We start from the raw sequence: 115,343 nt of genomic DNA, 5'->3' as shown, positions 1-115,343 counted from the left end.
GCCGTTGACGAACCCCGGTGACTCGTCCGTCGACAGGCTGCGCGCCAGCTCGACCGCCTCGTCGACGGCGACCGCGTCCGGGACGTCGTCGTTGAAGAGGATCTCCCAGGCGCCGAGCCGCAGCAGCTCCCGGTCGACCGCGGGCATCCGCTCGATCGTCCAGCCGTGCGAGTGGGTGGCGATGACCTCGTCGATGCGGGCGCGGTGCGCCTGCACCCCCTCGACGAGCTCCACCGAGTACTGCGGCAGCGCCGCCTCGGTTCCCGGCTGCGCGATCCGCTCCGCGAGCAGCGTCAGCGGGTCGAGCCGCCGCTGCTCGGCCTCGAAGAGGACGTCGAGGGCCCGCTTGCGGGCCTTGGTACGGGCTCCCACCTCAGTCGTTCACGCGACCCAGGTAGCTGCCGTCGCGGGTGTCGACCTTGACCTTGGTGTCGGCCTCGAGGAACAGCGGCACCTGGATCTCGTACCCGGTCTCGAGCGTCGCGGGCTTCGTGCCGGCGGACGAGCGGTCGCCCTGCAGGCCCGGCTCCGTGTACGTGACCATGAGCGTCACCGACGGCGGCAGCTCGACGTACAGCGGCACGCCCTCGTTGGTCGCGACCATCGCGTTGGTGCTCTCGAGCATGAAGTTCGCGGCGTCGCCCACCGTGGCGGCCGGGACGGTGATCTGGTCGTACGTGTCCGTGTCCATGAACACGAAGTCGTCGCCGTCCTTGTACAGGTACTGCATGTCGCGCTTGTCGACGTTCGCGGTCTCGACCTTCAGGCCCGCGTTGAACGTGCGGTCGACGACCTTGCCGGACAGGACGTTCTTGAGCTTGGTGCGCACGAACGCGCCGCCCTTGCCGGGCTTGACGTGCTGGAACTCGACGACCGTCCAGAGCTGGCCGTCGATCTTCAGCACGGTGCCGTTCTTCAGGTCGTTCGTCGTCGCCACGTGTCGCTGCTTCCTGTCCTGGGTGCGTCGGTCGGGGGGCCGCCACGCGCGCCCGCGGGTCGCGGACGGGGCTGGGCCGCCGACCATCGTACCGTGCGGGCGGTGGGACCGTCGCGCGCGGCAGCCCCACCGCCCGCGCGTCGGCGACGTGCCGCAGGTGCCAGCCCTCGGGGGCGAAGCCGGTGACGTCCCGGTTCGCCGCGGCGTACCGGACCAGGAACCCGAAGGCCGTCGCGTGCTCCACGAGCCACCGGCCCTCGGGCGTCGACCCGAAGCAGTCGGGGACCGGTACCCGTGACCCGGCGTCCCCGCCGGGCCCGGGACCTGCCGGGCGGTCAGCGCAGCAGCAGCCAGCGTCCCAGCACGCCGACGCCCGCGGACCACACCAGCGACGCGAGCGTCCCGATCACGAACCGCTCGGAGACCCCGGAGTCGTCGCCCGCCCGCAGCTCGGGGTAGCGCCCGAGACCCTTGACCGCCACGACGACCGCCACACCCCCGGGCTCGCCCGCCAGCAGGGTCCCGGTGACGGCCAGGCGCTCCAGGACACCGATCCAGGTGCCACCGCGCAGCCTGGCGCGCGCCCGGTCGCCGTCCGGCCCGTCGCCGCCGCGGGGCGCGCCGCCCTGGGCGCGCCGGTTGACCCGGCCCTTGCGGTACTCGCGCCGGTGCTCGTTCGCGGGCTCGGCGGCGGGCGGTCCCGATCGGGGCGCTGGGCCGGAGCGGCGTCCCCCGCGGTCGGCGAGCCGCAGCACACCGGCCGCGGCGACCCAGCCGAGCCCCGCGCTGACGGCCAGCGCGGCCACCACGACCACGGTCCCCCACAGCGGCGTCATGCCGGCTCCTCCCCCTCGACGGCCGACCCATCGTCCCGGGGTCCGGCCGCGAGGCGGAGCAGGCGCGCCGCGGCGGGCCGGGCGGCGAGCTCCTCGGCCCAGAGCGCCGTGCGCAGGCGCTCGCTGACGGCCTGCTGGCTGATGCCCAGCGCCGCGGCGGCGTCCTCCTGCCGCGGCGGCTCGGCGCCCGGCACCGGCGTCATGCGGTCGACGACGGCCCACCCGGCGGCCGTCCGGCGGGCGACGACGGCGCCGAGCAGCGCGAGCACCGCCTCGGACTCGGCCGCCGCGGACGGGTCGGCGCCGCGGACGGCCACCGGCACCGTGCGCGAGCGGGACTTCGCCGCCTCGACGGCCTCGCGGGCGTGGATGAACGCCCCGCCGGACGCCTCCCGGGACGTCGCCGGCAGCGGCTCGTCGACCTCCCCGGCGCCGATGCCGACGCTCCAGCCGCCGATCCGCACCAGGTGCAGCGTGAGCGACACGACGAGCGCGGGATCGCCCAGCACGGCCTGGACCTCGTCCCCGACGGTGCGTTCGAACGGCAGGACCACCGCCCCGGGCCCGGCCGCGGTGAGCGGGGACGCCTCACCCCCCAGCGCGTCGAGCAGCACGGCGACGCGGTCGCCCACGCGCCGGCTGTCCTGCTGGTCGACGGTCATGATCCACATGCGCACAAGGCTACGACCTTGTGTCGATCAGATACAAGGTCTGGACCTTGTATCGGGGCGAACAAGGCTGTGGCCTTGTCCGGTGTCAGCCCAGCGAGAGGCCGCGCGGGGCGGCGACGCCCTCGGAGATCTCGGCGTACGCCGCCACGAGCAGCGCCGGGTCGGGGCCCTCCAGCCGCGCCGGCCGGGCCACGTCGTCCAGCACGACGAACCGCAGACGGTCGCCCCGGGTCTTCTTGTCCCGCCGCATCGCCGCGTGGAGCTGGTCCCAGCGGTCGCCGCGGTACGACGTCGGCAGGCCGAGGCCCTCGAGCACCGACCGGTGCCGCGCGACGACGGCCTCGTCCAGGCGCCCCGCGAGCCGCGCGAGCTCGGCGGCGTACACCATGCCCACCGACACCGCGGCGCCGTGCCGCCACGAGTAGCGCTCCACGTGCTCGATGGCGTGGCCCAGCGTGTGGCCGTAGTTGAGGATCTCGCGCAGCCCCTGCTCGGTGAGGTCCTCCCCCACGACCCGGGCCTTCACCGCCACCGACCGCTCGACGAGCTCGGCCAGCACCGGCGACGCGGCGCCGCGCACCGGGTCGGTGATCTCGTCGCGGTGCGCCTCGACCAGGTCGAGGATGCGCGGGTCGGCGATGAACCCGCACTTCACGACCTCGCCCAGCCCCGCGACGTAGTCGTGCCGCGGCATGCTCTCCAGGGCCGCCAGGTCGCACAGCACCCCGGCCGGCGGGTGGAACGTGCCCACCAGGTTCTTGCCCTCGGCGGTGTTGATGCCCGTCTTCCCGCCGACGGCCGCGTCGACCATCGCGAGCAGCGTCGTCGGCACCTGCACGACCTTCACGCCCCGCAGCCACGTCGAGGCCACGAAGCCCGCGAGGTCCGTCGTCGCGCCCCCGCCGAGTCCGACCACCGCGTCGCTGCGCGTGAAGTCGGCCTGCCCCAGCACCTGCCAGCAGAACGCCGCCACCTGCGCCGTCTTGGCCGGCTCCGCGTCCGGGACCTCCGCCAGCAGCGTCTCGTAGCCCTGGGCGGTCAGGTCCTCGCGGACCGTCTCGGCCGTCGCGGCCAGCGCCGCGGGGTGGATGACCAGGACCTTCCGGACGCCGTCGCCCAGCAGGCGCGGGAGCTCGCCCAGCAGGTGCCGGCCGATCAGCACCTCGTACGGCCGCTCCCCGCGGACCTCGACCGCCCGTGCCCCGCCGCCGCTCATGCGCCCGTCCCTCCGTCGACCTCGCCGTGCCCGCCCTCGCCGCCCTCGGCGATCCGCGCGGCGACCTCGTCCGCGACCTGCTCCGGCGTGCGCCCGTCGGTCGCCACCGACCACGACGCGACCTGCTCGTACACGGGGCGGCGCTCCTCCAGGAGCTGCTGCCAGCGCGCCCGCGGGTTGCCGAGCAGCAGCGGTCGCGCCTGGTTGAACCCCACGCGCGGCGCGGCGTGCCGCAACGACACCTCCAGCAGCACCACGACGCCGCCGCGCGCGCGGTAGGCCCGCAGCGCCTCACCGGTCGCCGGGTGCAGCACCGCGCCGCCGCCCAGCGCGAGCACCACGCCATCCGCGGCGAGCGCCGCCCGCGTCGCCTCGTGCTCGAGCTCCCGGAACCGCGGCTCGCCGTCCTCGACGAAGACGTCCGCGACCGGCTTCCCCGCCGCCCGGGCGACGTCCGTGTCGGTCTCCCGCACGGGGACGCCCCAGCGCGACGCGAGCAGCGCGGCGACGGTCGACTTGCCCGCCCCGGGCGGACCGACGAGGACGACCCGCGGGCCGGTACCGGTCACCGCAGCAGGTCGGGCACGGACGCGACGTACGCCTCGAGGTTGCGCCGCACCTCCCCGACCGAGTCGCCGCCCGTCTTCTCCAGCAGCGCGTCCGCGACCACCAGCGCGACCATCGCCTCCGCGACGACCGCCGCCGGCGGGACCGCGCACACGTCGGAGCGCTGGTGCTGGGCCTTCGCCGGCTCGCCGCTGGCGGTGTCGACCGTGTCCAGCGCGCGCGGCACCGTCGAGATCGGCTTCATCGCCGCGCGCACGCGCAGCACCTCGCCGTTCGTCATGCCGCCCTCGAGCCCGCCCGCTCGGTTGCTGCGGCGCCGGATCACGCCGTCGGCGTCGCGCTCCATCTCGTCGTGCGCCTGCGACCCGCGCCGCGTCGCCGTGCGGAACCCGTCGCCGACCTCCACGCCCTTGATCGCCTGGATGCCCATGAGGGCGCCCGCGAGCCGGGCGTCCAGGCGCCGGTCGGCGTGCACGTACGACCCCAGGCCCGACGGCAGGCCGTACACCAGCACCTCGACGACTCCGCCCAGCGTGTCGCCGTCCTTGTGGCACTCGTCGATCTCGGCCACCATCGCCGCCGACGTCGCCGCGTCGAAGCAGCGCACCGGGTCCGCGTCGAGCGCCGCGACGTCGTCCGGGCCGGGCAGCGCCGCGTCGTCCGGGACCGCCACCGGGCCGATGCCCACCACGTGCGACACCAGCCGGACACCCGCCGCCTGCTCCAGGAACCGCGCCGCCACCGTGCCGAGCGCCACCCGCGTGGCCGTCTCCCGCGCGGACGCCCGCTCCAGCACGGGACGCGCGTCGTCGAACGCGTACTTGCGCATCCCGACCAGGTCGGCGTGCCCGGGCCGCGGCCGCGTCAGCGGCGCATTGCGCGCACGGTTCAGCTTCTCCGGGTCGTCCACCGGGTCCGCCGACATCACGTCGACCCACTTCGGCCACTCGGTGTTGCCGATCTCGATCGCCACCGGGCCGCCCTGCGACAGCCCGAGGCGCACGCCGCCGAGGATCCGCACCTCGTCCTGCTCGAACTTCATGCGCGCGCCGCGGCCGTACCCCAGCCGCCGCCGCGCCAGCGCGTCGCGGATGTGGGCCGACTCGACCTCGACACCCGCGGGGAGGCCCTCCAGGACGCCCACCAGGGCGGGGCCGTGCGACTCACCGGACGTCAACCAACGGAGCATGGTCGCGATCCTCCCATGTCGGGCGGGCAGCACCGCGCCCCGGTCCACGGGGTGGGCCGGGGCGCGGGGAGGGGGTCAGGCCCCCGCGGTACCGCCCGACAGAGGGCTGGAGTCCTGCGGCTCCACCGACGGCGGGGAGGTGCCGTCGTCGTCGGCGCCGTCATCGGGGCGCGGGTCGTCGAGCACGAACAGGTACCCGGAGAGCACGACCTCCGCGTCGCCCTCCTGCGTCGCAGGACGCCCGTCGCTCGCGGCCTGCTCCGGCTGACCCGTGACGGTCACGTCCGTGACCAGCAGGAGCCGACCGTCGGCGGACTGCAGATCGCCGACGAACCCGGTCGTCGCCGGGAAGGAACCCATCACCGTGAGCGAGATCGGGACCGCCTGGAACCCGTCGAGCTGGGACGCGAGCTCCGCCATCGCCTGTGCGAGCGCCTGGCTCTGCGCTTCGTCCTGCTCGGTACCGGGCGTCGCGCTGGGAGCGGGGGTCGCGGTCGCCCCGTCGGTCGGAGCGGCACCGTCGGCCGGAGCCGCCGACCCGTCGAGCTGCGACTGGCTCGGGACGACACCTGTCGGGACGCCAGGGGTGACAGAGGTGACGGTCACGCCGCGCGCGGCTGCCACCTCGTCGATGCGCCGCAGGTACTCGGTCAGGTCGGCGTCGGTCGGGATCCCCGCGCGCAGCGTCTCGAGCTGCGCCTCGTACTGGGACAAGTTCGGGGCGTCCGCGACGAGCGCGTCGAGCTTCGCCTGCAGCCCCGCGTTCTGCGCCTCGACCGACTCCGTCTGGATGCGTGTGTCGGAGGCGTCGGAGAGCGCCGGCGAGACGCCCAGGAACCACGTCCCAGCCATCAGCCCGGCGGAGAGCACGCCGGCCCCCGCGGCCCAGGTCTTGCGTGTGGCCACGGCTCAGCCCTCCTTCTCGGGGGAGAATCGGCCCGACATCGCGTCCTCGGTCAGCGTCGCCGTGAGCTGCACGCGGTAGAAGATCGTGCCGTCCTCCCCGCTGTACGTCGCCGAGCCGACCCACGCGTCGACCACACCCGGCACGGTGAGCAGCTGCTCGACCCAGGCCGACGTGTCCGGGAGCGTCGACGAGCGCGCGACGACGGTCACCGACCCGAAGCCCTCGGTCGTCGACTCCGGCGTCACCAGCTGTTCCTGGGTGCCGACCACCGAGTCCGCCTGCAGCCCGATCGACTCGAACGTCACACCCTCCGGCGCCGTGACGGCCAGCGACCAGAGGTACTGGCTCCACTCGACGTCGGTCGTCATCGCGATGCGACGCAGGTCGGTCGCGCGGGCGAGCTCGGTCTGCGTGCGCTGGAGATCCGCGTACTGCTGCGTGTCGGCGGCGATCCGGCCGGTCTCGGCCTGCGCCATCACGAGCTCGTCCTGCGCGTCGGCCGCGACCACGAGCGAGGCACCCCACGCGAGGCCGCAGACCCCCAGCACGCCGAGGATGCCGATGGCCAGCCAGCGACGCACGCGACTGAGCTCGCGCGCCTCCCGGACCTCGGGCGGCAGCAGGTTGACACGCGGCACCATCGGCGTCAGGGACGGCGCGACGACGGTGTCGGAGCCCTGACGCTCCACGGTGGCGGTCATGCCGCCGCTCCGTAGGCCAGCCCGAGCGGCATCGCCATCATCGTGCCCATCCCGTCCCCGATCATCGGCGCGACCGCCTTCTCGACCCGGACGTCCGCCAGGACGTCGCCGTACGCGACGGGCAGCCTGCTCGCGCTCGCGAGGAACTGACCGAAGCCCGGGAGGTGCGCGCCGCCGCCGGTGAGCAGCACGCCCTCGATCCCCGCTCCGGGGTGGTTGCCCTGGTAGTACACGAACGTGTTGCGGATCGCCTCGACGAGGCCGGTGACCACCGACGAGATGACGTCGCCCGCGCTCTGCAGCTCCGGCGGCGCCTGGAACCCGATACCGGCCTCTCGCTTGAGGTTCTCCGCCTCGGGCGCCGCGATGCCGAGGCGAGAGGCCAGCGCGGTCGTGACCTGCTGGCCGCCGAGCGGGATCGTCCGGACCAGGCGCGGGACCCCGTGAGCGGCGACCACGACCTGCGTGGTGCTGGCGCCGATCTCGACGACACCCACCACGCGCCCGGCGTACTGACCGCGGACAACGGCGCGCATGAGGGCGAAGGCCGACAGGTCGACCATCAGCGGACGCAGGCCCGCGGACTCGACCGCCATGACGTTCGCCCGGACGGTGTCCCGCTGCGCGGCCACCAGCATCCCGTGCATGACCCGACCCTGCGCACTGTCGCTCTGGCCTGTCGGGAAGTAGTCGAGGAGCGCCTCGTCGATCGGCATCGGGAGGAGCTCCTGCACCTGGAACGGGAGTGCGGCGCGGATCTGGTCCGGCGGCATCCAGGGCAGGTCGAGCTCGCGGACGATGACGCGCTGGTTGCCGACGCCGATGGCGACGTCCTTCGAGGAGAAGCGCTGCTCCGCCCACAGCCGCCGGATGGCCCCGGCGACGATCTCCGGCTCCGCGACCTCGCCGTCGCGCACCGCTCCGGGCGGGAGCGGCTGCGATCCGAAGCGGGTGAGGGTGGCGCCCGCTCTGACGCGCTTCCCGGCCGGGGCCAGCGCGACTTCTGCTGCCCGGACCGCACTGGTGCCGATGTCGAGTCCGATGACGCGCGGTGCGGCCACGTGCTCCTCCTCCCGGTGGTGGACTAGAGCACCTATCGGCAGCGCACCCCGCGCGCTTGAGGAGCGCAGGCGGACGTCAGCCGCTCAGCCCAGCAGGCCGAGGTACCACGCTCCGACCGGCTCGCCGACGAGCAGCGCGAGCCAGGCGCCGAGCAGCATCCAGGGACCGAACGGGATCTGCGTCCGGCGTCCCGCGGCTCCGCGCACGACGAGGGCCACGGCGAACAGCCCACCGAGCAGGAACGCTGCGAACCACCCCACGACGAGCGTGGACCAGCCGAACCAGCCCAGGTACACGCCGAGCAAGCCGGCCAGCTTGACGTCGCCCAAGCCCATGCCCGCCGGGTACACCAGGACGAGCGCGAGGTAGGCCAGGAGCAGGAGCGCCCCGCCCAGCACAGCTCGACCGAACGCACCCCAGGACGGCTCCCCACCCGGGTCGGCCGCCGCCAGCGCGAGCAGCGCGAGCGAGACCGGGTACGAGGGGAGCACGATCGCGTCAGGGAGCCGGTGCACGTCGAGGTCGATCAGCCCGAGCGCGATCGACGCGGCTGCGAGGTACAGCAGCGCAGGGAGCGTCCACGACGGCCCCGTGACCCACGCGACGGCCGCGAAGGCGACCGCGGTCCCGCCCTCCACCAAGGGGTAGCGAACCGCGATCGGTCCACCGCAGTCCCGGCAACGGCCCCGTAGCACCAACCACGACAGCACCGGGACGTTGTCCCGCGCACGCACGCGGTGCCCGCAGTGCGGGCAGGCGCTCGGCGGCGCCACGACGGACTCTCGCCGGGGCACGCGCCAGACGACCACGTTGAGGAACGAGCCGATCAGGAGGCCGAGCACGCCGCACAGCACTGCGGTGACGAGCTCGACCCTCATCGGGTGACCGTAGTGGGACGCCCGGCGCGCTGACAGAGGCGGTTCATCCTGTGGCGTCGCGCTTCGACAGCAGCTGCAACGTGGTGGGCGTGGCAGGCGCGGGCGACCCCACCGGTGTGAGCGTCACCCCGGGGATGCCGATCGGTGTGTACGTGATCGTGGTGTCCACCGACAGGCTCAGCTCCCCTCCCCAGACCTGACCGGGGAACGTCTGGCTGTTGGTGAGCGTGACGCGGCACGGGCTGTACAGCATGAGCGGCATCGCCGAGCCGTACCCGACGGTGAAGTCGATGGTCCCCCGGTTGTTCGGGTACTGGCAGATCGCCCCGGTGTCCGCCGCCGGGACGATCATCCACATGGTGTGCGTCGCCCCGTCACCCGAGTTGATGTAGAAGTTGTTCGTCGCGTTGATCTTGGTCGCGATGATCGCGACGTTGGCCTTGAGCCGGATCTCGTGGGTGTTGTTCCACTCGATCCCGCCGGGGCACGCCGTGCGGGTGTCCACGACCGTGGCCGATCCGTAGGCGGACAGCGTGCTGGTCATCCAGTTCGTGTTGTTCGTGTCGGTGCAGGCAGACCCGGCAGGCCAGGTGACGACGGTGAAGCCCTGCGCCTGCCAGTCCGCCGGCTTGAAGGTCACGCGCGGGAAGGCGATCGTCGGCTGCGTGGTCGGCGCGGCGGGCGCGACGGCCGGCGTCAGACCCGTCTGACGGCTGTACGCGCCGGTGGGTGAGTTGATCGCGGTCCTGCTCACCCGGGCGCCGCCGATCATCGGGTCGGCCCACGCGTTGAACAGCGCGGCCGAGCGGAGCTGGCCCGTGATGGTGATGCTGCCGTCCATCCCCGTCGTCGCACCGGTCGTGGACGTGATGATGACGTCGCCGTTGATCCGCGACCCCCCTTGGAGGGAATCGAGCGACGCGACCCGCAGCGAGCCGATCGTGAAGGCGCCGTACGACTCCGACGAGCCCTGGGGCGACGTCACCATGCCCGAGACCGTGAGAGCCCCGTTGAGCTTCACGCGCTTCGCGACCCGGAAGTCGCCGCCCACACGGGTGCCCGCGAAGAGGTCGCCGATGCCCCCCGAGCTCGTGACGGTCCCCAGGACGGTCGAGCTCTGGAGCGAGACGTCGCCCGAGACGCTCGCGGAACCGCCGATCCACGGGCGCTGGCCGATCGCGTCGGACCCCCCGCCGGACATCGTGAGCCCACCGGCGGGCGCCACCGCGTTCCCACCGATGTACGCGTGACCGGACATGGTGACCCCGTCGCGGGCGTACACGTCACCGTTGACGCGGCACTCGTTCGACATGATGACCTTGCCCGCCGGGACGAACAGCGACCCCGTGATCGTCGCGGCGACCGAGCAGCCGAAGTCCCCCGTCGTGACGTACACGTCCCCCGAGGCCGTGACCTGCAGGTTGTTGGTCGCGTTGGTCGCGGAGCCGCCGAGGATCGCGTAGCCCGGCGACGGGGCCGGCGCCGCAGGCAGGTAGAAGACCGCTTCCATCGTCCGTGACTGGCCGGACGTGTTGCCCGCGACCGGCGCGGTCGACGCGAGGCCGACGGAGACGACCCTCTTATAGTCGCCGCCCGTGCAGCCGGGAGTGTTCTGCGCCGCCTGGCTGCCCGAGAACACGGTCACCGTGTAGCGGGGGTCGGTCCCCGCCGGCACCGTGGCCGTGCAGCCGGATGCCTTGAACAGCGCGGCGCTGGCGTCAATGCCCGCCTCGGCCGCCGCCTTGGCCTGCACACTCGCCCGGGTCGCGACGGTCACTCCCGTGCTGAACACGGTGGCCGTCATCAGGGACATGATGACCACGGCCGCTACGGCCATGAGTCCGATGACGGCGGCCATCGCGACGCCCTCGTCCGTGGGACGACCCCGAAGTCGTCGGCGGAGGCTGCGCAGCGTCAGAAGCATGGGGCGCTCCCGGTGTCCGAGCTGGGTAGGGGGTAGACGACGGACTCGACCTCGACGGGCTTGACCTTGCCCGCGGCGACGGAGAAGGACAGGGCCACCTGGGAACGGCCCGCCACCGTCGTGAGTGGCAGCAGGGCCGTTCCGGTGGACGGCGACACCTTGTCGATGATCAGCGACCAGGTCGAGGAGGTGGCCGGGTCGATCGCCGATGCGGCGGTCGTCCGGCGCAGCGTGTGCGCCGAGGGGTCGTAGGCGTAGGCCTCGCAGCGGGTGCTCGCGCCGCCTGCCGAGCCGGTTCGCGTGCGCATCCGCAGGATCTCGACACCCGACGGCGTCGTGAGGTGGCTGACAGCCGTGGCGTTCCGCACCGAGCGCTCCACGCTCGCCGCCGCGGTCTGCGCCTGGTTGGTCGCCTGCGTCAGGCTCGTCACGTCGCGCTGGGTGACCAGGGTGCGGTACATCGTCGCGCCCACGAGCAGCAGTACGACGATCCCGATGCTCATGGCCACGAGCAGCTCGACGAGCGTCATGCCGCTGTCCCGCGACCGACCAGGTTCCTCCGGCGCGGGGCTCATCCAGTGATCCAGATCAGCGTCGTGGCCTCCGCGATCACCTTCGTCGTGTCCGACTGGGGAGTCACCCAGGACCGGAACTTCACGGTCCCGCCTGTCGCGCACGTGCCAGTCAGCGCCCGGTGGGCGACCACGACCCGGCCGCGCGGGTCGGTCTGGGGCGTGAGCGAGGAGTCGGACACCGCAGTGAGGGCGGCGAAGGCGGTGAGGTCCGCGCATGTCGCCGGAACCGTCCGCACGCGTTCCATCTGGTCCGCGACGAGCTGCGTCGCCGAGGCCCGCGAGCCCATGGTGCTGGACACCCGCAGCGCGCCCACCAGAGCAGGGGCGAGGACGGCGAGCAGCAGGCCGAACAGCACCATGGCGACGACGATCTCGACGAGCCCGAGACCCTCGTCCTGCGCCAGCCCCTGGCGTTCTGCTCTCATCTTCCGACCTCCTTCACCGCAACGGCCGACGGGTGGGACGTGCGCAGCACGTCCCACCCGTCCGGATCAGCCCTCGATCACGGGCACGCGTTGTCAGAGATGCCGCTCGCCTGCGTGGTGTGGAACTGCTTCGTGGTCGCCGAGGTGGCCTCGATGCAGAAGGTCCCGGCCGTCCCGTCGTAGGAGTCGACGACCACCGTCACGTTCGGCGACGGCGTGAAGCCGATCAGCGCGTTCGTGACGTTCATGCCGGCGGTGATGGCCGCCGTGGGGTTCTCGGCGAGCACTGCGACGACGGCGGTCTTCGCGTTCGCGAGGTCCGACTTCGCGGCCGAGTCCTTCGCCTTGTTCTGCTGGTTGAGGTACACCGGGATCGCGACGGCCGCGAGGATGCCGATGATGATCACGACGACGAGGAGCTCGACGAGGGTGAAGCCCTTGTCCTTCTCCTCGATGGACTTGCGGATGCGTGCGAGCACGGCTGCTCCTTCGATCGAGCGTGTGGGAGGGAACTGTCAAAGCCAATTCCGGCGAACCATCTGCCGGCCGGGTCCTGCATCCGCTACATCGTCGTGGTCACCCGGCTCCTTGAGTGCTGGCACCCGTTCTTCACTCGAACGCCATCACCCCAAGGAGTGAGTCACTCCACGAGGTTGAAGATGTTGAAGATCGGCAGGTACAGCGCGATGATCATGCCGCCGATCACCACGCCGAGGAACGCGATCATCAACGGCTCGATGAGGCTCGTGAGCTGCTCCGTGGTGGCCTCGACCTCCTGGTCGTAGAACTCGGAGATCTTCTCGAGCATCAGCTCGATGGAGCCGGAGTCCTCGCCGACGGCGAGCATCTGGACGACCATCGGCGGGAACACGTCGTGCCTGCTCAACGGCCCTGTCAGGGACTCCCCGCGACGGACGCTGTCCTGCACGTCGGCGACCGCCCGCTCGATCACCCAGTTGCCGCTCGTCTCGCCCACGATCTCGAGGGCCTGGAGGATCGGGACGCCGGCGCCGAGCATGGTGCCGAAGTTGCGGGCGAAGCGCGAGATCGCCACCTTCTTGAAGAGCGTGCCGAACACCGGCGTGCGCAGACGCCAGGGATCGACCCGGCTGCGAACCCCGACATCGTGCTTGTGACGGTTCCACCAGAATGCGCCAAGAATGCCCGCGACGACGAGTGCGGGCCCGACCCAGCGAATCACCTGGGAGAACCAGACGAGGATCCGCGTGGGAAGAGGCAGCTCGCCACCCATCCCCTCGAACATGTCCTTGAAGATCGGCACGATGAAGATCAGCATCGCCGCGACCGCGACGATCGCCATGACGAAGACGACGACCGGGTACGTCATCGCCGACTTGATCTTGGCGCGGAGCTTGACCTCGGACTCGTAGTTGTCCGCGACGGACAGCAGCGCCTGCTCGAGGAACCCGCCCACCTCCCCGGCCCGCACGATGTTGACCATGAGCGGCGGGAAGGCCGTGGGGTGCTTGCCCAGGGCGGCGGACAGCGACTGCCCCGTCTCGACGTCGGTACGGACCTGCGCGAGCACTCTGGCGAGCGGCTTGCTCTCCGTCTGGTCCGCGAGGATGCCGAGCGCGCGGATGAGTGAGAGCCCCGCCGAGACCATCGTCGCGAGCTGACGCGCCATCACGGCAAGGTCCTTGAGCTTGACGCGGCCCCCTGAGCCCGACAAGTGGATCTCGCGCTGGAGCCCGGTCGTCTGCACCTCGGTGATCGACGTCGGCGCCAGCCCCATGGTCTTCAGACGGTTGGCGACCGCGGCCGAGCTCGCCGCGTCGATGCGCCCCTTGACCATCTTGCCCGCTCGGTCGCGGACGACGTACTCGTACGTCTTCGTCCCCGCCATCAGAAGGCACCTCCCCCGACCCCGTAGACCGGGGAACCGAACACGGGCGCGTCCGCGCGCACGGTTGCCGATCCCTGGACACCGCCCGAGAACCTCCCGGTCAGGCGGTTGAAGTCCTCGCTGTGGTGGCTCTTCTCCAGGCCGGTCTCGTAGGAGATCCGTCCCTGCTTCACCAGCTCCGCCAGGTGCTGGTCGAGCGTGTGCATGCCCTGCTGCGCACCGGCCTGCATCGCGGAGTAGATCTGGTGCGTCTTGCCCTCGCGGATCAGGTTCCGCACGGCGGACGTGGCGATCAGGACCTCCGTCGCGACCACCCGCGCCTGCGCATCGGAGCGCTTGCACAGCGTCTGGCACACCACGCCCTGGAGCGCGCCGGCGAGCTGGGTCCGCACCTGCGCCTGCTGGTGGGCCGGGAACACGTCGATGATGCGGTCGATGGTCTGAGCAGCGTCCTGCGTGTGGAGAGTTGCGAACACGAGGTGGCCGGTCTCGGCCGCGGTGAGAGCAACCGAGATCGTCTCCAGGTCCCGCAGCTCCCCGACGAGGATGATGTCCGGGTCCTGCCGGAGCACGTGCTTCAGCGCCGACGCGAACGAGTGCGTGTCCTGTCCCACCTCACGCTGGTTGATGAGCGATCGCTTGTGCCGGTGGAGGAACTCGATGGGGTCTTCCACCGTCATGATGTGGTCGGCTCGGGTCCGGTTCGCCAGATCGATGATGGCAGCGAGCGTGGTGGACTTGCCGGAGCCTGTCGGCCCGGTGACCAGCACGAGCCCACGGGGCAGACCGGCGAAGTTCGCCACCACGGGCGGGACGCCGAGCTGTTCGAGCGGCTTGATCTCGTACGGGATGACGCGGAAGGCGGCGCCGAGCGACTCACGCTGCTGGTACAGGTTGACCCGGAAGCGGGCGAGCCCTCGTACGGAGTACGACATGTCGAGCTCGAGGTCGGCCTCGAACTTCTCGCGCTGCTTCTGGGTCAGGACCGAGTACAGCGTGCGGCGCAGCGACTCGGCCTCCAGGCCGCCGAAGCCCTCGAGGGGCTGCAGGGCACCTGCGAGCCGGATCGTCGGTGCCGCGCCCGAGGTGAGATGCAGGTCCGATGCGCCAGCTTGCACCATCGCCGCCAGCGCTCCGTCGAGATCCAGGTCGCCGTCGACGCGCTGGATGCCCATCGACGCGCGCCCGCTGCCACCCCGCAGAGCGGCCCGCGTCGGGGCGGGCTCCGCCGCTGCCCGCGGCACTGCCGTGGGTGCGTGCGCCCCGGACACCGCAGCCCGTGACATCGGCGACGGCGCGGCGTACCCCGGAGACTGGTGGGTCTGCCCCGCGTACGGGTCGCCGACCCCCGGCACGGCCCCGCTGGACTCGGTCACCCTCGGACCCCTCTCGTGCACCCACGCGCGACGCGATCGCGCCGACTGACCTCATCGGCGCCGGCCCACGACCACTTGAGCCCCGAGGCGCAGGTGCACCCGTTCACGCGACCACCCGCAGGATCTCCTCGATCGAGGTCTGCCCCAGCGCGACCTTCTGCCACCCGTCGTCGCGCAGCGTGATCATGCCCTGGGCCCGCGCCGTCGCCGCGATCTCGGCGGACGACGACCGCGCGACAGCATGCCGCTCGATGTCCTCGGTGACGCGCATGACCTCGTGCAGCGCGATGCGCCCCCGGTACCCGGTCCGGGAGCACGCGACGCACCCCTCGGGCCGGAACAGCTCGGGCAGCGTCTCCCCGGGCACCCACGGGAACCGCGCCGAGATGAGCTCCGTCTCGGTGGGCAGGTAGGGCTCCTTGCACTTGTCGCACAGCCGGCGCGCGAGCCGCTGGGCGACGACGGCGTCCAGCGCCGACCCGACGAGGAACGGCTCGATGCCCATCTCCACGAGCCGTGTCACCGCGGACGGCGCGTCGTTGGTGTGCAGCGTCGACAGGACGAGGTGGCCGGTGAGGGCCGCCTCGATGGCGATCTGCGCGGTCTCGTGGTCGCGGATCTCGCCGAGCAGGACGACGTCGGGGTCGGACCGCAGGATCGAGCGCAGCGCGCCGGCGAACGTGAGGCCGGCCTTCGGGTTGACCTGCACCTGGTTGATGCCGGCGAGGCGGTACTCGACCGGGTCCTCGACGGTGATGACGTTGATCTCGGGACGGGAGACGGCGTTCAGCGTCGCGTACAGCGTCGTGGACTTGCCCGAACCGGTGGGGCCGGTGACGAGGATCATGCCGTAGGGCTTGGTGTACGCCTCGCGGTAGGTGGCGTAGTTGTGCTCGAGGAACGCGAGGTCACGCAGGTCGAGCGACGCCGTCGAGTTGTCGAGGATGCGCATGACGATCTTCTCGCCCCACACGGTGGGCAGCGTCGCGACGCGGAGGTCGATCTTGCGGCCGTTGTGCGTCACCGACATGCGGCCGTCCTGCGGCTTGCGCCGCTCGGCGATGTCGATGTCCGACAGGATCTTGACGCGGGAGATGACACCGCCCTGGATCTGCTTCGGTGAGCGCTGCATCTCGTGGAGCACACCGTCGATGCGGTACCGGACGCGCAGGTCGTGCTCGGTGGGCTCGATGTGGATGTCCGACGCCCGGTCGGAGATCGCCTGCGTGACGAGCAGGTTCACGTACCGGACGATCGGGGCGTCGTCCTCGACGACGTCGCCGACCCGCGACAGGTCGACGTCCTGCGGCGCCTGCTCCTCCTCGAACGCGGAGGACAGGTCCTCCATCTCGCCGTCGGCCCGGCAGAACCGGTCGATCGCCCGCGTGAGGTTCTCGAACGTCGCGACGATCGGCAGCACCGTCATCCCGGACACCGTCCGCACGTCGTCGACGGCGACGACGTTGCCGGGGTCCGCGGTGGCCAGCACCAGCGCACCGTCCTGGAACGCGACGGGCAGCACGGTGTACCGCCGGCACAGCGCGGCCGGGACCATGGACACCGCGGCGCGGTCCACCGGGTAGTCGTCGAGGTCGACGAACGCCATGCCGACCTGCCGCGCGAGCGCCGCCACGAGCTGGCCCTCGGTGAGCACGCCGATCTCCACCAGCGTCCGCCCGAGCGACTGGCCGCGCACCAGCTGCTCGTCCAGCGCGGCCATGAGCTGCGCCTCGGTGACCAGCCCCTCGTCCAGCAGGATCTCGCCGAGCTGCTTCACCCCGTGTCCCTTCGTCCCCGGGGCCGGCCCGTGCACCCGCCCCGAAGGGACCATCGGCAGGAGGGCGGGGGGAGATGAGGGACCGCCGGCCACCGGCACGCCGGGGACCCGGGCGGCTCAGCCCGCGGGCGCCTCGAGGGCCTCGCCGAGCGCGGCGTCCATCGCGTCGAGCGGCCCGGGGCGTCCGGTCATGAGGCGCACCTGCTCGACGGCCTGGTGCAGCAGCATCCGCTCCCCCGCGACGGCGACGCCCCCCGCGGACTCCCACGCGGCGGCCAGCGCGGTGCGCCGCGGGTCGTACGCGACGTCGAGCAGCACGCCGGGCGCGGCGACGGCACCCGCACCGCCGCCCGCGAGCTCCGCCGCCAGGCCGTCCGCGGCGTGCGGCGGCAGCGTCGACACCACGAGGTCCGCCCGCGCCAGGGCGGCGGAGGCCTCCGCGAGGGGTCGCAGCACCGGTTCCACGCCCATCCGGTGCGCCGCCCGCGCGAGCCCGCCGGTGCGACCCACCGAGCGCACGAGCACGACCGGCGTGGTGCAGCCGAGCTCCGCGAGGGCGGCCAGCGCCGACGCGGCGGTGGCGCCCGCCCCGAGGACGACCGCGGTGCGCCCTCCGGCCGGCGGGGTCGCCGCCCGCCCGCGCACCGCGAGCCCCTCGGCGAGCGCCGCGACGATGCCGTGCACGTCCGTGTTCGCGCCCGTGAGCACCGGACGCCGGCCCCCGGGCTGCACGAGCACGGTGTTGACCGCCCCGACCACGCCCGCGAGCGGCTCGACGTGGTCGAGCAGCGGCATGACGGCGTGCTTCAGCGGCATCGTCACGCTGAGCCCGGCCCAGCTGTCGTCGAGCGCCGCGACGAAGCCGGGCAGGGCGTCCTCGGTGACGTCGACCGCGTCGTACCGCCAGCCGTCGAGGCCGAGCGCCGCGTACGCGGCACGGTGCAGCCGGGGCGACAGCGAGTGCGCGACCGGGTGGCCCAGCACGGCCGCCCGGCGGGGGGCGGTCGTCACTGGTTCGCGGCCTGCCACTCCCGCAGCTGGTCCACGTAGGTCTGGTGCTCCGCGAACGTCTCCGAGAACTTGGTCTCGCCGGTGTCCAGGTTCACCGTCGCCCAGTAGAGCCACGGGCCGTCGGCGGGGTGCAGCACCGCGTCGATCGAGACCTCGCCGGGCGAGGCGATGGGAGTCGGGGGCAGCCCGTACACCTTGTACGAGTTGTACGGGTTGTACGGCGGCTGGGCGTCGCGGGTGTCGGCGTACGTCAGCTCCGCGCCGGACTTGCCGAGCCCGTACGCCACGATCGCGTCGATCTGCAGCGGCATCTCGATGTCGAGCCGGTTCTGGATCGCGCGGGCCATCTTCGGCCGGTCCTCGTCGAGCTTGCCCTCGCGCTCGACGATCGACGCCTTGTTCAGCACCGTCTCCCACTGGTCCTGCGGGACCTGCTTCTCGGTGAGCACCGCGACGGTGCGCTCCACCATCTGCGACAGCACCTCGGTGGCGCTCGTGCCGGGCTCGATCTCGTAGGTCGCGGGGAACAGCCAGCCCTCGACGTTGCCGTTCGCCTCCGCCGGCAGGCCGATCGCCGCCGTGTCGGCCGCGGCGGCCTCCAGGTCCTCGACGGGGATGGTCGTGATCTCGTACACGCGCTGGTAGATCTGCTTCGCGGTGTAGCCCTCGGGGATCGTCACCCGGTTGGACACGCGGTTCTCCGCGTCGAGCAGCGCGTTGACGGCGTCGCTCGCCTTCATCTCGAACTGCAGCGCGTAGGTGCCCGGCTGGATCGACTGCGCGTTCGGGTTCGTCGCGTACGCGTCGGAGAACGCGCGCGCGGTCGCGACCACGCCGGCCTCGGCCAGGGTCTGCCCGATCGCACCGCCGGTGTCGCCCGTCGCGACGGTCACCTGGACCTCGCCGCTGCCGGGGCCCGGGTAGTCCTGGACGGTCTGCTCGCCGTCGTCGCCGGAGAACAGCCCGCCGACCACGCTCCAGACCACGAACGCCGCGCCGCCGACGAGGGCCAGGGCGAGCACGAGGACGACGACGGAGCGCCGGCGGCGCGTCTTGCGCTGCCGGACCTGCTGCTCCTTCGTGTCCCGGCGCGAGCGCCGCGAGGGCTGGGGTGCCTCGCCGTGCTCCTGCTCCGGAGCCCCGAGGAAGAGGTCGCTCACTCGGCTGTCCCTTCGGTGTGTCCTGCCTGACCTGCGTCCCCCAGACCCCCCTGGCGCGGACCCGGGGCGACCTGCGGGCGGGTCGCCGTGACCCGCTCGCCGGGCCGGCGGCCCGAGGAACGCTCCGCATCCAACGCGGTCTGCAGGATGACCACGGCGGCCGCCTGGTCGACCACCGCTCGATGCCGACGACCCGACCGGCCTGACGCGTGGAGCGCCTGGTGGGCACTCACGGTGCTCATCCGCTCGTCGACCAGCCGCACCGGGACCGGTGCGACAGCCGTCGCCAGCGTCCCAGCGTACGCGCGCGCGGCCTCCGCCGCAGCGCCCTCCGCACCGGACAGGTGCCGCGGGAGGCCCACGTAGACCGCGGCGGCGGACCGCTCGGCCACCTCGGCGGCGACCTGCGCGACGTCGAGGGGCAGGTCACGGGGTGCGGGGCGGCGCGTGTCGCGCGCGAGCGTGGCGACCGGCGTGGCGACCAGGCCGTCCGGGTCGCTCGCCGCCAGGCCCACCCGCACGGAGCCCACGTCGACGGCCAGGCGCGCGCCCCGGACCACCGCGTCGGCGTCCGGGACCCCGTCGTCCCCCGGCGCGCGGCCCGAGCCGTGCGCGCCGGCCGCCCCGCTCAGGCGCCCGCCCGGATCGCGTCGCGCACCCCGGCGAGGGCCTCCGGCAGCCGGGCCGCGTCGGCGCCGCCGCCCTGCGCGAGGTCGTCCTTGCCGCCGCCCCCGCCGCCGAGCAGCCCGGAGGCGGTCCGCACGAGCGCACCGGCCCGCACGCCCTTCTCGCGCGCGCCCGCGTTCGTCGCGACCACCACCACGGGCCGGCCCTTCGCGACGCCGCCGACGGCGACGACCGCCGGCGAGGACTCTCCGAGCCGGTTCCGGACGTCGAGCACCAGCGTGCGCAGGTCGTCCGCCGTGGCCTCGCCGGCGTCGTGCGTCACGACGCGCACGCCGGCCTCCTCCTCGGCCGACGCGGCGAGACCGCCCGCCGCCGCGAGGACCTGCGCGGCGCGCGCGGACGCGAGCTGCTTCTCGGACTCCTTGAGCCGCGTGAGCAGCGAGGACACGCGGTCCGCGAGCTCGTCGGGGCGCGCCCCGAGCAGGCCCGAGAGCTGCCCCACCAGCGCGCGCTCCTTGGCGTGGAAGCCGTACGCCCCGTCACCGACGAGGGCGTCGACGCGCCGCACGCCGGAGCCGATGGACGACTCGCCGAGCAGCGTCACGAGGCCGAGCTCGCCCGAGCGGCGCACGTGGGTGCCGCCGCAGAGCTCGCGCGACCAGTCGCCGCCGATCGACACGACGCGCACCTGGTCGCCGTACTTCTCGCCGAACAGCGCCATGGCGCCGAGCGCCCGCGCCTCCGCGATCGGCATGACCGCGTCGGTGACCTCGAGGTCCTCCTGCAGCCGGGTGTTGACCCGGCCCTCGACCTCGGACAGCACGCCCTGCGGGACGGCCTGGCCGGAGCGGAAGTCGAACCGCACGCGGCTCGGGGCGTTCTCCGAGCCCGCCTGGGTCGCGCTCGGGCCGAGCGCCTCCTGGATCGCCTTGTGGACCATGTGCGTCGCGGTGTGCGCGCGGCTGATCGCGATCCGGCGCTCCGTGTCGATCGCCGCGACACCCGGCTCGTCCAGCGTGACGGTGCCCTCGACGAGGCGGCCGCGGTGGACCGGCAGCCCCTTGACCGGCGCCTGCACGTCGTCGACCTCGATCGTCGCCCCGCCGTCGAGCACGATCGTGCCGTGGTCGGCGAGCTGGCCGCCCATCTCGGCGTAGAACGGGGTGACGTCCAGGACGACCTCGACGTCCGCGGGCGCGGTCGCCGCCGGGGCGGGCACGCCGTCGACCAGCAGGCCCACGACGCGCGAGCGGGACGTGGTGCGGTCGTAGCCGACGAACTCGACGGGCTTGCCGCCGGAGCCGCTGAGGGTCGCGTGCAGGTCCTGGTACGCCGCGGTGTCCGTGCGGCCCGCGCGCTTGGCCAGGGCGTCCGCCCGGGCGCGGTCGCGCTGCGCCTGCATGAGCGTCCGGAAGGCCTTCTCGTCGACGGAGACGCCCTGCTCGGCCGCCATCTCGAGGGTGAGGTCGATCGGGAAGCCGTAGGTGTCGTGCAGCTGGAACGCCTTCTCGCCCGACAGCAGCGGCGCGGTGCCGGACGCGCCCGCGGTCCTCGCCTCGGAGACGGCCTGGTCGAGGATCGAGGTGCCGGACACCAGCGTGCGCAGGAACGCCTCCTCCTCCGCGTACGCGACCCGGGCGATGCGGTCGAAGTCGCGCGCCAGCTCCGGGTACGACGGGGACATCGCGTCGCGCGAGACCGGCAGCAGCGTCGGCAGCGCCGGCGTGTCGACGCCGAGCAGGCGCATCGCCCGCACCGCGCGGCGCAGGAGGCGGCGCAGCACGTAGCCGCGGCCCTCGTTGGACGGCACGACGCCGTCGCCCATGAGCATGAGGCCCGAGCGCACGTGGTCCGCGACGACGCGCATCCGCACGTCGTCCTCGTGGTCGGCGCCGTAGCGGCGGCCGGACAGCTGCTGCGCGGCCTCGATGACCGGGAAGACCTCGTCGATCTCGTACATGTTGTCGACGCCCTGCAGCAGGAACGCGACGCGCTCCAGGCCCATGCCGGTGTCGATGTTCTTCTGCTTGAGCTCGCCGAGGATCGGGAAGTTCTCCTTGCCGCCCCCGTCGCCCCGCTCGTACTGCATGAAGACGAGGTTCCAGATCTCGATGTACCGGTCCTCGTCCGCGACCGGCCCGCCCTCGCGCCCGTACGCCGGGCCGCGGTCGACGTAGATCTCCGAGCACGGGCCCGCCGGGCCGCGCGCGCCGGTCGACCAGTAGTTGTCCTTCATGCCGCGACGCTGGATGCGCTCGTCCGGCAGGCCGGCGATCTTCTTCCAGAGCTCCGCCGCCTCGTCGTCGGTCTCGTAGACCGTGACCCAGATCGTCTCGGGGTCGAAGCCGTAGCCGCCCTGGTCCTGGGGGGTGGTGATCAGCTCCCACGCGAAGGTGATCGCCCCCTCCTTGAAGTAGTCGCCGAAGGAGAAGTTGCCGTTCATCTGGAAGAACGTGCCGTGGCGGGTGGTCTTGCCGACCTCCTCGATGTCGAGGGTCCGCACGCACTTCTGCACGCTGGTCGCACGCGGCCACGGGGCCGTCTGCTCGCCGAGCATGTAGGGGATGAACGGCACCATGCCCGCGATCACGAACAGCGTCGACGGGTCGGGCGAGATCAGCGGGGCCGAGGGCACCACGGCGTGACCGCGGGCCTCGAAGAAGTCGAGCCAACGCTGGCGGATCTCGGCGGTGCGCATGGTGTCCTCTGCAGTGTCGGTGGGCGGGACCGCGTCCCGCCGCTGTCGTGCTCAGCGTCGCGCCGGCCCGGGGTGTTCCCGTCCGGCCGGGGAGCAGCCTAGGCGGCTGCGGGCCGTCGTCAGTAGAACGAGTACGGCACGTCGCCGTCCTCGTCCTCCGGGTCCTCGGTGGGCTCGTCGGCCCAGCCGCGGCGGGCACGGGCCTCACGGGCGGCCGACCGGGCCTCGGGGTCGTGGTGCCAGGCCGGCGGCACGGCACCGCCGTCGTCCGGCGTGGTCGCGCGCCGCGCGGCGCGCTCGGCCCGCAGGGCGTCCACGTCCACGTCGCCGACGAGGTCGTGCCGCAGCTGCGCCTCGCGCTCCGCCATACCGGCCCGCAGCTCCCGCCGGGCGTCCGCGAGCGAGCGGACCGCGCCGGCGGTGGTCGCCCCGGCCCGGAAGGCGGTGCGCGCGGCCTGGGCCGCCAGGGCGGCGGCCCCCAGGGAGCCGTCCGCGGCGGGGGTCGCCCCGCGCGCGGCCACCGGGGTGTCGAGCAGCCCCAGGCGGCGCGCACCGGCGACGGCCACGGCCGCCCCGACGCCGACCCAGAACAGCCGTCTCATCGCGCCGACCGGCCCTTGCCGAGCCCCGACAGGGCGCGCCGGACGCCGTAGCTGAAGGCCGCGACCTTGATCATCGGCCCGCCGACGGTCGCGGCGAACAGCGAGGTGAGCGCCGAGACGTTCTGCGTGACCTGCGCCGCGGAGGTCGTGATCGCGTCCACGCGCTCGAGCTGGGTGTTGGTCGCCGACACGGTCGTCGCCGCCTCGTCGAGGATCGGCACGGTGTGCTCGGTGATCTCCCGGACGGACGTGCGGGTCTCGTCCAGCACCCGGCCGAGCTTCACCAGCGGCACGGCGAGCGCGCCGACCAGCAGCACGAAGGCGATGGCCGCGATCAGCCCCGCGATGTCTCCCAGCATGGCCAGCCCTTCTGCGTCGTGTCGTCGCCGTGCGGCGTCACCGGAACCCTACCGGGAGCGGCGCGGCGGCCCGGGACGGCCGCGACGCCCCGCACACGGTCCCTGTCGGGCGGTGCGGGGCGTCGCGGTCGGTGTCGCGGCTGCGTCAGCGGGCGTAGTACTCGACGACCAGCTGGACCTCGCACGTGATCGGCACCTCGGCGCGCTTCGGGCGGCGGGTCAGCACGGCCGAGAGCTTCTCGAGCTGCACGTCCAGGTAGCCCGGGACGGCCGGCAGCACGTCGCGGTGCGCACCGGCGGCGGCCACCTGGAACGGGACCGTCGTCTGCGACTTCGGCTTGATCTGGAGGGTCTGGCCCTCCTTCACGCGGAACGACGGGCGGTCCACGATCTTGCCGTCGACCAGCACGTGGCGGTGCACGACGACCTGGCGGGCCTGCAGGATGGTGCGGGCGAAGCCGGCGCGGAGCACCAGCGCGTCCAGGCGGGTCTCGAGGTCCTCGACGAGCGCCTCACCGGTCAGGCCCGGGGCCTTGCGGGCGGCCTCGTAGGCGCGGGCGAGCTGCTTCTCGCGCAGCGCGTACTGGGCGCGCAGACGCTGCTTCTCGCGCAGACGCACGGCGTAGTCCGACTCGGTGCGGCGGCGGGCGCGGCCGTGCTCACCGGGCGGGTAGGGGCGCTTCTCGAAGTGCTTGACGGCCTTCGGCGTCAGCGCGAGGCCCAGGGCGCGCGAGAGGCGCACCTGGCGGCGCGAACGGGTCACGTTGCTCACGGTGTTCTTCCTGTCGTTCGATTCACGGCACACCCGGACGCGGGAGGTTCCGCGGCGGGCGTGGGGCCGACCTTCGTGCCGAACCGCTCGGGAGCGGCGGTGGCTGGCTAGGGCCCCAGGCGCGTCCGGTCAACCCGGACGACCGGTCGACTCTACCGGGTCGGGAGCCCAGCACCTAACCGTCGCCGCGCCTCACCGCGCCGGGGTCAGCCGTGGCCCTCCGGCGCGGGCGCCTGGTCGAGCACCGCCCGGATCCGCCCGAGCCGCTCGCCCACCTGCCGCTCGTAGCCGTTGTCCGTCGGCGCGTAGTAGCGCGTGCCGACCAGGTCGTCCGGCAGGTACTGCTGCGCCGCGATGCCGTGCGGGTGGTCGTGGGCGTACAGGTAGCCCTTCCCGTGGCCGAGCGCCTGGGCTCCGGCGTAGTGCGCGTCGCGCAGGTGCGGGGGCACGGAGCCGACCCGTCCGGCCCGCACGTCCGCCAGGGCCGCGTCGATGCCGGTGTAGGCCGCGTTCGACTTCGGTGCGGTCGCCAGGTGCACGACCGCCTCGGCGAGGATGATCCGCGCCTCGGGCATGCCGATCAGCGCCACGGCCTGCGCGGCGGCGACGGCGGTCTGCAGGGCGCTCGGGTCGGCCATGCCGACGTCCTCGGCGGCGGAGATGACGACCCGCCGCGCGATGAACCGCGGGTCCTCCCCCGCGGCGATCATCCGCGCGAGGTAGTGCAGGGCCGCGTCGACGTCGGAGCCGCGCACCGACTTGATGAACGCGCTGATGACGTCGTAGTGCTGGTCGCCGTCCCGGTCGTAGCGCACGGCGGCGACGTCGATCGCGCGCTCGACCGTGGCCAGGTCGACGACCGCCGGCGCGTCCGCGTCCTCGCCGTCGTGGTCGGCGTCCGGGTCGGCCGCGCGCGCGTCCCGGTCGGCCAGCGCCGCACCCGCGGCGGCCTCGAGGACGGTCAGGGCCTTGCGCGCGTCGCCGCCCGCGAGCCGCAGCAGGTGCTCCTCGGCCTCCTCCTCGAGCCGCACGGCGCCGCCGAGCCCGCGCTCGTCGACGACCGCCCGGCGCACCAGCGCCCGCACGTCCTCGGTGCCGAGCGGCTTCAGCGTGAGCAGCAGGGAGCGCGACAGCAACGGCGAGTTCACGGAGAAGCTGGGGTTCTCGGTCGTCGCCGCGACGAGCGTCACCCAGCGGTTCTCGACGCTCGGCAGCAGCGCGTCCTGCTGCGCCTTCGTGAAGCGGTGCACCTCGTCGATGAACAGCACCGTCTCGGAGCCGTCCGCGGCCAGGCGGCGGCGCGCGTCGTCGACCACCTGCCGAACGTCCTTGACGCCCGCCGTGACGGCCGACAGCTCGACGAACCGCCGGCCCGACGTCGTGGCCACCAGGTACGCGAGCGTCGTCTTGCCCGTCCCCGGCGGCCCCCAGAGCACGACCGACGACGGCGCCGCCCGCCGCGACGCGTCGCCCGCACCGCCCTCGACGAGGCGCCGCAGGGGCGACCCCGGCACCAGCAGGTGCTCCTGCCCGGCGACCTCCGCCAGGCTGCTCGGCCGCATCCGCACGGCGAGCGGCGCCCCCGCGGACGGCGCGGGGGTGCCCTGCGCGGTGGAGGTCACCGCGTCGAACAGGTCCATGCGGCGAGCCTACGCAGCCGCGCCCACAACCCGGCACCGCGGCTCCCGCGCGCACCCGGCGACCCCGCCGCCACCCGTGATGCGCGAGCACCGTCCGGCCTGCGATGCTGACCTGCGTGTTCGAGAGCCTGGGGCGCACCGTCGCCCGCCACCCCCGCCTGACGCTCGCCGTCTGGGCGGTCGTCGCCGTCGCCTGCGCGCTGCTGGCGCTGGTCGGCGTCGGGGGCCAGAACCTCTTCGACCGGCTCACGACCGGCGAGCCGGTGGTGCCGGGCTCCGACAGCGCCCGGGCGACCGAGCTCCTCGCGGAGTCGGACACCTCCGGCGCGTCGCTGACGCTCGTCGTGCAGGGGGTCGACCCCGCGACGGAGGGCCTCGCGGACGCCCTGGAGCCCGCGCGCGCCGAGGTCGCGGACGTACCGGGCGTGGTCTCGGTCATCGACCCGTTCGTGCTGCCGGACGGGGTCGAGAACCCCGCGGCCGCGCCGCTGCTGGCCACCGACGGCGACGGGTTCCTCGTGGTCGTCGAGCTCGACCCCGGCCTGGCGGGCGACACCCAGGACGCGGCCCTGCACGACGTCGAGCAGCGGCTGCGCGAGGTGCCGGCCGCGCTCGACGACGTCGCCCCCGGCGCCACCGGCCTGGTCGGCGGGACCTCCCTGATCGTCTCGGCCATCACCGACCAGGTCGAGCGGGACCTCACCACGGGCGAGGCGATCGCGCTGCCGGTGGCGCTGCTGATCATGGTGCTGGTGTTCGGCGGGTTCCTCGCCGCCGCCATGCCGATCGTCGGCGCCGTCGCGTCCATCGCGGGCGGCCTGGGTGCGCTCGTCGGCCTGTCGTACCTGATGGACGACCTCGAGTCGTCGGTCGTCAACGTGGTCACCGTGCTCGGGCTCGGCCTCTCCATCGACTACGGCCTGCTCATCGTGTCCCGGTTCCGCGAGGAGCTGGGCCGGGCGCTCGGCGACGACGAGGGACGCTCCGCGCGCCGCCGACGCGGGGACGGGGCCGTCGTCACCGCCCTGGTCACGACGATGGGCACCGCCGGGCGCACGGTCGCGTTCTCCGCGCTGACCGTCGGGGTGTCGATCGCGGGGCTCCTGGTGTTCCGGCAGGACATCCTGCGGGCGTTCGGCGCCGGGTCCGTGGCCGTGATCGTGTTCGCGGTCGCCACCGCCCTCACCCTGGTGCCCGCGCTCCTCGTGCTCGCGGGGCGCCGCCTCGCCCGCCCGAGCGTGCTCGCCCGGGTGCCGGGCGTGCGGAGCGTCCTGGCCCGCACCGCCGACGTCGCGTCCGAGGAGGGGACGTTCTCCCGCCTCGCCGGGCGCGTGCAGCGCCGACCCTGGTGGGTGATGGGCGGCTCGCTGGCCGTGCTGCTCGTGCTCGCGTCCCCGCTGCTGCACGTCGAGCTCCGCAACTCCACGACGCAGCTGCTGCCGATGTCCAGCCCCCAGCGCGAGTTCGTGCGCGTGCTCGCGGAGCAGTACCCGGCGTCGTCCTCGCCGTCCGTGGTGCTGGTCGCGCAGACCGGCGAGGCCGACGCCGTCGCGGCCGTCCCGGAGATCGAGGCGCTCGACGGCGTCGCCTCCGTCGACCCGCCCGCGGTGCGCGACTCCGTGGTCGTCATCGGGGTGCGCCCCGACAGCACCGACCCCGGCGGCGCCGTCGCCCAGGAGGTCGTGCACGGGCTGCGCGACCTGGACCTGCCGTTCGACGCGTGGGTCGGCGGGCAGGCGGCCAACCAGATCGACTTCACCGACGCCCTGTTCGACCGCGCCCCCTGGGCGCTCGGGGTGGTGGCGCTCGCGACGCTGGTCCTGCTGTTCCTCATGACCGGATCGCTGCTCGTGCCGGTCAAGGCGCTGCTCACCAACGCCGTGTCGCTGTGCGCGTCGCTCGGCGTGCTGGTCTGGGTGTTCCAGGACGGGCACCTGTCCGGCCTGCTGGGCTTCGAGTCCACCGGCGGCATCGAGACGTACGTCCTCGCGCTCGTCATCGCCTTCGCGTTCGGCCTCGCGATGGACTACGAGGTGTTCCTGCTCTCGCGCATCAAGGAGCTGCACGACGCCGGCGCGAGCAACGACGAGTCCGTCCGCCTCGGCCTGCAGCGGTCCGGGCGGGTCATCACGTCCGCCGCGGCGATCATCGTGGCCGTGTTCGCCGGGTTCGTCGCCGGCGAGCTGCTGGTCATCAAGGAGGTCGGCTTCTCGCTGGCGGTGGCCGTGCTGATCGACGCGACGCTGGTGCGGCTGCTGCTCGTCCCGGCCACGATGACGGTTCTCGGCGACCTGAACTGGTGGGCCCCGGCCCCCCTGCGCCGCCTCCACGCCCGCCTGGCGATCACGCACTGACACCCGGGGCAGGCCCGCGACACCTGCGCGCGGCGACCGGCTACGAGCGGTCCTTCAGCGTCTCGACGAGGGATCGGACCGGGATCAGCGAGATCGCCAGGACGAGGAGGGTGGCGCACGCCCAGCCGGCCACCATGTGACCGGCACCCTGGGCTGCCACGACGGCGACGTCCGTGCCGAGCGCGATTCCGACGCAGGTCACCACGCCCCAGGCCCACACCGCCGCGGGGACCGAGAGCACGAGCCACTCCGAGAGCTGGAGCACGACGAGAGCACGCCGGTGGACGCCGTACGTCACGTACACAGCCAGCCGCGCGCGCCGCGTCCACCGGACGAGCGCCACCATCCCGCCGAGGACCACGGCCGCGCCGAGCCACGCCGTCCCGAGCTCCCTGGTCGCGTACGAGCCCGCGAAGCCCAGGCCGTGCGCGCTCTCCTGCAGTCGCGGTCGCACGACGACCGGGCCGCTCGCCTCGGAACCCAGCGCGAGCGGGAGGTAGCCCGCGACGGCCTCGACGTGGCCGGCGTCGCTGCGGACGTAGCACTGCGTGGCGTCGCGCTCCGTGGGATCGGCGACGACCCACGCGCCGTCGAGGTCACGGCCGAGCACGGCGGAGTCCACCCGGCGGGTCCCCACCGCGACGCCGCGGTACTCCGACGGCTCCTCCACGAGCACCACCTCGTCGCCGTCGCCCAGCCCCAGGGGGATGAGCACCTCGTCCGTCGCCAGGGCCCCGTGTCCCGCGACCGGGGCGAGGTCGAGGAAGTCGAAGATCCCCGGTGACACGATGATCTGCGTGGCCCTGATGCCCGGCTCGGCCGCGAGACCCAGCGCCCCCCGGACACCTGATACCGCGAAGGCACCGTCGACCCCCTCCAGGGCGGACAACCGGTCGCACCGTGGCGCGTCGATCGTCCCGCCCTCCGCTCGGCCGGGCTCAGCCACGAGGACGAACGCCCCGGCGGCCGCCCACTCCGCCTCGGCGCGCACCAGGCGCCCGACGTCGAGGACGTTCGACAACGCCGCGGCCCCGAGGACGCCGGCGACCGCGAGCGCAACGACGACCGAGGCCCACCGACCGGACCTGGCGTTCTCCGCCCCTTCCGCGAACGCCAGGGCCGACGGCCAGACCTGGCGTCGTCGCACGTCCGTCATGATGCCGGCGGCGGCGACGGCCGGCGACCGTCCAGCCGGAGCACCCGGTCGCAGCGGCGAGCCGCCCGCTCGTCGTGCGTCACGAGGACGATCGTGCGTGCCGCCACGGCGAACATGGCGTCGAGCACCAGGTCGGTCGTCCTCGAGTCGAGCTGACCCGTCGGCTCGTCCGCCAGCAGCACCGGCCTTGCCGAGGCCAACGCCCTCGCGATGGCCACCCTCTGGGCCTCGCCACCCGACAGCACCGACGCGCGGTCGTCGGCGCGGTTCGCGAGCCCCATCGAGTCGAGCGCCTCCCCGGCGAGGCCGCGGGCCTCCGCGCGCCCTGCCCCGTCCAGGAAGGCGCCGAGCATCACGTTGTCGAGCACGGACCGCTCCGGGAGCAACGAGACCGTCTGCAGCACCCACGTCGTGACCTCGCGCGGGTCCCGGACACCGCCGCTGTCCCGCCACGCGACAGTGCCCCCTGCTGGCGCGAGCAACCCACCCAGGATGGACACGAAGGTGGTCTTCCCCGACCCGGACGGTCCGACGACTGCCAACGTCTCGCCGTCCTCGAGGCTGCACGTGGTCCCTGCCAGCACCGGCCACGCGGCCCCGGGAGGGGTGTAGCGGAGTCCGTCGACGGTCAGCCGCACGTCTCCCCCACACCCGCCTCACGAGGGTTGATGACGAGCGGGGTCCCGATCAGCCGGGCATCCACCTCCACCATGCCGAGCGACCCGCCCAGGGGGTCGATGCGCACCGACCCGCCGTCGAGGTCGGTGAGCACGCACGCGTTGCCGGCGTCGTCCGTGAGGACGGCCGAGGCGGGGACCCCGCCGACCTCGTGTGACCCGGCTGTCGTCACCACCACAGCAGCCGTGTCCTGATCTGCCATCACGACGCGGATCGCTGCGACGTCCTCCGGGTCCGAGATCGCGGACTGCCCGGGAGGCAGGGGGACGGTCGCGTCTGCGAGCGAGACCGTCCGTCGGGCCGGATCCCCCTCGATGTCGACGTCGACCCGCTCCGGGTCCAGGACAGCCCGGTAGATCGGCGTCGGAGGCTGCAGCAGGTCGCCGACCTCGATCGAGACGTCCACGGGCACGGTCGCGCCCTCCGGGATCCAGATGACGGAGGACCGCGCGAACGTGCGCCCGTGGGGCAGACCGTACGACGCGTTCCAGCGCTCGATCGCGTCGGCCGTCGCCGGGCCTGCCAGCCCATCCACCCGGTCGAGCAGCCCGCGGTCCACGAGGACCGCCTGCACCGACCGCACGTCGTCGCCCTCCATCCCCTCGACGACGTCCCGATAGAGCGGTGCCGGGGCAGCGAACGCGATCACGGGAAGCCCGTCGACGCGCACCACCACGTCGCCGGCCGCGATCGGCCGGCCGGGCTCGATCGCCAAGCCTGTCACCGTTCCCTCCGACTGCGCGGCGACGACCCGCTCCACGGGCGCGACCCACGTCGCCGTGACGGTCTCGGACGCCGGACGCGCCACCGGCTGCACCTGGCCGACGAGCGGCGCGGCGGGCACGTCCGACTGCAGCGGCGAGCGAGCCAGCGCGAGGAGCGCGAGCCCACCACCGATCACGAGCGGCGCAGCGAGGACGAGAGCCACCGCGACGACGCGGAGACGCGACCCGTTCCTCACCACGCGTCGACACCGGCCTCGGCCAGGCAGTCGATCCGGCCGTCCGATGCCTGGAGCGCCTCGGAAGCCGCCCTCGCGAGGTCGGGACCGGACGGATCCCGCCCGGTCCGCACGTCGTTCCGGTCGAGGCAGGCCCGGATCACGGGCGCCTGCTGCTCGAGGTACCGCTCGGACGCCTCGACCGAAGACGGCTGCACCTGGTAGAGCTCGTTGACCCAGCCGAACTCACGCTCATCGCACGTCGCGACGTCCCGGTCGACGTCGGCACCCGGCGCGTGCCTGACGACGTATCCCGGGACCACGAGCCCGTAGGCGAGCGACCGCTCGTCGTACTCCGCATCCAGCCCGAGCTCCGCGAGACACGCGACGGCGCGCCTCGCGGCCTCGCGGACCACCTCCAGGGAGATCCGCCCGGTCTCCGCGCCCTCGCGTAGAGCCGAGATCTGGGCGTCCGACGCGGACGTCGATGCCTCCGCCTGTGCGAGAACCTGTGCGAAGACGACCGAGCCGTCAGGACCTTCGGCCTCGGTGGGGGCGCAGGCGCCGGTCGCCACGAGAAGACCGACCAGGACAGCCACGAGCCGGCCCCGGGTCGCCCCCTCCGACGCCGCCACGTGCGCGCGGGCACGCGACGCCGGCCGGCGGGACGTGCCACCGGCCGGCGGGCTCAGTGCCACACCTTGTAGTGCGTCATGGACCTGCCGGTGATGGTGATCGACGTCGCCGCGAACACGGCGGACGGTGTCGTCGTGGCGGTCTTGGCCGACAGTCCGACAGAGCCGGACGCATCACCGTCGTCGGCGGTGACCTTCGATGAGCTCGAGATCACCGCGACGCTCACGTCGCGGACGGTGTGGAGGGTGCACGAGCCCACCTTCGTCCAGGCCGAGCTCGCCGCTGACGCCGCCGGGCTGCTGAGCACGACGAGACCGGCCGCGAGAACAGCGGCCGGCAGGGCACGAACCGTGGTGCGCATGAGAGCCTCCGAGTCGAGGTGGACGCCGAGGGGACCCCGCCGTCCTCGTGGAACGCGCATCGAGCGGCGCGCCCCGGAAGCCTCTCCCGGATGCGAGCACCCATCCGGACGATCCCGACCTCGTTGAGTGCCGACTGAGTGCTGTCGCCCCACTACTGGGTGCCGGTTCGCCTCGGCGGTGGGCGACGACTGAGTGGAGCGGACCCGATCCCGGCCCTGACTGGTCCGCTGCACCACCCCCCGCCCGCCGGCACCCGTCGGAGGCTCCCACGTGCCATCGAGGTGGTCCGGGGGTCACCACGATGGCGCTTCGGAGGCTCCGAACGGTCGCGGCGGGGCGGGGTGCGCGCGGGGAGGTGAGGGGTCAGGGGTGGCGGAGGGTGGTCATGCGGTGGACCGTACGCAGGCCGAGGCGGTGGTAGATGCGCCGGGCGCCGTCGTTGTCGTCCCACATACCCAGGGACACCCAGTCCGCGCCGTCGGCGAGCAGCGCGCGCGTCGCGGCGGCGGTCAGGGCAGCACCGAGGCCGCGCCCGCGGTCGCCGGGGCGGACACCCAGGCCGTGCAGATGGGCGGACCCGGCGGATCCGGGCTCACCGGCGCGCCGGCCACCGCGACCCGCGCGCGGTCCGGACCCGATGACGCCCGCCAGCGTGCCGTCGGGGGCACCGCTCCCCCACCACCGTTCGCCCGGGCCCGCCGGGTCAGCGTCCGTGGTCGGGTTCGCGGCCGCGAGGCACGCGCGGATCGCGTCCGCGTCGGCGACGGGGTCGAGCTCGCGCACCGCCACCTCCCCGGTGACGGCCGGGGGCGCCTGCTCCGTGACCATCCACTCCCAGCCCGTGCGTGCGGGGAGCAGGCCGAGCCGGGCCACCTCGGCGGGTCGCAGCATCCCGAGCGCCGCCGTGTCGACCCACGCGACGGCGTGCGTGGCGTCATCGTGGTCGCGCAGCAGGTCCGACGCCGGGCCGGCCGGCCCGAGCACGATCAGGCTCGTGCGCGTCCCCGGTGCGCCGGACGCCGCGACGGCGCGCTGCACGAGGAGCAGCGCGCCGTCACGCGCGACCACGCGCTCGGGCGACCACAGGGGTCGGTCGTCGAGCAGGAACGGGTCGTCGGCCCAAGGCGCCGGGAGCGTCGCAGGGGCCCCGACGTCCGCCGTCACGCCGAGGCGGTCGCCGCGGCGGCCCCGTCCTGCGCGCCGGCCTCCGCGTCGGCACCCTGCTGCGCGGCGGCGGGCCGCTTCGGGCGGGCGTCGACCCCCGCCTCCTTGCGCTGCTGCTCCGTGATCGGCGCAGGCGCACCCGTGAGCGGGTCGTAGCCGCCGCCCGACTTGGGGAACGCGATGACGTCGCGGATCGACTCGGCCCCGGTCAGCAGCGCGACCACCCGGTCCCAGCCGAGCGCGATCCCGCCGTGCGGCGGGGCGCCGAACTGGAACGCGTCCAGCAGCCAGCCGAACTTCTCGCGCGCCTCCTCCTCGCCGATGCCCATGACCGCGAACACGCGCTCCTGGACGTCGCGGCGGTGGATACGGATCGAGCCGCCACCGATCTCGTTGCCGTTGCAGACGATGTCGTAGGCGTAGGCGAGCGCCTGGCCCGGGTCCTCCTCGAAGCGGTCGATCCACTCGGGCGTCGGCGACGTGAACGCGTGGTGCACCGCCGTCCAGGCGCCCTCGCCGACCGCCACGTCGTCGTCCTCGCCGGTCGGCTTGAACAGCGGGGCGTCCACGACCCACACGAACGACCACTGCGACTCGTCGACCAGCCCGCCGCGGCGGCCGATCTCGAGGCGTGCCGCACCGAGCAGCGCGCGGGCCTCCGAGGGGCGGCCGGCGGCGAAGAACACCGCGTCGCCCGGCTGCGCCCCGACGGCCTCGACGAGCCCGGCGCGCTCCGCCTCGGAGATGTTCTTGGCGACCGGCCCGGCGAGCGTGCCGTCCTCGGCCACCGTGACGTACGCCAGGCCCTTCGCCCCGCGCTGCTTCGCCCACTCCTGCCAGGCGTCGAACCCGCGCCGCGGCGTCGACGCACCGCCGGGCTGGACGACGGCGCCGACGTACGGGGCCTGGAACACCCGGAACGGGGTGTCGGCGAAGAACCCGGTCAGCTCCACCAGCTCGAGCCCGAACCGCAGGTCCGGCTTGTCGGTGCCGTACCGCGCCATCGCCTCCGCGTAGGTCATGCGGGCGATGGGCGTCGGGATCCGGTAGCCGATGAGGTCCCACAGCGCGACGAGGATCTGCTCGCCGAGCGCGATCACGTCCTCCTGGTCGACGAACGACATCTCGACGTCGAGCTGCGTGAACTCCGGCTGCCGGTCGGCGCGGAAGTCCTCGTCGCGGTAGCAGCGCGCGAGCTGGTAGTACCGCTCCAGACCGCCGACCATGAGGAGCTGCTTGAACAGCTGCGGCGACTGCGGGAGCGCGTACCAGGAGCCCGGCGCCAGGCGGGCGGGCACGACGAAGTCGCGGGCGCCCTCCGGCGTCGACCGCGTCAGCGTGGGGGTCTCGACCTCGACGAAGTCGTGGGCGTCCAGGACGCGCCGGGCGGCCTGGTTGGCCTTCGCGCGCAGCCGCATCGCCCGGGCCGGCTCCGGCCGGCGCAGGTCGAGGTAGCGGTAGCGCAGGCGCGCCTCCTCGCCCACCGGCTCGTCGAGGGACGACGACACCTGGAACGGCAGCGGCGCGGACTCGTTGAGGACGACGACCTGCGCGGCGACGACCTCGACCTCACCGGTGGCCAGGTGGGCGTTCTCGTTGCCCTCCGGGCGGCGGCCGACCTCTCCGGTGACCTGCAGGACGTACTCCGAGCGCAGCCCGTGCGCGACGGCCTCGTCGCGGATGACGACCTGGGCGATGCCCGACGCGTCGCGCAGGTCCACGAACGCGACCCCACCGTGATCACGGCGGCGGTCCACCCACCCGGTCAGGGTGACGGTGGTGCCGATGTGCTCGGCCCGCAGCGAGCCGGCGGTGTGGGTGCGCAGCACGACAAGTCCTCTCAGGTGGTGGGTCGCTGCACGCAGCAGCCCGGCGAGTCTACTGCCGGAGGCGCACGCCCCCCGGACGCCCGCCGTCCACCGCCGGTACCGACGCCACCCGCCCCGGCCCACCCGGCCGCGCCCAACCCACCCGGCCGCGCCCAACCCACCCGGCCGCGCCCGGCCCACCCGGCCCACCCGGGCCACGGCCGGGCTCAGAACAGCACGGGCTGCACCGCGCCCGTCGCACCGCCGGGTGCCATCGCCGCCATCACCGCCTCGGGGCTCTCGGCCGGCCGCGCGCGCCAGGGCGACGGCTCCCCCGCCGCCTCCCCGGGGCCGGGCAGCCCGTGCCGGCGCCGTAGCGGGCGCACCCGGTCGCGCAGCCAGCGGCGGTACTCGTCCGGCACGTACGCGCCGCGGCCGTACAGCCGCTGGTAGCGGGGCACCAGCTCGGGCCGGTGCTCGCGCAGCCACCCGAGCACCAGGGGCCGCACGGGCCCGCGCAGGTGCAGCGGGATGACGGTCACCCAGGAGGTGCCGGCCTCGGCCAGGTCGCCCAGCAGGGCGTCGAGGTGCTCGGTCGAGTCGGTCAGCCACGGCAGCACGGGGGCGACCAGCACGCCGCACTCCAGCCCGGCGTCCCGCACCGCGCGGACGAGCGCCAGCCGGGCCCGGGGCGTGGGGGTGCCCGGCTCGAGCGCCTGCTGCAGGCCCTCGTCCCCCACCGCCAGGGACACGGCCACGCTCACGCCGACCTCCGCCTGCGCGGAGGCGAGCAGCGGGAGGTCACGGCGCAGCAGCGTCCCCTTGGTCAGCAGCGACAGCGGCGTCCCCGAGCGCGCCAGCGCCTCGATGATGCCCGGCATGAGGGCGTAGCGGCCCTCGGCCCGCTGGTAGGGGTCGGTGTTCGTGCCGAGCGCCACGTGCTCGTGCCGCCACGACGGCCGCCGCAGCTCCGCGGTCAGCACGTCGACCACGTTGGTCTTCACCACGATCTGGGTCTCGAAGTCCGCCCCGGCGTCCAGCCCGAGGTACTCGTGCGTGGGACGCGCGAAGCAGTAGGTGCAGGCGTGCAGGCAGCCCCGCATGGGGTTGACGGTCCACCGGAAGGGCATCGCGGACGACTCCGGCACCTTGTTGAGCGCCGACTTCGCGTGCACCTCGTGGAACGTCACGCCCGCGAACCCGGGGGTGCGCACCGACCGCTGGTGACCCGCCAGCGCGAGCCCGGGCAGCGTCCCGTCCGCCTCCGTCGTGATCTTCTGCCCGTCCCACCGCACCCTACGATTCGAACACGTGTTCGACTCGCTGGCAAGCCCCGCGCCACGTCGTCAGCGGGCCGTCCTCCGGTTGCCCCGGCGACCGCGCGCACGGACCGTGGAGGCATGACCTCGACGCACCCCGACGTCCCCGCCACCACCGGCCGGGACGCGGCGCCCGCCTCCCGCGGCTGGCCCGTGCTCGTCGCGCTGCTGGCGGTGAACGCCGCCGTCGCGTGGGGCGGCGGCCTCGCGTCGGCCTCCGCGGTGGACGGCTGGTACGCCGCGGCCGACAAGCCGGCGTGGACCCCGCCGGACTGGGTCTTCGGGCCGGTCTGGACCGTCCTGTACGTGCTCATGGCCGTCGCGGCGTGGCTGCTCTGGCGCCGCCACGGCGCGCACGCCGCCCGCACCGCCCTCGTGCTGTACGGCGTGCAGCTCGCCCTCAACGCCGCGTGGACGCCGGTGTTCTTCGGGGCGCAGCACCTCGGCGCGGGGCTCGCGATCATCCTGGCGCTGGAGGTCGCGCTGGTGGCGACCGTCGTCGCGTTCCACCGGCTCTCCCCGGCCGTGGCGTGGCTGCTCGGCCCGTACCTGGCGTGGGTGCTCTACGCGACGACGCTCAACGCGGGCGTGCTCGCGCTCGCCTGAGCACCGGGGCCCGGGGCGGCCCGGACCGCGTGACCCGGGCCGCGCCGGCCTCAGCCCTCCGCGGGGACGACGCGCGGGTGCAGGTCGTCGGCAGGGGGCGCCCAGACCGCCGGGTCGGCGTCGACCTGCTCCCCGGACCGGATGTCCTTGACCTGGTCGGCGGCGCCGTCCTCGGTCGCGGGGAACCACACGAACGGGATCCCGCGCCGGTCCGCGTGCCGGATCTGCTTGCCGAACTTCGCGGCCGTCGGCGCGACCTCCACCGGGACCCCCCGGGCCCGCAGCGCCGTCGCGACCGCGTCGGACGCCGACCGCGTCTCCTCGGACGTCACCGCGACCAGCACGGCCGCCGGGACGCCGCGCGTGGCGCGCACGAGCCCCCCGGTCAGCAGGCGGGACACGAGCCGGGACACGCCGATCGACAGGCCGACGCCCGGGTAGGTCTGCTTGCCGTCGGACGCGAGCGTGTCGTACCGGCCGCCGGAGCAGATCGACCCGAGCTGCTCGTGCCCCACCAGCACCGTCTCGTAGACGGACCCCGTGTAGTAGTCCAGGCCGCGGGCGATCTTGAGGTCGGCCACGACGACGCCGGGCGCGCGGACCGCGGCGGCCTCGACGAGCTGGCGTAGCTCGGCCAGCCCCTGCTCCATGAGCTCGGACTCCACGCCGTGCCGTGCCGCGAGCTCCCGCACCCGGTCGACCACCCCGGCGTCGCCGCCGGAGATGCCCGCGAGCTCGAGGCACGCACGGGCCTGGTCCGCGGTCGCGCCCGCCTCGGCGACGAGCAGCCCTGCGACGGCGTCGGGCCCGACCTTGTCGAGCTTGTCGATGCCGCGCAGCACCGCGTCGACGTCCGTCAGGCCGAGCCCGCGGTAGAAGCCCTCGGCGACGCGGCGGTTGTTGACGAGGATGCGCACCGGCGGCACGCCGATCTCACGCAGCGCGCCGAGCGCCTCCGCCATGACGAGCGGCAGGTCGACCTCGTAGTGGTAGGGCAGCTCCCCCGCGCCGACGACGTCGATGTCCGCCTGCACGAACTCGCGGAACCGGCCGTCCTGCGGGCGCTCCCCGCGCCAGACCTTCTGGATCTGGTAGCGCTGGAACGGGAACGCGAGGTGCCCGGCGTTCTCCAGCACATAGCGGGCGAACGGCACGGTCAGGTCGAAGTGCAGGCCGAGCTGCCCGCCGCGGTCGGCGTCCGTCGCGTCCGGCTCCTCCTGGAGGCGGCGCAGCACGTAGACCTCCTTGGAGGTCTCCCCCTTCCGCAGCAGCTGGTCGAGGGGCTCGACCGCCCGCGTCTCGATCCCGGCGAACCCGTGCAGCTCGAACGTGCGCCGCAGGGTGTCGAGGACGTGCTGCTCGACGACGCGACCGTCGGGGAGCCACTCGGGGAAGCCGGACAGGGGGGTGGGGCGTGCCATGCGCGTCATCCTGCCAGGTACGGGTTGTGCGCCAGCTCCACGTCCACGCGGCTCGCGGGGCCGTGGCCGGGCAGCACGTGCGTGCGCGGCGGCAGCGCGGCGACCACCTCGCGCAGCGTCAGGGCCATCGCCGCCGCGTCGCCGCCCGGCAGGTCCGTGCGCCCGACCGTGCCGGCGAACAGCACGTCCCCCGTGAACGCGACCCGCTCCCCGGCCGCCTCCAGCAGGTACAGCGTGGACCCCTCGGTGTGGCCCGGGGCGTGCCGCGCCACCAGGCGCACCCCACCGAGGACGAGCTCCTCGTCCGCCGTGCGCGCACCGTCACCGTCGCCGAACGGCTCGGTCCCGGGACGGGCCCACGCGGTGTCCGCCCCCGCGGCGGAGAGCGCCGCGAGCAGGCCGTCGGCGACGCCGGCCGCCCCCTCGCCCAGCGTGCCCACCGGGTCGTCGAGCCGGTACGCGTCCCGCGCGTGCAGGCGCAGCGGGACGCCCGCCGCGGTCGCGACGCGCCCCGCGTCCCACACGTGGTCGGCGTGCCCGTGCGTCGCCAGCACCCCCGCGACGCGCAGGCCGTGCTCGGCCACCGTGCGGGACACGGCACCCGCCACGCCACCGCCCGGGTCGACCACGACGCAGCTCCCGTCGTCCGCCGCGACGACGTAGCAGGTGGCCGCGAACACCGGGGCCGTCAGGGGGAAGATCCGCACGGGGTCACGCTAGCGCCGCCGCACCGCCCCGCCACGGGCCGGTGGGCGCACTCGACCGCAGCCGCGGCTGCCTAGACTGTCGGGCGGGCGCGGGCGTCCTGCGTCCGCGCGCGGGGCGCTGCCCCGGCCGACCGACCGACGAGGAGTGTGCGTGCCGTCCAGCAAGCGCGAGCGCGAGTACGAGCGGCGCCGCTACGAGAAGTGGCAGCAGCGCCAGGCGACGAAGCGCGCCCACCGGCGCCGTCAGCAGGTCGTCGCGGGCGGCGTGGTCGGGGTCCTGGTGCTCGGTCTCGGCGTCGGCGCCGCCCTGGCGCTGACCGGTGGCGACGACGCCCCCGCGCAGGCCGCCGGCACGCCCACCGCGGAGACGACCACCCCGGCCGCGCGCACCGGCAACGGCGGCGTGCTCCCCGACGCCTCGGCCGCGGAGGACCGCGCGTGGACGGGCACGATCAGCACCGACCAGGGCGACATCGGCATCGAGCTGGACGGGCAGGCCGCGCCGCAGGCCGTCGCGAACTTCGTGACCCTCGCGCAGGAGGGCTACTTCGACGGCACCGGCTGCCACCGCCTCACCACGAGCGGCATCTACGTGCTGCAGTGCGGCGACCCGACCGGCACCGGGACGGGCAGCCCGGGCTACGCGTTCGGGCCGATCGAGAACGCCCCGGACGACGACGTCTACCCCGCCGGCACCATCGCGATGGCCCGGCAGTCCGGCGACGGGGAGTCGCAGGGCAGCCAGTTCTTCCTGGTCTACGAGGACTCGACGATCCCGTCGGACCAGGCAGGCGGATACACCGTGTTCGGCCGCATCACGTCGGGCCTCGACGTGGTGCAGGCAGTCGCTGACGCGGGTGTGGCCGGAGGTGCCTCGGACGGCGCCCCGGCGACCCCCGTCACCATCGAGGGAGTGGAGACCCAGTGACCGAGACGCCCGACGCGCAGCAGCACTCGCAGGACGGCGACGACGTCGCCGTCCCCGGGACGCCCGCCGCCGAGACGCCCGAGACGGGCTCCGCCCCCGAGGCCGCGACCGCCGCCCCGGCGGAGGACGACAGCGTGGGCGACGGCACCACCGCGCCCGCCGACGCGGCCCCTGACGCCGACGCGGCAGCGGAGACCGACGCGGCAGCGGAGCCCGACGCGGCCCCTGAGACCGACGCGGCTCCCGAGCCCGTCGCAGCCGCCGAGCCCGACGCGGCCACCGAGCCCGACGCGGCCACCGAGACCGAGGCGACGACGGCCGAGGAGCCCGCGCCGGAGGAGCCCGCCGCGGACGCTCCCCCGGCTCAGCCCGGGACCGCCGGGGTCTCCCCGGACGCCGAGCCCTCCGACGCCCCGGCCGCCGAGGAGCCCGCCCCGGCCGCCGCCACCCCCACCCCGCGACCCGCCCCGCGGCCGCCGCTCCCGAGCGCCTTCAAGCCGCGCCCGCGCCCGGCTGCGGGTGCCTCCCCGGCTCCGGCCGCCGCGCCCGTCGTGCCGGTGCCGGTCCCGGACGACTCGGCCGAGGCCGCCGCCGCGACGCAGTTCGGGCGCGTGGACGACGACGGCACCGTGTACGTGCGCGAGGGCGACGGCGAGCGCGCCGTGGGTCAGTTCCCCGGCGCATCCGCGGACGAGGCGCTCGCGCTGTACGTGCGCCGGTTCCTGGACCTGCAGGCGAAGGTCGCGCTGTTCGAGGCGCGTCTGACGGCCACGGACCTCGCGGTCAAGGAGATCGACCAGACGCTGGCGAAGCTCACCGAGGAGACCGCCGAGCCCGCCGCCGTCGGCGACCTCGACGGCCTGCGCGCCCGGCTCGACGGCTTGCGTGCCGCCGCCGCCGAGCGCCGCGCCGCCGTCGAGGCCGAGCGCGCCGCCGCCCGCCAGGCGGCGCTCGACGCCCGGACCGCGATCGTCGAGCGGGCCGAGAAGATCGCCACCACCGACCCCGCGCGGATGCAGTGGCGCCCGGCCGGCGAGCAGCTCCGCGGCCTGCTGGACGAGTGGAAGGACGCGCAGCGCTCCGGCCCGCGCATCGACCGCACGTCCGAGGAGGCGCTCTGGAAGCGGTTCAGCCACGCGCGCACGACGTTCGACCGGGAGCGGCGGCACTACTTCGCCGAGCTGGAGTCCCGGAACGCCGGCGCGAAGGCCGCCAAGGAGGAGATCGTGCGCGAGGCCGAGCGCCTCGCGTCGAGCACCGACTGGGGCGCCACCGCGGGTGCGTACCGCGACCTCATGGCGCGCTGGAAGGCGTCCGGCCGGGCGAGCCGTGCGGACGACGACGCCCTGTGGGCGCGGTTCCGCGCGGCCCAGGACGCGTTCTTCCACGCCCGCGACGAGGTGAACGCCGCCACGGACCGGGAGTTCCGCGCGAACCTCGAGGTCAAGGAGGCGCTGCTCGTCGAGGCCGAGACCATCGACCCGGCGAAGGGCCTCGGCCAGGCGAAGGCCGCGCTGCGCTCGATCCAGGACCGGTGGGAGGCGGCCGGCAAGGTCCCGCGCGCCGACATCCAGCGCGTCGAGGCCCGGCTGCGTGCCGTCGAGGCGCGCGTCAGGGACGCCGACCAGGCCGAGTGGCGCCGGACCAACCCGGAGACGCGTGCACGCGCCGAGGGTGCCGCCGCCCAGCTCGAGAACGCGATCGCGCAGCTCGAGGCCGACCTCGCGAAGGCGCAGGCGGGTGGCGACAGCCGCAAGGTCGCCGAGGCGCAGGCCGCCCTCGACGCCCGCCGCTCGTGGCTGGAGCAGGTGCAGCGGGCCGCGCAGGACTCGCGGGGCTGACGCCCGTCCACAGGATGCCGGTCGCCCCTCGACGTGCACGGGGGCGACCGGCATCCTGCGTCGGGTGACCCCGCACGCCCCCGACGTCCCGCAGGCCGACGATGCGCCCGCCGGCCCCCCGCCCGGCCCCGCGCACGCACCCGCCCGCCTCGTCCACCCCGCCGCGCTCGCCGCTGCGCCGGGGCTGGTGAGCCGGGCCGACCTGGGCGACGTGGCGTGGCAGGTGCTGCTGCGCGACGGCGACCTCGTGCGGCTGCGCGGCGACGTGGCGCTCCCGCGGGGCGTCGCGGAGACGCCGGCCCTGCGCGCTGCCGCGCTCGCGTCGGAGGTCGCCCGCCGGGACGTCGTGGCGCGGGTCGCGGCCGCCTGGGTCCACCTCGGCGGCCCGCCGCCGCCGCGCGCCGTGGTGGTGGACGGCGCCGCGCTCGGGCCGCGGGACGTCGTCCGGCTCGGCGGCGTCCTGGTCACGTCGCCGGCGCGGACCGCCGTCGACCTGCTGCGCCGGGACGCCCCGGACGTGGTCCACGCGCTGCTGCCGGGGCTGCTGCGCGCGGGGGTGGACGCCGCACGGCTCCGGACCCGGCTCGCGGCCGCGTCGGGGCACCGCGGGGTCGACCGCGGGCTGGCCCTGCTGGGCGAGGTCGTCCGCGCGACCGCCGCCGGGTCGCTCCCGGGTCAGGCGTCGACGGCCGGCTGCTCCGCCTTGGCGCCGGTGATGCGGTAGACGTCGAACACGCCCTCCACCTTCCGCACCGCGGCGAGCACCGAGGCGAGGTGCGACGGCTCGGCCATCTCGAACACGAACCGGGACTGCGCGACCCGGTCGCGGGAGGTGGACACCGACGCGGACAGGATGTTCACGTGGTGGTCGGACAGCACCCGGGTCACGTCCGACAGCAGGCGGTTGCGGTCGAGCGCCTCCACCTGGATCTGCACGAGGAACAGCGCGCTGCTCCCCTGGCTCCACTCGACCTCGACCATGCGCTCGGGCTGCATGCGGAGCTGGGCCACGTTGATGCAGTCGGACCGGTGGACGCTGACGCCCTGGCCGCGGGTGACGAACCCGATGATGTCGTCGCCCGGCACCGGCGTGCAGCACTTGGCGAGCTTGACCCAGATGTCCTCCACGCCCTTGACCACGACGCCCGGGTCGCCGGTCCGGACGCGCCGCGCGGTCTGGCCCGGTCGGGCGACCTCGGCGATGTCCTCCTCGGCACCCGGCTCCCCGCCCATGGCGTGCACGAGCCGCTGCACGACGGTCGCCGCGGAGACCTGTCCCTCGCCGATGGCCGCGTACAGCGCGGAGACGTCGGCGTAGCGCATCTCGTTCGCGAGCGTGACGAGCGACTCGTGGGACAGCAGGCGCTGGATCGGGAGGTTCTGCTTGCGCATCGCCTTCGCGATCGCGTCCTTGCCGTGCTCGATCGCCTCCTCGCGCCGCTCCTTGGTGAACCACTGGCGGATCTTGTTGCGCGCGCGGGGGCTGGTGACGAAGCCCAGCCAGTCGCGGGACGGGCCCGCGGTCTCCGACTTCGACGTGAAGACCTCGACGACGTCGCCGTTCTCCAGCGTGGAGTCGAGCGGCACGAGCCGGCCGTTGACGCGAGCGCCCATCGTGCGGTGCCCGACCTCCGTGTGCACGGCGTACGCGAAGTCCACCGGCGTCGCGCCGGCGGGCAGCGACATGACGTCGCCCTTGGGCGTGAAGACGTAGACCTCGCCGTCCGCGATCTCGAACCGCAGCGAGTCGAGGAACTCCGACGGGTCGGCCGTCTCCTTCTGCCAGTCGACGAGCTGACGCAGCCACGCCATGTCGTTGCCGTCGGTGTCCGTGCCGCCGGCGTTCTTGGCGTTCTCCTTGTACTTCCAGTGCGCGGCGACGCCGTACTCCGCCCGGCGGTGCATGTCGTGCGTGCGGATCTGGATCTCCACCGGCTTGCCGCCCGGGCCGATCACCGTGGTGTGCAGCGACTGGTACAGGTTGAACTTCGGCATCGCGATGTAGTCCTTGAACCGGCCCGGCACCGGGTTCCACCGCGCGTGCAGCGCGCCGAGCGCCGCGTAGCAGTCCCGCACCGTGTCGACCAGGACGCGCACGCCCACCAGGTCGTAGATGTCGGCGAAGTCGCGGCCCCGCACGATCATCTTCTGGTAGATCGAGTAGTAGTGCTTCGGCCGGCCGGTCACGGTCGCGCGGATCTTCGCGCTGCGCAGGTCGGCCCCGACCTGCTCCCGGACGACGGCCAGGTACTCCTCGCGCGCCGGGGCCCGCTCCGCGACCAGGTGGACGATCTCGTCGTAGACCTTGGGGTACAGCGTCTGGAACGAGAGGTCCTCGAGCTCCCACTTGATCGTGTTCATGCCCAGGCGGTGCGCGAGCGGGGCGTAGATCTCGAGCGTCTCGCGGGCCTTCTTCTCCGCGGAGGCGGCCGGGACGAACTTCCACGTGCGGGCGTTGTGCAGCCGGTCGGCGAGCTTGATGACCAGCACCCGGATGTCGCGCGACATCGCGACGACCATCTTGCGCACGGTCTCGGCCTGCGCCGCGTCGCCGTACGTGACCTTGTCGAGCTTCGTGACGCCGTCGACCAGCATCGCGATCTCGGGGCCGTACTCGGCGCGCAGCTGCTCGAGGGAGTACGAGGTGTCCTCGACCGTGTCGTGCAGCAGCGCGGCGGCGAGCGTCGGAGGCGTCATGCCGAGCTCGGCGAGGATCGTCGCGACCGCGACCGGGTGCGTGATGTAGGGGTCGCCGCTCTTGCGCAGCTGGCCTCGGTGCGCGGCCTCCGCCGTGGCGTACGCGCGCTCCAGCAGCGCGAGGTCCGCCTTCGGGTGGTTGGTCCGCACCGCCTGCAGCAGCGGCTCGATGACCGGCGACTGGCCGACGGCACGACCCTGCCCGAACCGGGCCAGGCGCGAGCGCACGCGGCTGGTGGACCCCGTGCTCGGGGGTGCCTCCGGCCGTGCGTCCGGGACCGACGTCCGTGCCTGGTCCGCCATGCGCGCCTCCCGTGCCGGTCGCCGCCGGCGTCCGCCGGTGCCGTGGTGGCGTCCCGGTCTCGTGCCACCGCCCGGCCGGGGGTCGCCTCGGCCGAGCCGCCTATCCGCACGATTCTACGGCGTCGGCGCGGTGCTGCCGCTCGTCAGCCCACGGCGAGCAGCGCGTCCACGTGGTGACCCGCCAGCCGCGACCGCCCCGGGAGGAACGTGAGGTCCAGGAGGAACGACAGCCCCACGACCTCGGCGCCGCACTCGTGCAGCAGCTCGACGGTCGCCGCGGCGGTGCCGCCGGTCGCCAGCACGTCGTCGACGACGAGCACGCGGGACCCGGCGGGCACCGTGAACGGGTGCAGCTCGACCGACGCCGCGCCGTACTCCAGGGAGTAGTCGCGGCGGGCGGTCGGACCGGGCAGCTTGCCGGCCTTGCGCACCGGCAGGAACCCGGCGCCCAGCGCGGCGGCGACGGGTGCCGCGAGGATGAAGCCCCGGGCCTCCATGCCGGCCACCAGGTCGACCGGGCCGGGCGCGCGGGCGGCCATCTCCTGGACGACCGCGGCGAACGCCGGGCCGTCCGCCAGCAGCGGGGTGATGTCCTTGAACACGACCCCGGGCGTCGGGTAGTCGGGGACGTCGCGCACCAGCGCGTCGACCCGGTCCACCAGCGCCTGGCCCGTCAGCGTCACGGCGTCCAGCGGGCGGCCGGTCATCGGCGTCCCTTCCTGCGGGGCTGGGCAACGGGACCCTGGTGCCCGCCGGGGCGGACCTGACCGGTCGCGCGGGCCACGGCGACCGGCGCACCCTCCGTGCCGGGGGCGTCGGTCGCACCGGCCGCGCGGGCGCGGGCGGCCAGCACCTTCGCGGTGTGCTCGCGGATCGGCTGCTCGCGCACCCGCAGGGCGACCTCCAGCGGCGTCGCGAGGAACACCGACGAGAACGCCCCGACGATCATGCCGACGAACAGCGCCAGCGCGATGTCCCGCAGGGTGCCGGCACCGAGCACGAACGCCCCGATGAACAGGATGCCCGCGACCGGCAGCAGCGCCACGACGGAGGTGTTGATCGACCGGACCAGCGTCTGGTTCACGGCCAGGTTCGCGCGCTCGGCGTAGGTCGCGCGGGTCTGGTCGAGCACGCCGGTGGTGTTCTCGCGCACCTTGTCGAAGACCACGACGGTGTCGTAGATCGAGTACGCGAGGATCGTGAGGAACCCGATCACGGTGGCCGGCGTGACCTCCCATCCGACGGCGGCGTACACGCCGACCGTCACGATCAGGTCGTGGAACAGCGCGATGATCGCCGCGACCGCCATCCGCCAGTTGCGGAAGTAGACCGTCAGCACCAGCGCGACGAGCACGAGGAAGACCACGAGGCTGATCGCGGCCTTCTGCGACACGTCCTTGCCCCACGTGGGGCCGATGAACGAGCTCGCGACGTCGTCCTCCGTGACGCCGTACGCCTCCTCGAGCGCGGTCCGGACCTGGTCGACCTGGTCGTTGGTCAGCTCGGTCGTCTGGATCCGGATGGACGACGACCCGACGTTCGTGACACGGGGCACCTCCTCCGGCGCGACCTCGGCGACCGCGTCCATCGCGGGTTGCTGGTCGGACGTCGCGGCGTTCGAGACGGTGAACTCCGACCCGCCCCGGAACTCGATGCCGGGCTGCAGCCCCGGCTTGACCAGGAACACGGCCGACAGGAGCACCAGGACCGCGGAGATCGTGAACCACACGCGGCGGCGCCCGACGATGTCGTACGAGCGGCGGCCGGTGTACAGGTCGTTGCCCCACTGGGCGAAGTTGACGGCCATCAGGCGTCGCTCCCCTCGGTCCGTCGTGCGTCGCCCTGCCCGGCGGGGCCGGTGTCGCCCGGGCTGTCCTGCGGCGGCGCGTCCGGCGGGGCGTCACCCGCCTGCGCGTCCTGCGCCGCCTGCTGGGCGGCGCGGGCGGCCGCCCGCCGCTCGGCGATCGTGCCGCCGGGGGCCGTGGGCGTGGCCACGAGCGTCGAGGCGGCGGCCGGGCGGGTCAGCCCGGCCCGCTCGGCGTCCGGGGTGCCGGCGTCGGCCGCGGGCTCGGTGCGCGGTCCGCGCGCCACCCGGCCGCGGCCCACGTACCGGGACTGGTCCGGGGCGCCGAGGCGGCGCGGGTCGAGCCCGGAGAACCGGTGGCCGCTCGCGAAGAACCGCGTCTTCGCGATGAGCAGCATCACCGGGTGGGTGAACGTGAAGACGATGAGCAGGTCGAGCAGCGTCGTCAGCCCGAGCGTGAACGCGAAGCCGCGCACCGAGCCGACCGCGAGGAAGTAGAGCACCACGGCGGCCAGGAAGTTCACGGCGTCGGACGCCAGGATGGTCCGCCGCGCGCGCTCCCACCCGCGGTCGACCGCCGCCACGAGGGTGCGGCCCTCGCGCAGCTCGTCGCGGATGCGCTCGAAGTACACGATGAACGAGTCCGCCGTGATACCGATCGCCACGATCAGGCCGGCGACGCCGGGCAGCGACAGGCGGTACCCCTGCGTCCACGACAGCAGCGTGATGACGCCGTAGGTCAGGACCGCCGCGATCACCAGCGAGGCGACGGTCACCAGGCCGAGGGCGCGGTACTGGAACAGCGAGTACACGACCACGAGCAGCAGGCCGATGAGGCCCGCGATGAGGCCCTTCTCGAGCTGCTCGGAGCCGAGCGTCGCGGAGATCTGCTCCTGGCTCTGCACCTCGAACGTGAGCGGCAGCGCGCCGAACTTCAGCTGGTTCGCCAGGCCCGTCGCGGTGTCGCGGGTGAACGAGCCCGAGATCTGCGCCTTGCCGTCCGAGATGACGACGCCGGGGTCGAGGGACGGCGCCGAGATCACCAGGCCGTCGAGCACGATGCCGAACTGGTTCTGCGGCGAGGTCAGGCCCTGCAGCCGCTCCGTGACGGCCGCGAACTCCTTGGTCCCCTGCCCGTCGAACTCCAGGTCGACGACCCACTCGTTCGTGACGGTGCCGTTCTGGTTGACCCGCAGGCCCGAGGACGCGTTCGCGATGCTCGAGCCCTGGATCTCCACCGGCCCGAGGATGTACTTCAGCGTGCCGTCCGGGTCGCAGGTGACGAGCGCCTTGTCGGCGTCGCCCGACTTCCCGCCCGTGAGGTTCGCGGGGTCGGTGCAGTCGAGCTCGTCGAACCGCGCCTGCACGGCCGGGGTGATGTAGTACGCGGCGTCGCTCGGGGAGTCCGGGGCGTCCTTGGTCGGCTCGTCCGACGGCTCCTCGGCGTCGCTGCCGGCCGCCGCGTCGTCGGCCGCCGCGTCGTCCGCGGCCGCCGTGGCGCCGTCCGTCGGGGCCGCCGACGGGTCGGCCGTCGCGGCGGCGGTGGGCTGCGGCCCGGCGTACGTCAGGACCGGCCGGAACTCCATCTGGGCGGACGTGCGCACCAGGTCGAGCGTCTCCTCGCTCGGCCGGCCCGGCAGGGCCACGACGATGTTGGACCCGCCCTGGCTCGTGATCTCCGCCTCGGCGACACCCGAGGAGTCGACGCGCTGCCGGATCACCTGGATCGCCTGGTTGATGGTCTCCTGCGTAACCTGCGACTCGTCCTCGGCGACCGGCGCGAGGATCAGCTGCGTGCCGCCCTCGAGGTCGAGCGCGAGCTTCGGCGTCCACGTGGCGTCGGAGAGGCGCGTGCCCGCGAAGATCGTGGCGAAGACCGCGACGGTCAGGACGGCGAGCGTGATCAGGGTGCGCGCCGGGTGCCGGCGGCGGGTGGGTGGGGCCAACGGATCGTCTTCTCTCGTGCGCGTACCGCCCGCGGGCTGCGGGCGGTACGGGTGGTGGGCGGCCGGCCCGGTGGCCCGGCCCCTCGACTACTGCTGCGGCTTCTTGCGGCCGTCCGGGCCCTCGTCGTCGCGCGGCGGCTGCAGCGAGGACAGGTCGTCCGGCACGTCGATGAGGCCCGGCGGCACGGCGCCGGGCTCGTCGCGCCACTCGGCGTCGTCCTCGTCCTCGACCTCGTCCTCCTCGACCGGCGGCTCGACCAGGCGGGCGATCGCGGCCTTGATCCAGCGCGACCGGTTGCCCGGGGTCGACTCGAGCGTCACGACGTCGTCCTCGACCTCGACCACGGTGCCGTACATGCCCGAGCCGGTCATGACCTCCTGGCCCGGCTGCAGGTTGTCCCGGAAGCTCAGCTGCTGGCGCTGGGCCTTCCGCTGCCGGGAGGACAGCAGGAACATCGCCCCGAGCCCGATGGCGAGGATGAGGAGAAACGAGTAGTCCACGGAGAAACAGCTCCTGATCGCGTCTGACGTCGGCCGCAGTCTAGGCGCCACGGTCCCGGGCACCTAACGAGCGGGGGCGCCGGCGGGTTCCCCGCTCAGCCGAACAGCGTGTCCGTGGGCGCCGGCGCCGCGAGCCCGAGGTGCGCCCAGGCGTCGGGCGTCGCGACCCGGCCGCGCGGGGTCCGGCCGATCAGGCCCTCGCGGACCAGGAACGGCTCGGCGACGGTCTCGACCGTCTCCGGCTCCTCCCCGACGGCCACCGCGAGCGTCGTCAGGCCGACCGGGCCGCCCCCGAACCGGGTGCACAGCGCGGTGAGCACCGCCCGGTCGAGGCGGTCGAGCCCGCGCACGTCCACCTCGTACACCTCGAGGGCGGCGCGGGCCGCGTCGAGGGAGAGGGTGCCGTCCCCGCGCACCTGCGCCCAGTCCCGCACCCGGCGCAGCAACCGGTTCGCGATGCGCGGCGTCCCGCGGGAGCGCGACGCGATCTCCGCGGCGGCGTCGTGCGCGAGCGGCACACCCAGCAGCCCGGCAGACCTCAGCAGCACCCGCTCGAGCTCGTCGTCGGCGTAGAAGTCGAGGTGGCCCGTGAAGCCGAACCGGTCCCGCAGCGGCGCGGGCAGCAGGCCGGCGCGCGTGGTCGCGCCCACCACCGTGAACGGCGGCAGCGACAGCGGGATGGCGCTGGCCCCCGCGCCCTTGCCCACGACCACGTCGACGCGGAAGTCCTCCATCGCCACGTACAGCAGCTCCTCCGCGGGACGCGCGAGGCGGTGGATCTCGTCGAGGAACAGCACCTCGCCCTCCTCGAGCGAGGACAGGATCGCCGCGAGGTCCCCCGCGTGCTGGATCGCCGGGCCGCTCGTGACGCGCAGCGACGTCCCCAGCTCCGCCGCGATGATCATGGCCAGCGTCGTCTTGCCGAGCCCGGGCGGGCCGGACAGCAGCACGTGGTCCGGTGCACGCCCCCGGCCGAGCGCCGCCTGCAGCACCAGCGAGAGCTGCTCGCGCACCACCCGCTGCCCGACGAACTCCGCGAGGTGGCGGGGCCGCAGCGCCGCCTCGGCCGCCCGCTCGAGGTCGTCGGCCTCCGGGCGCACGACGGAGTCCGCGTCAGCCACGCCCACCGCCCAGGGCCCGGAGCGCCGCGCGCAGCACGCCCGCGACCTCGGACTCGGCGACCGGCTCGTCGCCGCCCTCCAGCACGCCCGCGACCGCGTCGGCCGCCGCCTTCTGGTTCCACCCCAGCCCGACCAGCGCCTCGACGACCTGGTCGCGGCGGTCGCCGGGGCGCGCCGCCGCCGCCGGGCCGCCCGGGACGCCGACCACCGCGGGGGCGCCGAGCCGGTCGGCGAGCTCGAGGACGATCCGCTGCGCGCCCTTGTGCCCGATGCCGGGGACCCGCTTGAGGGCCGCGAGGTCCTCGTCCGCGACCGCGCGCCGCAGGCCGTCCGGGGTGTGCACCGCGAGCATCGCCAGCGCGAGCCGGGGCCCGACGCCGCTGACCGTCTGGAGCACCTCGAACACCTCCCGCTCGTCGCCGTCCGCGAACCCGAACAGCGTCAGCGAGTCCTCGCGGACGACGAGCGACGTGTGCAGCGTGGCCTGCTGGCCGACGCGCAGGCCGGCGAGCGTGGCCGGGGTCGCCTGCACGAGCATGCCGACGCCGCCGACCTCCACCACGGCGGCGTCCAGCCGCACGGCCTGCACCGTCCCGTGCACCGAGGCGATCACACCGGCTCCTTCCCGTCGGACGCCGCGAGGTCGGACGTCGGCGTGCAGTCTGCCACGGCCGTGCGAACACGTGTACGAACGACACGCGCCGCCCCGCCGGGCGCGGGGTCAGGCGCGGACGCGGCGCGCCGCCTGCTCCGCCTGCGCCCAGGCCCGCTGCGCGGCGGTGAGCGAGCCCGGCGCCCGCTGCGGCGCGCCGACCGCCCCCGCGGGGCGCCACAGGTGGCAGATCGCCAGCGCCAGCGCATCGGCGGCGTCGGCCGGGCGCGGCAGCTCGTCGAGGGACAGCAGCCGCTGCACCATCGACTGCACCTGCGGCTTGTCGGCGCGGCCGTTGCCGGTCACCGCGGCCTTGACCTCCGACGGCGTGTGCATGGCCACCGGGATGCGGCGACGCGCGGCGGCCAGCATCGCGATGCCCGCGACCTGCGCGGTGCCCATGACGGTCCGGACGTTGTGCTGCGCGAACACGCGCTCCACGGCGAGCGCGTCGGGCGCGTGCTCCTCGAGCCACTCGTCGATGCTCGCCGCGATCACCAGCAGGCGCTGGTCGACGTCCTGCGTGGCCGCGCTCTGCGCGACGCCGACGGCGACCATCCGCACCTTTCGGCCGGGCAGCCCGTCGACGACGCCCAGCCCGCACCGGGTCAGGCCGGGGTCCACACCGAGTACGCGCACCCGGCCATCCTCGCAGCCCCCCGACGCACCGTCCGGATCCGGGCGGGCGGACACGCCCGGCGTGTCGGTGCGTCCGGATCCGTCCGCCGCCCCGGCAGGCGCCCGGACGCGACGACGCCCCGCGGCGCACGGGGCGGGGCGGGGCGTCGTCGGGCGCGCGGCCGCGGGGGCCGCCACGCGGGGTCAGTCGGCGTCGAGCTCCGCCATGACCTCGTCGGAGGCGTCGAAGTTCGCGTAGACGTTCTGCACGTCGTCGGAGTCCTCGAGCGCGTCGATGAGGCGCAGGATCTTGCGGGCGCCCTCGGCGTCCACCTCGATCTGGGTGGCCGGGTAGAACACCACGTCGGCGGAGTCGTACTCGATGCCGGCCTCCTGCAGCGCGGTCCGGACGGGCACCAGGTCGGTGGCCTCGGACAGCACCTCGTACTGGTCGCCCGCGTCGTTGACCTCCTCGGCGCCGGCCTCGAGCACCGCCATCATGACGTCGTCCTCGGTGGTGCCCTCCTTGGGGACCATGACGACGCCCTTGCGCGAGAACAGGTACGACACCGATCCGGGGTCGGCCATCTGCCCGCCGCTGCGCGTGAACGCCACGCGCACGTCGGCGGCCGCGCGGTTGCGGTTGTCGGTGAGGCACTCGACGAGCACCGCGATGCCGCCGGGGCCGTAGCCCTCGTACAGGATCGTCTGGTAGTCCGCGCCGCCGGCCTCGGCACCGGAGCCGCGCTTGACCGCGCGCTCGATGTTGTCGTTCGGGACCGAGGTCTTCTTGGCCTTCTGGATCGCGTCGTAGAGCGTCGGGTTGCCCGCCGGGTCACCGCCGCCGGTGCGCGCGGCGACCTCGATGTTCTTGATGAGCTTCGCGAAGAGCTTGCCGCGCTTCGCGTCGATCACGGCCTTCTTGTGCTTCGTGGTGGCCCACTTGGAGTGCCCCGACATCGCTTCCCTCTCGTATCCCGCGCCGTCCCTGCGCTCCCCCGGCCGGCGGTGCGGCGCGACCCGGCAGCGGGTCGCGCCCCGCTCTCACAGGGCGTCGCGGACGATCTCGACGAACAGCCGGTGCACCCGCGTGTCCCCCGTCACCTCCGGGTGGAAGGACGTGGCGAGCAACGAGCCCTGGCGCACCGCGACGATCCTACCGGCGGCGGGCCCGGACTCCACGCGGGCCAGGGCGGTGGCGGCGGGTCCGACCTCCTCGACCCAGGGCGCCCGGATGAAGACGGCGTGCACCGGGTCGGTGTCGCTGCCGGGGACGCCGTCGATGCGCAGGTCGGTCTCGAACGAGTCGACCTGCCGGCCGAAGGCATTGCGCCGCACGGTCACGTCGAGCCCGCCCAGGGTCCGCTGCCCGTCGATGCCGCCCTCGATCCGGTCGGCGAGCAGGATCATGCCGGCGCAGGACCCGTACGCCGGCATGCCGCCCGCGAGCCGCTCCCGCACGGGCGCGTCCAGGTCGAACGCGCGCAGCAGCTTGTCGATGGTCGTGGACTCGCCGCCGGGCAGCACGAGGGCGTCGACGGCGTCGAGCTCGGAGGTGCGCCGCACGGGCACGGCCTCGGCACCGCTGCCGCGGAGGGCGGCGAGGTGCTCGCGGACGTCGCCCTGCAGGGCGAGGACACCGATGGTGGGGGAAGCGCTCACGCGCCTCATCCTACGAATCGGCGGTGACTGCTCCGTCCAGCGCCTCGCGCACGGCCGCCGGGACCTCGACGGCCTGCCACGCGTCGACCATGTCGGCCAGGCGGGACAGCCCCTCGAGCAGCGCCGTGCGCTCGCTCGCGAGCGAGACCCGGACCATGCCCTCGCCCCCGGCGCCGAACGCGCTGCCGGGCGAGACGGAGACGTGCCGCTCGTCGAGGAGCCGCAGGGCGAACGCCTCCGAGTCGGTCGTCGCGGCCGAGACGTCGACCATGAGGTAGAACGCCCCGCGCGGCGGCACGGACGGCACGCCGCGCGCGTCGAGCAGCGCCACCGCGGCGTCGCGCCGCTCCCGGTAGGACGCGACCGCGGCGGCGACGTCGTCCTGCGGCCCGGACAGCGCGGCGAGGGCGGCCCGCTGGCTGACGGAGGACGGGCAGGCGACGGTCGCCTCGGCGACCTGGCCGAGCAGGTCGATCACCCCGGGGTCGCGCGAGACGACGTAGCCGAGGCGCCAGCCCGTCATCGCGTAGGTCTTGGAGAACGAGAAGAACGTCAGCACGCGCCCGTCGGTGTCGAACGCGGCGGGGCTGGCGTGCGGCTGGTCGAACGTGATGGCCTCGTAGCACTCGTCCGAGAACACCCACAGGTCGTGCTCGCGCGCCAGCTCGACGACGCCCGCGAGCAGCTCGGCCGGGTACATCGCGCCGGTGGGGTTGTTCGGGGAGCAGACCACGACCGCGCGGGTCGCCGGGGTGATCGCCGCCTCGATGTCGGCGAGCGTCGGCACGAACCCGTTCGCGGCCCGTGCCGGGTAGGTGCCGACGCCGACGCCCGCGGCCACGGCGGCCATCCGCCAGTTCGGGAACTCCGGGTCCGGCACGAGGATCTCGTCCCCCGGCCCGGCGAGCGCGTTGATCGCCATGGCGAGCCCGTGCATCGCGCCGTGCGTGACGACGACGTCGGCCGCGGTGACGTCGAGGCCGTTGACGCGGCGCACCTTCTCGGCCAGGGCCTCGCGCAGCTCGGGGCTGCCGGTGCTGGACGTGTAGCCGGTGTGCCCGGCGGCGGCGTCGCGGCCGGCCGCCTCGACGACGTGCGCGGGCGTCGGCACGTCGGGCTCGCCGATCTCCAGCCGGATGGCCTCCGGGTCGCGCATCGCCAGCTCCATGAGCGTGCGGATGCCGCTGCGGTGCATGCGGGTCACAGGGGAGGTCGAGATGGGCACCGGCCGACGATACCTGAACCGCGACCCCCGAAGTTACCCCCCGGTACGGAAATCAGTCGTCGCGCTGGAGGCCGAGGTGGCGCACGGTCCCGTCCCACCCGCCGAGCAGCGGCCGCACGAGGTCCGGCAGCCCCTCGGGGAACACCTCGCGGCTCTCCGCGGCCAGGTCGTCCAGGTGCCACCACCGCATCTCGTCCAGCAGGTCGAGCTCGACGTCCGTCCACCCCGCCCGGTCGATCGCCCCGGTGTCGAGCGCCGACCCGACGCGCGCCAGGAAGAACACCTCGTCCTGGCGGCACCGCTCGGCGTAGAAGTCGAACACCGCGGACCGCGTCAGCACCGGCCCCACCAGCGCCCCGTCGTCCAGCAGCAGCCCGGTCTCCTCGCGCAGCTCCCGCAGCGCTGCGGCCCTCTCGTCCTCCCCCGGGTCGATGCCCCCGCCGACCGTGAACCACCAGGACCGCTCCGGCTGGTCGGCGTCGTGCCCGCGCACCAGCAGCAACCGGTCGTCCGCGTCGAGCAGCAGCACGCGGGCGGCCCGCCGGAACCGCAGGCCGTCCTCCCCCAGCACCCAGTCGGCACCGAGCGCCGACGCGGTCGCGGACGGCGACGGCCCGCCGGCCCCCGCGGGGGTCGACGGGCCGTCGGACGGCAGCGGTCCGGTCACCAGCCGCGCTCGGCCAGACGGTGCGGCACCGGCACGTCGTCGACGTTGATGCCGACCATCGCCTCACCCAGGCCGCGCGAGACCTTGGCGATCACGTCGGGGTCGTCGTAGAACGTCGTCGCCTTGACGATCGCCGCGGCGCGCTGAGCCGGGTTGCCCGACTTGAAGATGCCGGATCCGACGAACACGCCCTCGGCGCCGAGCTGGCGCATCATCGCCGCGTCCGCGGGGGTCGCGATGCCGCCCGCCGTGAACAGCACGACCGGCAGCTTGCCGGCCCGGGCGACCTCGACCACCAGGTCGTACGGCGCCTGGAGCTCCTTGGCGGCGAGGAACAGCTCGTCCTCCGGCAGCGAGGACAGGCGGCGGATCTCGTCGCGGATGGTCCGCATGTGCGTCGTGGCGTTCGACACGTCGCCGGTGCCGGCCTCGCCCTTGGAGCGGATCATCGCCGCGCCCTCGGTGATGCGCCGCAGCGCCTCGCCGAGGTTGGTGGCGCCGCACACGAACGGCACGGTGAACTGCCACTTGTCGATGTGGTGCGCGTAGTCGGCCGGGGTCAGCACCTCCGACTCGTCCACGTAGTCGACGCCGAGCGCCTGGAGCACCTGCGCCTCGACGAAGTGGCCGATGCGGGCCTTGGCCATCACGGGGATGGACACCGCGTTGACGATGCCGTCGACCAGGTCGGGGTCGCTCATGCGGGCGACGCCGCCCTGGGCGCGGATGTCGGCGGGCACGCGCTCCAGCGCCATGACGGCCACCGCGCCGGCGTCCTCGGCGATCTTCGCCTGCTCCGGGGTGACGACGTCCATGATCACGCCGCCCTTGAGCATCTCCGCCATGCCGCGCTTGACGCGGGCGGTGCCGACCGCGGGCGCGTCGGCGGGGGCGGAGGGGGTGGTGTCGCTGGTCACGGTGGCCTCGCAGTTCGGGAGGGGGATGGGTTCCTCGGTCATCGTAGTCGCGGCGGAGGGGCCGTCGCGGTGCCGTCCGCGCCTCGGAGGACGGTGTCGCCGCCCGTGCGCCCGGGCGGCCGGTGGCGACCGGCGGCCCGCTGCCCCGGGGCGGGCGACCGGCTCAGGGTGCGGCGGGCGGCGCTCCCGGCCGGCCCAGCGCCGGCGGCCACGCGTCGTCGAGCTCGAGCGTCTGCGGCATGGGCGCGCGCCCGGCGAGCCGCAGCGTGCGGACCGCCCAGCCGCGGCGCATGCGCTGCGCCTGGGCGACGGCCTCGTTGTGGAAGCGCCGGGCGAGCTGCACGCGGTACCAGGCGTCGGCCAGCGCGGCGAGCAGCTCGGCCGCGCCCGGCTCCTCGCGCAGCTCCGCGACCTCCTGCGGGTCGGCGAGGGCCTCGCGCAGCGTCGCGGACAGCTCGCTCTCCACCAGGCCCCGGTCGGCGACGTCGGGGCTGCCGGTGCCCGCACGGGCCGTGCCGCGCAGCTCGGCCGGCAGGCGCGCCATGCCCTGCGTCTGCGCGTCGCCCGCGGTGATGGACGCCCACGACGCCTCGCCCACGAGCACGCTGCTCACGGGGTCGAGCACGCCGGACGCGGCGAGCGTGGACGCCGCGGAGGCACGCCGGAGCAGCTGCGTGTCGACGACGGCGCGCGACGCCGCGACCTTGCGGTGCAGCCGGTCGATCCGGGACGCGGCCACCCACGACCACCAGACCACCAGCAGCACCACGGCCACCACCAGGACGGCCGTCTCGGACCAGCTCACTCGTCACCCCTCCGCCGGCGCAGCACGTCGAGCCGCGCGCCGCGGCGGGACGTCGGGTCCTCGCCGACGGGCGCCTCGCTGCCCTCCACCGCCATCTCGTACACCGTCAGCACCTCGTGGGTGACCGACGACCAGTCGTACCGGCCGACGGCCGCCTCCCCCGCCGCCGCGACGCGTGCGCGACGGTCCGGGTCGGCCAGCAGGTCACCGAGCGTGCGGGCGAGGTCCGCGGAGTCGCCGGTGCGGAACAGCACGCCGGCCCGGCCGTCGTCGAGCACCCGGCGGAACGCCCCGAGGTCCGAGGCCACGACCGCCGTGCCGGCGCTCATCGCCTCCACGAGCACGATCCCGAACGACTCGCCGCCGGTCTGGGGCGCGCAGTAGACGTCGGCCGACGCCAGGAGACGCGCCTTGTCCTCGTCGCTGACGCCGCCCAGGAACTCGACGGCCTCCGCGTCGTCCCCGAGCAGCTCGCGCGCCTCCTCGGGGCCGGTCTCGCCGCGGCCGGCGACCAGGAACCGGACCCCGGGGAACGCCCGCCGGACCGCCGGGACCGCGTCGAGCAGCACCGGCAGGCCCTTGCGGGACTCGTCCAGGCGGCCGAGGAACACCACGGTCGGCCTCTCGGGGGTGCCGACCCAGCGCGGGTCCGTGCCCGCCCGGGCGAACGCGTCCACGTAGACGCCGTTGGGGATCACCACGGCGTCGCCGCCGAGGTGCTCGACGAGGGTGCGGCGCGCGTCCTCGGACACCGCGATCCGGGCGCTGATCTTCTCGAGCGACTGCCGCACCAGCGGGTACGCGAGCTGCAGCGACCGGGAGCGCACGAGCGAGGAGTGGAAGGTCGCGACGACGGGGCCGTCGGCGATCCACAGCGCCAGCATGCTGAGCGACGGGGTCACGGGCTCGTGCAGGTGCAGCACGTCGAACTGCCCGGCCTCGAGCCAGCGCCGGACGCGCGCCGCCGTGAGCGGACCGAACGTCAGGCGGGCGACGGCGCCGTTGTAGCGGACCGGGACCGCCTTGCCGGCCGACGTCATGTACGGCGGGATCGGGGTGTCGTCGTCCGCGGGCGCGAGGACGCCCACGCTGTGACCGCGGGCGATGAGCGCCTCCGCGAGGTCCCGGACGTGGAACTGCACGCCGCCCGGGACGTCGAACGAGTACGGGCAGACGATGCCGATCCGCAGCGGCCGGCCGGCGGCGGGCGTCACGGTGCGGCCTCCCCCGTCGTCTCCCCCGCGGCGGCGCGGGTGCGGGCGTACCGCTCGGGGTCGAGGTCGGCGACGAAGACCTTCTGCAGCATGTGCCAGTCCTGCGGCGCCCGCCCGATGCCGGCCTCCAGGTCGTCCACCCAGGCCTGCGTGAGGACGGCGACCCGCTGGGCGCGCGGCACGTCCTCGGGCACCGTCAGCATCCGGCCGAACTCGATGACCACGCCCCAGGCGGTGCCCGCCCGGCGCCGCCGCTCGCCGTGCAGCCGCTCGTAGGTGATCGAGGCGGCGCACAGCGGGGCGCCGGTGGCCACCGCCAGCGCCGCCGGCCCGGCGGCGACGCGGGCGCGCTCGCCGAACAGGTCGACCTCCACGCCGCGCGCCGTCAGGTCGCGGTCGGCGAGCAGCGGCACGAGCCCGCCGGGGCCCTGCTTGACGGCGCGCACCAGCTCGCGGAACACCCCGCCGCCGGCCCCGGACAGCGGGATGATCTCCAGCCCGATGCCCTCGCGGAAGCGCAGGAACTCCTGGAACAGGGCCTCGGGCTCGAGCCGCTCCGCGACCGTCACCGTCCGGCCCAGGTGCGTCGTCGCCCACGCGCCCGCGAGGTCCCAGTTGCCCAGGTGCCCCAGCGCCATGACGACCATGCGGCCACGCCGGATCTCGCCGACCACCTCGCCGGGGTCCACCAGGCGCACGCGCGCGGCGATCTGGTCCTGCGTGGCGCCGACCAGCGCGAACGCCTCGCCGTAGTAGCGCATGTACGAGCGCATGCCGAGCAGGGTGAGGCGACGCAGCTCGTCGGGCCGGGCGTCCGGCCGCACGCGGCGCAGGTTCGCCTCGAGCTGGCGGACCCCGCTGCCCCGCAGCACCCACGCGACGTCGGCGACGAGGCGGAACAGGCCCCGCACCACCGGGTCGGGCACCTTGCCGACGACGCGCCAGCCGAGCGCGAACACCCGTGCGACGTCGAACCGGCCCCGCGGCTCGTCCGCCGGCGCGCTCACGCCGCCGCCCCCGCCTGCCGCCGGACCGTCACCATCCGCTGCACCACCGTCACGAGCGCCGCGACCGCCAGCAGGGTCAGCGCGACCTCCAGGACCACCTGCGGCAGGCCGACGCCGACCAGCGCGGTCGCGACCAGCACGGTCGCGAGCCGGTCCGCGCGCTCCGCGATGCCGACGGCCGCCGTCATCCCGAGGCCCTCGGCGCGCGCCCGGGCGTACGGCACGACGGACCCCGTCACGAGGCACGCGAGGGCGGCGGCCAGGCCCCAGCGGGAGTCGCCCTCCCCCGCGAACCACAGCACGAGGCCGGAGAAGATCGCCGCGTCGCCGAACCGGTCCAGCGTCGAGTCGAGGAACGCGCCCCACGGGCCGGACCGCCCGGCGCGGCGCGCCATGACGCCGTCGAGCGAGTCGGTCAGCGCGAAGAACGCGATGACGAGGCTCGCCGCCAGGAAGTGCCCGGTCGGGTACAGCCACAGCGCGGCCGCGACCACGGCCACGGTGCCGGTGACCGTGACGGCGTCCGGGGACACCCCCCGCTTGAGCAGGGCGTCGGCCACCGGCGTGAAGAGCCGCGTCATGGCTCCCCGCAGTCCGTTCAGCACAGGCGGGTCATCCTCTCTGGGCGCCGGCCGGGTCCCCGGCGGGCGCGGGCGGCCACGCGGCGGCGAGCCGCGCGCGGGTGTCGGACAGCAGCTCGGGCAGGGCGCGCGTCCGGCCGATCACGGGCAGGAAGTTCGCGTCGCCCGGCCACCGGGGCACGACGTGCTGGTGCAGGTGCGCGGCGATGCCGGCCCCCGCGACGTCACCCTGGTTCATGCCGAGGTTGAACCCGTGCGGGGCGCTGACGGCGCGGAGCACCTGCATCGCGGTGCGGGTGAGCTCGGCGACCTCGGCCACCTCGTCCCCGGTGAGGTCGGTGTAGTCCGCGACGTGCCGGTACGGGGCGACCAGCACGTGGCCGCCGTTGTACGGGTAGAGGTTCAGCAGCACGTACGCCGTCCGGCCGCGCGCGACGACCAGGCCGTCCTCGTCGCTCAGCGTCGGTGCCCGGCAGAACGGGCAGCCGTCACCCGCCGACGCGTCGGCCGGCTTGTTCTCCCCGCCGATGTACGCCATGCGGTGCGGGACCCAGAGCCGCCCGAAGCCGTCCGGCACCCCGGCGAGCGCGGTGTCGTCCTGCACCACCGCGTCGCCGGGCACGCCGTCCGGCGCGTCCTGGACCATCCGCTCAGACCTGCGCGTGCTCGCGCACGGCCGCCACGATGCGCTCGATCGCGTCCGCCACGGGCACGCCGTTCTCCTGGCGGCCGTCGCGGTACCGGAACGACACCGCGCCGGCCTCCGCGTCCTCGCCGCCGGCGATGAGCACGAACGGGATCTTCTGCGTGCTGGCGTTGCGGATCTTCTTGCCGAACCGGTCGCTGGAGCGGTCGAGCTCGGCGCGGATGCCCTGGGCGCGCAGCCGGGCCACCACCTCGTCCAGGTACGGCTCGAACGGCTCGGCGACCGGCACGGCGAGCACCTGGACCGGCGCGAGCCAGGCCGGGAACGCGCCCGCGTAGTGCTCGACGAGGATCGCGAAGAACCGCTCGATCGAGCCGAACAGCGCGCGGTGGATCATCACGGGCCGCTGCCGGGTGCCGTCGGCCGCCGTGTACTCGAGCTCGAAGAGCTCCGGCTCGAAGAAGTCCAGCTGGATCGTCGACAGCTGCCACGTCCGGCCGATCGCGTCCTTGGCCTGGACCGAGATCTTCGGCCCGTAGAACGCGGCGCCGCCCGGGTCGTCGACGAGCTGCAGGCCCGACCCGGTCGCGACCTCGCGCAGCGTCTCGGTCGCCTCGTCCCAGGTCGCGTCGTCACCGACGGACTTCTCCGGGTCCCGCGTCGAGAGCTCGAGGTAGAAGTCGTCCAGGCCGTAGTCGCGCAGCAGGTCGAGCACGAACCCGAGCAGCGAGGCGAGCTCGTCACGCATCTGCTCGCGGGTCGTGTAGATGTGCGCGTCGTCCTGGGTGAACCCCCGGGCGCGCGTCAGGCCGTGCACGACGCCCGACTTCTCGTACCGGTACACCGTGCCGAACTCGAACAGCCGCAGCGGGAGCTCGCGGTAGGAGCGGCCGCGCGCGCCGAACACCAGGTTGTGCATCGGGCAGTTCATGGGCTTGAGGTAGTAGTCCTGGCCCTCGCGCTTGACCGTGCCGTCCTCGTGGTACTCGGTGTCGAGCTTCATCGGCGGGTACATGCCGTCCGCGTACCAGTCGAGGTGCCGGCTGGTCTCGAACAGCTTGCCCTTGGTGATGTGCGGGGAGTTGACGAACGAGTAGCCCGCCTCGACGTGCTTGCGACGCGAGTACTCCTCCATCTCCATGCGGATGATGCCGCCCTTGGGGTGGAACACCGCGAGCCCCGAGCCGATCTCGTCCGGGAACGAGAACAGGTCCAGCTCGGCGCCCAGGCGCCGGTGGTCGCGGCGCTCGGCCTCCGCAACCCGGTCCAGGTACGCCTTGAGCTCGTCCTTGGTCGGCCACGCGGTGCCGTAGATGCGCTGGAGCTGCGGGTTCTTCTCCGAGCCGCGCCAGTACGCCGCCGCGGAGCGGGTGAGCTGGAACCCGTTGCCGATGAGCCTGGTGCTGGGCAGGTGGGGGCCGCGGCAGAGGTCCTGCCACACGACCGTCTCCGACTCCCGGCCCGCGCCGCGCACGTTCTGGTAGTAGGTCAGCCCGCCGGAGCCCACCTCCACCGACGCGCCCTCGCCCGCGGTGTCGGCCGTCGACTTCAGGCCGATGAGCTCGAGCTTGTACGGCTCGTCGGCGGCGAGCTCGCGCGCCTGGTCGTCCGTCACCTCGACGCGCCGGAAGGTCTGCCCCTCGCGCACGATGCGGCTCATCACCTTCTCGAGGGCCTTGAGGTCCTCCGGGGTGAACGGGGTCTCGACGTCGAAGTCGTAGTAGAAGCCGTCGGTGACGGGCGGGCCGATGCCCAGGCGCGCCTTCGGGTTGACCTCCTGGACGGCCTGCGCCAGCACGTGCGCCGCGGAGTGGCGGAGCACCGCCAGGCCGTCCGGCGAGCCGATGGTGACGCCCTCGACGACGGCGCCGTCGGGCAGCGGCCGGGACAGGTCCCAGAGCTCGCCGTCGACGCGGGCCACGACGACGTCGCGGCGGTCGGCGAACAGGTCCGTGCCCGTCGTCCCCGTCTCGGCGGTGGTGCGGGTGCCGTCGACGGTGAGGCTGATGAGCTCGGACACTGAGATGTCTCCTCCGGTCGGCCCGCGCCTGGCGCACGGGGTCCGGGTCGATGCTACCGACCGGTCACGACACCTCCGGGACGCAGGGCCCGGGGACGCGGACGGCCCCCGGTCCGCAGGGACCGGGGGCCGTGAGCCGGTGGGCGATACTGGGTTCGAACCAGTGACCTCTTCGGTGTGAACGAAGCGCGCTACCACTGCGCCAATCGCCCGGCGGTCGACAACTCTACCCGACCCGCGGCCGGGAGACGAAACCGGCGGCGCGACCCCCGGGGATCCCGCTCCACCGGCGGGATCGAGCCCGCCGGGCACCCGTGCGGGGACCGTTCTCGGCAGCCCCGACGCGTCGCTGAGCAGTCCCACCGGGTGAAACTCGCGTCCACGTCTCGGCGCGGGCCACCGTGGCTGCCATCATGGTCTCCACGTCAGACGTGTGGTGAAGGAGGATGCGGTGGCCCAGCGCTCGTACGACGTCGTCGAGTCCGTCGCCATGCAGCTCATCAGCTCCGACGCCAGCGTCCTGCCGGTGACCGCGGAGCTGTCGTACCGCGTGAGCGACCCCTACACGGTGCGCGCCGTGTTCACGAGCCCGCAGTCCACCTCCGTGTGGCTGCTCGGCCGCGAGCTGCTGCTCCAGGGCATGCTCGCCGACGCCGACGACCCCGCGGGCAGCGGCGACGTGCAGGTCTGGCGCGACGAGGACCCGCTGTTCACGCTCATCTCCCTGACGGGCGTCGAGGGCAGCGCGCTGCTCGCCGCCCCGTCGGAGCCGCTCGAGCGCTTCCTCACCGCCACGGAGCAGCTCGTCGCCCTGGGCGCCGAGAGCGACCGCATGGAGGGCGAGATCGCGGCGCTGATCGCCGCGCTCCTCACCGCCTGACACCGGCCGGCTCCACCCGGTCAGGGGTCGAGGTCCGACGCCGACCGCTCGGCGACGAGCGCGGCCACCCGCTCCGTCAGCGGACCCGCGGCCACCTCCGTGCCCTCCACGACGGCCACCGCCGCGAACCCGCGCAGCGACCCGCTCAGCGCCATCCCGGCCCCTGCGCGGCGCAGGTCCTCCACGACGGACCACGGCAGCTCGCCCTCGTGGGCCTCCCGCACCGGCAGGCCGGCCTCCTCAGCCCACTCCAGGACCAGCGCCCGCGTCACGCCGGGCAGGCACCCGGACGCCGTCGCGGGGGTCAGCAGCTCCCCGTCGCGCTCGACGAACACGTTGGAGCCGGTCCCCTCGCAGAGCTCACCGCGCGTGTTGGCCAGCAGCGCCTCGTTCCCCCCGGCCGCCGTCGCCGCGGCCAGAGCGAGCACGTCCGCGGCGTACGACGTCGACTTGTGCCCCGCGAGCGGCGAGCGCTCGTTGCGCACCCAGCGCGAGCGCACCACGTGCGCGGGACCGCGGACGGGCGCCGGGCCGGCGGCGACCACGAGCGAGGGGCGCCTGGACGGGACGCCCGCGCCCACGGTGACCCGGAGCCGGCCCACCTCCGGACCCCCCGCGCCGAGGACGGCCGTGACGGCCTCGCGCACGTCCTGCTCCGGGACGGGCGGCAGGTCCAGCGCCCGCAGCGAGGCGGCGAGCCGCGCCAGGTGCCGGCTCAGGGCGAACGCGCGCCCCGACCGCACCGCGCAGGTCTCGAACACCCCGAGCCCGGTCGTGAACCCGGCGTCGGTGCCGGGCAGCACGGGCTCGGCCGGGTCGCGGAGCCGCCCGTCCGCCCACAGCACCGTCGTCGCCGTCACCACGCCGGTCAGTCTCGCACCGGGGCCGCGTCCCCCGCGCCCGACGCCAGCGCGACGAGCCGCCGCGCCTTGAGCTCCGTCTCCGCCCACTCGGCCTCGGCGTCGCTCCCCCACGTGATGCCCGCACCGGTCCCGAACCGCAGCATGCCGTCCCGCCACGCGAACGTCCGGATCCCGACGGCCAGCTCGCCGGCCACGGCGCCGTCCTCCGCGATGTCGACCAGGCCGACCGCGCCGCAGTACACCCCGCGGGGCACGGGCTCGAGGGACGCCAGCAGGTCGAGCGCCGCCCGCTTCGGCGCCCCGGACACCGAGCCGGGCGGGAACGTCGCCCCCAGCAGGTCGCCCCAGAGCGGACCGCCCAGCACGTCCGCGCGGAGACGGCCGCGCACCGTCGAGACGAGGTGGGCGAGGCCCGGGTGCCGCTCGACGCCCAGCAGCGTCGTGACCTCGACCGTCCCCGGCTCGCACACCCGCTGGAGGTCGTTGCGCACCAGGTCGGTGATCATCACGTTCTCGGCGTGGTCCTTGGCGGTCAGGCCCTCCGGCTCCGGCGCGGTGCCCTTGATCGGCGCGGACGTCACCCAGCCGTCCGCGACCCGCAGGAAGAGCTCCGGCGACGCGGTGACCACCCACACCGGCGGCACCGCCGCCCCCGCCGGGACGTGGACGCCGCCCGCGTACGGCGCGGGGTTGCCCGCCGCGAGCAGGGCGCCCAGGGCGCGCGCGTCGGGCTCGGCGCCGCCCGGACCGGCGGGCAGCGGGGCGCTCAGCACCCGGCAGAGGTTGGCCTGGTAGACCGTCCCCTCCCGGATCGCGGACCGCACCGCCCCGACGCCGTCGACGTACCCCTGCCGGGACAGCGACGACCGCCAGCTCCCGGGGCCGGGGCCGTGCCACCCCGTGCCGTCGTCGTCGTCGACGGCACCAGGTCGCGACGACGCGAACCGCCAGGCCGCGACCCGCCCCTCGAACTCCCCGACCAGCACCCAGTGCCCCGGCGCCCGGAGGCGGTCCGGCTCGGCGGCCACGTCCGGCACGTGCTCGACCGCGTCGTGCAGCACCCGCCCGCCGAACCACGCCACGCCGCCCGCGGCCCCGTCCGGCCGGCGGACGGGGCGGCGGCGAGCGGCACGGGAGTCGCGGGACACGGGCTCACGGTAGCCAGCCGCCGCCCCGCGACTCCCCCGGCGCACGTCCGCGCCGGCCGACACGCCGGGCGACCCGCGTGATCGTGCGGAACTCCGGGGGTGCCGGGGGCCGGTTGGACTCTCGCGTCCGGACTGGGCTAAAGTTCTCGACGCACCCGGAAAGCCGGTGAGAACCGGTGGAACGTGGCGCGCGGACGTGGCTCAGTGGTAGAGCATCACCTTGCCAAGGTGAGGGTCGCGGGTTCGAATCCCGTCGTCCGCTCGGAGGCAGACACTCCCGGCCGACCACCTCGGTCGCTGAGGACTGAGGTCTCAGGGTGGAGTGGCCGAGAGGCGAGGCAGCGGCCTGCAAAGCCGTATACGTGGGTTCGAATCCCATCTCCACCTCGTATCGCCCGGGCGATTGGCGCAGCGGTAGCGCGCTTCCCTGACACGGAAGAGGTCACTGGTTCGATCCCAGTATCGCCCACCACGCAGAGCCCCAGGTCACAGACCTGGGGCTCTCGTCGTCCCCGGGTGCAGGTCACGCCCCCCCGGCTCGGTCGCGACCCCGGCCGGGCGCGACGACCGCGGCGGCCTCCGGTGGGCCACCGCGGAGGGCGGGTCGCGCGGAGGCCGCATAGGCTCGGCGCGTGACCACGGAGAAGCTGAGCTTCCGGACGTCGATCGGCGTCGAGATCAAGGGGGACGTGTGGAGCTGCGTCGAGATCCCGGGATCCGCTGAGTTCTTCGGGACCGGCAGGACCGTCAGGGTCGACGCGACGGTCGACGACGTCGTCCTGGACGACGTCGGGGCCATGGTCACCGGGACGGGCGCGCACATGATCTCGCTCAGCGCGAAGGTCCGCCGGGCGCTCGGCAAGGACGTCGGTGACACCGTCGACGTGACCGTCACCAAGAGGTAGCAGGGCGCTCGACGGCGCCCGGCCGGGGTCGGGCGCTCCCGGGACGCCTCTCCCTCACGCCCCCGGTGCCAGGCCGGTGAGCACCCGCCGCGCGTCGGAGTCCGACGGGACCGGCAGCTCGATCTCGGTGTTGCCGGCGCGCAGCACCACGACCGTGACGTCCGGGTAGCGCGGGTGCCTGAGCTCCTGCACGGCGGTCAGGCGCGCGACCGGCAGGACCAGGCGCGACTCGGAGTGCACCGGGGTGCGGCCGCGGACCAGCCACGCCGCGCGGCCGAACACCTGGAGCTCGCGGCCGTCGGAGCAGATGACCGCGCCCTGGACGGTCATGGGGTGCAGCAGGTGCAGCAGGCGGCTCGCGCCGGACGCCGGCGTGACGACGCGCCGCGGGTGCGCCGCGAGCGTGCGGAGGCGGGGCTCGCGGTCCGCGACCTCCCGGTACGCGCCGACGAGGCCGATCTCGCGGTCGCCCAGCGCCCGGCGGGACAGCACGCGCCCGTGGTCGTCCACCGGACCGCCCGGCGCCGGCGCTTCCGCGTCCGCCCCGCCGGCGCCGGCCGGCCAGGCGAGCAGCCGCAGCAGGTCGACGAAGCCGCCGACGACGTCCGCCGAGGAGCCGCTGAACCGCACCTGCACCGGGCTCCCGGTCAGCGCGTGCACGGTGAGCCGGCCGTCGAGCAGGTCGACGCTGGTGCGGACCGCGGCGACGCCGGCGTACGGCACCTCCCGCACGTCGTAGCGCGCGCCCTCGCGGCGGCTCAGCGCGGTGAAGCGGTCGGGACCGAGGACGAGCAGGTGGTCGTAGAGGTCCATGTCGGGCGTCGCGTCGCGCCGGGCGATGTCGCGCGGGACCTTGAGCACCAGCCTGCTGGCCGCCAGGTCGAGCGGGTGGTCGCGGTAGAGCCGCGGCACGTCCTGGAGTCCGCGGACCCGGTCGACCCAGGGCCCGAACGCGTCGTACTCCGCCGACCTCGTCGTCGCCGCCATCGTCCTCGCCTCCCGCACCCAGGATGCACCCGCGGGACGAGCGCTGCCACGGACCTCCGGCCCCGGCGCCGCTCAGCGCTCGACGACCCAGCCGGGCCGCCTCGGGTCGTCGACGCGCACGACCACGTCCGCGGTGCCCTCCGGGTCCGCCTCCGTGCGGTACCGCTCCTCCGCGGCCAGGCGCCACGCGTCCTGCGGCGGTGTCAGCCGGGCCAGGGTGGCGGGACGGACGGCGAGGTGCACGGTCAGGTCGGCCGGCAGCCGCCGCCCGAGCAGCAGGCCGCCGTGCAGCAGCAGCACCGATCCCGCGGGGGCCGCGGTGCGCCGGGCGCGCGCCGAGCGGTCGCGGGCGGCGTCGCGCAGCGCGGGCAGGTAGGTCCCGTCGCCGTCCGGGCCGAGCGGGTGCAGCACCTCCCGGACCAGCGCGGCGTCGTCGAGCGCGTCGTCGAGCAGCGCGTCCGGGTCCGTGCGGCCCTGCTCGAGGCGGACCCCGGCGGGACGGAGGAAGTCGGCCGCCGCCACGACGACCACCGCGTGCCCGCGGGCCCGCAACGGGTCGACCAGCGCCTCCGCCAGGTCACCCGGGAGGGTGGGCGGTGCGCCGTCGAGGACGACCCGCCACCGCCGTCCGGGCGCCGCACCCGCCAGGTCGGCGTCGACGCGGTCGGTGAGGCGCCGGACGACGACCTCGGGGCTGACGGGCTCGACGCGCACGGGTCGGCGGGGTCGGTGCGGGTGCTCGGGGCGCGCGGCGGTCAGCGCCCGGTGACGACGCCGCGCACGTACGCCGCCTGCCCGGCGTGCTCGAGCACGTCCCCCAGGACGCTGACGAGCCGGACGCCGACCGTCACCGGCGGGTCCCAGCGCTCGTCGACCACGCGGGCGAGGTCGGCGTCCTCGAGGGTCGCCAGGTAGGCGTCGGTCGCGGCGCGCGTCGCGTCGGCGTACTCCCCCAGCAGCGACGCGTCCGCGCGCACCTGCGCGACCTCGTCCGGCGACTGCCCGTACCCGGTGGCACCGCGGTCGAACGGCAGCGCGAACCGGTCGGCGAAGCCCTGCGCGTGCCAGACCTGCTCGGTCCCGGCGAGGTCGGCGACCTGGGCGTCCTCCACGCGTGCCAGGTGCCACACCAGCCAGGCGATCGTGTTGGCCTCCGGGCCGAGGCGGGCGGTGAGCTCCTGCTCCCCCAGGCCGTCCAGCACGCCGTGCACCAGCCCGCCGATCCGGCCGAACCCGTCGGTCAGCACCCCGATCCCGTCCACGCCCGCTCCCGTCGTCCGTCCGTCCCGCGGGACCCGTGCACCCGGGCGCCGGTCCCGTCCTCCCGACGCTATGCCGTGGTGGCCGACCGCGCTACGCGGCACGCTCCGCGCGGTCGCGGACGCCCCGCAGCATCCGCTCGGACATCACGGTGCTGAGCACCGACACCACCTCGACCAGCGGCCGGGCCGCGGGTGTGCGGCAGAGGTACCGCTCGCGCACGACCAGGCGCGTCGTGCCGGCCTCGGGCCCGGGCCGGAGCACGAACGCCCACGTGAAGTCGTAGGGCACCGCGGCGGGACCGCCCTGCGGCGCGGTGCCGGCGAGCACCAGGGCGCGCTCGGGCTCGAGCACGCGCACCTCGAGCCCCACCTGCGGCGCGAGGTGCACCGCGTCGCCCACGGCGAGGCCCTGCCACTGCGGCTCCACACGCTCCGCCGAGTGGATGCCGAGCCCGATGAGGTTCTCGAGCGCGTCGTAGGAGTAGAAGCCGCCACGCCCCCAGCCGAGCTGCACCAGCCACGGCCACACGCGCCCGGGCGGCGCGGCGACGGTGATCGCCCGCGTCGCGGTGAGGTCGGACCGCACGAGCAGGCCGTCGCCCGGGAGGTCCACGGCGCGCTCGACCTGCGTCGCACCCCAGTGGAGCGCCCGGTGCCGCACGACCGCGGCCCCCGCGACGACCCCGATCCCGGCCAGCACCCGCCGCGCACGTGTCATGCCCGCCACTCCACCAGCCGGCGGGGCGTCCCACCAGGGCCGTCGGTCCCGGGCTCCCGTGCGCCGCTGCGGCCTGCCACCGGCGTGGCAGGTGGACCCCGTCCACCCCCGCCCGCCGAGCACGATGGAGGCGGCCGCACGCGCCCGACCGCCCCGACGGCGCCCGTGACGCGGCCGGCCACGCCACCCGCGACCAGCCCCCGGAGCGCCCGTGCCCTCGTCCCCCGTCACCGCGACCTCCGCCGGTGCGGCACCGCCGCCGCCCTCACCCTCGCCGCGCGCGCCCGCCCGGCGCCGGGCACGCCACGTCCCCGACCCCCGGCGCGGGCCGGGCGTGGTGCTCGCGGTCGCCGGGATCGCGTTGGCGCTCCTGGCCGGTGCGGCCGTCGGCGTCCGGGTGCTCGGTCGCCCGCCGGTCCTCGGGACCGGCCCGACGACGGCCAACGGCTGGCCCGCGATCGGCGAGGCGCACGACCGCCGGCTGACGCCGTTCGCCTGGGTCACGGGACGCGTGCGCGCCGGCGACGTCGACGTCGTCCTCATCCACGTGGCGGACCGCTTCAACGACGAGGTGGAGCCGATCGACCGCGCGACCTCGTGGGGCTGGGCGGCCGCGGAGCAGCGCGAGGACGGCGACCCGCTGTCCAACCACGCCTCGGGCACGGCGGTCGACTTCAACGCGACGGCGCACCCGGAGGGCGAGTCCGGCACGTTCACCGAGGCCCAGGTCGCCACGGTGCGGGACATCCTCGCCGAGTTCGCGCCGGTGGTGGCGTGGGGTGGCGACTTCGACCGGCCCGACGAGACGCACTTCGAGATCGTCGGCACGCCGCAGGAGGTCGCCGCGGTCGCCGAGCGCCTCATGGCAGCGCGGCCCTGATCGGCCCTCGCCGGGGCCCGGACGCGCCGAGGGCCCCGCAGCACGCGGCTGCGGGGCCCTCGGCGGGTGCGACGGTGACGTCAGGCGATGCGGCCCGCGGCCTCGTCGCCGATCTTGTGCACGACGACCGTGTTGGTCGACCCGACGACGCCGACCGGGGTGCCGGCGACGACGACGACGTAGTCGCCGACCTCGGCCAGGCCCTGGGCGCGCAGGGTGGACTCGACCTGCTGCACCATCGCGTCGGTGTGCTCGACCTGCGGGACCTCGTAGGTCTGCACGCCCCAGCTCAGCGACAGGATGTTGCGCACCGCGGCCTTCGGGGTGAAGGCGAGCAGCGGGATCGGCGAGCGCAGGCGCGACATGCGGCGCGCCGAGTCACCGGACTGCGTGAACGTGACGAGGTACTTCACGCCGAGCGTCTCGCCGATCTCGGCCGCCGCGCGGGTGATCGCGCCACCGCGGGTGTGCGGGGTCGAGCCGAGCGGGGCGATGCGCTCCCGGCCGAGCTCCTCGGTCGCCTCGATGATCCGGGCCATGGTGCGGACCGTCTCGATCGGGTACTCGCCGACGCTGGTCTCGCCGGACAGCATGACCGCGTCCGCGCCGTCGAGCACCGCGTTGGCGCAGTCCGAGGTCTCGGCACGCGTCGGGCGCGGGTTGTTCGTCATCGACTCGAGCACCTGCGTGGCGACGATGACCGGCTTGGCGTTGCGGCGGGCCAGCTCGACGGCGCGCTTCTGGACCAGCGGGACCTGCTCCAGCGGGAGCTCCACGCCGAGGTCGCCGCGGGCGACCATGATGCCGTCGAACGCGTCGACGATCTCGGCCAGGTTCTCGACGGCCTGCGGCTTCTCGACCTTGGCGATGACCGGGACGACCCGGCCCTCCTCCTCCATGATCCGGCGCACGTCGTCGTAGTCGGCGGCGTTGCGGACGAAGGACAGGGCGATGATGTCGGCGCCGGTGCGCAGGGCCCAGCGCAGGTCCTCCTCGTCCTTCTCGCTCATCGCGGGGACGGAGACGGCAACGCCCGGCAGGTTGATGCCCTTGTTGTTGGAGACCGGGCCGCCGACCTCGACGCGGGTGACCACGCGCGGGCCCTCGACGGCGGTGACGCGCACCAGCACGCGGCCGTCGTCGATGAGCAGCGGGTCGCCGACGCGGGCGTCGTCCGCGAGGCCCTTGTGGGTCGTGGAGACGAGCTCCTTGGTGCCCGGCACGTCCTCGGTGGTGATCGTGAAGACGTCACCCTCGGCGAGCTCGTGCTTGCCCTCGACGAAGCGGCCGAGGCGGATCTTCGGGCCCTGCAGGTCGACCAGGACGGCCACCGACCGGCCCGACGCCTTCGCGGCGGCGCGCACGTTGTCGTACACGCGCTTGTGCACCTCGGTGTCGCCGTGGCTGCGGTTCAGCCGCGCGACGTCCATGCCGGCGTCCACCAGGGCCTGGATCTGCTCGGCGGACTCCGTGGCGGGGCCGATGGTGCAGACGATCTTCGCTCTACGCATGGGGAAAGCCTAGGCCTTTCGTGGATGGCGGTTCGGACCGAACGTCCTGCTGGGCACGGAGCGGCCCGGACGTACGCGGGTGGTGGGTCACGGCCGCATCGCAGCCGTGCTCGCGGTCACCGGAGCGGGCAGCGCGGTACTGCCGGACAGGTAGGAGTCTACGGCCGCCGCAGCGGCACGGCCCTCAGCCACGGCCCACACCACGAGGGACTGCCCGCGGCCTGCGTCACCGGCGACGTAGACACCCGGGACCTTGGTCCTGAAGTCGTCGCGGCGCTCGACCGTCCCCCGCGGGCCGGTCGCGAGGCCGAGCTGCTCCAGGAGCGGCCCCTGCTCCGGCCCGGTGAAGCCGAGGGCGAGCAGCACCAGCTGGGCCGGGACCTCCCGCTCCGTGCCGGGCACGGGCACCGGGCGGCCGTCCTCGAGGCGGACCTCGGCGAGACGCAGCGCCCGCACGTGCCCGGCGTCGTCCCCGAGCAGCGCCGTGGTCGCGGCGGCGAACTCCCGCTCGCCGCCCTCCTCGTGCGCCGACGACACCTTGAACAGCACCGGCCACAGCGGCCACGGCTGCTCGGGCGACCGCTCGGCGGGCGGGGCCGGCATGATCTCGAGCTGCGTGACCGACCGGGCGCCCTGGCGCAGCGCCGTGCCGAGGCAGTCCGCGCCGGTGTCGCCGCCGCCCACGACCACCACGTCGAGCCCGGTCGCGAGCACCTGGCCGGGCGCGGGCAGGCCGACCGCGGCCCGGTTGGCGGGCACCAGGTAGTCCATCGCGGGCAGCACGCCGGCCAGGTCGCGCCCCGGTACCGGCAGGTCGCGCGGGACGGTGGACCCGACGCACAGCAGCACGGCGTCGTACCGGTCCCGCAGCTCCTCGCCGGAGACGTCGGCGCCGACCTCGACGCCGCACCGGAACCGGGTCCCCTCGGCGGTCATCTGGGCGATGCGCCGGTCCAGCACGGCCTTCTCGAGCTTGTACTCGGGGATGCCGTACCGCAGCAGGCCGCCGGGCGCGTCCGCGCGCTCGTACACCGCCACCGTGTGCCCGGCGCGCGTGAGCTGCTGCGCCGCGGCCAGGCCGGCGGGGCCGGAGCCGACGACGGCCACGGTCTGGCCGGTGAGCCACTGCGGCACCTGCGGCTCCACGAGCCCGCGAGCGAAGCCCTCCTCGGCGATCGCCAGCTCGATCTCGCGGATCGTCACCGCCTCCTGGTTGAGGCCCAGCACGCAGGACGCCTCGCACAGCGCCGGGCACACCCGCCCGGTGATCTCCGGGAAGCTGTTCGTCGCGTGCATCCGCTCGACGGCGTCGCCCCACTGGCCCCGCCACACCAGGTCGTTCCACTCCGGCATGAGGTTGCCGAGCGGGCACGCGTGGTGGCAGAACGGGACGCCGCAGTCCATGCACCGCGACGACTGCCGGTGCAGCCGCTCCAGGTCCTCCGGGTGGCCGGCGCGGTGCGCGTGGACCTCGCGCCAGTCCAGGAGCCGCAGCGCCACGGGACGGTTCGCGGGCAGCTCGCGCGAGCGGTGGGCGAGGAAGCCCCGGGGGTCGGCCATGGTGCCCGAACCTACGGCTCCGCGCGGGCCCCGGACTGGACCGAACGTCCCGCCTCCCGGCCCGACCCGTGGACCGTGCCGTCCCGCATCACGGACGCGGCGGGTCGCCGCGGGCACGACCGCGACGCCGGCGCGACCGCCGCACGCGCACGCGCGGCCCGGACACGACGGTGCCCGGGCGGGTCGCCCCGCCCGGGCACCGTCGGCACCGTCTCAGGCGCGCAGCGCGACCGTCCCCGCCGTCACCGGCGCGGGCAGCTCGGTCGACCCGCCGAGGTAGGTGTCGACCGCCGCGGCGGCCGCGCGGCCCTCGGCGATCGCCCACACGATGAGCGACTGGCCGCGGCCCGCGTCGCCGGCCACGAACACGCCGGGCACGGACGTCGCGAAGTCGTCCGTGCGCGCCACCGTGCCGCGCGCGGTGAGGTCGACGCCGGCCTGCTCGACGAGCTCCTGCGTCTCCGGGCCCGTGAAGCCCATGGCGATGAGCACCAGGTCCGCCGGCACGTCGCGCTCCGTTCCCGGGGTGGGGACGCGGCGGCCGTCGGGCAGGTACTCGGTCGTCGCGAGCCGCAGGTGCGTGACCCGGCCCTCGTCGTCGCCGACGAACGCCACGGTCGACGCCAGGTACGCGCGCTCGCCGCCCTCCTCGTGCGAGGACGACACCTCGAACAGCACCGGGTCGGTCGGCCACGGCTGGTTCGCCGGGCGCTCCACCGGGGGCTGCTTGCCGATCGCCAGGGTCGTGACCGACGCGGCACCCTGCCGCAGCGCGGTGCCGACGCAGTCGGAGCCGGTGTCGCCGCCGCCGATGACCACCACGTGCTTGCCGCGCGCGTCGATCGGGTCCGGCACCGCCTTGCCCGCCACCTGGGCGTTCGAGCGGTGCAGGTACTCCATCGCCGGGTGGATGCCCGCCAGCTCGCGGCCCGGCAGCGGCAGCTCGCGCGGCACGGTCGCGCCGGTGGCGACCACCACGGCGTCGTACCGGGCACGCAGCTGCTCCCAGGTGATGTCGCGGCCGATCGCCACGTTCGGGCGGAAGCGGGTGCCCTCCGCCGCCATCTGCTCGAGGCGGCGGTCGATGTGCCGCTTCTCGAGCTTGAAGTCCGGCACGCCGTACCGCAGCAGACCGCCGATCGCGTCGTCCCGCTCGTACACCGCCACGGTGTGCCCGGCGCGCGTCAACTGCTGGGCGGCCGCCAGACCGGCGGGGCCGGAGCCCACGACGGCGACGGTGTGCCCGGAGAGGCGCTGCGGCACCTGCGGCTGCACGAGCCCGCGGTCGAAGGCCTCGTCGATGATCGAGACCTCGATGTTCTTGATCGTCACCGCGGGCTGGTTGATCCCCAGCACGCACGCCGACTCGCACGGGGCCGGGCAGATCCGGCCCGTGAACTCCGGGAAGTTGTTCGTCGCGTGCAGGCGCTCGATCGCGTCGCCCCACTGGCCGCGCCACACCAGGTCGTTCCACTCGGGGATGAGGTTCCCGAGCGGGCAGCCGTTGTGGCAGAACGGCACGCCGCAGTCCATGCAGCGCCCGGCCTGCCGGTGCAGCAGGGTCGCGGACTGCGGGTCGTCGGCGACGCTGCGGTGCTCGTGCACCTCGCGCCAGTCCATGAGCCGCAGGGGCACCGGACGGTTGGCGGGCAGCTCGCGCTCCCGCACCTTCAGAAACCCACGGGGGTCAGCCACGTGCCACCTCCAGGATGCCCTCCCACACGCCGGGGGCGCTCGGGTCCAGCCCGTCCGCCTCGGCCTTCGCCAGTGCCGCGCGCACGCGGGCGTACTCGGTCGGCTGCACCCGGGTGAACCGGGCGCGCGCCGTGCCGCCGTCGCCGGACCAGTCGGCGAGCAGCTCCGCCGCGACCCGCGAGCCCGTCTCGTCCGCGTGCCGCCGCAGCAGCGCCAGCACGACCTGCGCGTCCTCGTCGTCGAGCGGCGCCAGGCCGAGCTCGCCCGAGGCGACACCCTGCACGTTGACGCGCTCCGGCTTGAGGTCCAGCACGTACGCCGTGCCGCCGGACATGCCGGCCGCGAAGTTGCGCCCCGTCCGTCCGAGCACCACGACGGTGCCGCCGGTCATGTACTCGCAGCCGTGGTCCCCCACGCCCTCGACGACCAGCGTCGCGCCGGAGTTCCGCACGCCGAACCGCTCGCCGACCACGCCGCGGAGGAACAGCTCGCCCGAGGTCGCGCCGTAGCCGATGACGTTGCCGGCGATGACGTTGTGCTCGCCGCTGAGGACGGCGTTGCGGTCGGGCCGCACGACGACCCGGCCGCCCGACAGGCCCTTGCCGACGTAGTCGTTCGCGTCGCCCTCGAGCCGCAGCGTGATGCCGCGCGGCAGGAACGCCCCGAACGACTGCCCCGCCGAGCCCGTCAGCACGACCTCGATCGTGTCGTCCGGCAGGCCCTCGCCGCCGTAGCGCCGCGTGACCTCGTGGCCGAGCATCGTGCCGACCGTCCGGTTGACGTTGCGCACCGGCAGCTCGATGCGCACCGGGCGGGCGTCCTCCAGGGCCGGCCCCGCCATCGCGATGAACTGGTTGTCCAGGGCGCGGTCCAGGCCGTGGTCCTGGTCGTGCACGTGGTGCAGCGACGACCCCGGGACGGGCTCCGGCTGCGCGAGCACGGGCGCGAGGTCCAGGCCCTGCGCCTTCCAGTGGTCCACGGCCTTGCGGGTGTCGAGCAGCTCGACGTGGCCGACGGCCTCCTCGATGCTGCGGAACCCGAGCCCGGCCAGGATCTCCCGGACCTCCTGGGCGATGAACTCGAAGAACGTGACGACGAACTCCGGCTTGCCGGTGAACCGGGAGCGCAGCTCCGGGTTCTGCGTCGCGACGCCCACCGGGCAGGTGTCCTGGTGGCAGACGCGCATCATGATGCAGCCCGAGACCACGAGCGGCGCGGTCGCGAAGCCGAACTCCTCCGCGCCGAGCAGCGCACCGATGACGACGTCCCGGCCCGTCTTGAGCTGGCCGTCCACCTGCACGACCACCCGGTCGCGCAGGTTGTTGAGCACGAGCGTCTGCTGGGTCTCGGCCAGGCCGATCTCCCAGGGCGTGCCGGCGTGCTTGAGGCTCGTCAGCGGCGAGGCGCCGGTGCCGCCGTCGTGGCCCGAGATGAGCACGACGTCGGAGTGCGCCTTGGCCACGCCCGCCGCCACGGTGCCGACGCCGAACTCGCTGACGAGCTTGGTGTGGATCCGCGCCCGCGGGTTCGCGTTCTTGGCGTCGTGGATGAGCTGCGCCAGGTCCTCGATCGAGTAGATGTCGTGGTGCGGCGGCGGCGAGATGAGGCCGACGCCCGGCGTCGAGTGCCGGGTCCGCGCGACCCACGGGTACACCTTCGGGCCGGGCAGCTGGCCGCCCTCGCCCGGCTTGGCGCCCTGGGCGAGCTTGATCTGGATGTCGTCCGCGAACGTCAGGTACTCCGACGTCACGCCGAACCGGCCCGACGCGATCTGCTTGATCGCGGAGCGGCGCTCCGGGTCGTGCAGGCGCTCCGGGTCCTCGCCGCCCTCGCCGGTGTTCGACTTGGCGCCGAGCCGGTTCATCGCGATCGCGAGGGTCTCGTGGGCCTCCATCGAGATGGAGCCGTAGGACATCGCGCCCGTGCTGAACCGCTTGACGATCTCGCTGACCGGCTCGACCTCGTCGACCGGGACCGGGGGGCGCTCGCCGTCCTTGAGCTCGAGCAGCCCGCGCAGCGTCATGAGCCGCTGCGACTGCTCGTTCACGCGGTGGGTGTACGACCGGAACACGTCCATCTGCCGCGTGCGGGTGGAGTGCTGCAGCCGGAACACGGTCTCCGGGTCGAACAGGTGGTCCTCGCCGTCGCGGCGCCACTGGTACTCGCCGCCGGTCGCGAGCCGGCGGTGGGCCAGCCGGTTGCCGTTCGCCGGGTACGCGTCGGCGTGCCGCGCGGCGACCTCGGCCGCGATGACGTCCAGGCCGATGCCCCCGAGCCGGCTGGTGGTGCCGGTGAAGTACCGGTCGACCAGCGCGTGCGACAGGCCGATCGCCTCGAACACCTGCGCCCCGCGGTAGGACGCGATGGTCGAGATGCCCATCTTCGACATGACCTTCAGGACGCCCTTGCCGAGCGCCTTGATGAGGTTCTTCACCGCCTGCTCGGGGCTCACGCCCGGCAGGTAGCCGTTCGCCGCGAGGTCCTCGACGGACTCCATGGCCAGGTACGGGTTGACCGCCGCCGCGCCGTAGCCGATCAGCAGCGCGACGTGGTGCACCTCGCGGACGTCACCGGCCTCGACGACGAGCGACACCTGGGTGCGGGTGTGCCGGCGCAGCAGGTGGTGGTGCACCGCGGACAGCAGCAGCAGCGACGGGATCGGCGCGCGGTCGGCGTCGGAGTCGCGGTCGGACAGCACCAGGAAGCTCACGCCGTCGGCGATGGCCTGGTCGCACTCCGCGAAGATCTCCTCGAGGCGCTGCTCGAGCGCCTCGCCGCCGCCGGACGCCGCGTACAGGCCGCGCACGATCGTCGCGCGGAAGATCCCGGCCATCGCCGGGTCCTTGTCGATCTTGACGATCTTCGCCAGGCCGTCGTTGTCGAGCACCGGGAACGGCAGCACGAGCTTGCGGGCGTGCAGCGGGGTGTCCTCGAGCAGGTTCGGCTCCGGGCCGATCGCCCCGCCGATGGAGGTCACCAGCTCCTCGCGGATCGCGTCCAGCGGCGGGTTCGTCACCTGCGCGAACATCTGCGTGAAGTAGTCGAACAGCATGCGCGGCCGCTGCGACAGGACCGCGACGGGGGTGTCGGAGCCCATCGCGCCCAGCGGCTCGGCGCCCGTGGCGCCCATGGGCGTCAGGAGGATCTTCAGCTCCTCCTCCGTGTACCCGAACGTGCGCTGGCGCCGGCGGACGGAGGCCGACGAGTGCGCGATGTGCTCCCGCTCCGGCAGCTGCTCCAGGTAGACGGAGTTCTCGCGGACCCACTCGGCGTACGGGCGCTGGGCGGCGAGCTGGGCCTTGATCTCCTCGTCCTCGACGATCCGGCCCTGGCCGGTGTCGACGAGGAACATGCGCCCCGGCTCCAGCCGGCCCTTGCGCACGACCGTCGCCGGGTCGAGGTCCAGGACGCCGGCCTCCGACGCCATGACGACGAGCCCGTCCTCGGTGACCCAGAACCGCCCCGGGCGCAGGCCGTTGCGGTCCTGCACGGAGCCGATCAGCGTGCCGTCCGTGAACGTCATCGCCGCCGGGCCGTCCCACGGCTCCATGAGGCTCGCGTGGTACTCGTAGAACGCGCGGCGCGCGGGATCCATCTGGGCGTGGTTCTCCCACGCCTCCGGGATCATCATCATGATCGCGTGCGGCAGCGACCGGCCGGCCAGGTGCAGCAGCTCGAGCACCTCGTCGAACGAGCCGGAGTCCGACCCGCCCGGCGTGCACACGGGCAGCAGCGGCGTCAGGTCGCCCAGCAGCTCGGAGCGCAGCATCCCCTCGCGGGCGGCCACCCAGTTGCGGTTGCCGCGCACGGTGTTGATCTCGCCGTTGTGGGCGACCATCCGGAACGGCTGCGCCAGCGGCCACGACGGGAACGTGTTGGTGGAGAACCGCGAGTGGACCAGCGCGAGCTCGGAGGCGTACCGCGGGTCCGACAGGTCGGCGAAGAACGGCTCGAGCTGCCCGGTGGTGAGCATGCCCTTGTAGGTGAGCGTGCGGGCGGACAGCGACGCGAAGTACACGCCCAGCTCGCGCTCGGCGCGCTTGCGGAGCCGGAACGCCCGGCGGTCCAGGTCGATCCCCGCGAGCTCGCGCGACGGGTCCGCCACGACGAGCTGGCGGAACACCGGCATGGCGGCACGGGCGGTCGGGCCGACGAGGTCCGCCGTCACCTGCACGTCGCGCCACGCGAGCACGTCGAGCTTCTCCTCCGCCGCGATCGCCTCGACGGCGCGCACCGCGACGGTCCGCTCCTCGTCGTCCTGCGGCAGGTACGCCATGCCGATCGCGTAGCGGCCGGCGGGCGGCAGCTCGGCGTCGACGACGTCGCGCAGGAACGCGTCGGGGATCTGCGTGAGGATGCCGGCGCCGTCGCCGCTGTTCTCCTCCGCGCCCACCGCACCGCGGTGGTCGAGGTTGAGCAGCGCGGTCAGCCCGGCGTCCACGATGTCGCGGCCGGGGGTGCCGCGCAGCGTCGCGACGAACGCGAACCCGCACGCGTCGTGCTCGGCGGCCGGGTCGTACAGACCCGGACGCGGCACGGCGGGGGAAGCACCGAGACGCAGTGGCGACGCGGCCATCAGCACCGTCCTCACGACCCGTGGGGGCCAGATAGAGCTTGGGGGGCTGGGACGTCATCGGCCCGGGCAACAGTGTGGCGACGATACCTGCCGGAAACACAGGCGCTCACATCGCGAGAAAGTGACGTGGGTCACACGGGCTGAGCCGCGGTCAGCGGGCGGTGCCGTGCTCCTCCACATCGGCGTCCTGCGTACCGGATCCGCGCAGGTCGGGTGTGGTCTCGCGTCCAGGATGACGACGTCCGACGACCACGAACGCTACCAGCGCGCCCAGCCCGACGATGATCGACGTCCACACGTTGAGCCGGAACGGGCCGATCATCTCCGCGGGGTCGATGCGCAGCAGCTCGATCCACAGCCGCCCCGTCGTGTAGACCACGACGTACAGCCAGAACACCCGGCCGTGACCGAGCCGGAACCGGCGGTCGAGCCAGATGAGCAGCGCCGCGCCGGCCAGGTTCCACAGCAGCTCGTACAGGAACGTCGGGTGGAACAGCGTGCCGGGCTCGTAGCCGGCGGGCAGGTGCGCGTCGTCGATCCGCAGGCCCCAGGGCAGCGTCGTCGGGCCGCCGAACAGCTCCTGGTTGAACCAGTTGCCGAGCCGCCCGATGGCCTGCGCGACCAGGAGGCCGGGAGCCAGCGCGTCCGCGAACACCGGGAACGACACGCCCTGCCGGCGGCAGCCGATGTACGCGCCGACCGCACCCAGCGCGATCGCCCCCCAGATGCCGAGGCCGCCCTCCCAGATCGCGAACGCCTTCCACGGGTCGCCGCCCGCCCCGAAGTACGCGTCCGGCGAGGAGACCACGTGGTACAGCCGGCCGCCGACGATGCCGAACGGGACCGCCCAGAACGCGATCTCGAGCACCTGGTCGGGGTCGCCGCCACGCTCCCTCCACCGCCGCTGGGTCAGCAGGACGGCCGCGACGATGCCGAGCAGGATCGCCAGGGCGTAGGCGCGCAGCGGCACCGGGCCGAGGTGCCAGACGCCCTGCGACGGGCTCGGGATCGCGGCCGGGAGGGCCGTGGCGAGGCTGAGGATCACGACGCGAGCCTAGGCCACGCCGCTGGGCGGTCGGCAGCGCGTCCGGCAGCGCCCGGGCGCGCGAGGTCGTCACGTCGGGCCGAGGTCGTCACGTGCACGTGACGACCTCGGCCGGGTGTGACGACCTCGGCGGGCGGCGCGGGACGGCGGGCGGCGCGGGTCGGCGGGCGGGGCCGGTCAGCGGGAGCGGCGGAGGCCGTCGGCCAGGCCGGACGCGACCGCCGCCAGGGCGTCGAGCCCCGCGCGCTCGTCGTCGGCGCCGGCCAGCGCCCGGACGAACGCCGAGCCGACGATGACGCCGTCCGCGTACCGCCCGATGTCCTGCGCCTGCTCCGGCCGGGACACGCCCAGGCCGACGCACACGTGGTCCGCGCCCGCCGCGCGGGTGTCCGCGACGAGCTGCTCCGCGCGGGCGCCGACCGTGGTCCGCTCCCCCGTCACGCCCATCGTGGACGCCGCGTACACGAACCCGCGCGACGCCGCGGCCGTCATCGCCAGGCGCTCGGGCGTGGACGACGGCGCGACGAGGAACACCCGGTCGAGGTCGTGCTCGCGCGAGGCGGCGATCCAGTCCTGACCCTCGTCGGGGATGAGGTCCGGCGTGATGAGCCCGGCCCCGCCGGCCGACGCGAGGTCGCGGGCGAGCGCGTCGACGCCGTAGCGCAGCACCGGGTTCCAGTACGTCATGACGAGCACGGGCGCGCCGGTGGCCGCGATCTGCTCGACGGCACCGAGGACGTCGCGCACCCGGGTGCCGCCGGCCAGCGCGTGGTCGACGGCGTGCTGGATGACGGGCCCGTCCATCACGGGGTCGGAGTACGGCAGGCCGAGCTCGACCACGTCGACGCCGGCCTCCACCATCGTGCGGGCGGCGGCGACGGAACCCGCGACGCTCGGGAAGCCGAGCGGCAGGTACCCGACGAGCGCGGCCCGGCCCTCGGCCTTCACGCGGTCCAGCGTCGCGGCCGTCCGCGAGGTCGTCGCCACGTCGCTCACAGCTGCTCTCCCTCGTCCGCCTGCACGACCGGCTTGTCCTCCAGCAGGTCGAACCACGCCGCCGCGGTCGCCACGTCCTTGTCGCCGCGCCCCGAGAGGTTCACCAGCAGGACGGGCTCGCGGCCGTCGGGCGTCTCCCAGCCCGCGACCTCCCGGCCGAGCTGGATCGCGCCCGCGAGGGCGTGCGCCGACTCGATCGCCGGGATGATGCCCTCGGTGCGGCACAGGAGCTGGAAGGCGTCCATCGCCTCGGCGTCGGTGACGGGCCGGTACTGCGCCCGGCCGATGTCGTGCAGCCACGCGTGCTCGGGACCGACGCTCGGGTAGTCCAGGCCCGCCGAGACCGAGTGGCTGGGCAGCGTCTGGCCGTCGTCGTCCTGGAGCAGGTACGACCTGGTGCCCTGGAGCACGCCCGGCGAGCCGCCGCTGAACCGGGACGCGTGACGCCCGGACGCGATGCCCTCGCCACCGGCCTCGAAGCCGAACAGCCGCACCGACGGGTCGTCGAGGAACGCGTTGAAGATGCCCATCGCGTTGGACCCGCCGCCCACGCAGGCCGCCACGGCGTCGGGCAGCCGGCCGATCTCCTCGGCGAGCTGGGCCTTCGCCTCCTCGCCGATGATCTTGTGGAAGTCGCGGACCATCTCGGGGAACGGGTGCGGGCCCGTCACGGTGCCGAGTAGGTAGTGCGTCGTCTCGACGTTCGCCACCCAGTCGCGCAGGGCCTCGTTGATCGCGTCCTTCAGGGTGCGCGACCCGATGGTCACCGGGACGACGGTCGCGCCGAGCAGCCGCATCCGGGCGACGTTGAGCGCCTGGCGCTGCGTGTCCTCCTCGCCCATGTAGACGACGCACTCGAGGTCGAGCAGCGCCGCCGCGGTGGCCGTGGCCACACCGTGCTGGCCCGCGCCGGTCTCCGCGATCACGCGCGTCTTGCCCATGCGCTTCACGAGCAGCGCCTGGCCGAGCACGTTGTTGATCTTGTGCGAGCCGGTGTGGTTGAGGTCCTCGCGCTTGAGGAACACCCGCACGCCCGGGGCGACGTGCTCCGCGAACCGCCTGACCTCGGTGAGCGGGCTCGGCCGCCCGGTGTACGTGCGGTGCAGCCGGGCGAGCTCCGCGCCGAACGACGGGTCCGCCAGCGCCTTGTGGAACTCCGTGTCGAGCTCGTCGAGCGCCGCGACCAGCGCCTCCGGGACGAACCGGCCACCGAAGTCACCGAAGTACGGGCCCGTGTGGGTGCCGAGCGGCCCCCCGGGCGTCTCCCCCACCAGGGGGACCTGCGGACCCTGCCGACCCGTGGTCACTCGCTGCTCCTCGCTGCCGTGCTGCTGGTGCGTGTCACTGCCGGACGGCGCGCAGCGACGGGTGCGCGCCCGCCGCCACGAGGTCCGCGACCGACTGCCGCGGCGCGTCGTCCGTGACGAGCGCCTCGCCCACGAGCACCGCGTCGGCGCCCGCCCGGGCGTAGTCCATGACGTCGTGCGGTCCCCGCACGCCCGACTCCGCCACCTTGACGACGTCCGCCGGGATGGCCGGCGCGACGCGGGCGAACGTGCCGCGGTCCACGTCGAGCGTCTTGAGGTTCCGGGCGTTCACGCCGACGACGCGGGCGCCCGCGTCCACCGCGCGCAGCACCTCCTCGGTGTCGTGCACCTCGACCAGGGCGGTCATGCCGAGGGAGTGCACGCGCTCCACGAGCGAGGTCAGGACGGTCTGCTCGAGCGCCGCCACGATGAGCAGCACCAGGTCGGCGCCGTGCGCCCGCGCCTCCCACACCTGGTACGGCGTGACGACGAAGTCCTTGCGCAGCACCGGGATGTCCACCGCGGCGCGCACGTGGTCGAGGTCGGTCAGGCTGCCGTTGAACCGGCGCTGCTCGGTGAGCACCGAGATGACGGTCGCGCCGCCCTTCTCGTACTCGGCGGCGAGCGCGGCCGGGTCGGTGATCGTCGCGAGGGCGCCCTTGCTCGGGCTGGACCGCTTGACCTCGGCGATGACCGTGACGGCGTCGTCGAGCCGCAGCCGCGAGACGCAGTCCTTCGCGCCGGGCACGCGGGCGGCGCGCTCCTTGAGCACGGCCAGCGGCGTCGCGGCCTCACGCACGGCGAGGTCCTCGCGGACGCCCGCCACGATGTCGTCCAGCACGGTGCCCATCGGTCCTCATCTCCCCCGAGTCCGCGGCTGCCCGCCGCGCGGTGCCGCCCTCGCCATCGTAGGGGGCGCCGGGCACAGGGCCCGACCACGGCCCAGCCGGTGGGACGCGACGAGACCGCCGCCGTCCGCGCAGGAGCAGGTCAGGGGGCCAGCCAGGGGGCCAGCGCCGGCACGTTGCGGGCCACCCAGTAGACGAGCAGCAGGACGAGCAGGGCGTTGACGGTCCACCCGGGCAGCAGGCGCGACTTGGGGGTCCCCCGCGCCGAGCGGCGGGTCCACGCGAGCCAGCTCGCGACGAGGAACGGCAGGGCCACGACGAGCAGCGGGTTCATGCCCCACGCGCCCGCGACGTCGAGCTGCGTGAGGTCGTGCAGCGCCCGCAGCGAGCCGCACCCCGGGCAGTAGAGCCCGGTCAGCATGAGGAACGGGCAGGTCGGGTAGTGGCCCGGGCGGTTCGGGTCGACCGTCGCCAGCACCGCCAGGGCCGCGCCCGCCGCACCGGCCACGAGCAGCGGCCCCGACGCCACGCGCCGCAGCGCACCGCCCTGGGGCGACGTGCTGCGGCGCGGGTCGGCGTGCGCCGACCCGACGGCGTCGGGAAGCTGCCGGTCGGTGACCACGGTGGCTCAGTACGACGAGGTGAAGTCCGTGCTGAGGACGCCGGCGAAGATCAGGATCCCGTACAGGATCGTGAACACCAGGCCTGCGACGACGCTCCAGATCGCCCACTGCTTGGCCTTGCGGGCGGACTCGAGAGCACCGGCCTGGTCACCGGCGTTCCACTTCGTGTTGACCTGCGAGGCGAAGACGATCGACACGATGCCCAGCGGGATGCAGCACAGCACCGTCGCGAGGATCGAGAAGACGAGGTAGTTCTGCGGCGGTGCGGCGTAGCCCTGCTGCCCGTAGCCCGCGGGCTGGCCGTACGCGCCGGGCTGGCCGTAGCCGCCCGCCGGGTCGCTGGACGAGTACTGGCCGTACTGCGGGATGCCGCCGGGCGTGCCGCCGGGCTGCTGGCCGGAGCCGTCGCCCTCGGGGTGGGAGTACGGGTCCTGCGGCTGGTTGGGCGTCGACATGGCGCTCCTGTCGTGGTGGTCCGTCGGTGGATCGTTCGCGTCTGCGCAGATGAGCGCTCTCAGCGGCCCCTCAGGTGTACCGGAGCCGGGGGCCGCCGTCCAGCGGTGGGATCCCCGTGCGCCCAGGTTCAGCCGGACGGCTCCGACCCGCGCGACGCGTCAGTGCCCGCCGGTGCGGCGCTGCTTCTCCAGCGTGTGCCGGCCGCCCTGGCCGTAGCCCGCGACCTGCAGGACCTTGCCGACCACGACGCCGCCGAGCGCGACGCCCATGCCGACCCAGAACAGCCAGACCTGCCCGACGATCATGCCGAGCGCGGCCGCCACGGCGCCGACGAGCACGATGACGGTGGTCGTCCACGCGGCCGTGGTGTGGCCGTGGTTCGTGGGGGGCGCCGACGGCGGCAGCCGCAGCGTCTCGGAACCCGGGGACTGCGGGGCACCGGTCACGACACCGGGGGAACGGACCGACTGCTCGACCATCGTGGCAACACACCTTTCATGACGTGGTGTCGTCACCCTAGCGGACGCGCGGGCGCCGCTCAGGTCGGGTCGTCGCCCCGGCTCAGCGCGTCCCAGGTGCTGCGCTCGTCCGCGGTCGGCGTGCCGTCGGTGCCCGCGGCGGCGACGGGACGGGAGGTCCCGGCGCCCGGGGTGCCGGCCTCGACGGCACCGCCCCCACCGCCGGCCCGTGCGGCGCGCTCGTGGCGGTCGGACGGTGCCGCCCACCGGCCCGACGCGACGGCGAGCCACGCCGCGGCGGCGACGGCGAGCAGCCCCACGGCGGCGGCGACGACGGGCCAGGCGCCCACGACGGCCTCGCCCGCCAGGGTCGCCACGCCCGTCGCGTCGGCCGCGGCCCGCTCCGCCACGGACCGGGCCCCGCTGCGTGCCGCCAGCGCCGAGGCGGTGACGAGCACGCCGGCGGCGGCCACGACGGCGACGACCACCCAGCGCCCCACCCGGCCGACGAGCCCCACCGCACCGGCCGCCGCGAGGAGCACCAGCGCGCCGGCGACGATCCCCGGCGCAGCGGCCGAGCCGCGCACGGTGACCGCGACCGGCTCACCGAGCGCGTCGGCCCCCTCGGCCGTCACCCACGCGGGCAGCGTCACGACCCCGGCCAGCCCGGCGAGCACCAGCAGCGCGAGCACCGCCCGGCCACGACCGGCGGCGGCGCGCCGCCGGGGCGCCGCCCCTGCCGCGGCGTCCTCAGCCGCCATGCCGTCCCGCCCCGCGCAGGCGCGACGCGATCTGCACCGCCCGGACGGCGGCCGCCGCCTTGTCGCGCGACTCCCGGTACTCGGTCTCCGGCACCGAGTCGGCGACGATGCCCGCGCCCGCCTGCACGCTGGCGCGGCCGTCGCGGATGAGCGCCGTCCGGATCGCGATGGCCATGTCCATGTCGCCGGCCAGGTCGAAGTAGCCGACCGTGCCGCCGTAGATCCCGCGGCGCGCCGGCTCGATCTCGTCGATCAGGGCGATCGCCCGCGGCTTCGGGGCCCCCGAGAGCGTCCCGGCCGGGAACGTCGCGGTCAGCGCGCCCAGCGCCGTCGCGCCGGCACGCAGCCGCCCGACGACCGTCGAGCAGATGTGCATGATGTGGCTGAAGCGGCGGACCTCCATGAACTCCACCACCTCGACGGTCGCGGGCTCGCACACCTTGACCAGGTCGTTGCGCGCCAGGTCGACGAGCATGAGGTGCTCCGCGCGCTCCTTCGGGTCCGCGAGCAGCGCGTCGTGCAGCTCCCGGTCCTCCTCCGGGGTGGCCCCGCGCGGCCGGGACCCGGCGATGGGGAACGTCGTGACGTGCCCCTCGGTGACCTTCACCAGCGTCTCCGGGCTCGACCCGACCACCGCGAAGTCGCGGCCGTGGGCGTCCTGGAGCTGGAGGTAGTACATGTACGGGCTCGGGTTCACCGTGCGCAGCACGCGGTACACGTCGAGCGGGTCGGCGGGGCAGTCGAGGTCGAGGCGCTGGGACAGCACGACCTGGAACACCTCGCCGTCGCGGATCGCCTCCTTGCCGGTGAGGACGGCCCGCTCGTACTCCTCGGCGGTGGAGCGGAACTCGAGCTCCGGCACCGGTGCGTCCCCGAGCTCAGCCGCCGCGGGCGCCGCGGGACGCAGCAGGGCCTCCTGCATCGCGTCGAGCCGCGCCACCGCGTCGGCGTGCGCCTCGTCCACGCGCTCGTCGGTGCCGTCGAAGTTGATCGCGTTCGCGATCAGCCACACGGAGCCGTCCCGGTGGTCGGTGACCGCGAGGTCGGTGGCCAGGCACAGGGTGAGCTCGGGCACGCCGAGCTCGTCCGGAGCCGCGGCCGGCAGCGTCGGCTCCCAGTGCCGCACCACGTCCCACCCGAGCGCGCCGACGAGACCGCCCGTCAGCGGGGGCAGCCCCGGCACGGCGGGCGTGCGCAGCACCTCGAGCGTGCCGCCGAGCACCTCCAGCGGGTCCCCGTCGGTCGGCACGCCCGCAGGCACGTCACCGGTCCACACCGCGCGGCCGTCGCGGACGCTGAGCGTCGCCCGGGACCGCACGCCGACGAACGACCAGCGCGACCAGGTGCCGTCCTGCTCCGCCGACTCCAGCACGAACGTGCCCGGCCGGCCGGCCGCGAGCGTGCGGTACAGACCGACCGGCGTGGTGTCGTCGGCCAGCAGCCGGCGCACCACGGGGATGACGCGGCGGTCGGCGGCGCGGGTGCGGAACTCGTCGAGGTGGGGCCACGTGGCGCCCCACGGGACCTCGACGGGCGCCTCGGCCGGCACCGGCGGCGTGCCGGGCGACGTCGGGAGCGGCTGCGCGGCTGCCGGCGCGGTCACGCCGCACCCCCGGCGGTCGCGACCGGGCGCTCCCCCACGACGGCGGCCAGCGGGCCGCCCGCCTCGAAGCACGTCCGTGCCCCCGTGTGGCAGGCCGCGCCGACCTGGTCGACGCGGACCAGCAGGGCGTCGCCGTCGCAGTCCAGCGCGACCGACTTCACGTACTGGGCGTGACCGGACGTGTCGCCCTTGCGCCAGTACTCCTGCCGCGAGCGGCTCCAGAACGTGACGCGGCCGGTCGTGAGCGTCCGGTGCAGCGCCTCGTCGTCCATCCAGCCGACCATGAGGACGTCGCCGGTGTCGTGCTGCTGCACCACGGCGGCGACCAGGCCGGCCGGGTCACGGCTCAGCCGGGCGGCGACGGCGGGGTCGAGCGCGGACGGCCGCGCGGGCGAGCGGGAGGTGTCGGGAGCAGGGTGCTGTGCCACCGGGCGATCCTCCCACGAGCGCGCGGGCGGCGGTCAGCGCGTCTGCGAGACCCACGCCCGGTGCATCGCCGCGTACACGCCGTCCCGGGCCACGAGCTGCTCGTGCGGCCCGACCTCCACGACCCGGCCGGCGTCCACGACCACGACGAGGTCGGCGGCCTCCGCGGTGGACAGCCGGTGCGCGATGGTGATCGTGCTGCGGCCGCTGGTGAGCGAGTCCAGGGCGCGTGCGATGCGGACCTCCGTCGCCGGGTCGACCGCCGAGGTCGCCTCGTCGAGCACCAGGAGGTCGGCGTCCGCCAGGTACGCCCGGGTGAGCGCGACGAGCTGCCGCTCCCCCGCGGACAGCGCCTCGCCGCGCTGCCCGACGGGCGTGTCGAGGCCCGACGGCAGCTCCTGCGCCCAGTCCGCGATCCCGAGCTCCTCGAGCGCGGCGCGCAGCTGCGGCTCGGCGGCGGCGCGGTCGGGCGTCGCGCCGTCCGGGCCGGGGCGCAGGCCGTACAGCAGGTTGTCCGCGAGGGTGCTGTCGAACAGGAACCCCTCCTGCGGCACCATCACCACGCGGCGGCGCAGGTGGTCGGTGCTGACGGTGCGCAGGTCGGCGCCGTCGAGCAGCACCGCACCGGACGTCGGGTCCATGAGCCGCGTGACGAGCTTGGCGATCGTCGTCTTGCCCGAGCCCGTCGCCCCGACGACGGCCACCGAGCGGCCCGCGGGCAGGCTCAGGTCGACGTCGTGCAGCACGGGCGGGCCGCCGGGGTACGCGAAGCCGACGCCCCGCAGCTCGACCTGCGCGGGGCCGCGCTGCGACGGGACGCCGCGCGGGCCGGGGTCGGCCACCTGCACGGGCGTGTCGATGATGCCCAGCACGCGCCGCCACCCGGCGACCGCGTTCTGGAGCTCGTTCAGCACCTCGGTGGCCTGCTGCACCGGGCCGGTGAACAGCTGGACGAGGAACAGGAACGCCAGCAGGCGCCCGACGCTCAGGTCGCCGGCCGCGCCCAGCGCGGTGCCCGCCACGACGACGACCGCCAGCACGAGGTTCGCCACCAGCACGCCGGAGGAGAACACGACCGCGACGGTGTTCTGCGCCCGCACCATCGCGTCGCGCGTGGCGTCGATGCGGCCGTCGACCGTGCGCTGCACGCGGCGCTGCACCCCGTAGGCGCGGATGGTCTCGGCACCGACGACGGCCTCCGACACGGCGCCGAGCATGGCTCCGACCCGCTCGCGCACCCGCGTGTACGCCACGTTCACCCGGCGCTGCAGGGGCCGCAGGGCCAGCGCCAGCGGGCCGAAGCAGAGCCACACGAGCACGGTGAGCTGCCACGAGTACACGGCCATGAGGGCCGTCGCCACCGCGACCTGGAGGGTGGAGACGAGCAGCATGATGCCGCCCCACTGCACGAACATCGAGATCGTGTCGACGTCCGACGTCACGCGGGACACGAGCGAGCCGCGGCGCTCGGTGTTCTGCGTGAGCACCGACAGGTCGTGCACGTGCCGGAACGCCCGGACCCGCAGCTGGGCGAGCCCGGCCTCCGACGCGCGGAACAGGCGCACGTTGACGAGGGCGGAGCAGAGCCCGCCGGCGAGCAGCGCGACCGCGGCGAGCGTCACGAGCGTGACGACCCGGCGCACGTCCGGACCGCCCTCGGCGAGGATGCCCGTGTCCATGACCTGCTGCACGGCGACCGGCACGACGACCTTGCCCGCGGCGGCCAGCACCGCGAGCACGAACGTCAGCCACAGCCCCTGCACGAGCTGCGGCGACACCTGCACGCCGCGCCGCAGGGTGCCGAGCACTCCGAGCTGCGCGCCGCCTCCGAGCGCGTCGGCCTGCGGCGCGGTCATCGGACCTCCTCCTCGTCCTGCTCCTCCACCACGAGCAGCTCGGTCTCGAGCTCCTCCTCGGCCTCCTCGGCCTCGAGCTCCGCCTCCAGGGCCTCGGCGCGGCGGGCCGCGCGGCGCTCCGACTCCTGCTCGTACGCGGTCGCCAGCTCCCGGTACCCCGGGTCGCGGGCGAGCAGCTCCGCGTGCGTCCCCCGGTCGACGACCCGGCCGCCCGCGACGTGCACGACCTCGTCCGCCAGCAGCACCGACGACATCCGGTACGCGACGAGCAGCACCGTCGGGCCGCCCGCCGCGCCCCCGGTGTGCTCCCGCAGCCCCGTGAGGATCCCCTGCTCCACGCGCGGGTCGACGGCCGACGTCGCGTCGTCCAGCACGAGCAGCCGCGGGCGCCGGACCAGCGCCCGCGCGATCGCCAGCCGCTGCCGCTGCCCGCCGGACAGGTTCGACCCGCGCTCGCCGAGCGGGGCGTCGAGCCCGCCCGGGAGGTCCTTGACGACGCCGTCGACCCGCGCGAGCCGCAGGGCCGCCCAGACCTCGTCGTCGCCGGGCGCGTCCGGGTCGTCCGCGTCGCACAGCGTGACGTTGCCGCGCACGGTGTCCTCGAACACGAAGGTCTGCTGGCCGACCAGGACCACCTGCGCCGTGAGGTCGCCGGGCACGAGGTCGCGCACGTCCGTGCCGTCGACCTCCACGGTGCCCGAGGTCGGGTCGGTCAGCCGCGCGACCAGCGACACGAGCGTCGTCTTGCCCGCACCGGTCGGCCCGACCACCGCGACCACGCGCCCGGGCGCCACGTCGAGGTCGACGTCGCGCAGCAGGTCGACCGGCCCGTCCGGCCCCGGCACCCGCACGCCGACCCCGGACATCCGCAGCGACGCGCCCTGCGGCGCCCGCGCGAGGGGGCGCGTCCCGGGGAGCAGCTCGCCCTCGGCGTCGACGACCCGCGCGACGCGGTCGTGGCCGACGAGCGCCCGCGGGAGCTCCCCGAGCACCCACCCGAACGCGCGCACCGGGACGGCCATGAGCGTCAGCAGGTAGGCGGCGGCCACGACGTCCCCGGTCTGCACCGCCCCGGCCGCGACGCGCTGGACGCCCACGAGCAGCACCAGCAGCGTGCCGACGCCGGGCAGCATGTCGATCACCGGGTCGAAGTAGGCCCGGACCACGCCGACGCGGACGTTCGCCGCCCGCAGCCGGTCGGCGCGCTCGGCGAACCGGCGCTCCTCCCGGTCCTCCGTGCCGAGGGACTTCACGAGCAGCGCCGCCTCGAAGCTCTCGTGCGCGATGTCCGCGACCTCGGCCCGCAGCTGCTGCGCGCGCGTCGCGGCCGGCGACATCCGCCGCTGGAACACGAGGTTCGCGAGCACCGCCACCGGCAGCACCACGAGCGCCGCCACCGCCAGCCACACGTCCGTCGCCAGCAGCGCGACGGCCGCGACGCCGATCATCACGACGACACCCAGCGCGAACGGCAGGGGGTTGAACACACCGGTCGCGGCCTCGACGTCCGCCGACGCGTTGGACAGCAGCTGGCCGGTGGGGTGCTGCCGGTGCCACGTCATGGGCAGGCGGAGGTACTGCCGGGTCACGGCGCGCCGGTGCATCGCCTGCTGGTCGGCCACGCCCATGCCCGCGAAGATGCGCCGACCCGCGACCGCCGCCGCGAGCGAGACCGCCACGAGCGCGAGCACGCCGCCCGCCAGCCAGATGCGGCCCCGGGCGACCGGGTCGCCGTCGAGCGCCGGCACCACCACGGTGTCCGTCGCCCACCCGAGCACGCGGCTCACCGCGACCGTCAGCGCGCCGAAGGCGGCCGACGTGCTGATGGCCAGCACGTACGTGCGCGGCTGCGACGCGATGCCGCGGCCCATGAGCAGCAGGGAGCGCCGCAGGACCGAGCCGGTGAGCGTCGCCGGGCGGGGCGTGGTGGAGCGGGCAGGCACAGCTCAGCCTCTCGGGAAGGGGTGGTGGGCGGCGGGATCGATCCTCTCACGCAGCACCGACACCCGGCCCGGGGCGGGACCGGGTGCGGGAACGCCGACGGGCCGGCCACCCGCAGGTGGCCGGCCCGTCGGACCGGTGGCCGGGCTGGACGCCCGGCGGTCGGCTCAGTTGCCGGTGAGCTTCTCGCGCAGCGCGGCGAGCGCCTCGTCCGACGCCAGTGTGCCGGTCGCCTCCTGGGCCGGGGCCGAGGAGTAGGACGACGAACCGCCGGCCGGGGCCGAGGAGGAGGACGACGAGCCCTCCGACGCGGCCTCCGCGTCGGCCTGGACGGCGTCCAGGACCTGCTTGCGGTGCGCCTCCCAGCGCTCGTGGGCCTTGGCGTACTGCGCCTCCCAGGCCTCGCGCTGGGTCTCGTAGCCCTCGAGCCACTCGTTGGTCGCCGGGTCGAAGCCCTCGGGGTACTTGTAGTTCCCCTCCTCGTCGTACTCGGCCGCCATGCCGTACAGCGCGGGGTCGAAGTCCTCGGAGGTCGGGTCGAAGCCCTCGTTCGCCTGCTTGAGCGACAGCGAGATGCGGCGGCGCTCCAGGTCGATGTCGATGACCTTGACGAACACGTCGTCGCCGACCTGCACGACCTGCTCCGGGATCTCGACGTGGCGCACGGCCAGCTCCGAGATGTGCACCAGGCCCTCGATGCCGTCCTCGACGCGCACGAACGCACCGAACGGGACGAGCTTGGTGACCTTGCCGGGGACGACCTGGCCGATGGCGTGCGTCCGGGCGAACGCCTGCCACGGGTCCTCCTGCGTCGCCTTCAGCGACAGCGAGACCCGCTCGCGGTCGAAGTCGACGTCCAGGACCTCGACCGTGACCTCCTGGCCGACCTCGACGACCTCGGACGGGTGGTCGATGTGCTTCCAGGACAGCTCGGAGACGTGCACGAGCCCGTCCACGCCGCCCAGGTCGACGAACGCACCGAAGTTGACGATCGAGGACACGACACCGGGGCGCACCTGGCCCTTCTGCAGGGTCTGCAGGAAGGTGGAGCGGACCTCGGACTGCGTCTGCTCGAGCCACGCGCGGCGCGACAGGACCACGTTGTTGCGGTTCTTGTCGAGCTCGATGATCTTCGCCTCGATCTCCTTGCCGACGTACGGCTGGAGGTCGCGGACGCGACGCATCTCCACCAGGGAGGCGGGCAGGAAGCCGCGGAGGCCGATGTCGAGGATGAGGCCACCCTTGACCACCTCGATGACGGTGCCGGTGACGACGCCGTCCTCCTCCTTGATCTTCTCGATCGTGCCCCAGGCGCGCTCGTACTGGGCGCGCTTCTTGGACAGGATCAGCCGGCCTTCCTTGTCCTCCTTCTGGAGGACGAGGGCCTCGACCTCGTCACCGACCTTGACGACCTCGCCCGGGTCCACGTCGTGCTTGATGGACAGCTCGCGGGACGGGATGACGCCCTCGGTCTTGTAGCCGATGTCGAGCAGGACCTCGTCGCGGTCGACCTTGACGATGGTGCCCTCGACGATGTCACCGTCGTTGAAGTACTTGATGGTGGCGTCGACGGCGGCGAGGAAGTCCTCGGCCGAGCCGATGTCGTTGACCGCGACCTGCGGGGTGCCGGGCTTGGCGGGGGTGGAGATGCTCATGTAGGGATGGGCTCCGATGCGGACAGTTGTCGTGCGGACAGGGATTCGACGGCGCGGCGGCCCCTCGGGGCGACCCCGGGAGGTCGCGGCAGGGCACGCCACACCGCCGAATACCTTACCGGTCGCGGTGACGGCCGGTCAAAGCGATCAGGCCAGGGCCCGGGCCACCCGCAGGAGGTCCGCCGGCACGTGCTTGACCTTGCCCGCGATCTCGGGCAGCGGCACCAGGACGACCTCCTCGCCGCGCAGCGCGGTCATCACGTTGGACTCCCCGCGGCTGATCGCGTCGATGGCCGCCACGCCGAAGCGGCTGCCGAGGATCCGGTCCGCCGGGACGGGGCTGCCGCCGCGCTGCACGTGCCCGAGGACGGTCACGCGCGTGTCGAAGCCGGTGCGCTGCTCGATCTCCGCCTTGACCCGCTCGCCGATGGCGCCCGCGACGATCTCGCCGAACTGGCCGACCGGCGCCTCGTAGGACATCGACGTGCCCTCGGCGGGCACCGCGCCCTCCGCCACGACGACGATCGAGAAGTTCGCGTGCGCGCGGTGCCGGTGCTTGAGGAACTTGATGACCGCGTCGATGTCGAACGGCTCCTCCGGCGCGAGGACGACCTCGGCCCCGCCGGCGATGCCCGACGTGACCGCGATCCACCCGGCGTGCCGGCCCATGACCTCGACGATCATGACGCGGTTGTGCGACTCGGCCGTCGTGTGGACCCGGTCCAGGGCCTCCGTGGCGATCTCCACGGCCGTGTCGAAGCCGATCGACCGGTCGGTCCCCCACACGTCGTTGTCGATCGTCTTGGGGATCGCGACGATCTTGACGCCGGCCTCGGCCACCTTCGACGCCGCGTGCAGGGTGCCGTCGCCGCCGATGCAGATGAGGGCCTCGATGCGCTCCGCCTCGAGCGTCGCCAGCACACCGTCCATGCCGCCGTTCGAGGCGTGCGGGTGGTACCGGGCCGTGCCGAGCAGCGTGCCGCCGATCGGCAGGACGTTGCGGATGTGGTTGCGGGTGAGCGGCACGATGTCGCCGTCGACGACGCCGCGCCAGCCGTTGCGGAACCCGATGATCGAGTGCCCGTACTCCCCCTCGCCGCGCTTGACCACGGCCCGGATCGCGGCGTTCAGGCCGGGGACGTCGCCGCCGCCGGTGAGCAGTCCGACTCGCACGCTGAGGTCTCCTTCATCCAGGGGGTGGGGGTGGGCCGCAGCTCCGTCGCGCGACGCGACCAGGCTATCCGTACCCGGTCCGCGGCCGTGAGCCGGAGGTCCCGGGGCACTACGGTCGGGGGGTGACCAGCCAGGAGCAGCCCGGCAGCCGGGACGCGGGTCCGGGCGGCGCGCCGGCCCCGGGCCCGCTGGCGTCCGCCGGCTACGTCGACGTCCCCGCGGGCGCCGTCGAGGGCGCGGGCCGTCGCTGGTGGGACGCGAACGCCGGCGAGTACCTCGACGAGCACGGGTCGTTCCTCGGCGACGCCGACTTCGTGTGGTGCCCGGAGGGGCTGCGCGAGGCGGACGCGCGGCTGCTCGGCGACGTCGCCGGGCGACGGGTGCTCGAGGTCGGGGCGGGCGCGGCGCAGTGCTCGCGCTGGCTCGCCGCGCACGGGGCGCTGGCGGTGGCGACCGACGTCTCCGGCGGGATGCTGCGGGCCGCCGCGCGGCTGGACCGGGCCGACCGGGTCGCGGGCGGCGGCGCGGGCGGCGGCGCGGGTGCCGGTGAGCGGGCCGCGTCCGGTGCGGGCCGGCTCTCCGACGCCGGGCCGGTCGACGGCGCGCGCACCCCGGTGCCGCTCGTCCAGGCCGACGCGCGGGCGCTGCCGTTCCCGGACGCGTCGTTCGACGCCGTGTTCACCGCCTACGGCGCGATCCCGTTCGTCCCCGACGCCGCTCGGGTCCACGCCGAGGCGGCCCGGGTGCTGCGGCCGGGCGGCCGGTGGGTGTGCTCGGTGACGCACCCCGTGCGGTGGGCGTTCCCCGACGACCCGGGCCCGCGGGGCCTGACCGCGGACCGCTCGTACTTCGACCGGCGGCCCTACGTGGAGCAGGACGACCAGGGGCGCGTGCTGTACGCGGAGTACCACCGGACCGTCGGGGACCACGTGGCCGACGTCGTCGCGGCCGGCCTGGTGCTGGACGCGCTGGTCGAGCCCGCCTGGCCCGAGGGGCACGACCGGACGTGGGGCGGCTGGAGCCCGCTGCGCGGCGCGCACCTGCCCGGCACGCTGATCCTCGTGGCGCACCGCCCGGCCTGACCGCCGCCGGCCGGGTGCCGACGCAACCGGCGAGGTCGTCACCTGCGGCCGAGGTCGTGCGTCCCACCTGACGACCTCGGCCCGAGGTGACGACCTCGGGCCTGGAGGACGACCTCGACGCGGGCCGGGGGTGGGGGCGCGGTGGGGCAGGGGGGCGTGGGTCAGTGGCCGGCGGCGTGCCAGCTCGGGCCGACGCCGACCGACACGTCCAGGGGCACGTCGAGCGCGTACGCCGAACCCATCTGCGCGCGTACCAGCGCCTCGACGGCCTCGCGCTCGCCGGGCGCGACCTCGAGCACGAGCTCGTCGTGCACCTGGAGCAGCAGCCGGGAGGCGAGCCCCTGGGCGTCGAGCTCCCGCTGCACGCCGAGCATCGCCAGCTTGATGATGTCGGCCGCGCTGCCCTGGATGGGCGCGTTGAGCGCCATGCGCTCGGCGGCCTCCCGGCGGATCCGGTTGTCGCTCGTCAGGTCCGGCAGGTAGCGGCGCCGGCCGAGGATCGTCGCGGTGTAGCCGGTCGCCCGCGCCTCGTCGGCCACACCGGACAGGTAGTCGCGCACGCCGCCGAACCGCGAGAAGTAGTCCCGCATGAGCGCCGACGCCTCGGCGACGTCGATCTTGAGCTGCTGCGACAGGCCGTACGACGACAGGCCGTACGCCAGGCCGTAGGACATCGCCTTGATCTTGGAACGCTGCGCGCTGCTCACCTGGTCGGTCGGCACGCCGAACACCCGGGAGCCGACGTAGGAGTGCAGGTCCTCCCCCGCGGTGAACGCCTCGATGAGCCCGGCGTCGCCGGACAGGTGCGCCATGATCCGCATCTCGATCTGCGAGTAGTCGGCCGTCAGCAGCGTCTCGTAGCCCGCGCCGACCACGAACGCCCGGCGGATCTGCCGGCCGGCCTCGGTGCGGATCGGGATGTTCTGCAGGTTCGGGTCCGTGGACGACAGCCGCCCGGTCGCCGCGATCGTCTGCTGGAACGTCGTGTGGATCCGCCCGTCGGGTGCGACGGACCGCAGCAGGCCCTCGACGGTCTGCCGGAGCCGGATCGCGTCGCGGTGCGCGAGCAGGTGCTCGAGGAACGGGTGGCCGGTGCGGGCGAACAGGTCCGCCAGCGCGTTGGCGTCGGTCGTGTAGCCGGTCTTGATCTTCTTGGTCTTCGGCATCTCGAGCTGGTCGAACAGCACCTCCTGGAGCTGCTTCGGCGAGCCGAGGTTCACCTCCCGCCCGATGACGTCGTACGCCTCGGCGGCGGCGCGCTGCACCGCGGTGTCGTACTCCTTCTCGAGCGCCGAGAGGTACTCGGCGTCGGCGGCGATGCCGACGTGCTCCATGCGCTCCAGCACGCCCTCGAGCGGCAGCTCGACGTCGCGCAGCAGGTGGTCGGCCCCGCGGTCCGCGAGCTGCCCGCCGAGCACGTCGACGAGGTCCAGCACCGCCGCCGCGCGGACGGCGCCGCGGGCACCCTCCTGCGAGCCCTCCAGGTCGAGGTCGAGCGCGCCCTGGCCGGAGTCGTCCGCCACCGCGCCGAGCTCGCGCCGCAGGTAGCCGATCGCGAGGTCCGACAGGTCGTAGCCGCGGCGGTCCGGCTGCAGCAGGTACGCCCCCAGCTCGGTGTCGAACTCGACGCCCTCGAGCGCGAACCCGCGGCCGGCCAGCGCGTGCCAGGCCTCCTTCGCGGCGTGCAGCACCTTCGGCTGCGCGGGGTCCGCCAGCCAGGCGCCGAGCGCCGCCTCGTCCTCCGGGGCGATCTGCGCCAGGTCGTACGCCACGGCCTCGTCGCCGACGACCAGGGCGATCCCCCACGCGTCGCCGCCCGCCGGGGACGCCGAGCCCTGCACGTCGACCGCGGTGCGCGCGCCGGCGTGCCGCTCGAGCCACGCGGCCAGCCCGCCGTCCACCGGCGTGACCATCCCGGGGCCCTCGGACGGGCCCGCGACGTCGCTCGCCCCGTCGCCCTCGCCCGGCAGCATCGCGAACAGCCGGTCCCGCAGGGTCCGGAACTCGAGCTCGTCGAGGATGGTGTGCAGCGCCTCGCGGTCCCACGGGCGCGCGGCCAGGTCCTCCGGGCCGAGCGGCAGCTCCAGGTCGTCCAGCAGGCGGTTGAGCTGGCGGTTGAGCAGCACCTGGTCGAGGTGCGCGCGCAGCGACTCCCCCGCCTTGCCGGTGATCTGGTCGACGTGGGCGACGACGCCCTGCAGGCCGTCGTACGTCGTGATCCACTTCGCGGCCGTCTTCGGCCCGACGCCCGGCACACCCGGGAGGTTGTCGGAGGACTCCCCGACCAGCGCCGCGACGTCGGGGTACCGGGACGGCGGCACGGCGTACTTGGCCTCGACCGCCTCGGGCGTCATCCGCGCGAGCTCGGACACGCCCTTGACGGGGTAGAGCACGGTGACCCGCTCGTTGACGAGCTGGAGCGAGTCGCGGTCGCCGGAGCAGATGAGCACGTCCATGCCCTCGGCCGCGCCCTGGCGCGCGAGCGTCGCGAGGATGTCGTCGGCCTCGAACCCGGGCTTGTCGAGCGTCGGGATGTGCATGGTCGCCAGGACCTGCTTGATGACGTCGACCTGCCCGCGGAACGGCTCCGGGGAGGCCGAGCGGTTGGCCTTGTACTCCTCGTACTGCTCGGTGCGGAACGTCGTGCGGCCGGCGTCGAACGCCACCGCGACGTGCGTCGGCTCCTCGTCCCGCAGCAGGTTGGCGAGCATCGACACGAACCCGAACACCGCGTTGGTGGGCTGCCCGGTCGAGGTGGCGAACTTGTCCACCGGGAGGGCGAAGAAGGCCCGGTACGCCATCGAGTGGCCGTCGACCAGGAGCAGTCGTGCGGGCTGCCCGCCGGCGGGGAGTCGCGTCGCGTCAGTCACGGGTGCCAACCTATCGGGCATGTCCGACACCGGCCCGCACCCCACCGACGCCCCCGAGACCACCGGCGCCCCCGGCGACCCCGGCCTCGCCTTCCCGCCCGGCACGCTCATGGAGCGCCTCGGCATGACGCTGCTGGAGGTGACGCCGCAGCGCGCCGTCGGGACGCTGCCGGTCGCCGGCAACGTGCAGCCCTACGGCCTGCTCCACGGCGGGGCGTCGGCGGTGCTGGCCGAGACCCTCGGCTCGTACGCCGCCGCCGCGCACGCGGGTCCCGGGCGGCGCGCCGTGGGCATCGAGCTGAGCTGCACGCACCACCGGTCGGCGACCGAGGGCGTGGTCACGGGCACCGCGACCGCCGTGCACCTCGGCGGGCGGGTGGCGACCTACGACGTCGTGGTCGAGGACCCGCGCGGCCGGCGGATCTGCTCCGCGCGGCTGACCTGCATGCTGATCGACGACCGGCCGGTCTGAGCCACCGCGGCCTCCGCCGGCGTCGCCGCCCGGCCGGCCCGGGCCCGGCGCCGGCGCGCGATGAGGTCGTCCAGCCCGACGCGCGCGCTGCGGCGGGCGGGGGCGTCCGCGACGAGCCGGCGCTGCAGCGCCTCGGTGCTGGCCACGCGGTGGGCCGCCGCCGGGGCGAACCCCAGGCGGGCGAGGAACCGCAGCATCCCGCGCGCGCCCGGCAGCGGCACCGCGAGCACGTCCGCGGCACCGGCCCGCTGCGCCTCCTCGACCACGGCGCCGAGCAGCGCGTGACCCACGCCGCGGCGGCGCGCGCCCTCGGCGACGTAGACCGCCTCGATCGACACGGCCACCTCGTCGGTGAACAGGCTCGGCCCGACGATGCGGGCGAGGGCCAGGCCGCAGACCTCGCCGTCCAGCAGGCCGACGAGCCCGCACGCCCCGGGCTCGCCCACGAGCGCGCCGATCTGGTGCCGCAGCCGGTCCGCGTCGTCCGTGCAGAGCTGCGCGCCCACCACCGACTCCGCGCGGGCGGCGAGGCTCAGGGCGACGAGGACGTCGAGGTCCTCGGGTCGGGCAGGGCGCACGGCGACGGGTGACGGCACGGCGACCTCCTCCTCGGCACTCGGACGGGGCGACGACAACGATGTCGTCGCGAGCCTGCTGCACCCCCTGCGGCAGCCCGATCATGGCCCACGACCGCCCGTTCTGCCTAGTCGCCCCCGGCAGCGGTCCCGGCGTCCGTCCGCGAACGGCCTGGTCAGCACGCCGGGCCGTGAACCGGCTCACACGCCCGGGTGAACGGCCCTCCGGAGGAGCGGGACGGCCGGCCGCGCACCGGCGCCCGCCCGGCGCCCGCAGGCCGCGAACGCCTCGAACACGCCCGTAATCATCCGGAAACTATTGCTCCCTACTGTCGCGCCAACTCACGGAGAGCAGAACGTGACGCGCCCGACCTCCCGGTCGTGCTGCCTGCTCGCCGGAAACCGCAGCCGACTCCGGCCGATCCGTCGGCCACGACCGGACGGAGGACCAGGTGCGCCGAGCCGCAACCAGGGACCGTTCCACCGCCGGGGCGCTCGCCGTCCTCGGCGCGCTCCTGCTGACCCTGCTCCTCACCGTGGCCGTCCCGGGCACCGCCCGGGCGGCGGCGGCCGGGTGCGTCGCCGACGCCGCCACCGGCTGCCTCAACGGCACCATCCGCACGTCCGACCAGCAGCCCGCTGCCGGCGTCGTGCTCGACGTCGAGGGTCCCGGGGGCGCGAGCCAGGCCACCACGGACGCCGACGGCCGCTGGACGCTGGCCGTGACCGAGGCGGGCGACTACACGGTCACGCTCGACACCGCGACGCTCCCCGCGGGCGAGACGCTGCGCGACCCGTCGGGCAACCCGCGCACCGTCACGGTCGCGCTCGGGTCCTCCGCGGGCGTGCTGTTCCCGCTGGGCGAGCCCGCGGCGCCCGCCGGGGGTGGCGACGAGACCGCCGCCCCCGACCCGGCCAGCACCGCGCCGGCCCCGTCCGACGAGGTGGGGGCCCCCACCGGGTCGTCCAGCTCCGGCGGCTTCTCCTGGGGGCGGCTCGCGCAGCAGGCGAGCAGCGGCCTGGTGTTCGGCGTGCTGCTCGCGCTGGCCTCCGTCGGTCTGTCGCTGATCTACGGCACCACGGGCCTGTCGAACTTCGCGCACGGCGAGCAGGTGACGCTCGGCGCGATCGCCGCGTACGTCAGCGTCCAGCTCTGGGGCCTGCCGCTGCTCGTCGCGGGCGTGCTGGCCGTGGTGGTCGGCGCGGCGTCGGGCTGGCTGCAGGACGCGGGGATGTGGCACCCGCTGCGCAAGCGGCGGGTCGGCACCACGCAGCAGATGATCGTCACGATCGGTCTGTCGATGGCGCTGCAGTACACGTACCAGTTCTTCTTCGGCGGGGGCGCGCTGCGCATCGTCACGACGAACCCGACGACGGTCACGCTCGGTCCGGTCCGGATCAGCACGACGTCGCTGTGGTCGCTGCTGCTGGCGGCCGTCGTGCTCGCCGCGGTGGCGTACTTCCTGCTCGGCACCCGGGTCGGCCGCGCCACCCGGGCGGTCTCCGACAACCCCGCGCTGGCGGCGGCGTCGGGCATCACCGTCGACCGCATCGTGCGGCTCGTCTGGGTGCTCGGTGCGGCGCTCGCCGCGCTCGGCGGCGTGCTCATGGGCCTGTACCTCAACGCGACGTCGTGGAACATGGGCGGCGCGCTGCTGCTCCTCATGTTCGCCGCGGTGACGCTGGGCGGCCTCGGCCAGGCGTTCGGCGCGCTGGCCGGCTCGATCGTCATCGGCCTGGTGGTCGAGATGTCGAACCTCGTCATCCCGAGCGACATGCGCTACGCCGGCGCCCTGCTCATCCTCATCCTCGTCCTGCTGCTGCGGCCCCAGGGCATCCTCGGACGCGCCGAGCGGATCGGTTAAGGAGCCGTCATGGAGTGGTCCCGCATCCTCGTCAACGTGGCGGGCGAGATCTTCGCCCCGACCACCGCCGCCTACGCGCTGGCGGCCATCGGCCTCAACGTGCACTTCGGCCTCACCGGCCTGCTGAACATGGGCCAGGCCGGGTTCATGCTGCTCGGTGCCTACGGCTTCGCGATCTCGACCATCGCCGGGTGGCCGCTGTGGGCCGCGGTGCTCGTCGCGATCGCCTGCGCCGCCGTGTTCGCCCTGCTGCTCGGCATCCCCACGCTCAAGCTGCGCGGCGACTACCTGGCGATCGTGACGATCGCCGCCGCCGAGATCATCCGCCTCGTCGGGCGGTCCACGGCCCTGACGGACCTGACGGGCGCCTCGTCCGGGCTGCGCGGCAACTCGTACAAGGACACGTTCCAGGACGCGTCGCCGTTCCCGGACGGCAACCTCGCGATCGGACCGTTCGAGTACTCGATGAACGCGTCCAACTCGTGGTGGATCCGCATCGTGGGCTGGGCGGTCGTCGCCCTGGCGTGCCTGCTGGTGTGGCTGCTCATCCGCAGCCCGTGGGGCCGGGTGCTCAAGGGCATCCGCGAGGACGAGGACGCCGTGCGGTCGCTGGGCAAGAACGTCTACTCGTACAAGATGCAGTCCCTGGTGCTCGGCGGGGTGATCGGCGCCGTGGCGGGCATCATCTACGTCCTGCCCCGGGCGGTGCAGCCCGACTCGATGGGCCGCCCCATGACGTTCTTCGTCTGGACGATCCTGCTGCTCGGCGGCGCCGCGACGGTGTTCGGGCCGGTGCTCGGGTCGATCATCTTCTGGGTCTCGCTCATGCTCATCAAGTCCGTCATGCGCGTCGGCGTCCCCGAGTCCGTGATGCGCACCGAGCAGATCGAGCAGTTCGGCTGGATCGTCGTCGGCGTGACGCTCATGCTGCTGGTGATCTTCCGGCCCCAAGGCATCCTCGGCGACAAGAAGGAGCTGGCGATCGATGTCCGCTGACGTCCCCCGCGGCCACGTGCCGCCGCCCGTCCCGCACGCGACGACGGCCAGCGGCAAGGACCGCGTCACGGCCGACCTGGCGCACGTCGCCCGCACCCCCGGCATCCCGAAGCCCGACGCGATCGTCGTCGCCGACGGGGTCACCCGGCACTTCGGCGGCATGACCGCCGTCGACGTGGAGCACCTCGAGGTGCAGCGCGGCGCGATCACCGCCCTCATCGGCCCGAACGGCGCCGGCAAGACGACGCTGTTCAACCTGCTGACCGGGTTCGACCGGCCGAGCACCGGCACGTGGTCGTTCGAGGGACGGTCCCTGTCCGGGGTCGCGGCGGCGCGCGTCGCCCGCTCCGGCATGGTCCGCACCTTCCAGCTGACCAAGGCGCTGTCCCGCATGACCGTCATCGAGAACATGCGGCTCGGGGCCACCCGCCAGCCCGGCGAGAACCTGTTCACCGCGCTGGTGCCGCCGCTGTGGAGGGCGCGCGAGAAGGAGATCACCGAGAAGGCCGAGGAGCTGCTGGTCCGGTTCAAGCTCGACGCCAAGCGCGACGACTACGCGGGCTCGCTGTCCGGCGGCCAGCGCAAGCTGCTCGAGATGGCGCGGGCGCTGATGTCGGACCCCACGATGGTCATGCTCGACGAGCCGATGGCCGGCGTGAACCCGGCGCTGACGCAGTCGCTGCTCGGCCACATCCAGGCGCTGCGCGAGGACGGCACGACCGTGCTGTTCGTCGAGCACGACATGCACATGGTCCGGCACATCTCGGACTGGGTGGTCGTCATGGCGGAGGGCCGGATCGTCGCCGAGGGGCCGCCCGAGGCCGTGATGGCCGACCAGGCCGTGATCGACGCGTACCTGGGCGCGCACCACGACACCGACCTGGGCGACGACGCGCTGCTCGAGGACGGCATCGCGCGCCTCGAGGCCGAGGAGGCCGGCGAGGTGGACGACGCGTTCGCCGGCACCGACACCGGCACCGACACGAAGGAGGGCACCCGATGAGCAGCACCGCCGTGCAGGGGTCCGACCCCTCGACCGTCCACCGCGGGGCGCCCGCGGGCGAGCCGCTGCTCGCCGCGACCGACCTGGTGGCGGGCTACGTGCCGGGCGTCAACATCCTCAACGACTGCAACCTCGTGGTGCACCCCGGGGAGCTCGTCGGCATCATCGGCCCGAACGGCGCCGGCAAGTCGACGCTGCTCAAGGCGCTGTTCGGGCTCGTGACGATCCGGTCCGGCTCGGTGGTGCTGAAGGGCGAGGACATCACCAACCACCGTGCCGACTCGCTGGTGCGGCGCGGCGTCGGGTTCGTGCCGCAGACCAACAACGTGTTCCCGTCGCTGTCCATCCAGGAGAACCTCGAGATGGGGCTGTTCCAGGCCCCCAAGCGGTTCGCGGAGCGGTTCGACTTCATCGTCGACCTGTTCCCGGTGCTCGGCGAGCGGCGCAAGCAGCGCGCCGGGTCGCTGTCCGGCGGCGAGCGGCAGATGGTCGCGATGGCGCGCGCGCTCATGATGGACCCGTCCGTGCTGCTGCTCGACGAGCCGTCCGCGGGCCTGTCCCCCGTCCGCCAGGACGAGACGTTCCTGCGGACCCGCAAGATCAACAAGGCGGGCGTGTCGGTCGTCATCGTCGAGCAGAACGCCCGGCGGTGCCTGCAGATCTGCGACCGCGCGTACGTGCTCGACCAGGGGTCGAACGCCTACTCGGGCCCCGGGCGCGAGCTGATGAACGACCCGAAGGTCATCGAGCTGTACCTCGGGACGCTCGCCACCGACGTCGAGGCCGCGGCGCAGCGGGACGCCCCGCAGGGCTGAGCCCGCCTCCCCGTCGCGAGCCCGCGTCCGCCGTCAGGCGGGCGCGGGCTCGTGCGTGTGCGGGTGCGCGTGGTCCGGGTGCGCGTGGTCGTGCGGGTGCGCGTGCGGGTGGTCGTGGTCGTGCGGGTGCGCGCGGTCGTGCCCCGCGCCGTCCTCCGGCTCCCCCGCGTCGAACGGCTCCATCCCGAGGCGTGCCCGCACCTCCGGGCGCCGCAGCGGCGGCACGGTGGCCGGCGGGCGCCGCCGGTCCGGGAGCTCGGCGAGCAGCCGCGTGACGATCGCCGCCACCTCCGCGACGGCCCGCTCGACGGGCTCGTGGGTCGCCGCGCTGGTGGCCTGGACGCCCGTGACCTTGCGGACGAACTGCCGCGCGGCGGCCTCGACCTCCTCGGGCGTCGCGGCCGGCTCCAGCCCCCGCAGCGTCGTGATGTTCCGGCACATCGTTGGTCCCCCTCGCGGACGGTGCGCCGGGCCGCGCGGCCCGTGCCCGGCCGACCGTACGCCGCCCCACCGCGCCCGTGGAAGCCCTCCGGGGCACGCGCCGGGGCCCGGGACGCGCGTGGCGTCCCGGGCCCCGGGGTGGTGCTGTGCCGGCTGCCGCCGGTCAGGCTCGCGTCACTCGACGGAGCCCTCGACCGCCTTCACCCAGACGTTCTTGTTGTCGGCCCCGTACTTGTAGACGCCGATGAACGCCGACGAGGGGTCGTTGTCCGCGTTGAACGGGCCGGTGCCCGCCTGGCCGACGTAGTGGATGTCGCTGCCGCCGTCCAGGAGCTCGACGCAGTCCGCGAACGTGGAGCACTCCTCGCCGCCGTCCGCGCCGGAGACCGCCGCCAGGTTCGCCTGGATCGTCGGGCCGTCGGTGGCGCCGCCCTTGACCGCCGCGAGGGCCGCCAGGATCGTCGCGTCGTACGACTCGGGGCCGTAGGCGTAGTCGGTGAGGTTCGCGTCGACCTCCTTGAGGCGCGCCTGGAACTCGTCGCTCGGGAACGCGCCGGGGATGGTGCCCTGGGCGCCCTCGAGCGTGCCCGGCTCGAAGTCCGCCGAGTAGTCCGCCGTGTTGCCGTCCACCATGTAGATCGTCGACGGGTCGACGCCGGCGGCGGCGAGCTCGGGGATGATCTGCTTGGTCTGCTCGAACGCCAGCACCACGACCGCGTCGGGGTTGGTGGCCATGAGCGCCGTGACGTCGGTCGCGAAGCTGCTCGCGGCCGGGTCGAACTCCTCGCCCGGGTTGCCGTAGACGACGGTCGCGCCCGTGGCCTCGACGGTCTCCTTGACGACGTCGCGCAGCGAGGTGCCGTAGTCGTCGTTGAACACCAGGATGCCGATGTTGGAGTGCCCGTCACCGGTGATGAGGTTGCCGAGCGCCGAGCCCTGGACCGTGTCCGGCGGGGCGGTGCGGAAGTAGAAGTCCGAGTAGCCGGACAGCGACGTCGCGGTGTTCGCCGGCGAGATCTGCACGACCTCGGCGCCCGTGATGTCGTCGATCACGTTGAGCGTGACGGACGAGGACGCCGCACCGATGATGACCTGCACGTCCTGCGAGAGCAGGTCGGTCACCGACTGGGTCGCGACCTCGGCGTGGTCGGCGTCCGAGGAGTCCGCGTGCGTGACCTCGACGTCCTGACCCAGGACGCCGCCCGCCTCGTTGATCTCCTTGATCGCCAGGTCGACGCCGGCGACCTCCGGCGGGCCGAGGTACGCCAGGGTGCCGGTCTGCGGGAGGAGCGTGCCGACGATCAGCGGGCTGCCGTCACCGCCGGCCGTCTCGTCGTCGCCGGACCCGCCGTCGTCGGAGCTGGAGCACGCGGTGAGCACCAGCGCGACGGCGCCGGCGAGGGCCGCCGCCTGGACGGCGTGTGTCGTACGAATCATGCGTGGTACCCCTGTCGGTGAGTACTGCCGGCCGGGAGCCCCGGCCGGTGCTGTGGCCGTGAACGTAGGGGCCGCATGTGTCCGACATGTGTCGGCTGTGTCTCAACGAGTGGTTGTTGCCGATTCGTGACCAACGAGCGGTTCGTGGGCCGCGCTCCGCCCGGACGCGCCGAGGCCCGGTCCGCCACGACGGACGGACCGGGCCTCGGGGAGCAACCGGGCGGGGTGGGGCGTCAGGCGCCGCCGCCGACCTGCTCGATGACCGCGTCGGCGACCTCGCGCATCGTGAGGCGGCGGTCCATCGAGGTCTTCTGGATCCAGCGGAACGACTCCGGCTCCGTCAGGCCCATCTTCGTCATGAGCAGGCCCTTGGCGCGGTCCACGCGCTTGCGGGTCTCGAAGCGCTCGGCCAGGTCGGCCACCTCGGACTCCAGCGCGGAGATCTGCGCGTAGCGGGAGATCGCGATCTCGACCGCCGGCAGCAGGTCCGCCGGGCTGAACGGCTTCACCACGTACGCCATCGCGCCGGCGTCGCGCGCCCGCTCGACGAGCTCGGTCTGCGAGAACGCGGTGAGCAGCACGACCGGCGCGAGGTGGGCCTTCGCGATGCGCTCGGCCGCGGAGATCCCGTCGAGCACCGGCATCTTGACGTCCATGACCACGACGTCGGGCTTGAGCTCCGTGGCGAGGGCCACGGCCTGCTCGCCGTCCCCGGCCTCACCGACCACGTCGAAGCCCGCCTCGCGCAGCGTCTCGACGACGTCCATGCGGATGAGGGCCTCGTCCTCCGCGACGACCGCGCGGCGGGCCGGCTTCGCGGCGACCTCCGGGGCCTTCTCGGCCGCGCGGGCCTGCGGGATGTCGAGGTCGAGGGGGGTGCTGCCGGCCTGCTGCTCGCTGCCGTCCGGCGTGGTCGGCGTCGCGTCCTGGGTGCTCACGGGATCAGATTCTAGGACCACGTGCGGCCCGGCCGCCCGGAACGCCCCTGTGAACCTCGGCACGCCGACCGTCCGGTCGGGTTCGTCCCGGTTCGCGGAGCCTGTCCCTGGCGAAGTGCACCCCGGGGGCGAGCGCGCCTCGTCAAGCCTGCACGACATGCGCCCACATGAGCGATCTCTCGCCCTGAACATGGCGTCGCGACCGACACGCTACGCAATGACGCGACATGCCACGCGGCTATCCCGCGCCCCATCCCTGCCAACTCTCCTCACCCGAGCTCGAGCACAGCCGCCTACCTGCGACGGGTACTTAAAGCAGCCGACCGGCCACCGTGCCGCTCGGATCACGCTCCGACTAGAGTGTTCCCGTGACGAACTGGCAGAAGATGCTCATACCGTCTCGCGCCAAACGCGGGTCCGATTCGGCACCTCTATCAGTAGGAGCAAGAACGCTCGGCCTCTTGGCAGACCCCTCCTGGATCCACCGCCGCGTGGAGACGGTGACGATGCGTGCGGACGGCGAGACGCGGCGGCAAGTGAGCTTCGATGTCACCCTACCAATGTCACTGCACATACATCCGGACGAACTCACGGAAAACGGAGCACAAAAAAGCGCAGCGCGTGTCGTCGTTCCACTCGGATTCATGCGCAAAGGAACGCTCGTTGACCTTGACGTCTCAGATGCTACGGGGCGAGCCGTACCCGTCCTCTCTCTCGGGCAGAATGGTGAACTAGTCCTCGAAGCCATGAGTTACCTAGTTCGCCGGCTGGGGCCGCCGTCCGACTTTACCCCCGCGCTACGCGATGTGATCTTCAGCCGGGTTGCCAACCCTGGCGAAATACAGAGCAGCGAGCGAGCGAGACGCACTGCTTTTATGGAAATTGCCAAGCGATCCGCTGACGATAGTGACTCCGGTGATGTCAAGTGCCTCCCGGGCGACCAGAACGTTCAGCAATTGGTTATGTGGTTGCGAACACTCCTGAAGGACTCTCCGTCGCCCGACCTCACAATGCTCGCCTCGCTGCTCGCAGCGATGAGTGAGGATTACGTGTTCGCGGTCGAGGTGGACGGCGATGTCGCTAGTGCCCGAATGCTACTCAAGGTGTCATATGCGTCACGCGTTCAGCCCTTGAAGCGGCACTTTGAGTTCTTGAGACACTCCGAAGCCTGGCAACTGGGTATTGCAAGCGCGGCGGCAACGAGCACGCACCTCGAGATTGAAACGACGCCCGGCGTCCAAGTCAGCGAACTTCGCGTGATCAAGGCGCCCGGAGTCACAGGGAACCCTTTCGCCCACACTCCAGCAATTGCAGCCCATCGAGTGCATGTTTTCACCAGTCGTAGAGAGACCACTGCGGCAGCCTTTACGCGGATGAGAGTAACGGTCATGCCAACTCGGCAGGGAGCACTCTCGTTTAGTCTCTCTGCAGCAATTGCAAACTTCGCCACTCAGGCACTCTTGTTCTTCACGGGTAAACAGATCATTGATCTCGCTTACGCTTCAGGTGGTCCAGCTTCGGAGGTAGCCGAGCACCTCGGACCCCTGCGGGATACGACCGCCGCCGCGATCGTGGCTCTCGCGCTGAGCCTGGCCGCCGCGACTTTGGTCGTCGTCCAGTACCACGACGTCGAGCGCAAGGTCTCGGCCGCGCCGCGCGGCATCATTCTGGCCTCAGCTTTATTCTTCGCGCTTTCCCTCGCCTCATGGACATTTCACTCGTGGACCCCTCAGTCTGTCACCAACCTAGCCCATTGGGTCCAACTGGGTTGCCTGCTAGCGTCAAGCTTGCTCGCCGCGTGGGCGACCTTCGCATGGGTCGCAGCGTCTCCTGGCAGAGTCGAGAAGCGGCTGCTACGCAAATTCGACGGCCTCGTTGAGCGCCTGCCTCAGGGCGAGTTGCGCGCGGCAGGACTCGCCGCAACCGAAAGTGCCCTGTTCGAAGGCTTGCCGATCGCTGCAGTTGAAGAACTGGCTCGGCATTATCGAGAGGAGTTACGGCATGCACGTGCCTGAAAGCTACCTTCATCAGCGCGTTGGAGCACTGGGGTATCGAGTGCTTGGTCTTGATATTGATGGAGTATGCGCGGACTACACCAGCGCATTCCGCGAGTTCTGCAGTGCGCGGATGAATCTCCCCGAGTCGAGCTTTCCTGAGCCAACGGCCTACAACCTGGTCGCTGCTGGGTGGCCTTTCTCGTCAGTTGATGAGTATCTGAAGTATCACCGCGAAGCGGTCGAAGATGGGCTCTACGCCCGGGTTCCGGCCTACGCGGGAGTGAGCGAGGCGCTCTGGAGTCTTTCGAGCGCCGATGTTCATGTGCGCATCGTCAGTCATCGCCTATTTCTATCAGGGCTGCATCGCGTGATCGTGCGTGACACTGCCGACTGGCTCGAGCGTCAGGACATTCCCTACATGTCGTTGTGCATGACGGGCCTGAAAGACAGCATCGAGGCAACTGTCTACGTGGAAGACTCGCCGTCAATGATTCGAGCACTCAGGAAAGCAGGCAGCGACGTGGTGATCTTTGATCAGCCCTATAATCGCGATCTGGCCGGGGCTCGGTTCAGCGACTGGCGCCAAGGCGGAGAGCTGCTGCTGTCTCGACTGGGATCGGAACTGGGGTAACTCCATCCCCTCGCGCGTCTCGCAAGGGCGCGTTGCCGTGCTGGATGGCAAAGTTGATCGCCGACCCGGCGACCTGAGTTCCCTCACGAGTCCCGGCTAAGGCGTGCTCGGACGATCGGACAGGCGGTTCTCGCGGCCGTTGGGGCCATTGGCAGTTCGCTCTGCGGAGCCATCGCACGGTCAACTTGGGGGCAGCGCACTCAGCGCCGGTGTTCCGCAGCCCTTGGGCTACGTCTCTGGCCCCGAGCGCGTGCCGGCAGGGGCCTGCTGGCGCTCCCTCACCAGTTTGTGTGCGCACGACTCGAGGTCGATGGTTGCCGCAGGGCGGTTCGCGGCAGTGGCAGTGCCCCGAGTGGGATTCGAACCCACACTGGATCGGGTTTGAGCCGAACGCCTCTGCCGGTTGGGCTATCGGGGCCGCCGGGCCAGCGTACCGGCGGCTGTCCCACCTCCGGCACGGCCGGCCGGCGTCAGCCCTGCACGAGCGCGCCGTACCACCCCAGGCCGGCGTACGTCTCGTACCCCGGGGACGCCGCGAACCCGATGGTCCGGCCCTCGTCGGTGTACGACCCGGTCGCGTCCTGCCCGGTGCGCAGCACCACCCGCTCGGCCAGCACGCCGCGCCGGTCCGACGCGGCGAGCACCAGCCCCGAGCGGTCCAGCAGCAGCACGCGCGTGGACTCCCGCTCCCCGGGCGCGAGGCGGACGCCGTCGACCACGGCCTGCGCCTGGCGCTCCCAGTCGAAGAACACCCCGAGCGCCCCGAGCGGGCGCCCGTCGGCCCGTCCGCCCTCGCGCACGGCGGTGGCGTAGGTGGCGGTCAGCGCGTCCAGGCCGGGCTCGCGGGCGACGTCGAGCGCGGCGTAGTCGTCGCCGTCGCGCGTCGCCATGGCCGCGCGGAACCACGGCCGGTCCGACACGTCCGTCCCGACCGCCCGCGCGCCCGCACCACCGGAGCCCGCGCCCGCGCTCGCGCTCGCCACGACCCGGCCGTCCGCGTCCGCGAGCCACAGGTCCAGGTACACCGTGTACGCGCGCAGGATGACGGCGAGACGCTCGCCCGCGTGGTGCGCCGCCGCCGGGTCGCCGGTCGCGAGCGCGTCGACCACGGCGGCGTCGGTCGCCCACCAGCGGACGTCGCACGACCGCTCGTAGAGGTTGCGGTCCACGATCTCGATGGCGTTGAGCGCGAGGTCCGCCAGCCGCTGCCCGCGCACCCGGCCGACCAGGGCGTGGCCGAGCTCCGTGAGCTCGTCGATGCGGGGACGCAGCTCGCCGGAGAGCTCCTCGGACAGCGCGCGTGCGCGGTCCGCGACCTCGCTGACCTCCCGCGCGACGACGGCGAAGCCCGCGCCGTGGTCCCCCGCCCGCGCGGACTCGATCAGCGCGTTCAGCGCCAGCATCTTGGTGCTGCGGGCCACCTGCTCGATGCCCTGCAGCTTCTCCCCCGTGACGCGCCCGACCTCCTCGGCCAGCCGCACGACCCGTTCCGGCACGCGGATCCCTCCCGCTCGGTGACTGCTCGCCCTGCCGCCATCCGTCCTGCTGATCGGCCGTGGCGGCGCCGACCTGAGCGGCGGCGGCGCGCGGCGCGGGGCGTAGATTCGGCACCCGTGACCCCGGCCCCCACCCCGACCGAGCTCGCGGCCGTCGTCGCGCGGCTCCGGGCGGCTGGGTGCGTCTGGGCCGAGGACGAGGCCGCGCTGCTGTGCGCCGAGGCGCCGGACCGCGCGGCGCTGGAGGTGCTGGTCGGACGGCGGGCGGCGGGCGAGCCCCTCGAGCAGGTGGTGGGCTGGGCGGGGTTCGCCGGTCTGCGGGTCGCCGTCGCGCCGGGGGTTTTCGTGCCGCGCGCCCGCACGCAGGCGCTGGTGCGGCGCGCGGTGCGGCTGCTGGCCGGCACGCCGCACCCGACGGTCGTGGACCTGTGCTGCGGCACGGGGGCGGTCGGGCTCGCCGTCGCCCGGGCGCACCCCGGGACGCACCTCTGGGCGGCGGACGTCGACCCGGCGGCGGTCGCGTGCGCCCGCACGAACCTGGACGGCGTGGGGACCGTGGTGCAGGGCGACCTCGACGCACCCCTGCCGGCCGGCCTGCGCGGGCGGGTGGACGTGATGACGGCGAACGCGCCGTACGTGCCGACCGCCGAGATCGCGCACATGCCGCCGGAGGCGCGCGAGCACGAGCCGCTGGTCGCGCTGGACGGCGGGGCGGACGGCGTGGACCTGCACCGGCGCGTGGCGGCCGCGGCCGCGGGCTGGCTGGCGCCCGGTGGGCACCTGCTGATCGAGACCAGCACGGTCCAGGCCGCCGCGACGTCCGCCGCGTGCGAGGCGCACGGCCTGCGCGCCCGCGTCGAGCACGACGACGACGTGGACGGGACGGTGGTGGTCGCCCGGCTCCCCCGGTGAGCCGCCCTCCTACAGTGGGGGGCGCGGCGCGCACCGGGCGTGCCGCCGAGGGGAGGGTGCCGTGGGCCGGGCGCTGATCGTGGTGGACGTGCAGAACGACTTCTGCGAGGGCGGGGCCCTGGCGGTCGCCGGCGGTGCGGACGTGGCCCACGGGGTGACGGCGTTCCTCGACCGCGCCGCGGGGTCCTACGACGTCGTGGTCGCCACGGCGGACTGGCACGAGCCGCTGCCCGACTCGAACGCCGGCCACTTCGCCGTCGCCGCGGACCCGGACTACGTGACCACCTGGCCGGAGCACTGCGTCCGCGGGACGGCCGGCGCGGCGTACCACCCCGCCCTGCGCCTGCCCGAGGGGGTGCTGCACGTGCGCAAGGGCCAGGGGCGGCAGGACTACTCGGGCTTCGAGGGCCAGGTGCAGGGCGAGGACGCCGGGCTGGCCGACGTCCTGCGCGCCCGCGGCGTCGACGGGGTCGACGTCGTCGGCCTCGCCACGGACCACTGCGTGGCGGCCACGGCGCTCGACGCCCTCGCGGCGGGCCTCGACGTGCGCGTGCTGACGGACCTGACCGCGGGCGTGGGCGTCCGGACGACCATCGACGCGCTCACCCGGCTCGCCGGGCGGGGTGTCGCGCTGACGACCTCCGCGGCGCGGTAGCCGACCCGGCCGCCGGGCGCCCCCGTCCGGCGCGCAGGACCCGGGGCGGGCCGGCTGCTCCCCGCGCGCCCCGGGTCAGCCCTGGTCGGCGCGCAGCCGCCCCGTCTCCCGGAACGTGTCGGCGATCTGCTGGGCCTGGGCGGAGACGAGGCGGCGGTACAGGTCGTAGGCGGCGTCGATGCGCACGGGGAGGTCACCGCGGCTGCGGGCGAGCTGCCAGTCGCGCTTTGCCGCCGCGATGTCCGCGTTGGTGATGACCACGCGCGCCTCGTCCTCGTCCGCCATGGGTCGAGCATGCGTCCGTTTTGCCCGATTTGCGATAGTCCGTCGGGGTGAACGGAGCCCGTGGACCGGGTGAACCCGGGCCCCGGGCCGGCCCGCGGTCCCCCGATCGGCTGCCGCGGGAGCCGTCCGGGGCGCGCCGCGCCCGGGTCGCGTCGGCCCGCGCCGGCGCCGCGAGCCGCTCCCCCCGCGGCCGCGGCCGTCCCCGGCGGCCCTGTTCGTCCTGCGGACCCGGGGGTTCGGCTGGCACGCTGTGCTCCTGGGCCCTCCGGCCCAGCGCCACCACCTGCCGAAGGACGACCACGCATGAGGATCTGGCCCGGACGCCCCTACCCGCTGGGCGCCACGTACGACGGCAGCGGCACCAACTTCGCGCTGTTCTCGGGCGTCGCCGAGCGGGTGGAGCTGTGCCTGTTCGACGACTCCGGCAACGAGACCCGGGTGGACCTGCCCGAGGTCGACGCGTTCGTCTGGCACGGCTACGTCCCGGCGCTCCAGCCCGGGCAGCGCTACGGCTACCGCGTGCACGGGCCCTACGACCCCGCGCAGGGCCACCGCTGCGACCCGTCCAAGCTGCTGCTCGACCCGTACGCGAAGGCCATCGACGGGCAGATCACCGGCGACCCGTCGCTGTACTCGTACACGTTCGGCGCCGAGGACGAGCGGAACACCGACGACTCCGCCGGACACACCATGACGTCCGTGGTCGTGAACCCCTACTTCGACTGGGGCCACGACCGCCCGCCGCAGCACGAGTACCACGACTCGGTCATCTACGAGGCGCACGTCAAGGGCCTGACCCGGCTGCACCCCGCGGTGCCGGAGGAGATGCGCGGCACGTACTCCGCCCTCGCGCACCCGGCCGTCATCGAGCACCTGACGTCGCTGGGCGTCACCGCGGTCGAGCTCATGCCGGTGCACCAGTTCGTCAACGACCCGGCGCTGCAGGAGCGCGGGCTGTCGAACTACTGGGGCTACAACACGATCGGGTTCTTCGCGCCGCACAACGGGTACGCCGCGTTCGGCAGCACCGGGCAGCAGGTGCAGGAGTTCAAGGCGATGGTCAAGGAGCTCCACGCCGCCGACATCGAGGTCATCCTCGACGTCGTCTACAACCACACCGCCGAGGGCAACCACCTGGGCCCCACCCTGTCGTTCCGCGGGATCGACAACGCGTCGTACTACCGGCTGGTGGACGAGGACAAGGCGCACTACTTCGACACGACGGGCACCGGCAACTCGCTGCTCATGCGCTCGCCGCACGTGCTGCAGCTGATCATGGACTCGCTGCGCTACTGGGTGCAGGACATGCACGTCGACGGGTTCCGGTTCGACCTCGCGGCGACGCTGGCCCGGCAGTTCCACGAGGTCGACCGGCTGAGCGCGTTCTTCGACATCGTGCAGCAGGACCCGATCATCTCCCAGGTCAAGCTCATCGCGGAGCCGTGGGACCTCGGGGACGGCGGCTACCAGGTCGGCGGGTTCCCCCCGCTGTGGTCGGAGTGGAACGGGCAGTACCGCGACACCGTGCGGGACTTCTGGCGCGGGGAGCCGTCGACGCTGGCCGAGTTCGCCAGCCGGCTGTCCGGCTCCGCGGACCTGTACGAGCACTCCGGCCGCCGGCCGATCGCGAGCGTCAACTTCGTCACCGCGCACGACGGCTTCACGCTCGCCGACCTCGTGTCGTACAACGAGAAGCACAACGACGCCAACGGCGAGGGCAACCGCGACGGCGAGAGCCACAACCGGTCCTGGAACTGCGGCGTCGAGGGCCCCACGGACGACCCCGAGGTGCTCGACCTGCGGGGCCGGCAGCAGCGCAACTTCCTCACCACCCTGCTGCTGTCCCAGGGCGTGCCGATGATCGCGCACGGCGACGAGCTGGGCCGCACCCAGCAGGGCAACAACAACGTGTACTGCCAGGACGACGAGCTGTCGTGGGTGGACTGGGACCTCGACGAGCGCCGCACGACGCTGCTGGAGTTCGCCCGCCGCGTCGTGCACCTGCGCCGCGACCACCCCGTGTTCCGCCGGCGCCGGTTCTTCGCCGGGGCGCCCGAGCGCGGCGGGGAGTCGGACCTGCGGGACATCGCGTGGTTCACGCCCGCCGGGGAGCACATGTCCGACGCGCAGTGGCAGGAGGCCCTCGCGCGGTCGGTGATGGTGTTCCTCAACGGCGACGCCATCGCGGAGCCGGACCTGCGCGGCGAGGAGATCGTCGACGACTCGTTCCTGGTCCTGTTCAACGCCCAGCCCGAGCCGACGACGTTCACCCTCCCGGGCGCCGACTACGGCGAGACGTGGACCGTGGCGCTCGACACCGACCACCAGCTCACACCCGGCGACGAGCTCGCGGCCGGGGTCGACGTGCGCCTCGAGCACCGCTCCACGGTCGTGCTCGTGCGCCCCCCGGTGCAGGCGGTGGACCCCGTGACGCAGGCGCCGGCGACGACGACGCTCCCGGCCGGCGCGCAACCGCCGACCCCGCAGGAGGACGGCCCGCCGGCGACGCGGACGGGCGGTGGCGCGTGACCGTCGACCGCGGCCCCGAGGCCCGCACCCCGTCGCGCCGGCTGCCGGCACCGGACCGGCCCGTCCCGACGTCGACGTACCGCGTCCAGCTGGGGGCCGACCTCACGTTCGACGACGTCGCGGCCCGC

At 74.2% G+C, this 115,343-nt stretch carries 106 protein-coding genes, 5 tRNA genes and 1 pseudogene (2 of these 112 running past the window's edge); 23 read left to right on the top strand and 89 right to left on the bottom strand.

From position 1 onward, the window contains the following. From nusB to P9841_RS00925, 27 genes and pseudogenes are all read right to left on the bottom strand, one after another. A protein-coding gene (gene nusB, locus P9841_RS01055; RefSeq protein WP_222169438.1) for a transcription antitermination factor NusB crosses the window boundary here: on the bottom strand, positions 1–372 show its 5' portion. 45 nt of this gene lie to the left of the window's left edge; 372 of the gene's 417 nt are visible here — the first part of the coding sequence; it begins with the start codon at positions 370–372; its stop codon lies beyond the left edge, outside the window. Position 373: 1 nt separating this feature from the next. Further along, the gene (efp, locus tag P9841_RS01050) at positions 374–937 is read right to left on the bottom strand and encodes an elongation factor P (RefSeq protein ID WP_222169439.1); all 564 of its coding nucleotides are present in this window, start codon (positions 935–937) and stop codon (positions 374–376) included. Between the two features lie 154 nt (positions 938–1,091). Beyond that, positions 1,092–1,205: pseudogene (locus tag P9841_RS01045) on the bottom strand (D-alanyl-D-alanine carboxypeptidase family protein); the annotation flags it as partial. A gap of 67 nt (positions 1,206–1,272) precedes the next feature. Beyond that, the gene (locus tag P9841_RS01040) at positions 1,273–1,773 is read right to left on the bottom strand and encodes a hypothetical protein (protein WP_283320279.1); all 501 of its coding nucleotides are present in this window, start codon (positions 1,771–1,773) and stop codon (positions 1,273–1,275) included. After that, a complete protein-coding gene (locus P9841_RS01035) occupies positions 1,770–2,444 on the bottom strand; it encodes a hypothetical protein (protein WP_283320278.1) in 675 nt (224 codons plus the stop codon). Before P9841_RS01035 ends, P9841_RS01040 begins: the two co-directional genes overlap by 4 nt. Positions 2,445–2,529: 85 nt before the next feature. Beyond that, positions 2,530–3,660: a 3-dehydroquinate synthase gene (gene aroB / locus P9841_RS01030; protein ID WP_283320277.1), complete on the bottom strand. Its 1,131-nt coding sequence runs from the start codon at positions 3,658–3,660 to the stop codon at positions 2,530–2,532. Continuing rightward, entirely contained in the window at positions 3,657–4,229 is a 573-nt protein-coding gene (locus P9841_RS01025; protein WP_283320276.1) for a shikimate kinase, read from the bottom strand. Before P9841_RS01025 ends, aroB begins: the two co-directional genes overlap by 4 nt. Further along, on the bottom strand, positions 4,226–5,416 hold the full coding sequence (gene aroC / locus P9841_RS01020; protein ID WP_283320275.1) for a chorismate synthase: 1,191 nt from the start codon (positions 5,414–5,416) through the stop codon (positions 4,226–4,228). Before aroC ends, P9841_RS01025 begins: the two co-directional genes overlap by 4 nt. Before the next feature lie 75 nt (positions 5,417–5,491). After that, complete coding sequence (locus P9841_RS01015; protein WP_283320274.1) at positions 5,492–6,322, bottom strand: hypothetical protein; 831 nt, start codon at positions 6,320–6,322, stop codon at positions 5,492–5,494. A gap of 3 nt (positions 6,323–6,325) precedes the next feature. Next, positions 6,326–7,024 carry a PilN domain-containing protein gene (locus P9841_RS01010; protein WP_283320273.1) on the bottom strand — a complete coding sequence of 233 codons (699 nt, stop codon included), beginning with the start codon at positions 7,022–7,024 and terminating at the stop codon, positions 6,326–6,328. Beyond that, a complete protein-coding gene (gene pilM / locus P9841_RS01005; RefSeq protein WP_283320272.1) occupies positions 7,021–8,085 on the bottom strand; it encodes a type IV pilus assembly protein PilM in 1,065 nt (354 codons plus the stop codon). The genes P9841_RS01010 and pilM overlap by 4 nt, the downstream gene beginning before the upstream one ends. Before the next feature lie 84 nt (positions 8,086–8,169). Next, on the bottom strand, positions 8,170–8,964 hold the full coding sequence (locus P9841_RS01000; protein ID WP_283320271.1) for a prepilin peptidase: 795 nt from the start codon (positions 8,962–8,964) through the stop codon (positions 8,170–8,172). Between the two features lie 43 nt (positions 8,965–9,007). Next, positions 9,008–10,888: a hypothetical protein gene (locus P9841_RS00995; RefSeq protein WP_283320270.1), complete on the bottom strand. Its 1,881-nt coding sequence runs from the start codon at positions 10,886–10,888 to the stop codon at positions 9,008–9,010. Continuing rightward, positions 10,879–11,463 carry a PilW family protein gene (locus P9841_RS00990; RefSeq protein WP_283320269.1) on the bottom strand — a complete coding sequence of 195 codons (585 nt, stop codon included), beginning with the start codon at positions 11,461–11,463 and terminating at the stop codon, positions 10,879–10,881. Before P9841_RS00990 ends, P9841_RS00995 begins: the two co-directional genes overlap by 10 nt. Next, the gene (locus P9841_RS00985; protein WP_283320268.1) at positions 11,460–11,888 is read right to left on the bottom strand and encodes a type IV pilus modification PilV family protein; all 429 of its coding nucleotides are present in this window, start codon (positions 11,886–11,888) and stop codon (positions 11,460–11,462) included. Before P9841_RS00985 ends, P9841_RS00990 begins: the two co-directional genes overlap by 4 nt. 77 nt (positions 11,889–11,965) lie before the next feature. Continuing rightward, positions 11,966–12,367 carry a type IV pilin protein gene (locus tag P9841_RS00980; RefSeq protein ID WP_283320267.1) on the bottom strand — a complete coding sequence of 134 codons (402 nt, stop codon included), beginning with the start codon at positions 12,365–12,367 and terminating at the stop codon, positions 11,966–11,968. Positions 12,368–12,528: 161 nt separating this feature from the next. Beyond that, on the bottom strand, positions 12,529–13,755 hold the full coding sequence (locus P9841_RS00975) for a type II secretion system F family protein (protein WP_283320266.1): 1,227 nt from the start codon (positions 13,753–13,755) through the stop codon (positions 12,529–12,531). Continuing rightward, positions 13,755–14,930 carry a type IV pilus twitching motility protein PilT gene (locus tag P9841_RS00970; protein WP_283320265.1) on the bottom strand — a complete coding sequence of 392 codons (1,176 nt, stop codon included), beginning with the start codon at positions 14,928–14,930 and terminating at the stop codon, positions 13,755–13,757. Before P9841_RS00970 ends, P9841_RS00975 begins: the two co-directional genes overlap by 1 nt. Positions 14,931–15,234: 304 nt before the next feature. Then, positions 15,235–16,908 carry a GspE/PulE family protein gene (locus P9841_RS00965; protein WP_283320264.1) on the bottom strand — a complete coding sequence of 558 codons (1,674 nt, stop codon included), beginning with the start codon at positions 16,906–16,908 and terminating at the stop codon, positions 15,235–15,237. 117 nt (positions 16,909–17,025) lie between these two features. Further along, positions 17,026–17,919, bottom strand: coding sequence for a shikimate dehydrogenase (locus P9841_RS00960; protein WP_283320263.1), 894 nt, complete (start codon positions 17,917–17,919; stop codon positions 17,026–17,028). Continuing rightward, the gene (gene mltG, locus P9841_RS00955) at positions 17,916–19,079 is read right to left on the bottom strand and encodes an endolytic transglycosylase MltG (RefSeq protein ID WP_283320262.1); all 1,164 of its coding nucleotides are present in this window, start codon (positions 19,077–19,079) and stop codon (positions 17,916–17,918) included. Before mltG ends, P9841_RS00960 begins: the two co-directional genes overlap by 4 nt. After that, complete coding sequence (gene ruvX, locus P9841_RS00950; protein ID WP_283320261.1) at positions 19,076–19,639, bottom strand: Holliday junction resolvase RuvX; 564 nt, start codon at positions 19,637–19,639, stop codon at positions 19,076–19,078. Before ruvX ends, mltG begins: the two co-directional genes overlap by 4 nt. A gap of 68 nt (positions 19,640–19,707) precedes the next feature. Then, positions 19,708–22,404, bottom strand: coding sequence for an alanine--tRNA ligase (alaS, locus tag P9841_RS00945; RefSeq protein WP_283320260.1), 2,697 nt, complete (start codon positions 22,402–22,404; stop codon positions 19,708–19,710). A gap of 119 nt (positions 22,405–22,523) precedes the next feature. Next, complete coding sequence (locus tag P9841_RS00940; RefSeq protein ID WP_283320259.1) at positions 22,524–23,006, bottom strand: hypothetical protein; 483 nt, start codon at positions 23,004–23,006, stop codon at positions 22,524–22,526. After that, positions 23,003–23,365, bottom strand: a complete 363-nt coding sequence (locus tag P9841_RS00935; RefSeq protein WP_283320258.1) for a DUF948 domain-containing protein — start codon at positions 23,363–23,365, stop codon at positions 23,003–23,005. The genes P9841_RS00940 and P9841_RS00935 overlap by 4 nt, the downstream gene beginning before the upstream one ends. A gap of 145 nt (positions 23,366–23,510) precedes the next feature. Beyond that, a complete protein-coding gene (gene rpsD / locus P9841_RS00930; RefSeq protein ID WP_222169464.1) occupies positions 23,511–24,137 on the bottom strand; it encodes a 30S ribosomal protein S4 in 627 nt (208 codons plus the stop codon). A 206-nt stretch (positions 24,138–24,343) separates the two neighbouring features. Then, positions 24,344–25,777 carry a replication-associated recombination protein A gene (locus P9841_RS00925; RefSeq protein ID WP_283320257.1) on the bottom strand — a complete coding sequence of 478 codons (1,434 nt, stop codon included), beginning with the start codon at positions 25,775–25,777 and terminating at the stop codon, positions 24,344–24,346. A 104-nt stretch (positions 25,778–25,881) separates the two neighbouring features. Here P9841_RS00925 and P9841_RS00920 point away from each other — a divergent pair, with 104 nt between their 5' ends. Further along, on the top strand, positions 25,882–28,131 hold the full coding sequence (locus tag P9841_RS00920) for an MMPL family transporter (protein WP_283320256.1): 2,250 nt from the start codon (positions 25,882–25,884) through the stop codon (positions 28,129–28,131). 40 nt (positions 28,132–28,171) lie between these two features. Here the strand turns inward: P9841_RS00920 and P9841_RS00915 are convergent, their stop codons facing one another. From P9841_RS00915 to P9841_RS00880, 8 genes are all read right to left on the bottom strand, one after another. Then, positions 28,172–29,278: a hypothetical protein gene (locus P9841_RS00915; protein ID WP_283320255.1), complete on the bottom strand. Its 1,107-nt coding sequence runs from the start codon at positions 29,276–29,278 to the stop codon at positions 28,172–28,174. Between the two features lie 5 nt (positions 29,279–29,283). Next, complete coding sequence (locus P9841_RS00910; RefSeq protein ID WP_283322041.1) at positions 29,284–29,871, bottom strand: ABC transporter ATP-binding protein; 588 nt, start codon at positions 29,869–29,871, stop codon at positions 29,284–29,286. A gap of 44 nt (positions 29,872–29,915) precedes the next feature. Further along, complete coding sequence (locus P9841_RS00905; protein ID WP_283320254.1) at positions 29,916–30,893, bottom strand: peptidoglycan-binding domain-containing protein; 978 nt, start codon at positions 30,891–30,893, stop codon at positions 29,916–29,918. A 29-nt stretch (positions 30,894–30,922) separates the two neighbouring features. Continuing rightward, entirely contained in the window at positions 30,923–31,504 is a 582-nt protein-coding gene (locus P9841_RS00900; protein WP_283320253.1) for a hypothetical protein, read from the bottom strand. Positions 31,505–31,593: 89 nt separating this feature from the next. Then, the gene (locus P9841_RS00895) at positions 31,594–31,767 is read right to left on the bottom strand and encodes a hypothetical protein (protein WP_283320252.1); all 174 of its coding nucleotides are present in this window, start codon (positions 31,765–31,767) and stop codon (positions 31,594–31,596) included. Positions 31,768–32,266: 499 nt separating this feature from the next. After that, positions 32,267–33,067: a GNAT family N-acetyltransferase gene (locus P9841_RS00890; protein ID WP_283320251.1), complete on the bottom strand. Its 801-nt coding sequence runs from the start codon at positions 33,065–33,067 to the stop codon at positions 32,267–32,269. Further along, positions 33,064–34,896 (bottom strand): aspartate--tRNA ligase, encoded by a 1,833-nt coding sequence (aspS, locus tag P9841_RS00885; RefSeq protein ID WP_283320250.1) that lies wholly within the window; start codon positions 34,894–34,896, stop codon positions 33,064–33,066. The genes P9841_RS00890 and aspS overlap by 4 nt, the downstream gene beginning before the upstream one ends. Before the next feature lie 206 nt (positions 34,897–35,102). Next, positions 35,103–36,170: an Rv2578c family radical SAM protein gene (locus tag P9841_RS00880; protein WP_283320249.1), complete on the bottom strand. Its 1,068-nt coding sequence runs from the start codon at positions 36,168–36,170 to the stop codon at positions 35,103–35,105. Between the two features lie 105 nt (positions 36,171–36,275). On the opposite strand from P9841_RS00880, the gene P9841_RS00875 reads away from it, so the two are divergent. After that, complete coding sequence (locus P9841_RS00875; protein ID WP_283320248.1) at positions 36,276–36,800, top strand: TspO/MBR family protein; 525 nt, start codon at positions 36,276–36,278, stop codon at positions 36,798–36,800. A 50-nt stretch (positions 36,801–36,850) separates the two neighbouring features. Here P9841_RS00875 and hisS read toward each other — a convergent pair whose 3' ends face one another. Both hisS and P9841_RS00865 read right to left on the bottom strand, forming a co-directional pair. After that, positions 36,851–38,221 carry a histidine--tRNA ligase gene (hisS, locus tag P9841_RS00870; protein WP_283320247.1) on the bottom strand — a complete coding sequence of 457 codons (1,371 nt, stop codon included), beginning with the start codon at positions 38,219–38,221 and terminating at the stop codon, positions 36,851–36,853. Positions 38,222–38,226: 5 nt separating this feature from the next. Beyond that, entirely contained in the window at positions 38,227–38,928 is a 702-nt protein-coding gene (locus tag P9841_RS00865) for an MBL fold metallo-hydrolase (protein ID WP_283320246.1), read from the bottom strand. A 151-nt stretch (positions 38,929–39,079) separates the two neighbouring features. On the opposite strand from P9841_RS00865, the gene P9841_RS00860 reads away from it, so the two are divergent. The 3 genes from P9841_RS00860 to P9841_RS00850 all read left to right on the top strand — a co-directional run bounded on the left by P9841_RS00860 (position 39,080) and on the right by P9841_RS00850 (position 42,421). Next, positions 39,080–39,856 carry a peptidylprolyl isomerase gene (locus P9841_RS00860; RefSeq protein ID WP_283320245.1) on the top strand — a complete coding sequence of 259 codons (777 nt, stop codon included), beginning with the start codon at positions 39,080–39,082 and terminating at the stop codon, positions 39,854–39,856. Next, positions 39,853–41,697, top strand: a complete 1,845-nt coding sequence (locus P9841_RS00855; protein WP_283320244.1) for a DUF349 domain-containing protein — start codon at positions 39,853–39,855, stop codon at positions 41,695–41,697. Before P9841_RS00860 ends, P9841_RS00855 begins: the two co-directional genes overlap by 4 nt. A 64-nt stretch (positions 41,698–41,761) precedes the next feature. Next, positions 41,762–42,421 (top strand): hypothetical protein, encoded by a 660-nt coding sequence (locus P9841_RS00850; RefSeq protein ID WP_283320243.1) that lies wholly within the window; start codon positions 41,762–41,764, stop codon positions 42,419–42,421. Here the strand turns inward: P9841_RS00850 and P9841_RS00845 are convergent. The 20 genes from P9841_RS00845 to P9841_RS00750 all read right to left on the bottom strand — a co-directional run bounded on the left by P9841_RS00845 (position 42,373) and on the right by P9841_RS00750 (position 62,295). Continuing rightward, the gene (locus P9841_RS00845) at positions 42,373–44,697 is read right to left on the bottom strand and encodes a RelA/SpoT family protein (RefSeq protein WP_283320242.1); all 2,325 of its coding nucleotides are present in this window, start codon (positions 44,695–44,697) and stop codon (positions 42,373–42,375) included. The genes P9841_RS00850 and P9841_RS00845 overlap by 49 nt on opposite strands. Before the next feature lie 143 nt (positions 44,698–44,840). Further along, positions 44,841–45,404, bottom strand: coding sequence for an adenine phosphoribosyltransferase (locus P9841_RS00840; protein ID WP_283320241.1), 564 nt, complete (start codon positions 45,402–45,404; stop codon positions 44,841–44,843). After that, a complete protein-coding gene (secF, locus tag P9841_RS00835) occupies positions 45,401–46,504 on the bottom strand; it encodes a protein translocase subunit SecF (RefSeq protein WP_283320240.1) in 1,104 nt (367 codons plus the stop codon). Before secF ends, P9841_RS00840 begins: the two co-directional genes overlap by 4 nt. Beyond that, on the bottom strand, positions 46,504–48,447 hold the full coding sequence (gene secD / locus P9841_RS00830; RefSeq protein WP_283320239.1) for a protein translocase subunit SecD: 1,944 nt from the start codon (positions 48,445–48,447) through the stop codon (positions 46,504–46,506). The genes secF and secD overlap by 1 nt, the downstream gene beginning before the upstream one ends. An 87-nt stretch (positions 48,448–48,534) precedes the next feature. After that, positions 48,535–48,948: a preprotein translocase subunit YajC gene (yajC, locus tag P9841_RS00825; protein ID WP_283320238.1), complete on the bottom strand. Its 414-nt coding sequence runs from the start codon at positions 48,946–48,948 to the stop codon at positions 48,535–48,537. Positions 48,949–49,043: 95 nt separating this feature from the next. Further along, the gene (gene ruvB, locus P9841_RS00820) at positions 49,044–50,069 is read right to left on the bottom strand and encodes a Holliday junction branch migration DNA helicase RuvB (RefSeq protein WP_283320237.1); all 1,026 of its coding nucleotides are present in this window, start codon (positions 50,067–50,069) and stop codon (positions 49,044–49,046) included. After that, complete coding sequence (gene ruvA, locus P9841_RS00815) at positions 50,062–50,682, bottom strand: Holliday junction branch migration protein RuvA (RefSeq protein WP_283320236.1); 621 nt, start codon at positions 50,680–50,682, stop codon at positions 50,062–50,064. Before ruvA ends, ruvB begins: the two co-directional genes overlap by 8 nt. 108 nt (positions 50,683–50,790) lie before the next feature. Continuing rightward, complete coding sequence (gene ruvC, locus P9841_RS00810; protein WP_283320235.1) at positions 50,791–51,360, bottom strand: crossover junction endodeoxyribonuclease RuvC; 570 nt, start codon at positions 51,358–51,360, stop codon at positions 50,791–50,793. 183 nt (positions 51,361–51,543) lie between these two features. Further along, positions 51,544–52,299 (bottom strand): YebC/PmpR family DNA-binding transcriptional regulator, encoded by a 756-nt coding sequence (locus tag P9841_RS00805; RefSeq protein ID WP_283320234.1) that lies wholly within the window; start codon positions 52,297–52,299, stop codon positions 51,544–51,546. Positions 52,300–52,383: 84 nt separating this feature from the next. Continuing rightward, on the bottom strand, positions 52,384–53,001 hold the full coding sequence (pdxT, locus tag P9841_RS00800; protein ID WP_283320233.1) for a pyridoxal 5'-phosphate synthase glutaminase subunit PdxT: 618 nt from the start codon (positions 52,999–53,001) through the stop codon (positions 52,384–52,386). A gap of 10 nt (positions 53,002–53,011) precedes the next feature. Continuing rightward, positions 53,012–54,226, bottom strand: coding sequence for a pyridoxal phosphate-dependent aminotransferase (locus P9841_RS00795; RefSeq protein WP_283320232.1), 1,215 nt, complete (start codon positions 54,224–54,226; stop codon positions 53,012–53,014). A gap of 52 nt (positions 54,227–54,278) precedes the next feature. After that, entirely contained in the window at positions 54,279–54,893 is a 615-nt protein-coding gene (locus P9841_RS00790; RefSeq protein ID WP_502848178.1) for an NUDIX hydrolase, read from the bottom strand. After that, the gene (gene pdxS, locus P9841_RS00785; protein WP_283320231.1) at positions 54,890–55,852 is read right to left on the bottom strand and encodes a pyridoxal 5'-phosphate synthase lyase subunit PdxS; all 963 of its coding nucleotides are present in this window, start codon (positions 55,850–55,852) and stop codon (positions 54,890–54,892) included. The genes P9841_RS00790 and pdxS overlap by 4 nt, the downstream gene beginning before the upstream one ends. 121 nt (positions 55,853–55,973) lie before the next feature. Beyond that, complete coding sequence (locus P9841_RS00780; RefSeq protein ID WP_283320230.1) at positions 55,974–56,615, bottom strand: hypothetical protein; 642 nt, start codon at positions 56,613–56,615, stop codon at positions 55,974–55,976. Then, positions 56,612–57,805, bottom strand: a complete 1,194-nt coding sequence (locus P9841_RS00775; RefSeq protein ID WP_283322039.1) for a glycosyltransferase family 4 protein — start codon at positions 57,803–57,805, stop codon at positions 56,612–56,614. The genes P9841_RS00780 and P9841_RS00775 overlap by 4 nt, the downstream gene beginning before the upstream one ends. Before the next feature lie 20 nt (positions 57,806–57,825). Continuing rightward, positions 57,826–58,836: a phosphatidylinositol mannoside acyltransferase gene (locus P9841_RS00770; RefSeq protein ID WP_283320229.1), complete on the bottom strand. Its 1,011-nt coding sequence runs from the start codon at positions 58,834–58,836 to the stop codon at positions 57,826–57,828. Next, positions 58,833–59,441: a phosphatidylinositol phosphate synthase gene (pgsA, locus tag P9841_RS00765; protein ID WP_283320228.1), complete on the bottom strand. Its 609-nt coding sequence runs from the start codon at positions 59,439–59,441 to the stop codon at positions 58,833–58,835. The genes P9841_RS00770 and pgsA overlap by 4 nt, the downstream gene beginning before the upstream one ends. A gap of 7 nt (positions 59,442–59,448) precedes the next feature. Continuing rightward, positions 59,449–60,063 carry an HIT family protein gene (locus P9841_RS00760; protein WP_283320227.1) on the bottom strand — a complete coding sequence of 205 codons (615 nt, stop codon included), beginning with the start codon at positions 60,061–60,063 and terminating at the stop codon, positions 59,449–59,451. Between the two features lie 4 nt (positions 60,064–60,067). Continuing rightward, positions 60,068–62,083 carry a threonine--tRNA ligase gene (thrS, locus tag P9841_RS00755; RefSeq protein ID WP_283320226.1) on the bottom strand — a complete coding sequence of 672 codons (2,016 nt, stop codon included), beginning with the start codon at positions 62,081–62,083 and terminating at the stop codon, positions 60,068–60,070. 140 nt (positions 62,084–62,223) lie between these two features. Further along, positions 62,224–62,295: transfer RNA gene (locus tag P9841_RS00750), tRNA-Val, on the bottom strand. Between the two features lie 239 nt (positions 62,296–62,534). On the opposite strand from P9841_RS00750, the gene P9841_RS00745 reads away from it, so the two are divergent. Further along, positions 62,535–62,963 (top strand): SsgA family sporulation/cell division regulator, encoded by a 429-nt coding sequence (locus P9841_RS00745; RefSeq protein WP_283320225.1) that lies wholly within the window; start codon positions 62,535–62,537, stop codon positions 62,961–62,963. 20 nt (positions 62,964–62,983) lie between these two features. On the opposite strand, the gene P9841_RS00740 is transcribed toward P9841_RS00745, so the two are convergent. Both P9841_RS00740 and P9841_RS00735 read right to left on the bottom strand, forming a co-directional pair. Beyond that, positions 62,984–63,826 carry an aminotransferase class IV gene (locus tag P9841_RS00740; RefSeq protein WP_283320224.1) on the bottom strand — a complete coding sequence of 281 codons (843 nt, stop codon included), beginning with the start codon at positions 63,824–63,826 and terminating at the stop codon, positions 62,984–62,986. Between the two features lie 5 nt (positions 63,827–63,831). Next, positions 63,832–64,974 carry a chorismate-binding protein gene (locus tag P9841_RS00735; RefSeq protein ID WP_502848173.1) on the bottom strand — a complete coding sequence of 381 codons (1,143 nt, stop codon included), beginning with the start codon at positions 64,972–64,974 and terminating at the stop codon, positions 63,832–63,834. Positions 64,975–65,164: 190 nt separating this feature from the next. Here P9841_RS00735 and P9841_RS00730 point away from each other — a divergent pair. The 4 genes from P9841_RS00730 to P9841_RS00715 all read left to right on the top strand — a co-directional run bounded on the left by P9841_RS00730 (position 65,165) and on the right by P9841_RS00715 (position 65,879). Beyond that, a tRNA-Gly gene (locus P9841_RS00730) sits at positions 65,165–65,236 on the top strand. Positions 65,237–65,290: 54 nt separating this feature from the next. After that, positions 65,291–65,361 (top strand) — tRNA-Cys (locus P9841_RS00725). A gap of 10 nt (positions 65,362–65,371) precedes the next feature. After that, positions 65,372–65,446 (top strand) — tRNA-Val (locus P9841_RS00720). Between the two features lie 160 nt (positions 65,447–65,606). Next, on the top strand, positions 65,607–65,879 hold the full coding sequence (locus P9841_RS00715; protein WP_283320223.1) for a DUF1905 domain-containing protein: 273 nt from the start codon (positions 65,607–65,609) through the stop codon (positions 65,877–65,879). Between the two features lie 54 nt (positions 65,880–65,933). Here P9841_RS00715 and P9841_RS00710 read toward each other — a convergent pair whose 3' ends face one another. The 4 genes from P9841_RS00710 to P9841_RS00695 form a co-directional block, all read right to left on the bottom strand. Further along, positions 65,934–66,866 carry a hypothetical protein gene (locus tag P9841_RS00710; RefSeq protein ID WP_283320222.1) on the bottom strand — a complete coding sequence of 311 codons (933 nt, stop codon included), beginning with the start codon at positions 66,864–66,866 and terminating at the stop codon, positions 65,934–65,936. 72 nt (positions 66,867–66,938) lie between these two features. After that, a complete protein-coding gene (locus tag P9841_RS00705) occupies positions 66,939–67,580 on the bottom strand; it encodes a nucleoside/nucleotide kinase family protein (RefSeq protein WP_283320221.1) in 642 nt (213 codons plus the stop codon). A 41-nt stretch (positions 67,581–67,621) separates the two neighbouring features. Further along, the gene (locus P9841_RS00700; protein WP_283320220.1) at positions 67,622–68,128 is read right to left on the bottom strand and encodes a mycothiol transferase; all 507 of its coding nucleotides are present in this window, start codon (positions 68,126–68,128) and stop codon (positions 67,622–67,624) included. A gap of 91 nt (positions 68,129–68,219) precedes the next feature. Further along, on the bottom strand, positions 68,220–68,846 hold the full coding sequence (locus P9841_RS00695) for an SRPBCC family protein (protein ID WP_283320219.1): 627 nt from the start codon (positions 68,844–68,846) through the stop codon (positions 68,220–68,222). A 211-nt stretch (positions 68,847–69,057) separates the two neighbouring features. Here P9841_RS00695 and P9841_RS00690 point away from each other — a divergent pair, with 211 nt between their 5' ends. Continuing rightward, positions 69,058–69,726 (top strand): M15 family metallopeptidase, encoded by a 669-nt coding sequence (locus P9841_RS00690; protein ID WP_283320218.1) that lies wholly within the window; start codon positions 69,058–69,060, stop codon positions 69,724–69,726. A gap of 80 nt (positions 69,727–69,806) precedes the next feature. On the opposite strand, the gene pyk is transcribed toward P9841_RS00690, so the two are convergent. From pyk to P9841_RS00600, 18 genes are all read right to left on the bottom strand, one after another. Then, positions 69,807–71,237: a pyruvate kinase gene (gene pyk, locus P9841_RS00685; RefSeq protein WP_283320217.1), complete on the bottom strand. Its 1,431-nt coding sequence runs from the start codon at positions 71,235–71,237 to the stop codon at positions 69,807–69,809. 87 nt (positions 71,238–71,324) lie between these two features. Beyond that, a complete protein-coding gene (locus P9841_RS00680; protein ID WP_283320216.1) occupies positions 71,325–72,797 on the bottom strand; it encodes a glutamate synthase subunit beta in 1,473 nt (490 codons plus the stop codon). Positions 72,798–73,010: 213 nt separating this feature from the next. Further along, entirely contained in the window at positions 73,011–74,492 is a 1,482-nt protein-coding gene (locus tag P9841_RS00675; RefSeq protein ID WP_283320215.1) for a glutamate synthase subunit beta, read from the bottom strand. After that, entirely contained in the window at positions 74,485–79,068 is a 4,584-nt protein-coding gene (gene gltB / locus P9841_RS00670) for a glutamate synthase large subunit (protein WP_283320214.1), read from the bottom strand. The genes P9841_RS00675 and gltB overlap by 8 nt, the downstream gene beginning before the upstream one ends. Positions 79,069–79,219: 151 nt before the next feature. Beyond that, positions 79,220–80,110: a prolipoprotein diacylglyceryl transferase gene (lgt, locus tag P9841_RS00665; protein WP_459349068.1), complete on the bottom strand. Its 891-nt coding sequence runs from the start codon at positions 80,108–80,110 to the stop codon at positions 79,220–79,222. 180 nt (positions 80,111–80,290) lie between these two features. Continuing rightward, entirely contained in the window at positions 80,291–81,109 is an 819-nt protein-coding gene (gene trpA / locus P9841_RS00660) for a tryptophan synthase subunit alpha (protein ID WP_459349064.1), read from the bottom strand. After that, on the bottom strand, positions 81,106–82,380 hold the full coding sequence (gene trpB, locus P9841_RS00655) for a tryptophan synthase subunit beta (RefSeq protein WP_283322036.1): 1,275 nt from the start codon (positions 82,378–82,380) through the stop codon (positions 81,106–81,108). Before trpB ends, trpA begins: the two co-directional genes overlap by 4 nt. 70 nt (positions 82,381–82,450) lie before the next feature. After that, positions 82,451–83,266 carry an indole-3-glycerol phosphate synthase TrpC gene (trpC, locus tag P9841_RS00650; protein ID WP_283320212.1) on the bottom strand — a complete coding sequence of 272 codons (816 nt, stop codon included), beginning with the start codon at positions 83,264–83,266 and terminating at the stop codon, positions 82,451–82,453. A 140-nt stretch (positions 83,267–83,406) separates the two neighbouring features. Further along, positions 83,407–83,886 carry a DUF2752 domain-containing protein gene (locus tag P9841_RS00645; RefSeq protein WP_283320211.1) on the bottom strand — a complete coding sequence of 160 codons (480 nt, stop codon included), beginning with the start codon at positions 83,884–83,886 and terminating at the stop codon, positions 83,407–83,409. Between the two features lie 6 nt (positions 83,887–83,892). Beyond that, entirely contained in the window at positions 83,893–84,342 is a 450-nt protein-coding gene (locus tag P9841_RS00640) for a CD225/dispanin family protein (protein WP_283320210.1), read from the bottom strand. A 159-nt stretch (positions 84,343–84,501) separates the two neighbouring features. Next, complete coding sequence (locus P9841_RS00635) at positions 84,502–84,822, bottom strand: HGxxPAAW family protein (protein ID WP_283320209.1); 321 nt, start codon at positions 84,820–84,822, stop codon at positions 84,502–84,504. 59 nt (positions 84,823–84,881) lie between these two features. Then, on the bottom strand, positions 84,882–85,562 hold the full coding sequence (locus P9841_RS00630) for a Trp biosynthesis-associated membrane protein (RefSeq protein WP_283320208.1): 681 nt from the start codon (positions 85,560–85,562) through the stop codon (positions 84,882–84,884). Beyond that, positions 85,552–87,111 (bottom strand): anthranilate synthase component I, encoded by a 1,560-nt coding sequence (locus P9841_RS00625; protein WP_283322035.1) that lies wholly within the window; start codon positions 87,109–87,111, stop codon positions 85,552–85,554. The genes P9841_RS00630 and P9841_RS00625 overlap by 11 nt, the downstream gene beginning before the upstream one ends. Before the next feature lie 50 nt (positions 87,112–87,161). Continuing rightward, complete coding sequence (hisI, locus tag P9841_RS00620; RefSeq protein ID WP_283320207.1) at positions 87,162–87,593, bottom strand: phosphoribosyl-AMP cyclohydrolase; 432 nt, start codon at positions 87,591–87,593, stop codon at positions 87,162–87,164. A gap of 33 nt (positions 87,594–87,626) precedes the next feature. After that, complete coding sequence (locus tag P9841_RS00615; RefSeq protein ID WP_283320206.1) at positions 87,627–89,447, bottom strand: ABC transporter ATP-binding protein; 1,821 nt, start codon at positions 89,445–89,447, stop codon at positions 87,627–87,629. Then, a complete protein-coding gene (locus P9841_RS00610; protein ID WP_283322034.1) occupies positions 89,444–91,318 on the bottom strand; it encodes an ABC transporter ATP-binding protein in 1,875 nt (624 codons plus the stop codon). The genes P9841_RS00615 and P9841_RS00610 overlap by 4 nt, the downstream gene beginning before the upstream one ends. Before the next feature lie 237 nt (positions 91,319–91,555). After that, positions 91,556–93,043, bottom strand: coding sequence for a 30S ribosomal protein S1 (gene rpsA / locus P9841_RS00605; protein WP_283320205.1), 1,488 nt, complete (start codon positions 93,041–93,043; stop codon positions 91,556–91,558). Positions 93,044–93,190: 147 nt separating this feature from the next. Beyond that, positions 93,191–94,216 carry a 6-phosphofructokinase gene (locus P9841_RS00600; RefSeq protein WP_283320204.1) on the bottom strand — a complete coding sequence of 342 codons (1,026 nt, stop codon included), beginning with the start codon at positions 94,214–94,216 and terminating at the stop codon, positions 93,191–93,193. A gap of 188 nt (positions 94,217–94,404) precedes the next feature. Here P9841_RS00600 and P9841_RS00595 point away from each other — a divergent pair, with 188 nt between their 5' ends. Continuing rightward, complete coding sequence (locus P9841_RS00595) at positions 94,405–95,298, top strand: class I SAM-dependent methyltransferase (protein ID WP_283322033.1); 894 nt, start codon at positions 94,405–94,407, stop codon at positions 95,296–95,298. A 161-nt stretch (positions 95,299–95,459) separates the two neighbouring features. Here P9841_RS00595 and polA read toward each other — a convergent pair whose 3' ends face one another. After that, entirely contained in the window at positions 95,460–98,189 is a 2,730-nt protein-coding gene (gene polA, locus P9841_RS00590) for a DNA polymerase I (RefSeq protein WP_502848164.1), read from the bottom strand. On the opposite strand from polA, the gene P9841_RS00585 reads away from it, so the two are divergent. After that, positions 98,188–98,640, top strand: a complete 453-nt coding sequence (locus tag P9841_RS00585) for a PaaI family thioesterase (protein WP_502848162.1) — start codon at positions 98,188–98,190, stop codon at positions 98,638–98,640. The genes polA and P9841_RS00585 overlap by 2 nt on opposite strands. Here the strand turns inward: P9841_RS00585 and P9841_RS00580 are convergent. Beyond that, positions 98,553–99,236: a GNAT family N-acetyltransferase gene (locus tag P9841_RS00580; protein WP_283320203.1), complete on the bottom strand. Its 684-nt coding sequence runs from the start codon at positions 99,234–99,236 to the stop codon at positions 98,553–98,555. The genes P9841_RS00585 and P9841_RS00580 overlap by 88 nt on opposite strands. A gap of 431 nt (positions 99,237–99,667) precedes the next feature. On the opposite strand from P9841_RS00580, the gene P9841_RS00575 reads away from it, so the two are divergent. Genes P9841_RS00575 through P9841_RS00560 form a run of 4 tightly spaced genes read left to right on the top strand, consistent with a single transcriptional unit; the run spans position 99,668 to position 103,894 of the window. Then, complete coding sequence (locus tag P9841_RS00575; RefSeq protein WP_283320202.1) at positions 99,668–101,080, top strand: branched-chain amino acid ABC transporter permease; 1,413 nt, start codon at positions 99,668–99,670, stop codon at positions 101,078–101,080. A 9-nt stretch (positions 101,081–101,089) separates the two neighbouring features. Continuing rightward, positions 101,090–102,076, top strand: coding sequence for a branched-chain amino acid ABC transporter permease (locus P9841_RS00570; RefSeq protein ID WP_283320201.1), 987 nt, complete (start codon positions 101,090–101,092; stop codon positions 102,074–102,076). Then, on the top strand, positions 102,066–103,079 hold the full coding sequence (locus P9841_RS00565; protein ID WP_283320200.1) for an ABC transporter ATP-binding protein: 1,014 nt from the start codon (positions 102,066–102,068) through the stop codon (positions 103,077–103,079). Before P9841_RS00570 ends, P9841_RS00565 begins: the two co-directional genes overlap by 11 nt. After that, positions 103,076–103,894: an ABC transporter ATP-binding protein gene (locus P9841_RS00560; RefSeq protein WP_283320199.1), complete on the top strand. Its 819-nt coding sequence runs from the start codon at positions 103,076–103,078 to the stop codon at positions 103,892–103,894. The genes P9841_RS00565 and P9841_RS00560 overlap by 4 nt, the downstream gene beginning before the upstream one ends. A 33-nt stretch (positions 103,895–103,927) precedes the next feature. Here P9841_RS00560 and P9841_RS00555 read toward each other — a convergent pair whose 3' ends face one another. The 3 genes from P9841_RS00555 to P9841_RS00545 form a co-directional block, all read right to left on the bottom strand. Beyond that, entirely contained in the window at positions 103,928–104,335 is a 408-nt protein-coding gene (locus tag P9841_RS00555) for a DUF2277 domain-containing protein (RefSeq protein ID WP_283320198.1), read from the bottom strand. A 174-nt stretch (positions 104,336–104,509) separates the two neighbouring features. Beyond that, on the bottom strand, positions 104,510–105,772 hold the full coding sequence (locus tag P9841_RS00550; protein ID WP_283320197.1) for an ABC transporter substrate-binding protein: 1,263 nt from the start codon (positions 105,770–105,772) through the stop codon (positions 104,510–104,512). 233 nt (positions 105,773–106,005) lie between these two features. Beyond that, positions 106,006–106,632: an ANTAR domain-containing response regulator gene (locus P9841_RS00545; RefSeq protein ID WP_283322030.1), complete on the bottom strand. Its 627-nt coding sequence runs from the start codon at positions 106,630–106,632 to the stop codon at positions 106,006–106,008. Positions 106,633–107,078: 446 nt separating this feature from the next. Here P9841_RS00545 and P9841_RS00540 point away from each other — a divergent pair, with 446 nt between their 5' ends. Together P9841_RS00540 and P9841_RS00535 are read left to right on the top strand one after the other, a co-directional pair. Continuing rightward, complete coding sequence (locus P9841_RS00540; protein WP_283320196.1) at positions 107,079–108,725, top strand: hypothetical protein; 1,647 nt, start codon at positions 107,079–107,081, stop codon at positions 108,723–108,725. Next, positions 108,712–109,338 carry a 5' nucleotidase, NT5C type gene (locus P9841_RS00535; RefSeq protein ID WP_283320195.1) on the top strand — a complete coding sequence of 209 codons (627 nt, stop codon included), beginning with the start codon at positions 108,712–108,714 and terminating at the stop codon, positions 109,336–109,338. Before P9841_RS00540 ends, P9841_RS00535 begins: the two co-directional genes overlap by 14 nt. Positions 109,339–109,682: 344 nt before the next feature. Here the strand turns inward: P9841_RS00535 and P9841_RS00530 are convergent. Next, a tRNA-Leu gene (locus P9841_RS00530) sits at positions 109,683–109,756 on the bottom strand. 52 nt (positions 109,757–109,808) lie between these two features. Then, on the bottom strand, positions 109,809–110,834 hold the full coding sequence (locus P9841_RS00525) for a methyl-accepting chemotaxis protein (protein WP_283320194.1): 1,026 nt from the start codon (positions 110,832–110,834) through the stop codon (positions 109,809–109,811). Positions 110,835–110,951: 117 nt separating this feature from the next. Here P9841_RS00525 and P9841_RS00520 point away from each other — a divergent pair, with 117 nt between their 5' ends. Next, positions 110,952–111,746 carry a putative protein N(5)-glutamine methyltransferase gene (locus P9841_RS00520; RefSeq protein ID WP_283320193.1) on the top strand — a complete coding sequence of 265 codons (795 nt, stop codon included), beginning with the start codon at positions 110,952–110,954 and terminating at the stop codon, positions 111,744–111,746. Between the two features lie 61 nt (positions 111,747–111,807). Beyond that, positions 111,808–112,401 carry an isochorismatase family protein gene (locus tag P9841_RS00515; protein ID WP_283320192.1) on the top strand — a complete coding sequence of 198 codons (594 nt, stop codon included), beginning with the start codon at positions 111,808–111,810 and terminating at the stop codon, positions 112,399–112,401. Between the two features lie 75 nt (positions 112,402–112,476). On the opposite strand, the gene P9841_RS00510 is transcribed toward P9841_RS00515, so the two are convergent. Further along, positions 112,477–112,686: a hypothetical protein gene (locus tag P9841_RS00510; protein WP_222169522.1), complete on the bottom strand. Its 210-nt coding sequence runs from the start codon at positions 112,684–112,686 to the stop codon at positions 112,477–112,479. A gap of 303 nt (positions 112,687–112,989) precedes the next feature. Here P9841_RS00510 and glgX point away from each other — a divergent pair, with 303 nt between their 5' ends. Both glgX and treY read left to right on the top strand, forming a co-directional pair. Further along, positions 112,990–115,215 carry a glycogen debranching protein GlgX gene (gene glgX / locus P9841_RS00505; protein WP_283320191.1) on the top strand — a complete coding sequence of 742 codons (2,226 nt, stop codon included), beginning with the start codon at positions 112,990–112,992 and terminating at the stop codon, positions 115,213–115,215. Further along, positions 115,212–115,343, top strand: partial view of a malto-oligosyltrehalose synthase gene (gene treY, locus P9841_RS00500; RefSeq protein WP_283320190.1) — the start only. Its footprint extends 2,400 nt past the window's final position; the window shows 132 of its 2,532 coding nt (coding positions 1–132); it begins with the start codon at positions 115,212–115,214; its stop codon lies beyond the right edge, outside the window. Before glgX ends, treY begins: the two co-directional genes overlap by 4 nt.

Origin of the sequence: Cellulomonas sp. ES6 (genome assembly GCF_030053835.1) — a bacterium.
Classification (GTDB): Bacteria; Actinomycetota; Actinomycetes; order Actinomycetales; family Cellulomonadaceae; genus Cellulomonas.
Note: the sequence above shows the minus strand (reverse complement) of the source record. Positions and strands in the feature narration are given on the sequence as shown.

Bases quoted from the DNA above. Each gene is read 5' to 3' on its own strand.
- P9841_RS01040 (WP_283320279.1), bottom strand. From the start codon at position 1,773: ATGACGCCGCTGTGGGGGACCGTGGTCGTGGTGGCCGCGCTGGCCGTC.
- P9841_RS01035 (WP_283320278.1), bottom strand. From the start codon at position 2,444: ATGTGGATCATGACCGTCGACCAGCAGGACAGCCGGCGCGTGGGCGAC.
- aroB (WP_283320277.1), bottom strand. From the start codon at position 3,660: ATGAGCGGCGGCGGGGCACGGGCGGTCGAGGTCCGCGGGGAGCGGCCG.
- aroC (WP_283320275.1), bottom strand. From the start codon at position 5,416: ATGCTCCGTTGGTTGACGTCCGGTGAGTCGCACGGCCCCGCCCTGGTG.
- P9841_RS01010 (WP_283320273.1), bottom strand. From the start codon at position 7,024: ATGACCGCCACCGTGGAGCGTCAGGGCTCCGACACCGTCGTCGCGCCG.
- P9841_RS01000 (WP_283320271.1), bottom strand. From the start codon at position 8,964: ATGAGGGTCGAGCTCGTCACCGCAGTGCTGTGCGGCGTGCTCGGCCTC.
- P9841_RS00995 (WP_283320270.1), bottom strand. From the start codon at position 10,888: ATGCTTCTGACGCTGCGCAGCCTCCGCCGACGACTTCGGGGTCGTCCC.
- P9841_RS00990 (WP_283320269.1), bottom strand. From the start codon at position 11,463: ATGAGCCCCGCGCCGGAGGAACCTGGTCGGTCGCGGGACAGCGGCATG.
- P9841_RS00985 (WP_283320268.1), bottom strand. From the start codon at position 11,888: ATGAGAGCAGAACGCCAGGGGCTGGCGCAGGACGAGGGTCTCGGGCTC.
- P9841_RS00975 (WP_283320266.1), bottom strand. From the start codon at position 13,755: ATGGCGGGGACGAAGACGTACGAGTACGTCGTCCGCGACCGAGCGGGC.
- P9841_RS00970 (WP_283320265.1), bottom strand. From the start codon at position 14,930: ATGGGCATCCAGCGCGTCGACGGCGACCTGGATCTCGACGGAGCGCTG.
- alaS (WP_283320260.1), bottom strand. From the start codon at position 22,404: ATGCGCACCGCCGAGATCCGCCAGCGTTGGCTCGACTTCTTCGAGGCC.
- P9841_RS00940 (WP_283320259.1), bottom strand. From the start codon at position 23,006: ATGAGACGGCTGTTCTGGGTCGGCGTCGGGGCGGCCGTGGCCGTCGCC.
- P9841_RS00935 (WP_283320258.1), bottom strand. From the start codon at position 23,365: ATGCTGGGAGACATCGCGGGGCTGATCGCGGCCATCGCCTTCGTGCTG.
- P9841_RS00925 (WP_283320257.1), bottom strand. From the start codon at position 25,777: ATGGACCTGTTCGACGCGGTGACCTCCACCGCGCAGGGCACCCCCGCG.
- P9841_RS00920 (WP_283320256.1), top strand. From the start codon at position 25,882: ATGCTGACCTGCGTGTTCGAGAGCCTGGGGCGCACCGTCGCCCGCCAC.
- P9841_RS00875 (WP_283320248.1), top strand. From the start codon at position 36,276: ATGACCTCGACGCACCCCGACGTCCCCGCCACCACCGGCCGGGACGCG.
- hisS (WP_283320247.1), bottom strand. From the start codon at position 38,221: ATGGCACGCCCCACCCCCCTGTCCGGCTTCCCCGAGTGGCTCCCCGAC.
- P9841_RS00845 (WP_283320242.1), bottom strand. From the start codon at position 44,697: ATGGCGGACCAGGCACGGACGTCGGTCCCGGACGCACGGCCGGAGGCA.
- P9841_RS00840 (WP_283320241.1), bottom strand. From the start codon at position 45,404: ATGACCGGCCGCCCGCTGGACGCCGTGACGCTGACGGGCCAGGCGCTG.
- secF (WP_283320240.1), bottom strand. From the start codon at position 46,504: ATGGCCGTCAACTTCGCCCAGTGGGGCAACGACCTGTACACCGGCCGC.
- P9841_RS00805 (WP_283320234.1), bottom strand. From the start codon at position 52,299: ATGTCGGGGCACTCCAAGTGGGCCACCACGAAGCACAAGAAGGCCGTG.
- pdxS (WP_283320231.1), bottom strand. From the start codon at position 55,852: ATGACCGAGGAACCCATCCCCCTCCCGAACTGCGAGGCCACCGTGACC.
- P9841_RS00760 (WP_283320227.1), bottom strand. From the start codon at position 60,063: ATGGTCCAGGACGCGCCGGACGGCGTGCCCGGCGACGCGGTGGTGCAG.
- P9841_RS00710 (WP_283320222.1), bottom strand. From the start codon at position 66,866: ATGGCGGCGACGACGAGGTCGGCGGAGTACGACGCGTTCGGGCCCTGG.
- P9841_RS00695 (WP_283320219.1), bottom strand. From the start codon at position 68,846: ATGACACGTGCGCGGCGGGTGCTGGCCGGGATCGGGGTCGTCGCGGGG.
- pyk (WP_283320217.1), bottom strand. From the start codon at position 71,237: ATGCGTAGAGCGAAGATCGTCTGCACCATCGGCCCCGCCACGGAGTCC.
- P9841_RS00680 (WP_283320216.1), bottom strand. From the start codon at position 72,797: ATGGCCGACCCCCGGGGCTTCCTCGCCCACCGCTCGCGCGAGCTGCCC.
- gltB (WP_283320214.1), bottom strand. From the start codon at position 79,068: ATGGCCGCGTCGCCACTGCGTCTCGGTGCTTCCCCCGCCGTGCCGCGT.
- trpC (WP_283320212.1), bottom strand. From the start codon at position 83,266: ATGGGCACCGTGCTGGACGACATCGTGGCGGGCGTCCGCGAGGACCTC.
- P9841_RS00640 (WP_283320210.1), bottom strand. From the start codon at position 84,342: ATGTCGACGCCCAACCAGCCGCAGGACCCGTACTCCCACCCCGAGGGC.
- P9841_RS00635 (WP_283320209.1), bottom strand. From the start codon at position 84,822: ATGGTCGAGCAGTCGGTCCGTTCCCCCGGTGTCGTGACCGGTGCCCCG.
- P9841_RS00630 (WP_283320208.1), bottom strand. From the start codon at position 85,562: ATGGCGGCTGAGGACGCCGCGGCAGGGGCGGCGCCCCGGCGGCGCGCC.
- P9841_RS00615 (WP_283320206.1), bottom strand. From the start codon at position 89,447: ATGACCGCGCCGCAGGCCGACGCGCTCGGAGGCGGCGCGCAGCTCGGA.
- P9841_RS00610 (WP_283322034.1), bottom strand. From the start codon at position 91,318: ATGGGCCGCGGCATCGCGTCGCAGCCGCGCACGTACGTGCTGGCCATC.
- rpsA (WP_283320205.1), bottom strand. From the start codon at position 93,043: ATGAGCATCTCCACCCCCGCCAAGCCCGGCACCCCGCAGGTCGCGGTC.
- P9841_RS00585 (WP_502848162.1), top strand. From the start codon at position 98,188: ATGTCCGACACCGGCCCGCACCCCACCGACGCCCCCGAGACCACCGGC.
- polA (WP_502848164.1), bottom strand. From the start codon at position 98,189: ATGCCCGATAGGTTGGCACCCGTGACTGACGCGACGCGACTCCCCGCC.
- P9841_RS00570 (WP_283320201.1), top strand. From the start codon at position 101,090: ATGGAGTGGTCCCGCATCCTCGTCAACGTGGCGGGCGAGATCTTCGCC.
- P9841_RS00565 (WP_283320200.1), top strand. From the start codon at position 102,066: ATGTCCGCTGACGTCCCCCGCGGCCACGTGCCGCCGCCCGTCCCGCAC.
- P9841_RS00560 (WP_283320199.1), top strand. From the start codon at position 103,076: ATGAGCAGCACCGCCGTGCAGGGGTCCGACCCCTCGACCGTCCACCGC.
- P9841_RS00555 (WP_283320198.1), bottom strand. From the start codon at position 104,335: ATGTGCCGGAACATCACGACGCTGCGGGGGCTGGAGCCGGCCGCGACG.
- P9841_RS00550 (WP_283320197.1), bottom strand. From the start codon at position 105,772: ATGATTCGTACGACACACGCCGTCCAGGCGGCGGCCCTCGCCGGCGCC.
- P9841_RS00535 (WP_283320195.1), top strand. From the start codon at position 108,712: ATGCACGTGCCTGAAAGCTACCTTCATCAGCGCGTTGGAGCACTGGGG.
- P9841_RS00510 (WP_222169522.1), bottom strand. From the start codon at position 112,686: ATGGCGGACGAGGACGAGGCGCGCGTGGTCATCACCAACGCGGACATC.
- glgX (WP_283320191.1), top strand. From the start codon at position 112,990: ATGAGGATCTGGCCCGGACGCCCCTACCCGCTGGGCGCCACGTACGAC.